The sequence below is a fragment of the Escherichia sp. WS1450 genome (assembly GCF_046487395.1).
Lineage (GTDB): Bacteria > Pseudomonadota > Gammaproteobacteria > Enterobacterales > Enterobacteriaceae > Escherichia > Escherichia coli.
The window spans coordinates 114584-211064 of the sequence record NZ_JBJQJO010000009.1 but is presented as its reverse complement, the minus strand read 5'-3'; the positions used below and the strand labels follow the sequence as shown (position 1 = coordinate 211064).

Sequence of the window (96481 nt, the reverse complement as noted above, 5' to 3'; positions counted from 1 at the left end):
GCACGTGATACATGGTACAGGTCACTGGAATATGATAATTTTCCGGAAATCAGTGAAGCGAACATTCTGAGCACATTTGAACAACTGCACCAGAATAAGGATGAAGTGTTTAAGCGGGGAGTGATTAACGTCTTCAGGGAACTGAGCTGGAATTATAAAACCAACTCTCCCTGTAAATTTGGAAGTAAAATCATTATCAACAATCTGGTGAGATGGGACCGGTGGGGATTTCATCTTATCACCGGACAACAGACTGACCGACTCGCCGACCTGGAAAGAATGCTACATCTGTTCAGCGGCACCCCCATCCCCGGCAACGGGAAAAACATAACCATTCATCAGGATGGCACATCCAGTCTGTTCAGGGTAAAGAGTGCTATGAAGATGAGATGTTCAGTATCAGATACTTTAAGAAGGGCTCCGCGCATATCACGTTTAAACATCCGGAACTAATGGAAAGCTGAACTGGTAATTTCTAAGTATCTGCCCTCTAATTCGATTTCGTAATACAGAACATCGAGTCAAACAGAATAATGGAGGAAGACAGAAAAAAGAGGAAAAATAGCACCAGAAGAATTCGAACTGCGCAAGGGGCCTTATTGGTGGCCCCTAAAAAACACAAACAAAACAACAAATGAAAAAACAATAGATTATACATCTAGTTTTATTCCTAAGGAGAGATGATGCGCCATTGTGTGTGGTTGCTGGGATTGTTATCGCTGTTTTCTTTGGCAACACATGCCAGTGACTGGCAGGAAATTAAAAATGAGGCCAAAGGGCAAACCGTCTGGTTTAACGCCTGGGGCGGCGATACGGCAATTAACCGCTATCTCGACTGGGTTAGCGGCGAGATGAAAACCCATTACGCTATAAACCTGAAGATTGTTCGTCTCGCGGATGCCGCAGACGCGGTGAAGCGCATTCAGACCGAAGCTGCTGCCGGACGCAAAACAGGCGGTTCGGTGGATCTGCTCTGGGTGAACGGCGAAAACTTCCGCACCTTAAAAGAGGCCAATTTATTACAAACAGGCTGGGCGGAGACTCTGCCCAACTGGCGCTATGTCGACACACAGCTGCCGGTGCGGGAAGATTTTTCAGTGCCTACAGAAGGGGCTGAATCGCCCTGGGGCGGCGCACAACTGACGTTTATCGCCCGCCGCGATGTTACGCCACAGCCACCACAAACGCCGCAAGCGTTGCTGGAGTTTGCTAAAGCCAATCCCGGCACGGTTACCTATCCGCGCCCACCGGACTTTACCGGCACGGCGTTTCTTGAACAGTTGCTGATTATGCTGACGCCAGACCCCGCCGCGTTAAAAGAAGCGCCGGACGATGCGACTTTCGCCCGTGTCACTGCGCCCTTGTGGCAATATCTTGATACGCTGCATCCGTATTTATGGCGCGAAGGAAAGGATTTTCCGCCTTCGCCTGCACGGATGGATGCCCTGCTAAAAGCCGGTACATTGCGCCTGTCGCTGACCTTTAACCCTGCTCATGCGCAGCAAAAAATTGCCAGCGGCGATTTACCCGCCAGCAGTTACAGCTTTGGCTTTAGCGAGGGAATGATTGGCAACGTGCATTTCGTCACCATTCCTGCTAACGCGAATGCCAGTGCTGCGGCGAAGGTTGTCGCCAATTTCCTGCTCTCACCCGATGCACAACTGCGTAAAGCAGACCCTGCTGTCTGGGGCGATCCTTCGGTTCTCGATCCGCAAAAACTGCCTGACGGGCAGCGCGAAAAATTGCAATCAAGAATGCCGCAGGATCTGCCGCCGGTACTGGCTGAACCGCACGCAGGTTGGGTAAATGCGCTGGAACAAGAATGGCTACACCGTTACGGTACGCATTAATCTTTTTGCTGTGGGCGATGGTAGCGGTGATTTATGCACCGCTGATCCCGGCAGCTCTCACGCTGATATCGCCTGCTTTGTCGTTGACACACTGGCAGACGTTATTTGCCGACCCGCAGTTACCGCAGGCATTACTGGCAACGCTGGTGTCGACAACCATCGCAGCGGTCGGCGCTTTGTTGATTGCCCTGCTGGTGGTTGTGGCGCTGTGGCCTGGGCCGAAATGGCAGCGTATGTGCGCCCGTCTGCCGTGGCTGCTCGCCATTCCCCATGTGGCTTTTGCCACCAGCGCCCTTCTGCTCTTTGCTGACGGAGGGCTGCTTTATGACTATTTCCCATATTTCACTCCGCCAATGGACAAATTGGGTATTGGGCTGGGCTTTACCCTGGCGGTGAAAGAAAGCGGATTTCTGCTGTGGATCTTAGCGGCAGTATTGAGCGAAAAACGGCTGTTGCAGCAACTCATTGTGCTGGATTCGCTGGGCTACAGCCGCTGGCAATGCCTGAACTGGCTACTGTTGCCCTCCGTCGCGCCTGCGCTGGCAATGGCGATGCTGGCGATTGTTGCCTGGTCGCTGTCGGTCGTGGATGTGGCGATTATTCTTGGGCCAGGTAATCCCCCGACGCTGGCAGTAATTAGCTGGCAGTGGTTAACTCAGGGCGACGCCGATCAACAAGGGAAAGGCGCACTCGCCAGCCTGCTGCTGATGCTGTTACTCGCCGCCTACGTTTTGCTGGGCTATCTGCTATGGCGTGGCTGGCGGCGTACTATTCCCCGCGTAGATGGCGTTCGTAAGCCTGCCACGCCTTTATTGCCAGGGATTACGCTGGCGATTTTTTTACCCTTAACCGGTGTGCTGTGTGTGGTTCTGCTGGCGATCCTCGCGGATCAGTCGACGATCAATAGTGAAGCGCTCATCAACAGCCTGACAATGGGGCTGGTGGCGACATTCATCGCTTTGCTCCTGTTACTGCTGTGGCTGGAATGGGGGCCACAGCGTCGCCAGTTGTGGCTATGGTTGCCCATTTTATTACCCGCTCTGCCACTGGTGGCGGGCCAGTACATGCTGGCGCTATGGCTGAACATAGATGGGAGCTGGACAGCGGTGGTCTGGGGGCATCTGCTGTGGGTAATGCCGTGGATGCTGTTTATCCTGCAACCCGCCTGGCTGCGCATTGATTCACGGTTAATTTTGATTGCGCAAACACTGGGCTGGTCGCGGGCCAAAATCTTCTTTTACGTGAAATGCCCACTCATGTTGCGCCCTGCGCTGATTACCTTCGCGGTGGGATTTTCAGTCAGTATTGCGCAGTATATGCCGACGCTGTGGCTGGGCGCGGGGCGTTTTCCGACGCTCACCACTGAAGCGGTGGCATTAAGCAGCGGCGGCAGCAACGGTATTCTCGCCGCCCAGGCTTTATGGCAACTTCTATTACCGCTTATTATTTTTGCCCTGACCGCGTTAGTCGCAAAATGGGTAGGTTATGTCAGACAAGGACTCCGCTAATGCTCTGCGTGAAAAATGTTTCGCTACGTTTACCAGAAAGCCGCTTGCTGACAAACGTTAACTTTACGGTGGATAAAGGTGACATTGTCACGTTAATGGGGCCGTCTGGCTGTGGAAAATCCACACTGTTTTCATGGATGATTGGTGCGCTGGCCGGACAGTTTTCTTGTACAGGTGAGCTATGGCTCAATGAGCAACGGATTGACATGCTATCCACCGCACAGCGTCAGATTGGCATTCTTTTCCAGGATGCACTGTTATTTGACCAGTTCAGCGTCGGGCAAAATTTACTGCTGGCTCTGCCAGCGGCACTCAAAGGTGTTGCAAGGCGCGATGCGGTAAATGATGCGCTGGAGCGTGCGGGGCTTGGCGGTATGTTCCATCAGGATCCTGCCACTTTGTCTGGCGGTCAGCGAGCGCGCGTTGCTCTGCTTCGCGCCCTTCTCGCTCAGCCAAAAGCGTTGCTACTGGATGAGCCATTCAGCCGTCTTGATGTAGCTCTGCGCGATAATTTTCGCCAGTGGGTGTTCAGCGAAGTTCGCGCCCTGGCGATCCCCGTCGTTCAGGTAACGCACGATCTCCAGGATGTTCCTGCTGATAGTTCTGTTCTGGATATGGCGCAGTGGTCAGAAAATTACAACAAACTGCGATAACGCAAAGTTTTTCCCAATGCGTCAGTTCAGAATGGCGCACTCAAAACTACAATGTCGGGATTTTCGATGAAACGTGTTTCTCAAATGACCGTGCTGGCAATGGCTTTAGGGCTGGCTTGCGCTTCTTCGTGGGCCGCTGAACTGGCGAAGCCTCTTACACTTGACCAGCTTCAACAACAAAATGGCAAAGCGATAGATACTCGCCCCAGCGCGTTTTATAACGGCTGGCCACAAACCTTAAATGGCCCTTCTGGTCATGAACCTGCCGCCTTAAACCTCTCTGCTAGCTGGCTCGACAAAATGAGCACCGAACAGCTTAACGCGTGGATCAAGCAACATAACCTGAAAGCCGATGCTCCGGTCGCATTGTATGGCAATGACAAAGATGTCAACGCGGTAAAAGCGCGCCTGCAAAAAGCAGGTTTTACGCATATCTCCATCCTGAGTGACGCGCTAAGCGAACCTTCCCGTCTGCAAAAACTGCCGCACTTTGAGCAGCTGGTTTATCCGCAATGGCTGCACGACCTGCAACAAGGTAAAGAGGTTACGGCGAAACCTGCCGGTGACTGGAAAGTCATTGAAGCGGCCTGGGGCGCTCCTAAGCTTTACCTTATCAGCCATATTCCCGGCGCTGACTACATCGATACCAACGAAGTTGAAAGCGAGCCGCTGTGGAACAAAGTTTCTGACGAACAACTTAAAGCAATGCTGGCGAAGCACGGCATTCGTCATGACACCACGGTCATTCTGTACGGGCGTGATGTTTACGCCGCAGCGCGTGTGGCGCAAATTATGCTCTACGCTGGCGTGAAAGATGTCCGCCTGCTGGATGGCGGCTGGCAAACCTGGTCCGACGCGGGACTGCCCGTTGAGCGCGGAACGCCACCGAAAGTGAAAGCGGAACCGGATTTCGGCGTGAAGATCCCGGCACAACCGCAACTAATGCTTGATATGGAACAGGCGCGTGGACTGCTGCATCGCCAGGATGCATCGCTGGTGAGCATTCGTTCGTGGCCAGAATTTATCGGTACGACCAGCGGTTACAGCTATATTAAACCAAAAGGTGAAATAGCCGGAGCACGTTGGGGACACGCTGGTAGCGACTCGACGCATATGGAAGATTTCCATAACCCGGATGGCACCATGCGTAGCGCCGATGATATTACCGCTATGTGGGAAGCATGGAATATCAAACCAGATCAGCAAGTTTCATTCTACTGCGGCACCGGCTGGCGCGCGTCCGAAACCTTTATGTACGCACGAGCAATGGGCTGGAATAACGTCTCCGTTTACGACGGCGGCTGGTACGAATGGAGCAGCGATCCAAAAAATCCGGTAGCAACCGGTGAACGCGGCCCGGACAGCAGCAAATAACATTGCAATTACTGACGCTGGAGCGACTTCAGCGTCAGATACCCACTCCATACCCGCGTAAAGGTCGTCATCCAGCACAGCGCACCAAATACCCACGCAAACCACGGAAAACAGGCCGGAAAGAGGCAACTCAGGACAAACAGCAAAATCGTCTCGCTGCCTTCGGTTAACCCGCCCAGATAATAAAACGATTTATGCGCATAACCGGGATTATCAATCTGATGTTTCGCCGCCAGCGCAGCAAAAGCGAGAAAACTGCTGCCCGTGCCGATAAACGCAAACAGCAGCCAGCCGCCTGCCAGGGCGTTTTGCTCCGGTGCGGCGAGGATAAACCCAAAAGGCACCAGTGCGTAAAAAAGAAAATCGAGAGAAATATCGAGAAAGCCGCCCGCGTCGGTAAGTTCTCTTCGCCGCGCCAACGCGCCGTCCAGACCATCAAGCAGCCTGTTCAACAAAATGACGATTAGCGCCGCCAGATACCAGCCCAGCGCCAGAAACGGCAGTGCCAGCACGCCGATGGCAAATCCCACTAATGTTAAACCATCTGGCGTAATGCCGGGTTTATCCAGCACCTTCACACACTTATGCAACAAAGGTTTAATTCGGGGATGAAGATGGCGGTCTAACACAGGCACTCCTTAAATATAAAGCCTTTCTGATTGAGCAACAGTGCGGATATTATGGCATTTTTCGCTTATCTGCCCGTGTGTAATTTATGAATATGATTGAAGTTGTTGCCGCCATCATCGAACGTGATGGCAAAATTTTACTCGCGCAACGCCCCGCCCATAGCGATCAGGCGGGATTATGGGAGTTTGCTGGTGGTAAAGTCGAGCCGGATGAAAGCCAGCGGCAGGCGCTGGTGCGTGAGTTACGCGAAGAATTGGGCATCGAAGCAACTGTGGGTGAGTATGTTGCCAGCCATCAGCGAGAAGTGTCGGGGCGGATTATCCATCTTCATGCCTGGCACGTACCCGACTTCCACGGGACGTTACAGGCACATGAACATCAGGCGCTGGTCTGGTGCTCACCTGAAGAGGCGCTGCAATATCCTCTGGCCCCTGCTGACATTCCATTATTAGAGGCGTTTATGGCTTTACGCGCCGCCAGACCAGCGGATTAGTGCTAAGGGTTTTGTCATCCCGCTGGCATTGCAGCAGTATTCCTTCGGCTTTAATTACCGCCCCTTCAGAATAATTTTGATCCTGATAAACGCAGCACTGAGTACAGGGCTGCGCTGACTGCCCGCCTGAACTGAACACTTCTGGCGGTACGTTCACCTCCACGTCCGGACGATAATGCGGGTTAGCCAGTGCAATTAATGGAAATGCTAATACTACGGCGAACAATGCTCGACTCACAGGGAACTCCTTAACGTTATTGTCTCTGCTACTAATAACGGTAGCCGGGCGGCATAACTTTAGCGTCTGAGTTATCGCATTTGGTTATGAGATTACTCTCGTTATTAATTTGCTTTCCTGGGTCATTTTTTTCTTGCTTACCGTCACATTCTTGATGGTATAGTCGAAAACTGCAAAAGCACATGACATAAACAACATAAGCACAATCGTATTAATATATAAGGGTTTTATATCTATGGATCAGACATATTCTCTGGAGTCATTCCTCAACCATGTCCAAAAGCGCGACCCGAATCAAACCGAGTTCGCGCAAGCCGTTCGTGAAGTAATGACCACACTCTGGCCTTTTCTTGAACAAAATCCAAAATATCGTCAGATGTCATTACTGGAGCGTCTGGTTGAACCGGAGCGCGTGATCCAGTTTCGCGTGGTATGGGTTGACGATCGCAACCAGGTACAGGTCAACCGTGCATGGCGCGTGCAGTTCAGCTCCGCCATCGGCCCGTACAAAGGCGGTATGCGCTTCCATCCGTCAGTTAACCTCTCCATTCTCAAATTCCTCGGCTTCGAACAAACCTTCAAAAATGCCCTGACTACCCTGCCGATGGGCGGTGGTAAAGGCGGTAGCGATTTTGACCCGAAAGGTAAAAGCGAAGGCGAAGTGATGCGTTTCTGCCAGGCGCTGATGACTGAACTGTATCGCCACCTGGGCGCGGATACCGACGTTCCGGCAGGTGATATCGGCGTTGGTGGTCGTGAAGTCGGCTTTATGGCGGGGATGATGAAAAAGCTCTCCAACAATACCGCCTGCGTCTTCACCGGTAAGGGCCTTTCATTTGGCGGCAGTCTTATTCGCCCGGAAGCTACCGGCTACGGTCTGGTTTATTTCACAGAAGCAATGCTAAAACGCCACGGTATGGGTTTTGAAGGGATGCGCGTTTCCGTTTCTGGCTCCGGCAACGTCGCCCAATACGCTATCGAAAAAGCGATGGAATTTGGTGCTCGTGTGATCACTGCGTCAGACTCCAGTGGCACTGTAGTTGATGAAAGCGGATTCACGAAAGAGAAACTGGCGCGTCTTATCGAAATCAAAGCCAGCCGCGATGGTCGAGTGGCTGATTACGCCAAAGAATTTGGTCTTGTCTATCTCGAAGGCCAACAGCCGTGGTCTGTACCAGTTGATATCGCCCTGCCTTGCGCCACCCAGAACGAACTGGATGTTGACGCCGCGCATCAGCTTATCGCCACTGGCGTTAAAGCCGTCGCCGAAGGGGCAAATATGCCGACCACCATCGAAGCGACTGAACTGTTCCAGCAGGCAGGCGTACTGTTTGCACCGGGTAAAGCGGCTAATGCTGGCGGTGTAGCAACATCGGGCCTGGAAATGGCGCAAAACGCTGCGCGCCTGGGCTGGAAAGCCGAGAAAGTTGACGCACGTTTGCATCACATCATGCTGGATATCCACCATGCCTGTGTCGAGCATGGTGGTGAAGGTGAGCAAACCAACTACGTGCAGGGTGCGAACATTGCCGGTTTTGTGAAGGTTGCCGATGCGATGCTGGCGCAGGGTGTAATTTAATCGTTATTATAATCGTCTGGTTTTCCTTATAACCAGACGATTTTCCCTGAGTTAATTAAATCCTTAGCAGACGTTTGCAATTTGCAGCCGTTTGTTCTGCATCCTGGATATCCTGTTCCGACATTAAGCATCGCAACGCATCTTTTTCAATCCAGGGGTTGTTATTTCCGGCAATTGTTAGCCACATCCATGCTTGTTTATTATCAATTTTAGTGCCTGTCCCCTGAGCATACATTGCCGCAGTCTGGTGCTGCGCCTCGGTCGACCCTAAACGCGCCGCTTTTTCGTACCAGTGCAGCGCATGATTTTCATCTTTTATGGTATCTTTTGTACCGTACAGATACATTTCGGCTAACAAAAATATCGCCTCTATTTGCCCACGCTGCGCTGCACCAGTAATCCATTGAATAGCCTCTGCGTTATTTTCAGGATCATCATTGTTGGTTAAATAATATTTCCCCAATTCATACATGGCCTCCCCTGCCCCATCTGTCCCATTTTTTGCTACTTTGGTAAACCAGTACAGCGCTTTTTCCTGGTCCTGTAGAATACTCTCACTTTCGCTATACAACCTGGCAGTATGATATTGCGCATATAAATATCCCTGTTCTGCTGATTGCAAAAGCCAACGATGGGCCTGTACCTTATTACGTGCCACACCAATCCCGTGTATATACATTTGTCCCAAATCATACTGGGCACGCTCATGTCCTTGTGTGGCGGCAGATAAATACCACCGTAATGCTTCTTCATAATTTCGTAATGGCTCAACAGCGAAGCGTGAGATACGGGCAATCTCATATTGCGCAGATGCGTTGCCATTTTTGGCAGCAAGTAAAAACCATTTTCGTGCCTCACTAATATTCTTATCCGTGCCCCTTCCATCGCGATACATGATGCCCAGCGCATACTGAGCATCGATAACATTATGCTGCGCGGCGCGGGTAAACCAGTTAAAGGCTAATTTTAGATCCTGTGAAACCTCATCACCTTCATAATACATTTTGCCAAGAGAATACCAGGCAAGTGAATAGCCTTGCTCTGCAGCATGTAAGCAGGACTGGAATACAGAAGATGGATAATAAAAAAGACCTTTTAATTTTATGGCATTTAGCAACTTTTTATATCCACTATGATGTTGCATTGCTAAATTATTGAAGCGTTCTGTTAATTTCCACTTGCGAATCATTTTTTCTTTTCGCCAGGAATATGATAAACGCTCTATTAACAATGCCATATAGTTGTCTGATAGTTCAAATCCAGCGACTTTATTTAATACTGCGATATCAAACCATTTCAGGCTCTCTTCATTATCCTTTAATGATTGATAAATCGTAGCCATTTCCTTCCCGTTTTCCATTTCTTCCAGTGGAGACGAGTTACTGCCAAAGAAAGGGGTAATTTGTTTTTCGATTCGTGAATAAAGAAGACAACTTTCGTTAATTTCTGTCTGGATAGCTGGTTGACGGCTGCCTGCAACTAAATGCCATCTGAACGTTTGTGCAGCAGCGAGAGTTAATAATGGCCGGAATACCCGATGAAGATGCAGTAATAACGCTTCTTCAAAGCTCATTCGTGAGCTGAGATCTTTTTTCTCAAGGAAAGATAACGCCTTAGCAAGTTGCATGGGGGCGTGTTCGGGGGTTGCTTCATTCTCCTCACAGAGCATATCCAGCACGGCTTGCCAGGTGAATTCCTCCTCTGATTTAATAGTGACATCAGGAAGTGGATGACCAGAAAAGGTGTTGAGTGCGCGAAATGTCATCACAGGACGAGGATGAACAATACCCCTGGATATATTGATCGGTTGCTCTTCTTCCTCTTCTTGCCACTGATCTTCGTCGTCATAACGTAAAGCCTGTTCATAAGCATCGTGCAATTGTTGCCAGGCTTCGGGAGAATCTTCCGGGCGGCAATTTTTTACCAGTTGCGCATAACGACGCTTAATATCTCGTTCTTCCGCGCCAGGTTGTAAACCTAATATTTCCCAGCAGTTCATTGTAGACGCTCCCATTCCAGAGAGTCTAATGTCGGTTCAACTTTAGCCCGAAAATCAGCTAGTTGATCAGGATCCTGCTTCTCGAGTAGATAACTGAATTGACGAGAGCAATTGCTTATCCAGTCTCGTGTTTCCGCCAGGGTGAGTTGACAGAGATTATCAAGACGGGCAATAAAGGCCTGGTTTATCTGTTCATCGCGTGGGTGAATTTTTAACAGGCTTAATTTGGACAACGACTGCTGTATTTGTTCTGCCGTTAATGCCCCTGGGTTCTGTTCAATAACCAGACTATTTTTAGCCCCTGTCAGTGGCACGCTGATATCGACATCAAGAATACCGTTAATGTCGTACGTAAAACGAACATCAATACGCACATTACCGGCCGGTTTTGGCGGAACATTCACTGACAACTCCGCAAGGAAAATATTATCACCCACCATCCTGCTTTCACCCTGGTAGATTTTAAAATTAACCTCTGTTTGTTGATCATGTGCCGTATAAAAGGCACGAACGCGACTACAAGGAATACTTCGGTTACGCTCAATAACGGGTGCAAAATAGCCTGATTCGCGGGTATGCCCCAGCGATTTAGAGGTATCAACGCCAAGTGTATAAGGGCAAACATCGGTCACTACTACATCTTGTAATTCGCTGTGCCGCGCTTTAAGTGCGGCCTGAATAGCCGCGCCCTGAGCAATGACTTCATCCGGGTTTAAATGCATTGCCGGTATACGACCAAAAAGTTGTGTCACAAGTTTGCGAATCAGCGGCATACGTGTAGTGCCACCCACAAGAACAACCTGGTCTAATTGGCTAATATTAATTTTTGCATCGCGAATTGCCCGTTCCAGTGGCATACGGATTCGCTCGAAAAATGCCTGTAATAAAAATTCAAATTTTTCTGTGGTCAGATGCCAGTAATATCGCCTTCCTTCAATCTCCACACTGAAAGTTGCTTCGTCACGCATACTAAGCACGCGTTTGACACGCTCAGCCTCAATGCGTAAATGGCGTTGGAGTGTCGGTTCACGCCATTCAATATTTTCAGGAAGATCCATACGTGAGCAATATGCATCGATCAGGATATCGACAATATCTTCACCACCTAAAAAGTTATCCCCGGCACTGGCTCGTACTTCCATAATATTGTCAAACAACTCCAGTATGGAGATATCAAACGTACCACCACCTAAATCGAATACCAAAAATTGATGTTCATCATCTTTATTATGCAAACCATACGCCAGTGCAGCGGCGGTTGGTTCGTTAATTAAACGTTCGACGTTTAAGCCTGCCATTGAAGCTGCCAATTTTGTTGCTTTGCGTTGCACATCACCAAAATAAGCAGGTACGCTAATTACTGCTTCTGTTATCTCTTCACCTAAATAGCTTTCAGCATCATCTTTTAGCTGACGCAGTATCAGCGATGAGAGTTCCTCTGCCCGAAATTCACGTCCGCCCAATTTAAACGTCTTTGATGTGCCCATCATGCGTTTAAAATTGGCTGCACAGTTTTGTGGTTTGATGAGTTGCAGGTCACGAGCTGCCTCCCCTGTCAAAACCATACCATCTTCGTCAACACAAACTACGCTGGGTGTTAAAAACTTGCCTAACGCATTGGGGATCAGTTCACTTTGTCCATTTCGCCATACCGCTGCCAGACTGTTAGTCGTCCCGAGGTCAATACCGATAATCATAATTATCCTCTTCAAATAAATGAACTGATCATTTTATAGAGCAGTTATATATATTCATTTTGTGAATAATGTTCACAATCCCTGCGTTTAAAAATAATTTATAATGATGCAATCCATAACATAACTTACGTGAATATAAAGATATTTCGTTTATAATTTTAGCTGTGGGTACTTATATCATATACTCTAAATAATTCGATTTGTAGGAAGGCAGCAAGTAAGTGAATCCCGAGGAGCTTACATAAGTAAGTGACTGGGCTGAACGACAAATCCGCATGGAGCGGATTTGAACGCTGCTTTCAGCGGCCCCGTAAGGGGTGAGGCCCATGGATGGGCCGAATAACCCGCAGACGCAGCACATGCAACTTGAAGCATGACGAGTATAACCAATAAAGCCAATGGCGGAATATCTACCATTGGCTTTGTTTTAGAGTGGAAAACGAATTAATTAGCAGAATCCGTATTATCTTTTTTGGGCTTTGCCGCTTTTTTCACACGATTATTGGGTGCTTTTTTAACAGCCCCCCCACCTGGTGCCACAATTCCTCTAAACCGTCTGACCGGAGTGCTACGAGCCTGATCAATCAGTTGGTAAAGCGTCCCCACCAACGGCTGCATAAAGTCCTGATAGCGACACTGCTTTTCGCTGATTTGCGTCAGCACCGATTCCCAGTGCGCGGTCATGTCCGGTCTCGTTGCCATCTCCGGCAGCGAATGGAATAACGCTTTTCCAGCGTCGGTGGAGTGGATATAGCGCCCTTTTTTGGTCAGGAAACCACGCTTGAACAACAGTTCAATAATCCCGGCACGTGTTGCTTCTGTCCCCAGACCATCGGTAGCACGGAGGATCTTTTTCAGATCTTTGTCCTGCACAAAGCGCGCGATCCCGGTCATCGCCGAAAGCAGTGTTGCATCGGTAAAATGGCGCGGCGGCTGCGTTTGCCGCTCTACCACTTCACCTTTTTCACACAGCAACTCATCGCCTTTCGCCACCACAGGCAGCGGCGTGCCATCGTTTTCTTCATCGCGCTCTTTGCTGCCTAACAGCGTGCGCCAGCCTGCTTCGGCAAGAAAACGGGCTTTAGCGACAAATTTACCTTTGGCTATTTCCAGTTCGATAACACACTTGCGGAACACCGCATCCGGGCAGAACTGCATCAAATACTGACGGGCAATCAGGTTATAGACCTTCGCTTCGTTCTCCGTCAGGTTGATCGCAGAACTCCGTGCGGTCGGGATGATGGCGTGGTGCGCATCGACCTTTTTGTCATCCCAGCAGCGGTTGCGTATATCTGGATCGACCACTGGCTGCGGTAACAAGTCCGGTGCATGAACGCTGATGGCATTCATCACTGCGTGGCGTCCGGCAAAATGCTCTTCCGGCAGATAGCGACAATCGGAACGCGGATAAGTGATTAGCTTGTGCGTTTCGTACAACTTCTGGCAGATATCAAGCACGTTCTGCGCACTCAGACCAAAGCGTTTTGCCGCTTCAATCTGCAACGCCGAAAGCGAAAACGGCAGCGGTGCGGATTCTGATTCCCGTTTATCGTTATAGCTGGTGACAATAGCCGGTTGGCCGCTGATGCGGTTGACCACATGCTCCGCCAGCGGACGATGTAACAAGCGCCCTTCTTCATCCTGATAAGGTTCACACGCTTCGCTCGGTTGCCAGATAGCGGTAAACCGCTCATCGGCAGGTGTCACGATATGCGCTTTGACTTCAAAGAAATCTTTCGCCACGAAGTTTTCAATCTCTTCGTCGCGGCGCACTACCAGCCCGAGCACGGGCGTCTGCACGCGTCCCACGGAAAGTACGCCCTGATAACCGGCATTGCGACCGAGAATAGTATACGCACGGGTCATATTGATGCCGTACAGCCAGTCGGCACGCGCTCGCGCCAGCGCAGAAACGCACAGCGGTACAAACTCACTGTTGGAACGAAGACGGTCGATCGCCCGCTCAACCGCCTGCGGGTTCAGGTCGTTTATCAAGCAACGCTGCACCTGCTGGCGCTTTTCCGGTGCCAGTTGCAGATAGTCCAGCACTTCATCCACCAGTAATTGCCCTTCGCGATCCGGGTCACCGGCGTGAACGATTTCGCTGGCTTCATGCAGGAAGCGTTTGATGACATTAAGTTGTTTAGTCACGGAGGGTCGGGGCTGTAATTGCCACTTTTCCGGGACAATCGGCAAATCAGCAAGATTCCAGCGCGCATAGCGGCTGTCGTAGGCGTCTGGCTGCGCCTGCTCAAGCAGGTGACCGATACACCAGGTCACCACCTGACCATTACCGCACTCGATAAAGCCATCGCCTTTCCGATGCGGTTTGGGCAGGACATCAGCAATGGCGCGCGCCAGACTCGGTTTTTCGGCAATAAACAACCGCATTGAATTAACGGATCTCAACCATGGCACGACCGCCGCGCGCTGGCACCAGTTCGCCAATCGCCGTCAGTTCAATGCCAAACTCGGCGGCTGTAGCTTTGACCTCATTTTCTGCTTCCGGCATGACCGCCAGCAGCAGACCGCCAGAAGTTTGCGGATCGCACAGCAGATCGCGCACTTCACGCGGCATTTCACCCATCAGATGACCGTAGCTGGCAAAGTTACGTTCGGTGCCGCCAGGCACTGCGCCCAACTTAATGTACTCTTCAACCCCCGGCAGTTTCGGGATCGCTTCATAGTCGACGCGCGCCTGCACACCAGCCCCCTGACACATTTCGCTTAAATGCCCCAGCAGACCAAAGCCCGTAACGTCGGTCATCGCTTTTACGCCTTCGATGTTGGCAAAGGACGCGCCTGCGATGTTCATCCGGCACATCACTTCCGTCGCCAGTCCCTGATGTTCTGGTTTCAGCAGTGATTTTTTCTCAGCCGTGGTAAGAACGCCGATCCCCAGCGGTTTCGTCAGGAACAGTTTACATCCGGCTTGTGCGGTACTGTTTTTCTTCACTCGCTCGGTCGGTACGATCCCCGTTACCGCCAGACCAAAAATCGGCTCCGGCGCATCGATGGAGTGACCGCCAGCCAGCGCAATACCCGCCTGACGGCATGCATAGCGTCCACCTTCGGTTACTTCGCGGGCAATTTCAGGGGATAGTTTGTTAATAGGCCAGCCGAGGATCGCAATCGCCATAATCGGTTTGCCACCCATCGCGAAGATATCACTGATGGCGTTAGTCGCCGCAATGCGGCCAAAATCGAAAGGATTATCAACGATCGGCATAAAGAAGTCGGTGGTACTGATAACGCTGGTGCCATTGCCCAGATCGTACACCGCCGCATCGTCGCGGGTTTCATTACCCACAAGCAAATTCGGATCAACAAACTTCGCCTGCTCACTGTGCAGGATAGTTTCCAACACTTTTGGGGAAATTTTACAGCCGCAACCAGCTCCGTGGCTGTATTGGGTCAAACGAATCGAGTTCTCGCTCATGGACATCTCCTGTCAATGCAATCCGGGTATGGTAACCCTCATTCCGTGAAGTGATAAGTGAGAGTGTCTGAATTCCTGCGCCTTTGCTCACAATCCAGACAGTTTCGCGACAATTATCAGAAATAAGTGACAAACGGCGTCGGGTCCGGGACGTTAATCGACGTAGATGCTTTCAGCTGCGGCGTACCAAGGTAGAGAAAACCGACAATTTTATCCTGCTCACGGCAACCGAATGCTTCACGCACTACCGGACTTTCAGTTAATGCGCCACTGCGCCAGATGCCGCCAAACCCCTGGGCAACTGCTGCCATTTGCATCGCCATGACCGCGCATCCCGCAGACATTTCCTGTTCCCAGCGCGGGACTTTATGATTCTCTTCGCATTTCGCCACCACCGTGATGATGAGCGGTGCGCGGTACGGCGCATTACGGGCTTTGTCGATGGCTTTGTCATCACTACCGGCAGCAATCGCCCCCTGCTCCAGAACGGCGCTGAAACGCTCGCGCCCTTCCCCTTCAATCACAAAAAAATGCCACGGTTGCATGGACTTATGGTCCGGCGCACGCATCCCCGCACGCAGGATGTTTTGCAGTTGTTCATCCGTTGGCGCGGGTTCAGCCAGGCGGGAGGCGCTACGGCGATTGATCAATAGTTCGAGTGCATCCATTTGATTAACTCCTGTCGTGATATTTATTCACAAAATTAACACGAGAGTGGATTTTGTTACAGCACAGTCCGCAATTCCTGCTGACAAGTGCCGGTTGGGTCATTACGATAACCACATCTATTGCGCCTGTGACAGGTGTGACCTTAAGTTGGGAGAATACATGCGAACCCTTTGGCGATTTATTGCCGGATTTTTTAAATGGACGTGGCGTCTGCTGAATTTCGTCCGTGAAATGGTACTTAACCTGTTCTTTATTTTTCTCGTACTGGTTGGTGTGGGGATTTGGATGCAGGTCAGTGGTGGTGATTCGAAAGAAACGGCCAGTCGTGGCGCACTGCTGCTGGACATTTCTGGTGTGATCGTCGATAAACCCGACAGTTCTCAGCGGTTTAGTAAATTAAGCCGCCAACTGCTTGGTGCCAGTTCCGATCGTCTGCAGGAAAACTCACTGTTTGATATCGTCAATACCATTCGCCAGGCGAAGGATGACCGCAATATCACAGGTATCGTGATGGATCTGAAAAACTTCGCAGGCGGCGACCAACCGTCTATGCAGTACATCGGCAAAGCCCTGAAAGAGTTTCGTGACAGCGGGAAACCGGTTTATGCCGTTGGCGAGAACTACAGCCAGGGGCAATATTATCTCGCCAGTTTCGCCAATAAAATTTGGCTGTCTCCGCAAGGCGTGGTGGATCTGCACGGTTTTGCTACCAACGGTCTGTACTACAAATCGTTACTGGATAAGCTGAAAGTTTCCACCCATGTGTTCCGCGTGGGTACGTATAAATCTGCCGTTGAACCGTTTATTCGTGATGATATGTCACCGGCAGCCCGCGAAGCTGACAGCCGCTGGATTGGTGAGCTGTGGCAAAACTATCTGAATACTGTTGCCGCTAACCGGCAGATCCCTGCTCAGCAGGTATTCCCTGGCGCGCAAGGGGTGCTTGAGGCTTTAACCAAAACCGGTGGCGATACCGCGAAATATGCGCTGGAAAACAAGCTGGTCGATGCACTGGCATCGAGTGCCGAAATCGAAAAAACTCTGACCAAAGAGTTCGGCTGGAGTAAAACTGATAAAAATTATCGCGCCATCAGTTATTACGATTACGCATTGAAAACGCCGGCAGATACCGGTGACAGTATCGGTGTCGTCTTCGCTAATGGCGCAATTATGGATGGCGAGGAAACTCAGGGGAATGTTGGCGGTGATACCACTGCGGCACAAATCCGCGACGCTCGCCTTGACCCGAAAGTGAAAGCGATTGTCCTGCGTGTTAATAGCCCAGGCGGCAGCGTTACCGCGTCTGAAGTGATTCGCGCTGAACTGGCAGCAGCCCGGGCAGCGGGTAAGCCTGTGGTTGTATCGATGGGTGGCATGGCAGCATCTGGTGGTTACTGGATTTCCACGCCAGCTAATTACATTGTGGCTAACCCCAGCACCCTGACCGGTTCTATCGGTATCTTCGGCGTGATCACCACCGTAGAAAATAGTCTGGATTCGATTGGTGTTCATACTGATGGTGTCTCAACTTCACCGCTGGCGGATGTTTCTATCACCAGGGCACTGCCGCCGGAAGCGCAGCAGATGATGCAGTTAAGCATTGAGAATGGCTATAAACGCTTTATCACGCTGGTTGCTGATGCGCGTCATTCGACGCCGGAGCAGATTGATAAAATCGCCCAGGGCCACGTCTGGACCGGTCAGGATGCAAAAGCTAACGGGCTGGTCGATAGTCTCGGGGATTTCGATGATGCGGTCGCCAAAGCAGCAGAGCTGGCAAAAGTGAAACAGTGGCATCTGGAATACTACGTTGATGAACCGACCTTCTTCGACAAAGTGATGGACAACATGTCTGGTTCTGTCCGGGCAATGTTGCCAGATGCGTTCCAGGCCATGTTACCTGCACCGCTGGCCTCGGTAGCCTCTACCGTTAAAAGTGAAAGCGACAAGCTGGCCGCGTTTAACGACCCACAAAACCGTTATGCGTTTTGCCTGACCTGCGCCAACGTGCGTTAAGTCTTGTACTGAGTGGCCGACAGATCGTCGGCCACATTTTTTTACCTCGACGAATCCTCTTCCCGCTGTCTCGCCCCATATTTCCTTATCCGCATAGTATCAGGTGCGCTCCCCCTGCCTCACGTATATACTTTTGCTCTTTCGATATCATTCATATCAATATCATGCAAAAGAAATCAATTTACGTCGCCTACACGGGCGGGACCATCGGGATGCAGCGTTCCGAGCAGGGTTATATTCCGGTGTCAGGTCATCTACAGCGCCAACTGGCGCTGATGCCGGAATTCCATCGCCCGGAGATGCCAGATTTCACCATTCATGAATATACGCCGCTGATGGACTCTTCAGATATGACGCCAGAAGACTGGCAGCATATTGCTGAAGATATTAAAGCGCATTATGACGACTATGATGGTTTTGTCATTCTGCACGGCACCGACACGATGGCGTATACCGCCTCTGCGCTGTCGTTCATGCTCGAGAATCTCGGTAAACCGGTCATTGTGACAGGGTCACAAATCCCGCTAGCTGAGTTACGCTCTGACGGACAAATTAATCTGCTGAATGCGTTGTACGTTGCGGCGAATTATCCTATCAACGAAGTAACTCTCTTTTTTAATAATCGACTTTATCGTGGCAACCGTACCACCAAAGCCCATGCCGATGGTTTTGATGCGTTTGCCTCTCCAAACCTTCCTCCGTTACTGGAAGCAGGTATCCATATTCGTCGTTTGAATACGCCACCCGCCCCGCACGGTGAAGGGGAATTGATCGTTCATCCAATCACCCCACAACCGATTGGCGTAGTGACGATTTATCCAGGGATTTCTGCTGACGTCGTGCGCAATTTTCTGCGCCAACCGGTGAAAGCATTGATTCTGCGCTCATATGGCGTGGGTAATGCGCCACAAAACAAAGCCTTCCTGCAGGAATTACAAGAAGCCAGCGATCGCGGTATTGTGGTGGTCAACCTGACACAATGTATGTCCGGTAAAGTGAACATGGGTGGTTATGCCACCGGTAACGCCCTCGCCCATGCCGGCGTTATTGGCGGTGCAGATATGACTGTAGAAGCCACACTAACCAAACTGCATTACCTGCTTAGCCAGGAACTGGATACTGAAACCATTCGCAAGGCCATGAGCCAAAACCTGCGCGGCGAACTGACGCCGGATGATTAAGGAGACTGCAATGCCCCCTCGCGCCCTGTTACTGGTCGATTTACAAAATGATTTCTGTGCTGGTGGCGCGCTCGCCGTGCCGGAAGGTGACAGTACGGTGGATGTCGCTAACCGCCTGATTGACTGGTGCCAGTCGCGCGGTGAAGCGGTTATCGCCAGTCAGGACTGGCACCCGGCGAATCACGGCAGTTTTGCCAGTCAGCACGGTGTAGAGCCTTATACGCAAGGCCAACTCGACGGTTTGCCACAAACCTTCTGGCCAGATCACTGTGTGCAGAACAGTGAAGGCGCACAATTACATCCGTTACTGAACCAAAAAGCGATCGCAGCGGTGTTCCATAAAGGCGAAAATCCTTTAGTTGACAGTTACAGTGCCTTTTTTGATAACGGCCGTCGGCAGAAAACCACGCTCGATGACTGGTTACGCGATCATGAAATCGATGAATTGATCATTATGGGCCTGGCTACTGACTATTGCGTGAAGTTTACCGTACTGGACGCGTTACAGTTAGGTTATAAGGTTAATGTGATTACCGATGGTTGTCGTGGTGTGAATATCCAGCCACAGGACAGTGCGCACGCGTTTATGGAGATGTCAGCAGCTGGGGCAACGCTATATACGCTGGCAGACTGGGAAGAGACGCAGGAGTAATTTTATGCTGGCCTACAATTCTGTACTGCCATTGTAGGCCAGATAAAACACGTCAGTGGTACATCTGGCAATTGACGCCATCAACGAAAGATTTAATTCACCTCAGAAATCTCTTCCAGCGACACCTTCCGCGTTTCGATGCCAAAAATGGAGAGAACCAGCGCACAGAGCACTAACATCACGCCAAGCACCATAAACACCGTGATTGACCCATAATGCGTTAATAGTGCCGCAACGCCATAAGGCGTGAAGACCGCGACGATCCGTCCGACGGCATTAACGAAACCCGAACCGCGCAAGCGTAAATGCGTTGGCCAGAGCTCCGGGATATAAACCGCCGACGCGAAGCAAACATACATGTATAAAAAGAAGATCATCACCAGGCCATAGATTAAAATCGCCCACTCTGTAGTCTGAATTGAATAGATATAGCCTAACACGGCAATAATAATAAGTAAGGCGGAGCCAAATAATCGACGAGGAAAATGATCAATAATTAATGCCGCAATAAATATTCCTACCGGAGCGCCAATCATAATAACAGCAGTCATTAATATTGATTTATCGACATCAATGCCGGAGTTAACAAATATGGTCGGTATCCATACGGTGATGGTATAAAGTGAAATATTCATTGCAATTAAAACAGTAATCGCGACTAATGTACGTCGTAACATTTCCCCTTTAAACAGCAGCCAGAAAGTACCATTGATTACGTTAGCCTTGCTGTTGCTCTGATTCAAAGTAAGCGGGGGTAAACGAACACTCTTCTCTCTTTCAATTTGCTGCTCTACTTCACGAAGTTGGCTTTCTGCACCTGCGATTTGTCCTTTCCCCGCCAACCATCGAGGCGACTCAATAAAGTATTTACCTGAGAGAAACCAGGCTAACAGTATGACAATACCACCCAGCAGAAACATTATCCGCCAACTAAAAAAAGCGATAACCACCACGCCTATCGCCGCAGACAACATGGGCGACCAGTTACCGACAAATGAGAGCCGCGCGGACCATTTTCCACGCACCGTCGCGGGGATAAACTCCGTAAACGAAGCATAGCCAACCATAATCAGCGCCCCCATTCCTGTGCCCATCAGGAAGCGAAAGAAGATGAGCCAGTACATATCAGGGACAAAAGCGGCCCCTGTTGCCGCAATACCGACGATGAGAAGATTTATGCGAAAAGCCCTGCGCCGCCCAAAATAATCACCGATGAACCCACCGGTAAGAGAGCCGATGAAATAACCAAACATTAATGCCGAGGTAAAGGCGGCATTGAGGAAATTATTTGACCATCCATTGCTTACCAGCTTTGCTAAAACAACATTGCCTGAATAACTCAAAAAACCCGTTAATAACAGACTAAAGCTTATAATACCAAATATACGATAATGAAACCGGGCCAAAGGCAAGCGGTCCAGTCTTGCGCCAATTTGATCATATTGTTCCATTAGGTGCCTCGGATTTGCTAAAAAGGTAGCAATTGCGGCAAATTCACTTGCCGCATCTTTATCATCATTTTATTTCCAGGCGCAGGAACAAATAATATTGACAACGTGTGCTTAAATTACCACACCAGCTGGATATTATTGTCTTTGCAAAATGCTATCCACTCTGCACCCGGTGATTTATCAGTTATTATGTAATTAATATGACTAAAGTCAGCTAACTGGACAAAAGCTTTGCGATCAAACTTAGAGTGATCAACCAATAACGCAACTTCTGTCGCCTGACGGATCATTGTCTTTTTGATTTCAGCTTCCGCTTCGTTAGAGTCCAGCGCGCCGCTGTTAATATCTAGACCTTTACAACTCATTACCATGATATCGACATGGTAGCGGCTGATGATCTCTTTAGTAATTCTTCCTTGCAGGGAAAGTGTATTTTTGTTTAGTTCCCCACCCGTTGAAACGACTTTAATTTCTGACTGAGCCAGAACATGAATCGCTTCCGCCGAGTTGGTTAGCAACGTCAGGTCACTACGGTCCTGTAACAATTTGAGCAATTCCATTACGGTACTACTGGAATCGGCTGCCATGGTGGTTTTATTGTCGATAAAGGGTAGTGCCTTGCGTGCAATAAGCTGCTTCTCTTCATAAAACGATGAAGCGCGCTTATAAAAATGGATATTCTCCGTCAACATCGCTGTATTTAAAACAGCACCACCATAGGTTCTGGTCAAAAAGCCTTCATCTTCCAGCTTCTCAAGATCGCGGCGAATGGTTTCTTCGGTTACCTGAAAAATCCCACTCAAATTTGAGACTGTCACCTTTTTATCGTTGGCAACCATTTGCTTAATTGCCTGAATCCTGTCTTTTGCCGCCACGATTACACCCCTGTATCTTTTTACATCACATTAGCGCGATTATCGCATAACCGATGTTTACTTTCAAAATAACCTGTTTGAATCACAGATTTTCATCACAGTTTTCACAGAAACAGAGGTGAATCGTGTTGAGTATTTAACGCTCCAGGGCCTCTGCCATTTCCCTCATCAATGTTGCGTCTGTATCCGATAAGTTGATATTCAATGCCGCGACATTTTCACGTACCTGTTCCGGTGCAGTAGCCCCACTAAGAATGGAGATTAAATCACTCTGTTTTAATATCCACGCCAGTGCCAGAGTGGGAATTGTGCACTGATAACGAGCACAGAGTGGCTGCCACTGTTCAAGCATATCAATCACTTTCAGCATGTTTTCACGCTGGAACCAGACTTTATTTGCCCGAGCGCCGCCCGGAACGTAATCACGAGTGATGGTACCGGTCAACAATCCCTGCTCTAGCGGGGAATAAACCTGTACCACAATGCCATTATCACGACATAGCGGCAGCAGTTCGCTTTCCAATGCCCGGTCGAGGATACTGTATTTCGCCTGAATAATATCCAGTTCACCATATTGCAGATACTCGCGGATATGGTCAGCATCGACGTTAGCAGCGCCTATAGCGCGAATTTTCCCTTCGGCCTTTAACTCATTGAGCACTGCGACAGTTTCAGCTATCGGCGTAAAAAATGGCGGCACCGACTGCCAGTGCGTCATGTAGATATCGATGTAATCAATACCCAGACGTTGCAAGCTGGCTTCTACCTCTTCGCGGATAGATTCCGGGGAAAGGTTTTTATACAACTGCCGATCGCCAACTTTGTTGAATAAACTCCCTTTTCGTTCCCAGACAATGCCGCATTTGGTTTCTACTACAACCTGTTCACGGGGCAGTTTTTTTAACGCCTGACCGACGATAACTTCACTATTGCCAAAGTTATATCCTGGCGCAGTATCAATCAGATTAATGCCACAACGATGGGCTTCAAGAATCGTATCAATACATATTTGCTGATCGAGATCGCCATTCCATGCAGGACCGCCGCCAATGGCCCATGTCCCCAACCCCATTCGCGAAAGCGTAATATCCGTTGTGCCTAAAGGTATCTTTTTCATTTGCCTTCATTATCCTTCGTATTCTTCCAGCAATTGTTCGACCAGCTTTCTGTTTTTTACGCCGGTGGTGGCACCGACGCTTAGAACCGAGATAGCCGCCGTTGCATTGGCAAAGCGTGCGCATTCACGCAGATTTTTGCCTTCTAACAGAGCCGCTATAAAGCCAGAAGCAAAGTTATCGCCCGCGCCAATAGTGTCGATGGCGGTTATTCCTGCGACCGCCGGCACCTTCATCGTCATGTCACCACGCTTGATAAAGCAGCCGTCTTTACCCGTTTTAATCACCACCGTTTTTACGCCGCACGCAAGAAAGCAGTCAGCAATTTCATCCAGTGTCTCTTTCCCGGTGAGTAATTTTGCCTCGGCAAAATTAGGAAACAGATAATCGACAAAACTCAATGCTTCGCAAATATTATCCAGCGTTTCATTCAACCGTGGTTTGATCATATCGGCACAGATAATCATCTGCCGGGCTTTAGCTTGCGTAAAAATTTCTGTTAGCGCTTAACCATCCAATAGAGGACTGTTGAAAATACTGGCCAGTGATAATAATTTCGCCTGAGAAAACCGCGCAAAATCAACATCGTCAATATTCAATTTCCACAGACTACCGTTACGGTTTGTGACAAACGTCCGCTCGCCATCCTCCGTCACCAGTCCAACGTTAATAGAGGTATCTATGCTGACGTCCTGCTTCAGGCTTTGAATATCAATATTCTCTTTGCGGCAATGGTCGAGAATAAATTGTCCTGCGGCATCTTTACCAACACGACTCATTAATGCTGTGCGATGGCCCAGACGAGAAATAATTGTTGCTTCATTTATTGCATCACCCCCGGTGGTCATTGCGATTCTTTCAAGAGGATAAGAATCCACATCAAAGATATTTTTACTGACCGGTTGCAATGGAATATCAACAATAGCGGCACCTATGCAAATAACGTCGAGATTATCCATATCATTATTCCGCTTTGCCATCAGAACCGAACAGTTTAATTTTTTCCAATGCCCGTTCTTTTACAGCTTTACGTACTTCACGTTCTAAATGCAGGAAAGGCTGATCCTGGTTTTCTTTCACTGCTACCATTGCGGCCTGACAGAGCTCCGTATGAATGTTGATTTTCGCGATACCCAACGAAATTGCAGTTTTAATGTCGGTATCACTGATCCCCGATGCGCCGTGCAAAACCAGCGGAACAGAAACGGCATCGCGTACGCGTTTGACGACCTCAAAGTTCAATTGTGGCTCTGACGTATAAACCCCATGCTGGTTGCCGATGGCGACAGCCAATGAGTCACAGCCCGTACGTTCAACAAATTCAGCCGCCTGGTCAGGATCGGTATAGTGATAGCCCGCCAGCGCTTCTTCATAAACGGTTTCATTACCGACATGCCCTAATTCTGCCTCTACCGGAATACCCAGCGGATGGAAGAAATCAACAGCCTCTTTGGTTAAACGAATATTTTCTTCGAAATCAAATGCGGAAGCATCACGCATTAATGAATTCATACCATGAGTCCAGGCGTTATGAATAATTTCCATACTCCGACCATGATCCCAATGAGTTATTACCGGCACCGTTGCTTTTTTTGCCATTGATTCCATCATGTGAGAGAAATCTTCAAATGAGGTGTTCCCGACAAAACCTGTACCAAAAGAAATAATAACCGGTGATTTCGCTTCTTCGGCTGCGTCGATAACGCCCATCAACATTTCTGCATTCCATACGTTAAAATGGGCAATTGCATAATGTTTATTTGTGGCATCGTTTTCCCAATATCTGATATCTGCGAGCATATTCTGTTCTCCCGTATTAGTTAATCGCTAATTTTAATAACGCCTTTAATAATGTCGTGTTTGTTGTTAACTGACTCTTCAAATGCCTGTTGTACATCCTGATAATCGTAAATATGTGTCACCATCGATTTCACATCGAATCGCCCTGAGGAAATAGCTTCAATCGTGACCGGATAACGATTGGCATAGCGGAATACTGTCTGGATAGTGACTTCGCGATTGATTTTGAGGAAATTGATTGCCGAATCGCCCGGTACAGTACCAACAATCATAATTTTACCGCCGCGCATTACCAGATAAGGTGCCTGTTTAACGGTGACCGCAGAACCCGCTGTTTCGAAAACAATATCTGCGCCCATTTCTTCGGTAAATTGCTGACAGCGTGCAATAGTGTCTTCTTTTGCGCCGTTAATAACCACTGTCGCGCCGAGCTGTTCCGCCATTGTCAGACGTTTTTCCAGTACATCAACGACGGCAATATCCGTAGCTCCCAGGCATTTGCACGCTTGCAACGTCATCAAACCAATACAACCCGCTCCCAGAATAATTATCTTCTTACCCGGTTTAACATCTGCCAGCATCGCGGCATGCATCCCGACTGCGGCAGGCTCCACCAGCGCCCCTTCCATCGTGTCCATATTGTCGGGCAGTTTGTAAGTAAAGCTCTCCGGATGACACAGATAGTGCGTTAATGCGCCGCGGTAGTTAGGTTGTGTCGCCATAAAATCAACGTCCGGGCAGATGTTATATTTGCCTTCCAGACAGTAACGACAGTGACCGCAAGGAACGCCAGGTTCGATATTTACCCGATCCCCCGCTTTAAATTTGCGCACACGGCTTCCCACAGCCACAACCGTCCCGGCGCATTCATGACCCAGGCCAATTTCTTGATTTGGGTCTTTAGGCGGAATAAACGGGCCTGATTCGAAACCATGTACATCTGAACCACAAATACCGACATATTCCACTTTAATCAAAACTTCATCTTCTTTAGGCACAGGTATTTCTGCTGAAATAATTTTCATTGTGCCCGGCACCTGCAATATTGCTTTTGAATTTTTCATTTTGAATCCACCAGTATTATTTATTGACTACTGCATCAATACTTAAACTTTCAACGGAGACACCTTTGGTTTCAATTCCAATGGTTGCGATAGCAATTGCGACAATAATTGAAACCGCCCCCAGAAGAATAAAGACTCCCGTTACGCCATAACTACTGAGCAGCACTGCAACGGCATAAGGTGCGGCAATACCACTGATTCGCCCTACTGCATTCGCCAGACCGGAGCCACGTAATTTGGCCTCTGTCGGCCAGATCTCAGGGACATACACTGCCGAGGCATAGCAAACGTACATATAGACGAAAGTAATCAGGAAGAAACCAATCAGCGTTATGAGCAACATACTGGTTTGCAGTGAATAGATATATCCGAGCACCGCAATCAGAATTAATAGCCCCACACCCATTGTTTTACGCGGAATTTTATCCATCACCAGCATGGCAATAAAAATACCAAATGGCGCGCCAAACATACTCATGGTATTTAAAACAATCGAGTCTTTTAAATTAATCCCCTGGGTCATGAATATCGTTGGCAACCAGTTAATTAGTGTGTACTGCACAACGTTCATGGCAATCAGCACACAAGAACCTAATATCACGCGTTTCAGTAATACTCCTGTCAGTAAGGCTGAATACGGCACCGCTTGTGGCGCTTTACCGTCATCAGCAATAACCACGGGCGGCAAAGGTTTTCCCGTCTGGCGTATGACGCCTTCTTCTATACTCCGCATGACTTTCTCGGCTTCCTGATACCGTCCGCGCGATTCCAGCCAGCGCGGGGATTCAGGAAAGTAGCGCCAGGCCAGCGCCGTAGCGATAAGCGACAATATTGCAGGGATAAGCAGTTGTACTCGCCAGTTCCACTCTGCACTAATCAGCGGCGTGAGTCCCATCGCAATCAATGAACAGAGCGGATATGACCAGTTGCCAATAAAAGAAACCCGACTGGACCACGTTCCGCGATTTCTACCGGGCATATATTCGGTGAAACCAGCAAACAGCGTCACCAGTAAAGCTCCCAGCCCAACGCCCATCACAAAACGGCAGGCAATAAGGAAATCCATATTCGGTGAAAAAGCACCGACCACCATCGAGGCAATATGAATGGCCTCATAGAGGATGAACGCATTTCTGCGACCGGTTTTGTCACCGATGATGCCGCCAACCAGCGCACCGAGAAACATTCCGGCGGTCGTGATTGCTGAGAATGTGGCAGTGGTGGAATTATCTGTCCAGCCCAACTCTTTCAGCTGCGCGAGGATCAAGCCACCAACGGCATTACTCCAGCAGACAAGCAAGCCAAACGAGACGATGGCAAACATTGACGAATGCCAGCGGCAATCCGGTAAGCGATCCAGCCGTGCACCACAATGCGGTTTTGTTATCTGTTCCATGCGATAACGTTCCTTCAGGAGAGTAGTTATTCATCAAAGTCGTAAGTCATGATCACTTTGATTGCGGTTTTATCGACCATCGCATCAAACCCTTCGCGCCATTGCGACAGGCCGATACGATGCGTGATCATCGGTTTGACTTTGATAGCGCCGCTGGCTAATAGCCGAAGAGCGTTACGCCATGAGGTGGAGTCATAGGCCATATGCCCAATGATGCTTTTGTTCCAGGCGGTAATGTCATTAATCGAGAAATCAAGAGGTTTGAAGCCCATTCCAACGCGTACCACTTCCCCGTTCGGGCGGAGCATTTCGATGGCTTGTTTCAGTGCGATATTGGCACCGGAGCATTCAATCACCAGTCCCAGATTGTCTTTGCCACAAATTTGCTGGCAGCGCGCCACCACATCTTCGGTAGAACCATTTACTACTGCCGTCGCACCCAGTTCTTTTGCAACCGGGAAGCGGACCGCCACATCTTCTTGTAGACCAACGACGACGATATTTACCGCCCCCATAATCCGCGCCATTTGTACGGAGAACAGCCCGAGTGGGCCAGTGCCGATGACGACCACATCCTGACCAGGAAGGAATTTCGATTGCTGCGCGATGGATTTGTAGGCATTGCAGATAGGGTCAAGTACGGCTGCGTCCTCATAATCAACACCATCAGGGATTTCCCACAACGCATGACGATGAATTTTGAGAATTTCACCAGGAACCAGACAATATTTGGAAAAACCACCGCCCCAGGTATTGTTATCCAGACCAAGGTTTACTTTTTCTGTACAACACAGAAAATCACCTTGTTCACAGGCCGGACAAACGCCGCAGACGTGACCGCTGTTATCCGACACGACGCGTTGCCCCACTTTCCAGTCTTTGACTTTTTCACCAACCTGCGCAATACAACCTGCGAACTCATGGCCGCGGATAGAGTTAAACTCATCAGAACCGCTATCGACATTGTAGTGCTTCATGTCTGCGCCGCAGATTGCCGCGGCTTTAATTTCAATCACTACATCTTCCGGGCCACAAATGGGTTGTGGGACATCGATCATCTTGTAGCCGCCAAAGGCTTTGCCAAACCGAGCCAGTGCTTTCATTGCGTCATCCTCTGTGTTTTGTTTTGCTTAGATGGTCATCATACTTACCCACATGATTTTTGAGGTCAACATTAAATCTGCAAAACACAGATAATGATCTGCGTTTTACAACTGAGATCACAATTACGCAGAAAATGGCTGGATCTGTTACAGGTTGATGGAAGGCGGAACGCAAAATGAGCAAATTTGAGAGGGATTACCGGCCAAATAGGTCTGAGACTTAAGTTCAGGAGAAGTCATTCAGGCGTGAACGCGACTGCAAGAGACCGGGCTGGGGCTTTGCCTGGTCGTGACGAGATAATTGAGATGAGTCGTGAGGTTATTGTTGGCTATCCCCTTTATAACCGCGGCAAAAAGGGGACAAACCACTTACTTAAACATGGCAATAGGCTTTGCTGAGATACCAAAATCTTCTTTTAACTGTTGTTTGCTCTTCATGACCATCTGACCATTTGTGTCAATTGTCATATGCTGTGCTTCGGTATTATGGCGGGCTTGCCACAGCATCACCAGTTGCAGGCAGTTCTCTTTTTGTTCCTCGGTCAACGCAACGCCATCAGGCCATTTCCCCAGTTCAACGGCGGTCGACAAACGCTGGTATACCTCAGGCGTCATGCTGTTGATAATGTCATCAAGATTCATAATTTTTCCGCTCCTGTGGAATAAGTTGCTGAATCGTTTTTTCAACCGTTGATTTCTTCGCCGTTTTCGCCATCGGTAAAGCGTAAAGAGGCTGAGTTAACACAATAACGTTCACCCGTTGGCTGCGGCCCGTCGGGGAAGACATGCCCCAGATGGGCATCACAGTTACCGCAACGAATTTCTATGCGCTGCATTCCATGTGACAAGTCTTTGATATAACGAATGGATTCTTCACTCACCGGTTCGTAGAAACTGGGCCAGCCACAGCCGGAATCATACTTGGTTTGGGAATGAAACAGCGGGGCATCGCAGATCAAACAGTGATATACGCCGTCACGCTTGTTATGCAGTAAACGACCCGTAAATGGCGGCTCGGTCCCATGATTCTGCGTCACGTAGAACTGCATCTCGGACAAATTTTTTTTCAGTTCTTCTGCCGAAGGTTTATTAGCCATTTGCTCACATCTCACTTTAATCGTGCTCACATTACGTGACTGATTCTAACAAAACATTAACACCAACTGGCAAAAATTTGTCCTAAACTTGATCTCGACGAAATGGCCGCACCTAAATCGTGATGAAAATCACATTTTTATCGTAATTGCCCTTTAAAATTCGGGACGCCGACCCCATGTGGTCTCAAGCCCAAAGGAAGAGTGAGGCGAGTCAGTCGCGTAATGCTTAGGCACAGGATTGATTTGTCGCAATGATTGACACGATTCCGCTTGACGCTGCGTAAGGTTTTTGTAATTTTACAGGCAACCTTTTATTCACTAACAAATAGCTGGTGGAATATATGACTATCAAAGTAGGTATCAACGGTTTTGGCCGTATCGGTCGCATTGTTTTCCGTGCTGCTCAGAAACGTTCTGACATCGAGATCGTTGCAATCAACGACCTGTTAGACGCTGATTACATGGCATACATGCTGAAATATGACTCCACTCACGGCCGTTTCGACGGTACCGTTGAAGTGAAAGACGGTCATCTGATCGTTAACGGTAAAAAAATCCGTGTTACCGCTGAACGTGATCCGGCTAACCTGAAATGGGACGAAGTTGGTGTTGACGTTGTCGCTGAAGCAACTGGTCTGTTCCTGACTGACGAAACTGCTCGTAAACACATCACCGCTGGCGCGAAAAAAGTGGTTATGACTGGTCCGTCTAAAGACAACACTCCGATGTTCGTTAAAGGCGCTAACTTCGACAAATATGCTGGCCAGGACATCGTTTCCAACGCTTCCTGCACCACCAACTGCCTGGCTCCGCTGGCTAAAGTTATCAACGATAACTTCGGCATCATCGAAGGTCTGATGACCACCGTTCACGCTACTACCGCTACTCAGAAAACCGTTGATGGCCCGTCTCACAAAGACTGGCGCGGCGGCCGCGGTGCTTCCCAGAACATCATTCCGTCCTCTACCGGTGCTGCTAAAGCTGTAGGTAAAGTACTGCCAGAACTGAATGGCAAACTGACTGGTATGGCGTTCCGCGTTCCGACCCCGAACGTATCCGTAGTTGACCTGACCGTTCGTCTGGAAAAAGCTGCAACTTACGAGCAGATCAAAGCTGCCGTTAAAGCTGCTGCTGAAGGCGAAATGAAAGGCGTTCTGGGCTACACCGAAGATGACGTAGTATCTACCGATTTCAACGGCGAAGTTTGCACTTCCGTGTTCGATGCTAAAGCTGGTATCGCTCTGAACGACAACTTCGTGAAACTGGTATCTTGGTACGACAACGAAACCGGTTACTCCAACAAAGTTCTGGACCTGATCGCTCACATCTCCAAATAAGTTGAGATGACACTGTGATCTAAAAAGAGCGACTTCGGTCGCTCTTTTTTTTACCTGATAAAATGAAGTTAAAGGACTGCGTCATGATTAAGAAAATTTTTGCCCTTCCGGTCATCGAACAAATCTCCCCTGTCCTCTCCCGTCGTAAACTGGATGAACTGGACCTCATTGTGGTCGATCATCCCCAGGTAAAAGCCTCTTTTGCATTACAGGGCGCACACCTTCTCTCATGGAAACCTGCAGGTGAAGAAGAAGTTCTGTGGTTGAGTAACAACACACCGTTCAAAAATGGCGTCGCCATTCGCGGTGGCGTACCGGTTTGCTGGCCGTGGTTTGGTCCGGCTGCACAACAAGATCTGCCTGCGCACGGTTTTGCCCGCAACCTGCCGTGGACGCTGAAATCACATCGTGAAGATGCTGATGGCGTAGCGCTGACTTTTGAATTGACACAAAGCGAAGAGACAAAAAAATTCTGGCCGCACGACTTTACGCTATTAGCGCATTTCCGCGTGGGTAAAGCCTGTGAAATCGATCTTGAAGCACACGGCGAATTTGAAACCACCTCTGCCCTGCATACCTACTTTAACGTGGGTGATATCACTAAGGTAAGCGTCAGTGGACTAGGCGATCGCTTCATTGATAAAGTGAATGACGCGAAAGAAGATGTACTGACCGACGGTATTCAGACCTTCCCTGACCGTACCGATCGCGTGTATCTGAATCCGCAAGATTGCAGCGTGATTAATGATGAAGCGCTGAATCGTATTATCGCCGTAGGTCACCAGCATCATCTGAACGTTGTAGGCTGGAATCCGGGACCGGCGCTTTCAGTTAGCATGGGCGACATGCCGGACGATGGCTACAAGACCTTTGTTTGTGTAGAAACGGCTTACGCTTCAGAAACGCAAAAAGTCACCAAAGAAAAACCTGCACATCTGGCGCAATCCATTCGCGTTGCCAAACGTTAATTTGCGTTAATGTTGTGTGCCGGGTGCGATGCATCCGGCACGTATCAACATCACACCATATCCAGCGCAGTTTTTCCTTTTGGTGCCGGATACGCTTTATCCAGCATAGCTAATTCCGCTGGAGAAAGTTCGACCTCAAGCACAGCCGCATTCTGTTGGACATGGGCAATCGTGGCCGCTTTTGGAATCGCCATCACACCCTGATGGCTGATTACCCACGCCAACAATACTTGTGCCGAGCTGATATTGTGAGCATGTGCAATTTCGTTGACTACTGCGTTTTTTAGCAGCCCATTGCGCAACCGCCCGGCCTGAGCTAACGGACTGTAAGCCATCACCGGTATCTGCTGTTGCTGGCACCAGGGGAGTAGATCGTACTCAATCCCTCGTGAACCGAGATGGTAAAGTACCTGATTAGTGGCACACTGATTTCCCCCTGGCAGCTGCCAGAGTTCCTGCATATCGGCATAATCAAGGTTAGAAACGCCCCAGCGGCGGATTTTTCCCTGGGCGATCAATTTTTCCATCGCTGCGACAGTCTCTTCAAAAGCGAAACTGCCAGACCAGTGTAATAAGTAGAGATCGAGATAATCAGTATTGAGACGGCGTAAACTGGCTTCGCATGCATTTATCGCTTTTTGCCCGCCAGCATTCCACGGATAGACTTTAGAGACGAGAAAGACCTTCTCTCGCAGACCGGTTAATGCTTCCCCAACCACCATTTCGGCACCGCCCTCGGCATACATTTCGGCGGTATCAATGAGGGTTAAACCGAGCTCAATGCCCGCGCGTAGTGCAGCTACTTCTGTTTTACGCTGACTGGCATCTTCGCCCATATACCATGTTCCCTGCCCTATGGCTGGCAGTGAGACATCGCCACTAAATTGAATCATTTTTTGTCGCATTGTTTCCTCCCAGGTATTGCACCACCGTAATGCAAAACAGGGCATGACGCCCTGTTTTTATGCACAAAATGCCCTGGAAAGATGCATTATCAGAATTTGTAGGTGATCCCGGTAGAAATCAGGCCAGTCCAGGATTTATCCACCATTGGGCTGTCAGTAACTTCATCAGACAGACGGGTGTAGCGCGCGGTACCGTAAACACTCCAGTCGCCGAGGAAGTTGTAGCTGGCGCTCAGCTCCAGGTAAGGGCTCCAGCTGTCGTTCGGGTTATAGCCACGCAGACCGCTGCGAGCGGACTCTTTGCGCGATACGCCATAATAGTATTCGTTCTGGTTTTCGCTGTTCCACTGCACACCAATACCCGGAGTCACGGTCAGGCCACCGTTGGTGTAACGATACAACCAGGCCATATCCCAGACGATGCCGTTGCTGTTATCCAGGGTATCGCCAGCCAGGGTGGTACGCAGGTAACCGTACTGGGTAAAGTGAGCATAAGACAGACCAGCCATCATGGTGCTCTTACGGTCATCCAGGTGACGCATTTGGTGATCGCCACTGTCTTTCGCTTTGAAGTAAAGCGGCGACCAATAAGCGGTAATTGAAAGTTTGTCCGTTGCGTCATTCCACAGGTAGTAACCACCACCTAAGCCACGGAACCAGAAGTTATCGCCTTCATAGTTGATTACCGGTACTGGGTAGACATCGGTATCGTAATCTTTATATGGGTGTTCAACGACACCTACGCCTGCGCCCAGGGAAAATTTACCTTCAGCGTGCGCTACGCCTGCAGACGTTGCGATAAGCACTCCAAGTGCCAGAAGTTTGAGTTTGGTCACAATTAATCATTCCTTAAACAAATGTTTAGCGGGCGACAAAGTTTACCCGTCAATACATCGAAACCCAACCTTTTTACGTTTTCATTTTTTAAAGTAACTGTTTAATTTTCCTGACGCGGATGACACCGCGCTTACAGCCAAATGAATTTAGCGTTACTGGCGAGCCTGGTCTTTACATTAATTATGCAAAATTTATGGATGAGTTGTTGATATGCCATTGAAATTAAGAAAGCCGTGCAGGCAAGTTTTCCATTTGCCATCTACGCTTAATTTTGAAGGTGTATCACCGGGCACGTTGTTCTCATCGTCGATAAAATGGCATGAGAGTTGCTGTGTTTTAGCAAGAGACGTCGTTCAGTTTACCTCTTCCGGGAGCCTCTACTATTCATATGAACGGCTCTTAACCTGTGCTAAAAAACGAAAGGACGGCATACCATGAATATATTCGATCACTATCGCCAGCGATATGAAGCTGCCAAGGACGAAGAGTTCACACTGCAGGAGTTTCTTACCACTTGTCGGCAAGATCGCAGTGCTTATGCCAACGCGGCTGAGCGGCTATTGATGGCTATCGGTGAGCCTGTCATGGTCGATACAGCCCAGGAACCCAGACTTTCTCGACTCTTTTCTAACCGGGTCATTGCACGTTATCCGGCGTTTGAAGAGTTTTACGGCATGGAAGACGCGATTGAACAGATTGTCTCTTATCTGAAACACGCGGCTCAGGGGCTGGAAGAGAAGAAACAAATTCTGTATCTGCTGGGGCCTGTGGGTGGGGGTAAATCATCGCTTGCTGAGCGACTGAAATCATTAATGCAGCTCGTACCGATTTATGTATTGAGCGCCAACGGTGAGCGTAGCCCGGTCAACGATCATCCGTTCTGTCTTTTCAATCCGCAGGAAGATGCGCAGATTCTGGAAAAAGAGTATGGCATTCCTCGCCGTTATCTCGGCACCATCATGTCGCCGTGGGCGGCAAAACGCCTGCATGAATTTGGTGGCGATATCACTAAGTTCCGGGTAGTGAAGGTCTGGCCGTCAATTCTGCAACAAATTGCTATCGCCAAAACGGAACCCGGTGATGAGAACAACCAGGACATCTCCGCGCTGGTTGGGAAAGTCGATATTCGTAAACTCGAACACTACGCGCAGAATGACCCGGACGCCTACGGCTATTCCGGTGCACTGTGCCGCGCCAACCAGGGGATCATGGAATTTGTCGAGATGTTTAAAGCACCGATTAAAGTGCTGCATCCCTTGCTAACCGCCACTCAGGAAGGTAACTACAACGGGACGGAAGGTATCTCCGCCCTGCCGTTCAACGGGATTATTCTCGCCCACTCGAACGAATCCGAATGGGTCACTTTCCGTAATAACAAAAACAACGAAGCCTTCCTCGATCGTGTTTACATCGTGAAGGTGCCGTATTGCTTGCGCATTTCCGAAGAGATCAAAATCTACGAGAAATTGCTTAATCACAGTGAATTGACTCACGCCCCCTGCGCCCCTGGCACGCTGGAAACGCTGTCACGTTTTTCCATTCTTTCGCGCCTTAAAGAGCCAGAAAACTCCAGCATTTATTCAAAGATGCGGGTTTATGATGGCGAAAGTCTGAAAGACACAGATCCCAAAGCCAAGTCGTATCAGGAATATCGTGACTACGCCGGTGTCGATGAAGGGATGAACGGTCTGTCGACGCGTTTTGCGTTTAAGATCCTCTCCCGCGTGTTCAACTTCGATCATGTAGAAGTGGCGGCAAACCCGGTCCATCTGTTCTACGTCCTGGAACAGCAGATCGAGCGCGAGCAGTTCCCGCAAGAGCAGGCAGAACGCTATCTGGAGTTCCTGAAAGGTTACTTGATCCCGAAATATGCCGAGTTTATCGGCAAAGAGATCCAGACGGCCTACCTTGAATCCTATTCCGAATATGGGCAAAACATTTTCGACCGTTATGTTACCTACGCGGATTTCTGGATTCAGGATCAGGAGTATCGCGATCCGGATACCGGGCAGTTGTTTGACCGCGAGTCTCTTAACGCCGAGCTGGAGAAAATCGAGAAACCGGCGGGGATCAGTAATCCAAAAGATTTCCGCAACGAGATTGTTAACTTCGTACTGCGCGCCAGAGCGAATAACAGCGGACGCAATCCGAACTGGACCAGCTATGAAAAACTGCGCACGGTTATTGAGAAGAAAATGTTCTCCAATACCGAGGAGCTGTTGCCGGTTATTTCGTTTAACGCCAAAACGTCAACCGACGAGCAAAAGAAACACGACGATTTTGTCGACCGTATGATGGAAAAAGGCTACACCCGTAAACAGGTGCGTTTACTGTGCGAATGGTATTTGCGCGTACGTAAATCGTCTTAACAACCCTGGCCCGGTACACATGCTACCGGGCCTACAACGACAGCGAACCGTGGGCCAGAGAAGCGGCAACACAGGCGTAGCATACAGTTGGCAAATGTAGTACGGGGGGCATATGACCTGGTTTATTGACCGGCGTCTGAACGGCAAAAACAAAAGCATGGTGAATCGCCAGCGTTTTTTACGCCGTTATAAAGCGCAAATTAAACAGTCGATCTCCGAGGCCATTAATAAGCGTTCGGTGACTGACGTCGACAGCGGCGAGTCTGTATCCATTCCCACGGAAGATATTAGCGAACCGATGTTTCATCAGGGGCGTGGCGGTCTGCACCACCGCGTGCATCCGGGCAATGACCATTTCGTCCAGAATGACCGAATTGAACGTCCCCAGGGTGGCGGCGGAGGTTCCGGCAGTGGTCAGGGCCAGGCCAGCCAGGATGGTGAAGGTCAGGATGAATTTGTCTTTCAGATTTCGAAAGATGAGTATCTTGATCTGCTCTTTGAAGATCTGGCCTTACCGAATCTGAAACAAAACCAACAACGCCAGCTGACCGAATATAAAACGCATCGTGCGGGTTATACCGCTAACGGCGTTCCGGCCAATATCAGTGTTGTGCGTTCATTGCAGAACTCACTGGCACGACGCACAGCCATGACGGCGGGCAAGCGGCGGGAACTTCATGCGCTGGAAGAGAATTTGGCCATCATCAGCAATAGTGAACCTGCGCAACTGCTGGAAGAGGAACGTCTGCGCAAAGAAATTGCAGAATTACGTGCCAAAATTGAACGCGTCCCTTTCATTGACACCTTCGATTTACGTTACAAGAACTACGAGAAGCGGCCCGATCCCTCCAGCCAGGCAGTGATGTTTTGCCTGATGGACGTTTCCGGTTCAATGGATCAGTCCACTAAAGATATGGCTAAGCGTTTTTATATTCTGCTGTATCTGTTCCTTAGCAGAACGTATAAGAACGTGGAAGTCGTATACATCCGCCATCATACCCAGGCGAAAGAAGTCGATGAACATGAGTTTTTCTACTCGCAGGAAACTGGCGGCACCATTGTTTCCAGCGCCCTGAAACTGATGGATGAGGTAGTGAAAGAGCGTTATAACCCGGCACAGTGGAATATTTACGCGGCACAAGCATCGGACGGCGATAACTGGGCCGATGACTCTCCGCTTTGCCATGAAATCCTGGCGAAAAAATTATTACCCGTCGTTCGTTATTACAGCTATATCGAAATTACCCGTCGTGCACATCAGACACTGTGGCGAGAATATGAGCATCTGCAATCTACTTTCGACAACTTTGCGATGCAGCATATCCGCGACCAGGATGATATTTATCCGGTGTTCCGTGAACTGTTTCATAAACAAAATGCAACAGCTAAAGACTAAAACTATCAGCCGGGTCATTATCGCCTGGCTGATTTTTAGCTCACTGTAAATTATCTCATTTATTACATACATTAGCTTACAATCGCTTTAAATATGACAGCATAACCTTTACACAATTTAGTTCCAGAAAACAATCATTCGGAAAAATGATTCGGTCAACACGTGTTTCCCTGGGGTTATTCTTTAAATATTTTTTATCGTTAACGAAAATTGATCCTAGTCAAAACTATATATCTCTGCCATCAATAAAATCCAGCACTCACATTGCTCTCCTTTTTATGGCTTCTATGGGTACACAAAAATTAAAAGCTCAAGGCTTTTTTATTTTCAGCTTATTGCTGACGTTAATTTTATTTTGCATTACTACCTTATATAACGAAAACACGAATGTAAAACTCATCCCACAGATGAATTACCTGATGGTTGTTGTGGCTTTGTTTTTCCTTAACGCCGTCATTTTTCTTTTCATGTTAATGAAGTATTTCACTAACAAACAAATTTTACCAACACTCATTTTAAGCCTTGCATTTTTAAGTGGCCTTATCTATTTAGTTGAAACCATTGTAATTATCCATAAACCAATCAACGGCAGTACACTGATCCAGACAAAGTCGAATGATGTTTCTATTTTCTATATTTTCCGCCAACTCAGTTTCATTTGTTTAACCTCGCTGGCGCTCTTTTGTTATGGGAAAGACAACATCCTTGACAACAATAAGAGAAAAACTGGCATTCTGTTACTGGCACTGATTCCTTTTTTAGTTTTTCCCCTTCTGGCACACAATCTGAGCAGTTATAACGCTGACTATTCTTTGTATGTCGTCGATTACTGTCCGGACAACCATACTGCGACCTGGGGAATCAACTATACAAAAATATTGGTTTGTCTGTGGGCATTTTTACTGTTCTTTATTATCATGCGCACACGATTAGCCAGCGAACTATGGCCGTTAATAGCATTATTATGTCTGGCATCGCTATGCTGCAACTTACTTCTACTAACTCTGGATGAGTATAATTACACCATCTGGTATATCAGTCGCGGGATTGAAGTCTCCAGTAAACTGTTTGTTGTGTCTTTTCTGATTTATAACATTTTTCAGGAACTGCAACTCTCCAGCAAACTGGCAGTTCATGATGTGCTGACCAATATTTATAATCGCCGCTACTTTTTCAACAGCGTAGAGTCATTATTGTCGCGACCTGTTGTTAAGGACTTCTGTGTCATGCTGGTTGATATTAATCAGTTCAAACGCATCAATGCCCAATGGGGACATCGTGTGGGTGATAAAGTGCTGGTTTCAATTGTCGATATTATCCAGCAAAGCATCCGCCCCGATGATATTTTAGCGCGACTGGAGGGTGAGGTGTTTGGCTTGCTATTTACCGAACTGAATAGTGCCCAGGCAAAAATCATTGCGGAACGTATGCGTAAAAATGTCGAATTCCTGACCGGCTTTAGTAACAGATATGATGTTCCTGAGCAAATGACCATCAGTATTGGCACGGTTTTTTCAACGGGTGACACACGTAATATCTCGCTTGTCATGACGGAAGCAGATAAAGCCTTACGCGAAGCGAAAAGCGAGGGGGGCAACAAAGTGATTATTCATCATATTTAAGTGCAAAAATATTCAGAGCCATGCTTTTTGCGTGGCTTTTGCATACAATTTATTACTATTACCCCTAAATTTCCCCTCCCCAGCGGCGCAGAGATGAGTATAATTAGCGCCCCTGTGCCAGGCCGCAATCGAACTTTATCTGGTTTTCTCGTTTCACTAACCGAAGGAGTGCCATTTATCATGAAATTGCACCATAGAATGCTCCGGCATTTTATCGCCGCAAGTGTCATTGTGCTGACATCTTCCTTCCTTATTTTTGAACTTGTCGCCAGTGACAGAGCAATGAGTGCCTATCTGCGCTATATCGTGCAGAGAGCAGACTCCTCCTTTCTTTATGATAAGTATCAGAATCAGAGTATTGCCGCGCATGTGATGCGCGCTCTCGCTGCTGAGCAGTCGGAAGTGTCGCCAGAACAGCGGCGCACCATCTGCGAGGCTTTTGAGTCTGCCAATAATACCCATGGCTTAAACCTGACTGCCCATAAATACCCTGGCTTACGCGGCACACTACAAACCGCATCCACTGACTGCGACACAATTGTGGAAGCTGCAGCACTATTACCCGCTTTTGATCAGGCAGTGGAAGGCAACCGCCACCAGGATGATTACGGTTCAGGTCTTGGGATGGCCGAAGAGAAATTTCACTATTATCTCGATCTCAATGACCGCTATGTCTATTTTTATGAGCCGGTTAATGTTGAATACTTTGCGATGAATAACTGGTCTTTCCTGCAGTCAGGAAGTATTGGCATCGATCGCAAAGATATTGAAAAGGTATTTACCGGGCGTACCGTTTTATCGAGCATTTACCAGGATCAGCGTACTAAACAGAACGTGATGAGTTTGCTGACGCCGGTATATGTCGCAGGGCAGCTAAAAGGGATTGTGCTGCTGGATATTAACAAAAACAATCTGCGGAATATCTTTTACACTCATGACCGCCCTCTCCTCTGGCGTTTTCTCAATGTCACGCTAACCGATACCGATTCGGGGCGCGACATTATCATCAACCAGAGCGAAGACAATCTGTTCCAGTATGTCAGTTACGTCCATGACTTACCGGGCGGCATTCGTGTCTCGTTATCCATTGATATTCTTTACTTTATCACGTCTTCGTGGAAAAGCGTTCTGTTCTGGATTTTGACGGCGTTAATTTTGCTGAATATGGTGCGGATGCACTTCCGTTTATACCAAAATGTGTCGCGAGAAAATATTAGTGATGCGATGACTGGACTCTATAATCGCAAAATTTTAACCCCTGAACTGGAGCAGCGGTTGCAAAAACTGGTGCAATCCGGTTCTTCGGTGATGTTTATTGCAATTGACATGGACAAGTTAAAGCAAATAAATGACACCCTCGGTCATCAGGAGGGGGATTTAGCGATTACGTTATTAGCGCAGGCGATTAAACAGTCAATTCGTAAAAGTGATTATGCCATCCGACTCGGTGGCGATGAATTCTGCATCATTCTTGTCGATTCGACGCCGCAAATTGCAGCACAACTGCCTGAACGTATCGAAAAACGTCTGCAACATATCGCGCCGCAGAAAGAGATCGGCTTCTCTTCCGGTATTTACGCGATGAAAGAAAACGATACGTTACATGATGCGTATAAAGCTTCCGATGAGCGTTTATATGTCAATAAGCAGAACAAAAACAGCCGTTCATGATAACCTTCTATGGTTGTTTGCTTGTAATCTCAGGAGCATGAAATGACTGAAATGGCTAAAGGAAGCGTGACGCATCAGCGGTTAATCGCTTTATTATCACAAGAAGGTGCTGACTTCCGCGTCGTTACCCATGAAGCGGTAGGTAAATGTGAAGCGGTGTCAGAAATTCGTGGCACCGCTTTAGGCCAGGGGGCTAAGGCACTGGTATGTAAAGTCAAAGGCAATGGTGTAAATCAACATGTTCTGGCGATCCTCGCGGCCGATCAACAGGCCGATCTGAGCCAACTCGCCAGCCATATAGGCGGATTACGCGCTTCGTTGGCCAGCCCGGCGGAAGTCGATGAACTCACAGGCTGTGTCTTCGGCGCGATCCCCCCTTTCAGCTTCCATCCAAAACTCAAACTGGTTGCCGACCCCCTACTCTTCGAACGATTTGATGAAATCGCCTTCAATGCAGGCATGCTGGATAAATCCGTTATTTTGAAAACCGCGGATTATTTGCGCATTGCGCAACCAGAACTGGTCAATTTCCGCCGCACTGCGTAACTAGCCTGTCCGTTCGATAAGAAGAACGGACAAAACCAGCACAACAGCAATGGCAAAAAACGATGACGTGATAATCAGAGTCTCGACGAACATTTGATCGTTCATAGTATGCCCCCGGGAGATAGCTGTTTTCACGTTATTGTTAGCGTGCGCAAATGGCAGTTTGATGACAGATCGCCTGATTTTTTATGCAAAAAACGTAAAGATTTTCTACTTCCTTCCTGCAGCAAGCGTAAAGTAAGCAGGCTTATTATTCTTTGGCAAGGAAACCACGATGTTTGATGTCACTTTGCTGATCCTGCTCGGGTTAGCTGCGCTGGGCTTTATCAGTCATAACACCACTGTCGCCGTTTCAATTCTGGTGTTAATCATTGTCCGCGTCACACCGTTAAGCACCTTTTTCCCGTGGATTGAAAAACAGGGGCTAAGTATCGGGATAATCATTCTGACGATTGGCGTTATGGCCCCCATCGCCAGCGGGACGCTACCGCCCTCAACCCTGATTCACTCGTTTCTGAACTGGAAATCGCTGGTGGCAATTGCAGTAGGCGTTATTGTCTCCTGGCTAGGTGGGCGCGGCGTGACGTTAATGGGCAGCCAGCCGCAACTGGTCGCCGGGCTGCTGGTGGGCACTGTTTTGGGCGTGGCGCTGTTTCGCGGAGTACCGGTTGGCCCGCTTATTGCCGCGGGTCTGGTTTCGCTGATTGTGGGGAAACAGTAGTTAATCCCGCAATATATCGGCCTGGCGTTTGCCCCAGGCCTTTCTTAAACATAGTAATAAAGGCCGTTGTTGAATCATACCCCAGCGTATGAGCAACTTTCTGTACAGTATCGCCTTTCACTAATCCCTGAAGCGCCATAATCAGCTGTAACTGCTGACGCCACTGGCGAAAACTCAACCCCGTCTCTTTCACTATCAGTCGGGCAAGATTGCGTTCACTCATCGCAAAAAAGCGAGCCCATTGCCCCAATGACCCCCACTCGACGGGCTCTTTCGCCATCATCTCCACCATCGCGCGAATTTTAGGATGAGAAGAAACGGGTAGGTGCAGCTGTTGTTGTGGCTGCTGAGGGAGTTCATCAAACAGGACCTGAATTAATCTGCGGGTCATCGGCTCAGCACGCTGAGTCGACGTTCTGTTTGCCAGGGTTAAAATTAATTCCCGGCATAAGGGCGATATTTTCAATGTGCAACAGGTTGTCGGCATTGTCACTGCGCTGGGTTCGATAAACAGAAAACAGAGTTCAGCGTTAGCTGTCACTTGATTGCTATGTTCCACCCCGCCCGGTATCCAAACCGCATATTGCGGTGGCACCATCCACAAAGCATTTTCCACCGTACAGGTAATTGCACCATGTAGCGCCAGTATCAGCTGTCCTTTGCGGTGCTGATGTACAGGACTGGTTAACTCATCCGTTCCGGCGTGAATACAAAATGCGACCGCGGCTTCATGGTGTCGGTCGGGTTCATAGCCATTGAGATTCAACCTGTGCATCATTTTGTCCGAATTTAGCGATAATTTGTCATTTTAGCTTGATTCAACATAACAATAAAAACGGTAAGGTACAGCCTCGTTTGTAACAATGAGAAGCATATGACCTGTTCAACTTCATTAAGCGGCAAAAACAGGATTGTCCTTATCGCTGGTATTCTGATGATTGCCACAACATTACGCGTCACCTTTACCGGCGCAGCACCGTTACTGGATACGATTCGTTCCGCTTACTCGCTGACGACGGCGCAAACCGGCTTATTGACAACCCTGCCATTATTAGCCTTTGCGCTAATCTCACCTCTGGCTGCCCCGGTGGCGCGACGTTTTGGTATGGAACGTAGCCTGTTTGCCGCGTTACTTTTGATCTGTGCTGGTATCGCAATTCGCTCTCTCCCTTCGCCTTACTTATTATTTGGCGGTACAGCGGTCATTGGCGGTGGAATTGCATTAGGCAATGTCTTACTGCCAGGATTAATTAAACGCGATTTCCCTCATTCCGTCGCCAGACTTACCGGCGCATATTCCCTGACAATGGGAGCTGCAGCGGCACTGGGATCGGCTATGGTCGTGCCGCTGGCTTTGAACGGTTTTGGCTGGCAAGGCGCGTTGCTCATGCTGATGTGTTTTCCTCTGCTGGCTCTTTGTTTATGGCTGCCACAGTGGCGAAGTCAACAACATGCAAATTTGAGTACCTCACGCGCCTTACATACTCGGGGTATCTGGCGTTCTCCGCTTGCCTGGCAGGTAACATTGTTTCTTGGGATCAACTCACTGGTCTATTACGTGATTATTGGCTGGCTTCCGGCGATCCTCATCAGTCACGGCTATAGCGAAGCACAGGCGGGTTCACTGCATGGTTTGCTGCAACTAGCCACAGCAGCTCCCGGTTTGCTGATCCCACTTTTCTTACATCATGTGAAAGATCAGCGTGGTATTGCAGCGTTCGTTGCCTTGATGTGCGCAGTGGGCGCGGTTGGGCTCTGCTTTATGCCAGCGCACGCGATCACCTGGACTCTGCTTTTCGGTTTTGGTTCCGGCGCAACAATGATACTGGGGTTGACGTTCATTGGTCTTCGGGCAAGTTCTGCGCATCAGGCGGCGGCACTCTCGGGGATGGCACAATCCGTCGGGTATTTGCTGGCAGCCTGTGGGCCGCCGCTGATGGGTAAAATACACGATACTAACGGTGACTGGTCCATACCATTGATGGGTGTTGCCATACTTTCACTACTGATGGCGATTTTCGGACTTTGCGCCGGGAGAGACAAAGAAATTCGCTAATATCCGGTGCTATAGTGACGTGACAAATCATGCGTGAAAGGGAGAACAAACAAGATGAATATTCAGTGCAAACGCGTTTATGATCCGGCTGAACAGAGCGATGGATATCGCGTACTGGTCGACCGCCTCTGGCCGCGCGGTATCAAAAAAACCGATTTAGCCCTTGATGAGTGGGATAAAGAAATCACGCCGTCAACGGAACTGCGCAAAGCCTTTCACGGCGAAGTCGTCGATTTTGCAACCTTTCGCGAGCAATATCTTGCAGAACTGGCGCAACACGAGCAAGAAGGAAAGCGGCTGGCGGACATCGCCAAAAAACAGCCGCTGACCCTGCTCTACTCAGCCAAAAACACCACGCAGAACCATGCGCTGGTGCTGGCCGACTGGCTACGTAGCTTATGATTTTAGTACAGCATCCGGCGGTTATTTTTCACCAGCCGGATGGTCCCGTCGCCACAATGCCCATTCATCAATCGTTTCACCGCCCGGTAATTTGCAATTGTTGCTGACCCCTTGCGCTGTCTGCACTGGAATGAGCGTCCCGCCCTTCTGCTGGCAATAGACCGACGCCGGATTTGCCATACCAATCTGCGGCGGTTTGGGTGCTTCTGGCTGAGAAGGGGTTGAACAACCAGCCAGGACCAGCAAGCAAGGCAGAACAAAACTGATAATTTTCATTTATTGATCTCACATATTTATCCAGACTTAGAGTATCGCGGTATCGTTTTGTTTTGCAGCACTATTTTTATTACATTCACTCAAATCATATTACGCCTTGTTTCATCTTTGTTGATGATGTTTTATCATGCCTGCAAAGATTAAATAATCAGCATTTACCCGCCGTATCCTGGAGTTGTTTCGTGTCAGATCAGATTATCGCCCGCGTCTCGCAATCCCTTGCCAAAGAACAGTCACTGGAAAGTCTGGTCCGACAGCTTCTGGAGATGCTGGAAATGGTCACTGATATGGAATCAACCTACCTGACCAAAGTGGATGTCGAAGCGCGCCTGCAGCATATTATGTTTGCCCGTAACAGCCAGAAAATGCACATCCCGGAGAATTTTACCGTCTCGTGGGATTACTCGTTATGCAAACGCGCCATTGATGAAAACTGCTTTTTCAGCGATGAAGTCCCTGACCGTTGGGGCGACTGTATTGCGGCACGCAATCTTGGCATCACCACATTTCTGAGCACGCCAATTCACTTACCGGATGGATCATTCTATGGCACGCTTTGCGCCGCCAGTAGTGAGAAGCGCCAGTGGAGTGAACGCGCGGAACAGGTTTTACAGTTATTCGCCGGACTGATTGCACAATATATTCAAAAAGAGGCACTGGTTGAACAGCTGCGCGAAGCCAATGCTGCGCTGATTGCGCAATCGTATACCGACTCGTTAACCGGGCTACCGAATCGGCGGGCGATTTTTGAAAACCTGACGACGCTGTTTTCTCTCGCCCGACATCTTAACCATAAGATAATGATCGCGTTTATCGATCTGGATAACTTCAAATTAATCAACGATCGTTTTGGTCATAATAGTGGTGATTTGTTCCTCATTCAGGTTGGCGAGCGCCTTAATACGCTCCAGCAAAATGGCGAAGTTATTGGTCGTCTCGGCGGTGATGAGTTTTTGGTTGTTTCACTGAACAACGAGAATGCGGATATTTCGTCTCTGCGAGAACGTATTCAGCAGCAAATACGCGGAGAATATCACTTAGGTGATGTTGATTTGTATTATCCCGGTGCCAGTCTTGGCATAGTAGAAGTCGATCCTGAAACGACCGATGCAGACAGTGCCCTGCATGCTGCCGATATCGCGATGTATCAGGAGAAAAAACACAAACAGAAAACACCTTTTGTCGCGCATCCAGCGCTACATTCCTGAGGCGTATTCACATCCTTTTGATTGGTGATAACATGCGAATCGGTATTATTTTTCCGGTTGTAATCTTTATTACAGCGGTCGTATTTTTAGCATGGTTTTTTATTGGCGGCTATGCTGCCCCGGGAGCATAAAGATGAAAAAAACAACGATTATTATGATGGGTGTGGCGATTATTGTCGTAGTCGGCACTGAGCTGGGATGGTGGTAACGTCACATCTAGAAAATAGCAAAGGCTGCCTGTGTGCAGCCTTTGTGCAATTTAAGCGTTAACTTTTAATCTTTCTGTAGATAAACAGCACGACAATCGCGCCAATAACGGCAACCACGAAGCTGCCAAAATTGAAGCCATCGACTTTACCAAAGCCAAACAGCGTGCTGATCCATCCGCCGACTACGGCACCGACTATCCCCAGCAGGATAGTCATAAAGAATCCACCACCATCTTTACCTGGCATGATCCACTTCGCCAGAATACCGGCAATAAGCCCAAAAATAATCCATGACAGAATGCCCATTGTTTCCTCACTTATCTGTTTTGCATTAGCGGGTTAGTCGCTGATAAAAAGCATAGCACAACATCGGGAGGGCAAGATTTGCGACGAGCATCACGGAGGATTTTTTTGCGATGGCGCAGAAATTGCGCCATCAACGATCAGTGATAATTACCAACCACAAACATCATGTTCGTTTTCCGTGTCATAAGAACGCACGGTATTCACCAGATCTTTTATCACTTCAGCCGCCACTTCTGGCACCAGCAAAGTCATCGGCGTCTCTGTTTCATAATCGACAGAAACGCCATTGCTGTTATTGGTGACGGTCACGGTATACGTTGCTTTGCCCATGATTCATTTCCCGTTATGAATGACTTTCCGTTGTTGCGCGCCTTCCATCAGGACTTCAGGAGCAACGAAGAAGTCAATGTTGAAATAAGTATCGTCAGTCATGGCTTCAATGTTGTGCCACTTTTCTGGAGGGAACACCGCAAACTGCCCCGCTTCGATAAGGATCACCTGATCAGGCTCTGCATTGTGTTCATCAGGGTAGCCGAGATATTTGACCGCCCCATGCATAACGGAAAGGCGTGGGTAAACTCCCGGGCGCGTTCCTTTATCAAGATGACGTTCGAATATTCCGGCAGGCGCAGTTTGTTTATTCCAGAAAGGCGTTGAGCGCGTATGAATATAATTCTGTGGGATTTGCAGCATCCTTTTCCCTCCTTCGGTGAATGCGCTGAAAATGGTTTATTCCAGCCGTTTCAGGGTACGCCTGATAATTTGCATTTTAAATACCATTTATTGGTTACTTTTTAGCACCATATCAGAGAAGAATCAGGGAGGATTACAGATGGGAAGCCCGCGACAACGCGGGCTGAAAGCATCAGGATTGCAGCGTCGCCAGTCGGGCGGCGAAACCCACGAACATCAAACCAATCAGAGAGTTGCCCACTTTAGCCAGTTTCTTTTTGGTACGTATGTACTGTGTGACAAAAGCACCAGAAATAATCAGGAAGCTCAAATAGCAGAAACTCACCAGTTCCAGCGTCGTCGCCAGAATAAAGAATGAAATTCCCGTATGTGGGGCATTAACATCGATAAACTGTACGAAAAACGACACATAGAACAAAATGGCTTTCGGATTAGTCAGGCTCAAAATTAACGCGCGTTTAAAAATGGCACCGTATTGGGGCTCATCGGATTTGGCCTCGTTATTTTTACCCTTCAGGGTCGCGTAGAGAATTTTACTCCCCAGATAGAGCAAATAAAATGCACCAAGATAACGTACAATGTTGAATAATATCGGGGTGGTCTTAATTAATGTCGCCACTCCAGCCCATGCCAGAAACATCAATACCGCATCGCCAATAAATACACCGCAGGCCGCAAGATAACCGCCTTTCATACCGCTACTGACGCTATTTTTGAGTACAAACAGGGTATTTGGCCCTGGCACCAACACAATAAAAATGGCCCCAACCAGATAGGTCCAGTAATTCAGAACCCCGTATTCAGCGAACACATTAACCTCTTTAATTATCTTTCGATCATGCGCGATTAAAGGTGAATATGCTAACCAATCTGTAGCGGCTTAGAAAGGAGAAAATCAGGTTTTAACCTGATATCAACCCGATAATTGAATCATTAATCAGGCATGCTCCAGTGAAAAATTCGGGTAGTGCTCGGCAAAATACTGGCGTAAAAATTCTACCGTTATCCGCACTTTCGCTGACGTCGCCAACCTTGAAACATAAACGGCCCAGACGTTCGCTGGCTGGTAATATTCCGGTAGCACTTGCACTAAATGACCACTGGCAATGTTTTCGCTAACATCCCACCAGGAGCGCAGAGCAATCCCCTGCCCATCGAGACACCACTGATGGACAATTTCTCCATGATTAGACGACAGTGGGCCGGTAACTTTAATCGCATGGTGGCCTTCTTTATTGCGTAATTGCCAGACACCAAAAGGATGATCGCGCTCTTTAATGACCAGGCACGGCAATGCAGAAAGATCGGTTAAATGTTTCGGCGCGCCATGTTGCGCAATAAATTCCGGTGACGCGCAGAGAATGCGATAATTGGTCGCCAGTTTGCGGGCGATTAAATTAGGGGCGATATCATCGCCAATGCGAATATCGAGATCGACACCTTCATTGACCAAATCGACCAACCGGTCTTCCACATCAAAACGTAATTCCAGTTGCGGATACGCCTTCGCCAGCGCTGATAACGCCGGGGCCACCACCTGTCGTCCAAAACCAAAGCTGCTGATAATACGCAGCATCCCCTGCGGCACCTGACGCACGTCAGAAAGTTCGTCCATCATCTGACCGACATCCTGCAAAATCCGCTGCGCCCATTCATAAATCCGCTCTCCTTCTTCGGTAATGGTGACGCGGCGGGTGGTGCGGTGTAACAACACCACGTTTAGCGTTTGCTCCAGCAAGGCGATGCGCTTGCTGACGAACGCCGGAGAAACGCCCAGTTCTTCCGCCACGGCGGCAAAACCAGCCCGGCGAGCCACCAGCATAAAGACGCGCAAATCGTTCAGCAGCGGTAAATTATTCATGATTCGTGTTTTATGTTTCACCAGTTACAGGGATTAATTCCTTTTCAGTCAATTATAGGATGGTGATGTTGTCAATTTTGATGGTCAGGAAGTGAGAACCCAATGATGAAAACGATGCGTATTGCTGCGATCCCGGGAGACGGGATTGGTAAAGAAGTCCTTCCTGAAGGGATTCGCGTGTTACAGGCTGCCGCTGAGCGCTGGGGCTTCGCCTTGAGTTTTGAGCAAATGGAGTGGGCGAGCTGCGAGTATTACAGCCATCACGGTAAAATGATGCCGGACGACTGGCATGAGCAACTTAGCCGTTTCGACGCCATCTATTTTGGTGCCGTCGGCTGGCCGGACACCGTTCCGGACCATATTTCGTTGTGGGGTTCGCTGCTGAAATTTCGTCGTGAATTCGACCAGTACGTCAACCTGCGCCCGGTTCGTCTCTTTCCTGGCGTTCCCTGCCCGCTGGCGGGAAAACAGCCTGGCGACATCGATTTTTACGTGGTCAGGGAAAACACCGAAGGCGAATATTCCTCGCTCGGCGGCAGAGTGAATGAAGGTACAGAGCATGAAGTCGTCATTCAGGAATCGGTATTTACGCGTCGTGGTGTCGATCGCATTTTGCGTTATGCCTTCGAACTTGCGCAAAGCCGCCCACGTAAGACGCTAACTTCTGCCACTAAATCGAACGGTTTAGCCATCAGCATGCCGTACTGGGATGAGCGAGTGGAAGCAATGGCCGAGAATTACCCGGAGATCTGCTGGGACAAGCAGCATATTGACATTCTCTGCGCACGTTTTGTGATGCAGCCGGAACGCTTCGATGTGGTAGTGGCGTCCAATTTGTTTGGCGATATCCTTTCCGATCTTGGCCCGGCCTGCACCGGCACCATTGGCATTGCCCCATCCGCCAACCTGAATCCGGAACGCACTTTCCCGTCGCTCTTCGAGCCAGTCCACGGTTCCGCGCCGGATATCTACGGGAAAAACATTGCTAACCCTATCGCCACAATTTGGGCCGGTGCAATGATGCTCGATTTTCTCGGCAATGGCGATGAGCGTTTCCAGCAAGCGCATAACGGTATTCTGGCCGCGATTGAAGAAGTGATTGCTCACGGGCCGAAAACACCTGATATGAAAGGCAATGCCACCACGCCACAGGTTGCCGACGCGATTTGCAAAATTATTTTGCGTTAAGGTCAAACCAGTTTATTTGAACCGCGTCACTGACGCGGTTTTTTTATTCGTTCTTTGCAGTTAATAACCTGCGTCATTTCACCTTTTATTGTTTCCGTTTCGTGTTTTATGGCTTTCCGTATTCTTAATTGTTTAATTTATGTAACATGCAAATAATCAATTTGTTAAACACAACATACAACTCATTACCCTGCAAATAATTACAACTGGCAAAAGCCAGAGACGGGCTTTTATGCCCAGGAGATGACTCATGATGAGCAATGTTAAGAAAAAAGATGTGCCGCTGATAAGCATCAGCCTGGTGGCCATTCTTTTCATCGCAGCTGCATTAAGCCTTTTCCCACAACAATCGGCCGACGCGGCCAACGCAATATACACTTTTGTTACGCGTACGTTAGGTTCCGCCGTACAGGTATTGGTTTTGCTGGCAATGGGACTGGTGATTTATTTAGCCACCAGTAAATACGGCAATATTCGTCTTGGCGAAGGAAAACCGGAATACAGCACGCTCTCCTGGCTGTTTATGTTTATTTGTGCCGGTTTAGGTTCTTCTACGCTTTATTGGGGGGTTGCTGAATGGGCCTATTATTATCAAACGCCTGGATTAAATATCGCACCGCGTTCACAACAGGCACTCGAATTTAGCGTTCCCTACTCCTTCTTCCACTGGGGCATCAGCGCCTGGGCAACTTATACGCTGGCCTCATTAATCATGGCTTATCACTTTCATGTGCGGAAAAATAAAGGGCTGAGCCTTTCCGGCATTATTGCCGCGATTACCGGCGTTCGCCCGCAAGGCCCGTGGGGAAAACTGGTCGATTTGATGTTCCTGATCGCCACTGTCGGTGCGCTGACCATTTCCCTTGTTGTTACCGCAGCAACCTTTACTCGTGGGCTTTCCGCGCTGACCGGTTTACCCGATAACTTCACCGTGCAGGCATTTGTGATCCTGCTTTCCGGCGGCATTTTTTGCCTAAGCTCGTGGATTGGTATCAACAACGGTTTGCAACGTCTGAGCAAAATGGTTGGCTGGGGCGCGTTCCTGCTGCCATTACTGGTGCTGATTGTCGGTCCAACCGAATTTATTACCAACAGCATCATCAATGCCATCGGCCTGACCACGCAAAACTTCCTGCAAATGAGCTTATTCACCGATCCGCTTGGCGATGGATCATTTACCCGCAACTGGACCGTTTTCTACTGGCTGTGGTGGATCTCATACACGCCTGGCGTAGCAATGTTTGTCACCCGCGTTTCCCGCGGTCGTAAGATTAAAGAAGTTATCTGGGGACTGATCCTCGGCAGCACCGTCGGTTGCTGGTTCTTCTTCGGCGTAATGGAAAGCTATGCCATTCACCAGTTTATCAATGGCGTAATCAACGTCCCACAGGTGCTGGAAACACTGGGCGGCGAGACAGCTGTGCAGCAAGTTCTGATGTCGTTGCCAGCCGGTAAATTGTTCCTCGCCGCATACCTGGGCGTGATGATTATTTTCCTTGCCTCGCATATGGATGCGGTGGCCTACACCATGGCGGCAACCAGTACGCGTAATCTCCAGGAAGGTGACGATCCTGACCGTGGGCTGCGTCTTTTCTGGTGCGTGGTAATTACCCTGATCCCGCTTTCAATTCTTTTCACTGGCGCGTCGCTGGAAACGATGAAAACCACCGTCGTACTCACAGCCCTTCCGTTCCTCGTCATTTTACTGGTGAAAGTCGGCGGATTTATTCGCTGGCTGAAACAGGATTACGCCGACATTCCGGCTCATCAAGTTGAACATTATCTCCCGCAGACACCGGTTGAAGCCCCGGAAAAAACGCCAGTGCTCCCTGCGGGAACCGTATTCAAAGGCGACAACTGAGCGCCATCATCCTAACGATAAAGGTAACCCTATGAGCAATCTGAGCCCTGACTTTGTACTACCCGAAAATTTTTGCGCTAACCCGCAAGAGGCGTGGACCATTCCTGCCCGTTTTTATACCGATCAGAACGCCTTTGAACACGAAAAAGAGAACGTCTTCGCCAAAAGCTGGATTTGCGTCGCTCATAGCAGCGAACTGGCGAATGCCAATGATTATGTGACGCGTGAGATCATTGGCGAAAGCATCGTGCTGGTACGTGGTCGTGATAAGGTTTTGCGCGCGTTCTATAACGTTTGCCCGCACCGTGGTCATCAAGTATTGAGCGGCGAAGGGAAAGCGAAAAATGTGATTACCTGCCCGTATCACGCCTGGGCATTCAAACTCGATGGTAACCTGGCCCATGCACGTAACTGCGAAAACGTCGCCAATTTCGATAGCGACAAAGCGCAACTGGTTCCGGTGCGTCTGGAAGAATATGCAGGATTCGTCTTCATCAACATGGACCCTAACGCCACCAGCGTAGAAGATCAGTTACCCGGTCTGGGCGCGAAAGTGCTGGAAGCCTGCCCGGAAGTCCACGATCTGAAACTGGCGGCCCGCTTTACCACCCTCACGCCTGCCAACTGGAAGAACATTGTCGATAACTATCTCGAGTGCTATCACTGTGGTCCGGCGCATCCAGGTTTCTCCGACTCCGTTCAGGTTGATCGTTACTGGCACACCATGCACGGTAACTGGACGCTGCAATACGGTTTCGCCAAACCGTCAGAACAGTCTTTCAAATTCGAAGAGGGCACGGATGCGGCATTCCACGGTTTCTGGCTGTGGCCGTGCACGATGCTGAACGTCACCCCGATCAAAGGGATGATGACGATCATTTATGAATTCCCGGTGGATTCTGAAACTACCCTGCAAAACTACGATATTTACTTCACCAATGAAGAGTTAACCGACGAGCAAAAATCGCTGATTGAGTGGTATCGCGATGTGTTCCGTCCGGAAGATTTACGTCTGGTTGAAAGCGTACAGAAAGGGCTGAAATCGCGTGGCTATCGTGGTCAGGGGCGCATCATGGCCGACAGTAGCGGTAGCGGAATTTCCGAACATGGTATCGCCCACTTCCATAATCTGCTGGCGCAGGTGTTTAAGGACTAATGACATCGGCGGCGGTATTTTCCGCCGCTGGGCTGATTTTTGATGGAGTACAGCAATGTCAGACTATCAAATGTTTGAAGTACAGGTGAGCCAGGTTGAACCGCTTACCGAACAGGTGAAACGCTTCATGCTGGTGGCAACCGATGGCAAACCATTACCTGCGTTTACCGGAGGAAGTCACGTCATTGTGCAGATGAGCGATGGTGATAACGAGTACAGCAATGCGTATTCACTACTGAGTTCGCCGCATGACACCAGTTGTTATCAGATTGCCGTTCGACTGGAGGAAAACTCGCGCGGCGGTTCCCGCTTTTTGCATCAGCAGGTAAAAGTGGGCGATCGGTTAACGATTTCAACGCCTAATAACCTGTTTGCGCTAATTCCCTCGGCCAGAAAGCATCTGTTTATCGCGGGCGGCATTGGTATCACCCCTTTCCTGTCGTACATGGCAGAGTTGCAACACAGCGACGTCGACTGGCAGCTACATTACTGCACGCGAAATCCAGAAAGTTGCGCATTTCGTGATGAGCTAGTCCAGCATCCGCAGGCTGAGAAAGTCCATTTGCATCATTCATCAACCGGAACACGACTGGAATTAGCGCGATTATTGGCGGATATCGAACCTGGCACACATGTTTATACCTGTGGCCCCGAGGCGCTAAATGAAGCGGTAAGAAGTGAAGCTGCGCGTCTGGACATCGCCGCCGATACGCTGCACTTTGAGCAATTTGCTATCGAAGACAAAACCGGCGATGCATTTACCCTGGTGCTTGCCCGTTCCGGTAAAGAGTTTGTGGTGCCGGAAGAGATGACTATTTTGCAGGTTATTGAAAATAATAAAGCAGCGAAAGTGGAATGTTTATGTCGTGAAGGGGTATGCGGAACCTGCGAAACGGCAATACTGGAAGGTGAAGCTGACCATCGGGATCAGTATTTTAGCGATGAAGAGCGTGCCAGCCAGCAAAGTATGTTGATCTGTTGTTCGCGCGCGAAGGGTAAACGCCTGGTGTTGGATTTGTAGTTTGCCGAAGCCGGATGTGGCGCTGAGCGCGCCCAGTCCGGCTTCGGAAGATTTTACTGCGGATATTCCTGCAATAAATTGTGTAATGCTTCCGCCATCAGCTCACCACGCCAGCCGGAAATCAGCTCCGGCAAATTGTTCTGCGGTTTCAGTTTCCAGTGCCAGTTCAGCAGTTGGTTGATTTGCCGACGCGATGCCAGCAATTCGGCGCTGATCTTGTGCGTTTCGCTCACGTCAGTAATCAGCGACTTAATCGCTTTAAACGCTTTACGATAACCCGGCATGTCCATCAGGTTAAGCATCGGCTGCGGTAAGGCCTCTTCCGGCAATGTCTGCGCTTTTTCCACCAGCGCCAGCAGCGTTTTACCGTGAAAGCGGATTTCGCTACCGGATAAGCCCAGGCTGTCCAGTTCGCCTAAACTTCCCGGCATATAACGCGCTACCGACCACAAATGCTCTTCACGCACGACAAAGTTCACCGCCAGATCGCGCTCCCGCGCCTTGCGCAGTCGCCAGTCGGCTAACAGTTGCAGACAGGCCAGTTGGCGTGTGCGTAACTGCCAGGCATTGGTGATATCACGCCAGGCATCTTCCGGTGCAACGACTTCCTGACGACGCATTTGCATCAGGCGGCATTCATCCAGCGCCGCAGGTAGCCAGCCGGAGGCCTCCGTTTCTACCATAAGCTTGGCGGTGATCGGTAACAGATACCAGACATCCGCCGCTGCGTATTCACACTGACGTTCGGTCAGCGGTCTGGCCAGCCAGTCGGTGCGCGATTCACTCTTGTCCAGCGTAACGCCGGAATACTCTTCCACCATGGAAGCGAAACCCCATGACATCGGGCGTCCGCAGAAGGCAGCAAGGATTTGCGTGTCAATCAGGGGTTGTGGTAATTCGCCAAAGACATTGAGGAACACTTCCAGATCTTCACTGCCTGCATGGAGAAATTTTGTGATGGACGGATCGCGCAGGATCGCCTTCAGCGGTGACCAGTCGGAGATCCCGAGAGGATCAATTAGCGCCAGATGCTCACCATCAAAAAGTTGAATTAGACCCAGCTGCGGGTAATAGGTGCGCGTACGAACAAATTCAGTATCCAGGGCTATCGCCGGAAAGGCACGGACAGCTTCACACAAAGAAGCCAGCGCATCGTCCGTGGTAATCATTTGGTAATTCAAATTGTATTCTCTTTAGTGGGCGTCAAAAAAAACGCCGGATTAACCGGCGTCTGACGACTGACTTAACGCTCAGGCTTTATTGTCCACTTTGCCGCGCGCTTCGTCACGTAATTCTCGTCGCAAAATTTTTCCGACGTTAGATTTCGGTAACTCATCACGAAACTCCACCAGCTTCGGTACTTTGTAGCCCGTGAGCTGACGGCGACAAAAAGTCACCAGTGACTCTTCGGTAAGCGATGGATCTTTTTTCACTACGAAGATTTTCACCGCTTCACCACTGGAGCCGGAAGGTACGCCAACAGCCGCGACTTCCTGTACGCCAGGATGCTGCATGACGACATCTTCAATCTCGTTGGGATAGACGTTAAAACCGGAAACCAGAATCATGTCTTTTTTGCGATCGACAATGCGCAGGAATCCTTCTTCATCCATCACCGCGATGTCGCCAGTGTGTAACCAGCCATTTTTGATGATCTCATCGGTAGCATCCGGACGCTGCCAGTAACCCAGCATCACCTGCGGTCCTTTGACACAAAGCTCACCCGGTTGACCCGGTGGTACTTCGTTGTCGTCGTCATCCACCAGTTTGGCTTCCGTCGATGGCACCGGCAAACCGATGCTACCGCTATGATAATCAATATCATACGGGTTAACGCTGACCAGCGGCGCACACTCGGTCAGGCCATAACCTTCCAGCAGATACTGTCCAGTCAGTTTCACCCAACGTTCTGCCACCACTTGCTGAACAGGCATCCCTCCGCCTGCGGAAAGATGCAGACTGGAGAAATCCAGCTGCTGGAACTCTTTATTGTTCAGCAACGCATTGAACAAGGTGTTAACGCCAGTGATAGCGGTAAACGGATATTTCGCTAACTCTTTTACCAACCCTGGAATATCGCGCGGGTTAGTGATAAGCAGGTTCTGCCCACCCAGTTCGATAAACAGCAGGCAGTTAATGGTCAGTGCAAAAATGTGATACAGCGGCAGCGCCGTCACCACCAGCTCTTTGCCCGGATGCAACAGCGGACCATAGGTCGCGTTAACCTGTTCCAGGTTCGCCAGCATATTGCGGTGAGTCAGCATCGCGCCTTTCGCCACCCCCGTGGTACCGCCGGTGTATTGCAGGAAAGCTAAATCTTCCGGCACCAGTTCGGGTTTGACGTACTGCATCCGGTAGCCGTTGTGCAGGGCGCTACGAAATGAAATGGCATCTGGCAGATGGTATTTCGGCACCAGACGCTTGATGTATTTAACAACGAAATTGACTACCGTGCCTTTTGCCGTAGATAGCTGATCGCCCATACGGGTCAGAATTACGTGCTGAACGGCGGTTTTATCAACCACTTTTTCCAGAGTGTGGGCAAAGTTAGACACGATAACAATCGCCGATGCGCCGCTATCGTTAAGCTGATGCTCAAGTTCACGCGGGGTATACAACGGGTTAACGTTTACGACAATCATCCCGGCACGCAAAATGCCAAACAGCGCCACCGGATATTGCAATAAATTAGGCATCATCAACGCAACGCGATCGCCTTTCTTCAGTCCCAACCCTTGTTGCAAATAAGCGGCAAACGCGCGACTGCGTTCTTCCAGTTTGCGGAAGGTCATCACCTCCCCCATATTCACAAACGCGGGTTGATCGGCGTAGCGCGCGACCGACTGCTCAAACATATCTACCAGAGATTGATAACGGTCAGGGTTGATCTCCGTCGGAACGTCCGCGGGATAACGGTTAAGCCAAACCTTCTTCAATTCTTCACCTCTAAAATGCGTGTTCGTCGTCATCGCAACCCCAAATGATATACATGCCGTTAACATAATATTAACTCATCATACCAGCTTGATAATTACCCAACGAAAAGGTTGCGAAGCGCGTCACTATTTATTTTTATCTTTACCGTAAGAATGCAGAAACAGCGGACCAGCCGCTGTTTCTTTTTCTTTAAAAACAAGCAATTATTCAGTTACAACAGTTTGTACTCTCGCGGGGCCGGGATTATACCAGCCCCATCCACCGTAGCCATAGGGCCAGCCACGACCGCCATAAAACCATGGATCAATCGGCTGAGGCGGCATAATCACCTGCTGGGTTAAATGCCAACGTTTGTAACCCGTTACCTGCATCACCATAAATTTATAGGGCGTGTTGCCGATTTTGCCGTCAACCGCACCGGTAATTGGCCCGACTACCGTAACCAGTTGTCCACGAAAATCGACCGGATCAAGAAAACCGTTCACATCGGCATAAATGCGCCCGCGTGAAGGTTCCCCCAAAGTTGGTCTGGCTCCGCTGTCCAGTGGTACGGTGGCAATTTCCAGGCGGGTTTTACCTTGCTGGTTTTGTACCGCAACCACTTTGCCGCCAAAGCGAGCCTCCTGACCAACGTACAGTTGCGGCGCACTCATCACCCGAACTAAATCTTGTTGCGGCGTGGGACTGCTGCCTTTAATGGCGTCCGGCACAGTAACACAACCGCTCAGCATTAGCGCAAACGTACCTGCCAGTATGCCTTTGATAACATTCTTTTGAACCGCCATGATGCGACTCCTTTTTTCTCAGGGCATACTCTTAAGATTCATTCTTTGCCCGGAAGTTTCTTCCATGCGACGTTGTTACGTAAATAAACCGGTTCGGCATGTTCCACCGCCACCGTTTTACTCTCGGCAAACATCTGACAAGCAATCGGCAGCATATCTTCTGCAGCGGGCAGTAACACTTCGCCATCGCACAGGGCCAAACCGCTCTCTTTACCGAGATCCGGCCAGGCTTGCCAGCCCGTCCCTACCGTCACCCATTCGCCGGAAAGCTGTTGCATCCGTTCATGAACGAGTTCAGGTTTGAGTACGGCTTCGGTTTCTTCACCGTGCCAGATACCGTTTTCATCACGCTGATATTCGGCCCAGTAAACTTCGCCCATTCGCGCGTCAATGGCTGCCAGCACGCGTGTTGCGCCGTTTTTGCGCCACGCCCCTTGCGCCATCGTCATTAGCGTGGAGACGCCAATCATCGGCAGATCCGCGCCAAGCGCCAGCCCTTGCGCGATGCCAATACCAATGCGCACGCCGGTAAAGCTACCGGGGCCGCGCCCGTAAGCCAGAGCATTTATGTCCGTCAGGGAAGTTCCACTGGTGGTCAGGATATCCTGCACCATCGGTAAGATTCGTTGAGTATGTTCACGAGGGCAAAGCTCAAAATGAGCGTTGACAGTACCGTCGTTCCACAGGGCGACAGAGCAGGCCTCTGTCGCGGTATCGATAGCCAGAATTCGCATGGGTCTTCGTGCTTAGATCAATAAAAAGGCGCGCATCATACCATACTCCGTAACAAATTACCTGGAGGATGGTATCGCAAGGAAACGAACCGCACGGGCAATGTCACGGGTGCGCGGCGCGGGCGGCAGACTGGCGAGAAACGTCGCGCCGTAAGGGCGCATCACCAGCCGATTATCGCAAATCACCAGCACGCCGCGATCGTCGGCGTCGCGAATCAGTCGCCCTACTCCCTGCTTGAGAGTAATCACCGCATCCGGCAGTTGTACTTCATCGAACGGGTCACCACCACGCAAACGGCAATCTTCCATGCGCGCTTTTAACAATGGATCATCCGGCGAGGTAAACGGCAATTTGTCGATAATAACCAATGACAATGTATCGCCACGCACGTCCACCCCTTCCCAGAAACTACTGGTTGCCACAAGAAGCGCGTTACCGGCGCTGACAAATTGCTGCAACAGTTGCCCTTTGCTGGTTTCCCCCTGCAATAACACGGGAAGCGTCATGGTAGCGCGGAACTGCTCGGCAAGATCGCGCATCATGGCGTGCGAGGTACAAAGCATAAAACAACGACCGTTGTTAGCTTCGATGATCGGTCGCAACATTGCCGCCAGTTGCCGTGCACAACCCGGTTGATTGGTTTGCGGCAGGTTGCGCGGCACACAGAGTAACGCCTGGCGGCTGTAATCAAAGGGGCTGGGTAACAGCAACGACTCTGCCTGTTCAATGCCAAGCCGCGAGGTGAAATGATGCAGATCGTCATTCACCGACAGCGTTGCTGAGGTAAAGATCCAGCTACCTGGTTTTTGCGCCATTAACTCTTTGAATTTATCCGCCACGCTGAGCGGCGTGAGTGCCAGAGTAAAATGGCGCGAAGTGCATTCGTACCAGTAGCTGTAGCCCGGCTGATTGATCTCTTTTAGCCGTTTCAGCCGTGTGCGATATAACGTGGCGCGTTCAAATGCCGCATCCAGCAAGGCGGAACGCCCCAGCGACAGTTTCGCCACGTCATAACAAAGTTCCAGGGTGTCATCGAGCAGTAAAAATGCCCGCTGAATTTGCGGATTAGCTAACAGCTCACGCAGGTTACCGCGATAACCAGGCTCACCGAGTTGCAGGCGAAAATCCTGCGCACTCTGGGCAAGACGGTCAGCGCACTTTTGTAACTGCTGGGTGTCTTTTAATTCGGTGCGGTAGGCGATGGTGATGTCTTTTGCCAGGTCGAGCAGTTGTCGACTGGAGAGTGACTGACCAAAATACTGGCTGGCAATGTCCGGTAGCTGGTGGGCTTCGTCGAAGATCATCACGTCCGCTTCCGGGATCAACTCGCCAAATCCACTCTCCTTAACCACCATATCCGCCAGAAAGAGATGATGGTTTACCACCACCACATCGGCGTCCATCGCTTTTTTGCGTGCTTTGACCACAAAGCATTCTTTATACATCGGGCAGTCGCTGCCAAGGCAGTTATCGTTGGTACTGGTGACCAGCGGCCACGCCTGTGAATCTTCCGCCACGCTGACGCAGGTGCTGATATCACCATCGACTGTTTGATTAGACCAGGAGCGCAGCAGGATCACATCGCTTAAGATTTGTACCGGCAGATCGCCCCCCGCCAGCGCCTGCTGTTCGAGACGCTCGAGGCAGAGGTAGTTTGAGCGCCCTTTCAGCAGCGCCACGTTGCCCGTATATTTCAATGCCTTTGAGACTGTTGGCAAATCGCGGCTGTAGAGCTGATCCTGCAACGCTTTTGAACCGGTCGAGATAATGACTTTCTTTTTCGCCCGCAGCGCAGGGGCCAGGTAAGCGTAGGTTTTGCCCGTACCGGTTCCGGCTTCCACCACCAGCGGCTGGCCTTTTTCTATCGCCTGGGTGACGGCTACCGCCATCTGTCGCTGTGGTTCTCGCGGCTTAAAGCCTGGTATCGCTTTCGCCAACTGACCGTCTGGTGCAAAATCGTCCGTCACACTACCCCCTGTTGATTTGAACAGGGATTATGTCAGGATGAGGGCGCTTTCGCCAGTTGAAGTGATGACGGCGACCTCACATTGTGGCAGTCTTTGCAGCACGAAAATGGAAGTATAATGAGGACAAAATGATGACTATCGTTCGTATCGATGCTGAAGCCCGCTGGTCTGATGTGGTGATCCACAACAACACGCTCTACTACACTGGTGTACCGGAAAACCTCGACGCCGATGCTTTCGAGCAAACTGCCAACACGCTGGCGCAGATTGACGCCGTGCTGGAAAAACAGGGCAGCAATAAATCGAGCATTCTGGATGCCACCATTTTCCTGGCCGATAAAAACGACTTCGCGGCGATGAATAAAGCGTGGGATGCCTGGGTTGTCGCGGGTCATGCGCCGGTGCGCTGCACGGTACAAGCGGGTTTGATGAACCCGAAGTATAAAGTTGAAATTAAGATTGTGGCTGCGGTGTAAGCTTTATCGAAGCAAAATAAGTCAGACGATAATTTATCGATAATACTGGTCGGTTTTACATAAATCGACCAGAGATTAAGATATTACTGTTGATGCTCCTGCTAATTCATTATTTATTTTTATATTTTCAATTTTAGCTATAAAGCTAACTATATAAATAAACATAACCATGCCGTTGTGTTCGCCCTTCGATTAGCATCTCTGGTTTTCTTTCTTAGCTGAACAATTTGGTTATAGCGTGAGAACTGACCGTCAATTTTCTCTCTCTTACTGGATAACACACCATGAGCTGCTACCTTTAAAACACCTGAATGTCAACAGGTTAACTCGTGCCATATCGTTATAATCCCTTTGATATTAGATGCAAATTAAGGTCATATATAGCCTTATCGATAACATGGTTAATTTTAAGGATAAGAATATGCCTGCTGTAATAGATAAAGCCCTGGATTTCATTGGTGCCATGGATGTATCAGCACCAACACCAAGTTCGATGAATGAAAGCACGGCGAAGGGAATCTTTAAATATTTAAAAGAACTGGGAGTACCCGCGAGCGCAGCCGATATTACGGCGCGAGCTGACCAGGAAGGCTGGAACCCGGGGTTCACGGAAAAAATGGTTGGATGGGCAAAAAAATGGAGTCTGGTGAACGCATTGTGATTAAAAATCCTGAATACTTTTCAACATATATGCAGGAAGAACTAAAAGCACTGGTCTAAGTTAAATTTATATCAGCATAAATGGGTCAGGACGCTTTTAATCACATATGAAAAGCGTCCTTTTTCTCACAACCAAATAACCATTGACTTCTATAACGAAAGCGATACGGATAAGTGTGTTACTCGTCTTCATCCTCAAAACGCGCCACGATTCGCTCGCCGGAATGGTTGGCACGCAGCTCTTCTGCCACCAACGCGATTGCCTGGCCGCTGCTCATCCCTTGTGCCATCAGTTCCTGGATCCGCTCGACGGCTTTTTGCTGCTGTTCATGGGTGAGTGAAGGTAAACCTGCAAACATTGTTAACTCCTGCTAAATTGTTGGCGCTAATTATTTCATGCTACCCGGCACATAGCCAGTAGAGTCAGGACTGATGAAGACGTTATCTCCCGCTGTGATTACTTTACCCTGGCGTCAGGACGCCGCTGAATTTTATTTCTCACGCTTAAGCCACCTGCCGTGGGCGATGCTTTTACACTCCGGCTATGCCGATCATCCGTATAGCCGCTTTGATATTGTGGTCGCCGAGCCGATTTGCACTTTAACCACTTTCGGTAAAGAAACCGTTGTTAGTGAAAGCGAAAAACGCACAACGACCACTGATGACCCGCTACAGGTGCTCCAGCAGGTGCTGGATCGCGCAGACATTCGCCCAGCGCATAACGAAGATTTGCCATTTCAGGGCGGCGCGCTGGGGTTGTTTGGCTACGATCTGGGCCGCCGTTTTGAGTCACTGCCAGAAATTGCGCAGCAAGATATCGTTCTGCCGGATATGGCAGTGGGTATCTACGACTGGGCGCTGGTTGTTGACCACCAGCGTCAAACAGTTTCTTTGCTGAGTCATAATGATGTCAATACCCGTCGGGCCTGGCTGGAAAGCCAGCAATTCTCCCCGCAGGAAGATTTCGCGCTCACATCCGACTGGCAATCCAATATGACCCGCGAGCAGTACGGCGAAAAATTTCGCCAGGTACAGGAATATCTGCACAGTGGTGATTGCTATCAGGTGAATCTCGCCCAGCGTTTTCATACGACCTATTCTGGCGATGAATGGCAGGCATTCCTTCAGCTTAATCAGGCCAACCGCGCGCCGTTTAGCGCTTTTTTACGTCTTGAACAGGGTGCGATTTTAAGCCTTTCGCCAGAGCGGTTTATCCTTTGTGATAATAGTGAAATCCAGACCCGCCCGATTAAAGGCACGCTACCACGCCTGCCCGATCCTCAGGAAGATAGCAAACAAGCAGAAAAACTGGCGAACTCAGCGAAAGATCGTGCCGAAAATCTGATGATTGTCGATTTAATGCGTAATGATATCGGTCGTGTTGCCGTAGCCGGTTCGGTAAAAGTACCAGAGCTGTTCGTGGTGGAACCCTTCCCTGCCGTGCATCATCTGGTCAGCACCATAACGGCGCAACTACCAGAACAGTTACACGCCAGCGATCTGCTGCGCGCAGCTTTTCCTGGTGGCTCAATAACCGGGGCTCCGAAAGTACGGGCTATGGAAATTATCGACGAACTGGAACCGCAGCGACGTAATGCCTGGTGCGGCAGCATTGGCTATTTGAGCTTTTGCGGCAACATGGATACCAGCATTACTATCCGCACTCTGACTGCCATTAACGGACAAATATACTGCTCTGCGGGCGGTGGAATTGTCGCCGATAGCCAGGAAGAAGCGGAATATCAGGAAACTTTTGATAAAGTTAATAAGATATTACGCCAACTGGAGAAGTAAGACGTGGAATACCGTAGCCTGACGCTTGATGATTTTTTATTGCGCCCGCAAATTAACCGGGAAACCCTAAATCATCGTCAGGCTGCCGTGTTAATCCCCATCGTCCGTCGACCGCAACCGGGGTTGTTGCTGACTCAGCGTTCAATTCATCTGCGTAAACACGCTGGACAAGTGGCATTCCCTGGAGGCGCAGTCGATGACACGGATGCATCAGTTATCGCCGCCGCGCTGCGCGAAGCTGAAGAAGAGGTCGCTATACCGCCTTCCGCCGTTGAAGTTATCGGCGTGCTGCCGCCCGTCGATAGCGTAACTGGCTACCAGGTAACCCCAGTGGTCGGCATTATCCCGCCCGATCTGCCGTATCGCGCCAGTGAAGATGAAGTCTCGGCGGTGTTTGAAATGCCGCTCGCCCAGGCATTACATCTGGGTCGTTATCACCCTTTAGATATCTACCGCCGTGGCGATTCACATCGGGTATGGCTGTCCTGGTACGAACAGTATTTTGTATGGGGAATGACCGCAGGCATAATTCGTGAGCTGGCGCTGCAAATTGGTGTGAAACCCTGACTATACTTATCTTTACATCTACAAAACACTACTTGAGACAATCATCGCAATATTAGTTAAATCGCGGTTTTTGATTAGTTTAATTCATGTGAATAGTTAAGCCAGTCGCCGCGTTCCCTCTTACACTATGCGCTGTTATTAGTTCGTTACTGGAAGTCCAGTCACCTTGTCAGGAGTATTATCGTGATTAGTCTATTCGACATGTTTAAGGTGGGGATTGGTCCCTCATCTTCCCATACCGTAGGGCCTATGAAGGCGGGTAAACAGTTCGTCGATGATCTGGTCGAAAAAGGCTTACTGGATAGCGTTACTCGCGTTGCTGTGGACGTTTATGGTTCACTGTCGCTGACGGGTAAAGGCCACCACACCGATATCGCCATTATTATGGGTCTTGCAGGTAACGAACCTGCCACCGTGGATATCGACAGTATTCCCGGTTTTATTCGCGACGTAGAAGAGCGCGAACGTCTGCTGCTGGCACAGGGGCGGCATGAAGTGGATTTCCCGCGCGACAACGGGATGCGTTTTCATAACGGTAACCTGCCGCTGCATGAAAACGGTATGCAAATCCACGCCTATAACGGCGATGAAGTCGTCTACAGCAAAACTTATTATTCCATCGGCGGCGGTTTTATCGTCGATGAAGAACACTTTGGTCAGGATGCCGCCAACGAAGTGAGCGTGCCGTATCCGTTCAAATCTGCCACCGAACTGCTCGCGTACTGCAATGAAACCGGCTATTCGCTGTCTGGTCTCGCTATGCAGAATGAACTGGCGCTGCACAGCAAGAAAGAGATCGACGAGTATTTCGCGCATGTCTGGCAAACCATGCAGGCATGTATCGATCGCGGGATGAACACCGAAGGCGTACTGCCAGGCCCGCTGCGCGTGCCGCGTCGTGCGTCTGCCCTGCGCCGGATGCTGGTTTCCAGCGATAAACTGTCTAACGATCCGATGAATGTCATTGACTGGGTAAACATGTTTGCGCTGGCAGTTAACGAAGAGAACGCCGCCGGTGGTCGCGTGGTAACTGCGCCAACCAACGGTGCTTGTGGCATTGTTCCGGCAGTGCTGGCTTACTATGACCACTTTATTGAATCGGTCAGCCCGGACATCTATACCCGTTACTTTATGGCAGCGGGCGCGATTGGTGCATTGTATAAAATGAACGCCTCTATTTCCGGTGCGGAAGTTGGTTGCCAGGGCGAAGTGGGTGTTGCCTGTTCAATGGCTGCTGCGGGTCTTGCAGAACTGCTGGGCGGTAGCCCGGAACAGGTTTGCGTGGCGGCGGAAATTGGCATGGAACACAACCTTGGTTTAACCTGCGACCCGGTTGCAGGGCAAGTTCAGGTGCCGTGCATTGAACGTAACGCCATTGCGTCAGTCAAGGCGATTAACGCCGCGCGGATGGCCCTGCGTCGCACCAGCGCGCCGCGCGTCTCGCTGGATAAAGTTATCGAAACGATGTACGAAACCGGTAAAGACATGAACGCCAAGTACCGCGAAACGTCTCGTGGTGGTCTGGCAATTAAAGTCCAGTGTGACTAATACTTTATCCTCGCCCATCTGCAACGGATGGGCGAATTTATCCCCGCTTTCTCGTCTGCTGTAATTTTCCCCACTACACTTCCACTGTTGCGTCAGGCGTTTGTCGCCATACGCTTACAGGGTGGCCCGCATGCAAAAAGCACAACGGATCATTAAAACCTATCGCCGTAATCGAATGATTGTTTGTACGATTTGCGCACTCGTTACGCTCGCTTCGACCCTGAGCATGCGATTTATTTCACAGCGTAACTTAAATCAACAACGGGTAGTACAATTCGCCAATCACGCTGTAGAGGAATTAGATAAAGTACTGCTTCCCCTACAGGCAGGTAGCGAAGTCTTGCTTCCGCTGATTGGTCTGCCCTGCTCTGTCGCCCATTTGCCATTACGTAAACAGGCGGCAAAACTCCAAACTGTGCGATCCATTGGCCTGGTGCAAGACGGCACACTTTATTGCTCCAGCATTTTTGGTTATCGCAATGTGCCCGTCGTGGACATTCTGGCTGAACTTCCTGCACCGCAACCACTTTTACGCCTGACGATCGACCGTGCCCTGATTAAAGGCAGTCCGGTTTTGATTCAATGGACACCTGCAGCGGGCAGTAGCAATGCTGGGGTCATGGAGATGATTAACATCGACTTACTGACGGCAATGCTCCTTGAGCCACAACTGCCGCAAATCAGTAGCGCCAGCCTGACGGTGGACAGTCGGCATTTGCTCTATGGTAATGGGCTGGTAGATTCCCTTCCGCAACCTGAAAACAATGAAAACTATCAGGTTTCTTCGCAACGCTTTCCTTTTACCATTAACGTTAATGGCCCGGGGGCTACGGCGCTGGCATGGCACTATCTTCCAACACAATTACCGCTGGCGGTGCTGCTAAGTTTACTGGTGGGCTATATCGCCTGGCTGGCGACCGCTTACCGAATGAGCTTTTCCCGCGAAATCAATCTGGGCCTGGCGCAACATGAGTTCGAATTGTTCTGTCAGCCTTTGCTTAATGCGCACAGCCAGCAATGTATTGGTGTAGAGATTTTGCTGCGCTGGAACAATCCGCGTCAGGGCTGGATTTCACCGGATGTGTTTATTCCTATCGCGGAAGAACATCATTTAATTGTGCCACTGACCCGCTATGTGATGGCAGAAACCATTCGTCAGCGCCATGTTTTCCCAATGAGTAGTCAGTTTCATGTTGGCATTAACGTCGCACCCAGTCATTTTCGCCGTGGTGTGCTGATAAAAGATCTCAATCAGTACTGGTTTAGCGCTCACCCGATTCAGCAACTGATCCTCGAAATCACCGAACGCGATGCCTTACTGGATGTTGATTATCGGATTGCCCGCGAGCTGCATCGTAAAAACGTCAAACTGGCGATTGATGACTTCGGCACCGGCAACAGTTCGTTTTCCTGGCTTGAAACATTACGTCCTGACGTGCTGAAAATTGATAAGTCATTTACCGCAGCTATAGGTTCTGACGCGGTTAACTCGACGGTGACCGATATCATCATCGCGCTGGGGCAAAGACTGAATATTGAACTGGTGGCGGAGGGCGTGGAAACGCAAGAACAGGCGAAGTATTTGCGCCGTCATGGCGTGCATATTTTGCAAGGGTATTTGTACGCACAGCCGATGCCGCTACGTGATTTTCCCAAATGGCTGGCGGGCAGCCAACCGCCGCCCGCCCGGCATAATGGACATATCACACCCATTATGCCGTTACGTTAACGCTTACTCATCTTCATCGTGCACCGGTTGCTCTTTAACAATGCGAACCAGATCAACACGATAATCATTGGCTTCAATGATGGTGATATGCAGTGGCCCTACATCAATCACATCGCCCACACGGGGAATGTGACCATTTGCCGAGATCACGAGGCCCGCGACCGTCGCGATATCATCGTCATCGGCAAGGTGCTCAACATCAAGCGCCTGCTGCAAGGCATGCAAATCTGTACCGCCTTTTACCAGCCAGCCGTCACCATCGGTAATGATTTCCGGCGTTTCGTCTGCGTCCGGGAATTCACCCGCAATGGCTTCCAGCACATCCAGCGGCGTGACCAGACCTTGTACCACACCAAACTCGTTGGTCACGATAACAAAGCTCCCGCGAGCACGACGCAGCACGCCCAGCAGGTTGATCGGGTCAAGGGTTTCCGGAACGATAATTGCCGGAGACGCCGAAGCTATCGCCGCCACATCAACGCCCTCTTCCAGCGCCACCAGCAGTTCTTTAGCACGTACGATACCGATGATTTCATCCAGTTCACCGCGACATACCGGGAACAGACTGTGCGGTGAGGAGAGCAGCTGCTCGCGGATTTCATCGACCCCGAGATTAGCGTCAACCCAGCTTATTTCACCGCGCGGCGTCATGATCCCGCGCAGAGAACGCGACGCCAGCGTCAATACGCCGTTAATCATGTAACGTTCTTCTTCGGCAAACGCACCTTCCGGGATCGGCATCGGCATCGGGTTATCGGCATCGTGCTGAACATTGGCCTGACGTTTCCCGCCCATCAAACGCAGGATGGCATCGGCAGTACGCGCACGCAGCGGCAAAGTCGACTGGTGACGAATAAAGTTGCGACGCGCAATCTGGTTAAACACTTCGATGATGATCGAGAAGCCAATCGCGGCATACAGGTAACCTTTCGGAATGTGGAAACCGAAACCTTCTGCCACCAGACTCAGACCTATCATTAACAGGAAGCTCAGACAGAGCACCACCACCGTTGGATGCTGGTTAACAAATCGCGTCAGCGGTTTCGATGCCAGCAGCATAACCGCCATCGCAATCACTACCGCCGCCATCATCACCGGCAGATGGTTAACCATCCCTACTGCCGTAATTACCGCATCCAATGAGAAGACGGCGTCAAGGATGACAATCTGTGTGACGACCACCCAGAAACTGGCGTAGCCTTTACCGTGGCCGGAATCATGATCGCGGTTTTCCAGCCGTTCATGCAGTTCGGTTGTTGCTTTGAACAGCAAGAATATCCCCCCGAACAACATAATCAGGTCGCGTCCGGAGAAGGAGAAATCCATGACGGTAAATAGCGGTTTGGTCAGCGTGACCATCCATGAAATCAGCGACAGCAGCCCCAGACGCATAATCAGCGCCAGTGATAATCCCAGCAAACGCGCTTTATCGCGTTGTTTTGGCGGCAGTTTGTCAGCAAGAATGGCGATGAAGACCAGGTTATCGATACCCAGCACAATTTCGAGAACAACAAGCGTGAGTAGCCCCGCCCAAATTGAGGGGTCCATTAAGAATTCCATGACAAGCTCCTGCTTAAGGAATAGCTATTCGACGCCAGAAATAATGCAGGCGTAACGACAAAATGCAAACGAAAGGTGCGGCATAGAGTGCCAGAAAGGCAGGCGTTAAAAGGCCTGATGCTGAAATGACGTCGGTGACGATCCATACTGCGGGCTACTGCCCTATACTCCATGGTTGTTAAACGGGAGTTAAACATATCAGAGACGCCTCTGATTTGGCAAAGATTTACCTTCCTTTGCAAACTAATGTGACAAGGATATTTTACCTTTCGAAATTTCTGCTAATCGAAAGTTAAATTACGGATCTTCATCACATAAAATAATTTTTTCGATATCTAAAATAAATCGCGAAACGCAGGGGTTTTTGGTTGTAGCCCTTATCTGAATCGATTCGATTGTGGACGACGATTCAAAAATACATCTGGCACGTTGAGGTGTTAACGATAATAAAGGAGGTAGCAAGTGACCATTGCTATTGTTATAGGCACACATGGTTGGGCTGCAGAGCAGTTGCTTAAAACCGCAGAAATGCTGTTAGGCGAGCAGGAAAACGTCGGCTGGATCGATTTCGTTCCAGGAGAAAATGCCGAAACGCTGATTGAAAAGTACAACGCTCAGTTGGCAAAACTCGACACCACTAAAGGCGTGCTGTTTCTCGTTGATACATGGGGAGGCAGCCCGTTCAATGCTGCCAGCCGCATTGTCGTCGACAAAGAGCATTATGAAGTCATTGCAGGCGTTAACATTCCAATGCTCGTGGAAACGTTAATGGCCCGTGATGATGACCCAAGCTTTGATGAACTGGTGGCGCTGGCAGTAGAAACAGGCCGTGAAGGCGTGAAAGCACTGAAAGCCAAACCGGTTGAAAAAGCCGCGCCAGCACCCGCTGCCGCAGCACCAAAAGCGGCTCCAACTCCGGCAAAACCAATGGGACCAAACGACTACATGGTTATTGGCCTTGCGCGTATCGACGACCGTCTGATTCACGGTCAGGTCGCCACCCGCTGGACCAAAGAAACCAATGTCTCCCGTATTATTGTTGTTAGTGATGAAGTGGCTGCGGATACCGTTCGTAAGACACTGCTCACCCAGGTTGCACCTCCGGGCGTAACAGCACACGTAGTTGATGTTGCCAAAATGATTCGCGTCTACAACAACCCGAAATATGCTGGCGAACGTGTAATGCTGTTATTTACCAACCCAACAGATGTAGAGCGTCTCGTTGAAGGCGGCGTGAAAATCACCTCTGTTAACGTCGGTGGTATGGCATTCCGTCAGGGTAAAACCCAGGTGAATAACGCGGTTTCGGTTGATGAAAAAGATATCGAGGCGTTCAAGAAACTGAATGCGCGCGGTATTGAGCTGGAAGTCCGTAAGGTTTCCACCGATCCGAAACTGAAAATGATGGATCTGATCAGCAAAATCGATAAGTAACGTATTGTGTTGATTATCACTCAGTTTTCACACTTTAGTCTTACGTAAACAGGAGAAGTACAATGGAGATTACCACTCTTCAAATTGTGCTGGTATTTATCGTAGCCTGTATCGCAGGTATGGGATCAATCCTCGATGAATTTCAGTTTCACCGTCCGCTAATCGCGTGTACCCTGGTGGGTATCGTTCTTGGCGATATGAAAACCGGTATTATTATCGGTGGTACGCTGGAAATGATCGCGCTGGGCTGGATGAACATCGGTGCTGCAGTTGCGCCTGACGCCGCTCTGGCTTCCATCATTTCTACCATTCTGGTTATCGCAGGTCATCAGAGCATTGGTGCAGGTATTGCACTGGCAATCCCTCTGGCCGCTGCGGGCCAGGTACTGACCATCATCGTTCGTACTATTACCGTTGCTTTCCAGCACGCTGCGGATAAGGCTGCTGATAACGGCAACCTGACAGCGATTTCCTGGATCCACGTTTCTTCTCTGTTCCTGCAAGCAATGCGTGTGGCTATTCCGGCCGTCATCGTTGCGCTGTCTGTTGGTACCAGCGAAGTACAGAACATGCTGAACGCGATTCCGGAAGTGGTGACCAATGGTCTGAATATCGCCGGTGGCATGATCGTGGTGGTTGGTTATGCGATGGTTATCAACATGATGCGTGCTGGCTACCTGATGCCGTTCTTCTACCTCGGCTTCGTAACCGCAGCATTCACCAACTTTAACCTGGTTGCTCTGGGTGTGATTGGTACTGTTATGGCAGTGCTCTACATCCAACTTAGCCCGAAATACAACCGCGTAGCCGGTGCGCCTGCTCAGGCACCTGGTAACAACGATCTCGATAACGAACTGGACTAACAGGTGAGCGAAATGGTTGATACAACTCAAACTACCACCGAGAAAAAACTCACTCAAAGTGATATTCGTGGCGTCTTCCTGCGTTCTAACCTCTTCCAGGGTTCATGGAACTTCGAACGTATGCAGGCACTGGGTTTCTGCTTCTCTATGGTACCGGCAATTCGTCGCCTCTACCCTGAGAACAACGAAGCTCGTAAACAAGCTATTCGCCGTCACCTGGAGTTCTTTAACACCCAGCCGTTCGTGGCTGCGCCGATTCTCGGCGTAACCCTGGCGCTGGAAGAACAGCGTGCTAATGGCGCAGAGATCGATGACGGTGCTATCAACGGTATCAAAGTCGGTTTGATGGGGCCGCTGGCTGGTGTAGGCGACCCGATCTTCTGGGGAACCGTACGACCGGTATTTGCAGCGCTGGGTGCCGGTATCGCAATGAGCGGCAGCCTGTTAGGTCCGCTGCTGTTCTTCATCTTGTTTAACCTGGTGCGTCTGGCAACCCGTTACTACGGCGTAGCGTATGGTTACTCCAAAGGTATCGATATCGTTAAAGATATGGGTGGTGGCTTCCTGCAAAAACTGACGGAAGGGGCGTCTATCCTCGGCCTGTTTGTCATGGGGGCATTGGTTAACAAGTGGACACATGTCAACATCCCGCTGGTTGTCTCTCGCATTACTGACCAGACGGGCAAAGAACACGTTACCACTGTCCAGACTATTCTGGACCAGTTAATGCCAGGCCTGGTACCACTGCTGCTGACCTTTGCCTGTATGTGGCTACTGCGCAAAAAAGTTAACCCGTTGTGGATCATCGTTGGCTTCTTCGTCATCGGTATCGCTGGTTACGCTTGCGGCCTGCTGGGACTGTAAGACTGTTGTACACTACCGGGGCCTTTTGGCCCCGTTTTTTTTATCTGGAGGATTAATGACAATCACGGACCTGGTACTGATTCTTTTCATCGCCGCACTCCTGGCCTTCGCGATCTACGATCAGTTCATCATGCCCCGCCGTAACGGCCCCACTCTGCTGGCAATTCCTTTGCTCCGGCGTGGTCGCATCGATAGCGTTATCTTCGTCGGATTGATTGTCATTCTTATCTATAACAACGTCACGAATCATGGCGCGCTAATAACAACATGGTTATTAAGTGCACTGGCTCTGATGGGTTTTTATATATTCTGGATCCGCGTTCCGAAGATCATCTTTAAACAAAAAGGTTTTTTCTTCGCCAATGTCTGGATTGAATATAGCCGAATCAAAGCGATGAACTTGTCGGAAGATGGCGTGTTGGTGATGCAATTAGAACAGCGTCGGCTGTTAATCCGCGTTCGAAATATCGACGATCTGGAAAAAATTTATAAGCTTCTCGTTTCAACTCAATAAGTTATCAATTTAGCCAAAGCTATGTTTAGTGTATTTTTAATAATCAGACATAGCTTAGGCTATATTACCCCTTCCCTTATTTGTTATTTATTTTAACGTTTCATTGATATATAAATCTAAATGAAAATCGTTATCAATAAAGCAATGAAATAATATATTCCAACAGTTGTTTTATATTCTCAAAATATGTTAAGGTTGCGCCCTCATTTGGGGAGTAGCCGATTTCCAGATTCCGGAAATGTACGTGTCAACATACTCGTTGCAAAACGTGGCACGTACGGACTGAACACTTTCAGTCATGCGAGACCATATGCACATCAATCGCTATGCCTGCATGAACGCGAAAACCATCGCGGTTTGTCGTTCATGTATGCATGTTTGCTGGGGGCGATGATGTGTTTTATGGATACCCCGGTCAGGACGTTGTCATGAATATCACTGCTACTATTCTTCTTGCGTTTGGTATGTCGATGGATGCATTTGCTGCATCAATCGGTAAAGGTGCCACCCTCCATAAACCGAAATTTTCTGAAGCGTTGCGAACCGGCCTTATTTTTGGTGCTGTCGAAACCCTGACGCCGCTGATCGGCTGGGGAATGGGCATGTTAGCCAGCCGGTTTGTCCTTGAATGGAACCACTGGATTGCGTTTGTGCTGCTGATATTCCTCGGCGGGCGAATGATTATTGAGGGTTTTCGTGGCGCAGATGATGAAGATGAAGAGCCGCGCCGTCGACACGGTTTCTGGCTACTGGTAACCACCGCGATTGCCACCAGCCTGGATGCCATGGCTGTGGGTGTTGGTCTTGCTTTCCTTCAGGTCAACATTATCGCGACCGCATTGGCCATTGGTTGTGCAACCTTGATTATGTCGACATTAGGGATGATGGTTGGTCGCTTTATCGGCTCAATTATTGGGAAAAAAGCGGAAATTCTCGGCGGGCTGGTGCTGATCGGCATCGGCGTCCAGATCCTCTGGACGCACTTCCACGGTTAATAAGAACGCTGCCAGAGGTGAATATTAAAGTCCGTCTGGCAGTCGAACACTTCTTTTGCTGCCAGTGTTTGCCAGACTTCTGGCTTCGCACGCCAGGCAAACGGCGTCATCTGCAATAATGCGACGGCTTCATCACCGCGAAGACGCATCGGATAACACAACTCAGCACTCTGCTGTAATGTAAAACCTTCCAGTTGTTCTGCATGAGGTGCATGAAGATGTACTTCATTGTAAATCAGCCCCTTCAGCTCCATCAAATGTCGCGGTCCCGGCGTGGCAGTAATGACCCAACCGCCAGGCTTCACTACTCGCGCTAATTCTTCTGCTTTACACGGCGCGTAAATACGTATTATGGCGTCCATACTGGTATCGGAAAACGGCAAACGGTGGCTGGAAGCAACACAAAAAGTGACCTGCGGATAGCGTTTCGCCGCCGCTTTTATCGCTACCTTCGAGACATCCAGGCCAAACGTGGTGATTTCGGGCAACGCATCGGCAAATGCGTGTGTGTAATACCCTTCACCACAGCCAATATCCAGCACCGCCGTGGCCTTTTCATCAAGCCGTTCCTGCAGTTGGGCGACAATTGCATCACGCAGTGGCTGATAATGTCCGGCATCTAAGAATGCGCGGCGTGCTTGCATCATTTCCGCGCTGTCGCCCGGATCACGAGACCGTTTATGCTGAACGGGCAGCAGATTGACATACCCTTCTTTCGCCATATCAAACTGATGTCGCTGGGGACAGATATAGCTGTTTTTTTCACGCGAAAGAGGCTGATGGCAAAGTGGACAGGAAAACGACATGACAACTCCGGCAGGATACTAAAGGCCGCAAGTGTAACGCGAATCACGCGGCGGGCAAATATCCGAACGACTGGAGCGAAGATAAAGCAAAGTAAAAAGCCTCGCATTCGACGAGGCTTTATAGCGAGATTGAAGCGTATTCACACTTCAGATCAGTGGATTCGATCAGATAGCTGTTACGTTAACAGCTGCCGGACCTTTCTGACCGTCCTGAATTTCGAACTCAACGTTCTGACCTTCAGCCAGAGTTTTGAAACCATTACCCTGGATAGCAGAGAAGTGTACGAACACGTCTTTGCTGCCATCAGCCGGAGTAATGAAGCCAAAACCTTTAGACTCGTTGAACCACTTAACCTGACCTTTAATCTTTGCCATTTGAAAAATTCCTTAGATTGTTTTCTTCGCCCGCAGGCATAACATAGATAAAACTGACACATTACTGCATGAGGCACCAATATAAGGCTCGGCAGAGAAGCGGTATTCAACGTCAACGTGTTTACTCAGGACTTCTTTACTGAAAATGCCACACATAAACAGAACTGTACCTCGTTTAACCCGAAATCTGTTATCACATACAACGTTAATTATGGCAAGCCATTTTTAAACATGTCTCGATCAGACGCACAAATCTCGATACGTCTTCCACTTTTTTTGCACACTTATGCAACGGAATACGCGCCGATATATCATTGTGCTTAACCTTGCCAGTTCAGGCAGATACTTAAACTGACGTATTTTCTAACATAGTTCAATAAGTTCAGTTGTTCCAGGCCAGTGGGAGAAGTTATTACATAGTGCGTGCAATATCACATTTTCTGCTATGCAATGAATAAAAAGTTATATCACTTTTTCTCATAAAACAGTCAGTTAACGGCTATCGATCACCCCAAAGAGAAGTCAATCGACAAAGGTATTGTAAATTTAAAATAAGAAAAATTGATGAATGCGCAAAAAAATCAAGAGAGAAACGTTTCGCTAATAAATAATACCACGCTTAATCACAAATCCGATGTAAACATCCTAATAAATTAATGGGCTAAATATCTTTTTCTGATATCCCGTTACGCAAATAAATAATATGATAATTATTTGAAGTCAGACCAGAGTTTTAATTTGAAGCAGTTGCACCATGACAGTGCGTATAATCAGGATGAATTGAGTAACCCTTCAACGACGGGGTTACTCAAGATTGAGGAAGGATTATCGTTCGGCGACCAGACGAATAATATCTTCGTCTTCAACCGATTTTTGACTCTCAACGGTCTTTTTATCTGCTTTCTCAGGTTCGTTTGCTTCGCACAAACGACGTAACAGAGCATTTTGACGTTTTTGCTGATCCAGCAACGCCTCAAGCAGTTCAATCTGTTCGTTAGTCCGTGAACTGGCACGATTGATAAAAAACCACAAGATAAGCCCGATAAAAAGAACCACCACCGATACAACCAAAGACGCAATGTTCATCACGCCTGAATTTACAACTTCGTTCATTTCACCACCTCTGAGTAGAGGCGCTATTCTACCACTGCTGGAGAGGAAGAAAATCTAGTGCTGAAAAAATGATATCACCACGGGATAAACTGGTTAATGGCACAAATTCCGCTGAAAAATTGTACATCCTGATCGCACATCATGTTGAATACCTGCGCCCAAAGCAGCAAGCAAGCCAACACCACGACAACCAGAACGACCCATCGAAACTTTTTCACTCCAATCTCCGTTTCACCTACCTTATGTCATTAAACTAGCATGCGTTAGTTAAACAGCGCCTAACTATGTCGATATTCGTGCTTTTTCAGAATGAGTCGCTTGCTTCAGCGCATATTGCCGCTACGATTAAGCGAACATAAAAAGAGAAGAGGTTGTAATGCGATTCATCATTCGCACAGTTATGCTGATAGCACTGGTATGGATAGGATTATTACTCAGCGGATATGGCGTTTTGATTGGAAGCAAAGAGAATGCCGCGGGATTAGGTTTGCAATGTACCTATCTGACCGCCAGAGGCACCAGCACGGTACAATACCTGCACACTAAAAGTGGTTTTCTGGGGATAACAGATTGCCCGTTGTTACGTAAAAGCAATATTGTGGTCGATAATGGTTAAGGGTAATAAATAACCAGATTCTCACTCATGAGTAAAATATTCTTATCGCAAGTGCGTTTAATATAACGCCACCTTCAACTTTATTTTTCTCATGCTCAATAAAGAACCTGTCTGTTTGATATTCAGACAGGTTCTTACTCTCATCAGAACGGATAGTCGTGATAACCCATTTGGGCAGAAATTTTGCGCGCCGCGGTATGCAACATTGCGACATATTCCTGTAAACGCTCTTCAGAGAAACGCAACGTCGGGAAGGAGATGCTAAGACCGGCAATGACCACGCCAAAGCGATCAAATACCGGAACCGCAATGCATCGCAGCCCTTCTTCCTGCTCTTCGTTATCTTCGCCATACCCCTGCTCACGCACCTGGTCCAGAACGGGTAATAACGCTTCTGTACTGGTGATGGTCCGCTCGGTACTGCGTTTATACTCCACGCCCTCAAGAATTTGCTTCACTTCATCGCGATCGCGCCATGCCAGCAGTACCTTACCAATCGCGGTGCTGTACAGCGGATTACGACGCCCAATCCGTGAATACATGCGCAAATTGTACATAGAGTCAATTTTGTGAATGTAAACAATACTGTCTTCGTCCAGTGCGCCGAGGTGGATAGTTTCTTTGGTCAGGCGGGAGATCTCACGCATCTGGATATCTGCGCTACGAATTAAATCGACGTTTTGTAACGCGCGAGCGCCCAGTTCAAACAATTTCAGGGTCAGGGAATATTTCTCCGACTCCCCTTCCTGCGCCACATAACCTAAGGTTTTCATGGTCTGTAAAAAGCGATAAACGGTGCTTTTTGACATCATGACGCGCTGCGACAGCTCGGTTATCCCTATTTCGCGCTCTTCACCCAGCGCCTGCAAAATGCCAAAAACTTTCAGCACGGAAGATACAGAATCAGGCTGTTTATCCAGATCTGCGTTAGCCATTTATCACCTCATTGCGAGTGTTTTATAAAAATCAGAACTGTTTTTTATTATAATTTCGCACCAGGGTGGTCGCAATCCATCTTTTGCCGGTTAGTTACAATTCTGCGACATCCACCGTGAATATCAGTGCTAGAATCATACCCCTGTTGATTATTCACCAAAGATATAAAATTCCTATGCCAAAAGTTCAGGCCGACGGCCTGCCATTGCCCCAGCGATACGGTGCGATATTAACCATTGTGATTGGTATTTCGATGGCTGTCCTTGACGGCGCAATCGCCAACGTCGCCCTGCCAACAATCGCCACGGACCTTCATGCCACGCCAGCCAGTTCCATCTGGGTAGTGAACGCCTATCAAATCGCCATTGTCATCTCCCTGCTCTCGTTTTCGTTTCTGGGCGATATGTTTGGCTATCGACGTATTTATAAATGCGGTCTGGTCGTTTTTCTGTTGTCTTCACTGTTCTGCGCCCTTTCTGATTCGCTGCAAATGCTCACCCTTGCGCGTGTCATACAAGGTTTCGGCGGTGCAGCGTTGATGAGCGTTAATACCGCACTTATCCGCCTGATCTATCCACAACGTTTTCTGGGTAGAGGGATGGGCATAAACTCGTTTATTGTTGCCGTCTCTTCTGCTGCCGGGCCGACAATTGCTGCAGCAATCCTCTCCATCGCATCCTGGAAATGGTTATTTTTAATCAACGTACCGTTGGGTATTATCGCCCTGCTTCTGGCGATGCGTTTTCTGCCACCCAATGGTTCTCGCGCCAGTAAACCCCGTTTCGACCTGCCCAGCGCCGTGATGAACGCGTTAACCTTCGGCCTGCTTATCACTGCGTTGAGTGGTTTCGCTCAGGGGCAATCGCTGACATTGATTGGTGCGGAACTGGTGGTAATGGTTGTCGTTGGTATTTTCTTTATTCGCCGCCAGCTTTCTCTTCCCGTACCGCTGCTACCGGTGGATTTACTGCGTATCCCGCTGTTTTCACTTTCTATTTGCACATCTGTTTGCTCTTTCTGCGCACAAATGCTGGCAATGGTTTCCCTGCCCTTTTACCTGCAAACCGTGCTCGGGCGTAGTGAAGTCGATACAGGTTTACTTCTGACACCGTGGCCGTTAGCAACAATGGTGATGGCTCCGCTGGCAGGCTATTTGATTGAACGCGTACATGCAGGATTGCTGGGTGCTTTAGGGTTGTTCATCATGGCTGCGGGGCTTTTTTCCCTGGTTCTGCTGCCCGCGTCACCTGCGGATATCAATATTATCTGGCCGATGATCTTATGTGGCGCTGGATTTGGCTTATTCCAGTCACCCAATAACCACACCATTATAACCTCCGCTCCGCGCGAACGTAGCGGTGGGGCCAGTGGCATGTTAGGGACGGCTCGTCTATTGGGTCAGAGTAGTGGCGCGGCGCTGGTGGCGCTGATGCTAAATCAGTTTGGTGATAATGGTACGCACGTCTCGCTGATGGCTGCGGCTATTCTGGCAGTAATTGCTGCCTGTGTCAGTGGTTTACGTATCACTCAGCCAAGAGCCAGGGCATAAAAAAAGCGCGTCGTTCAGGACGCGCTTTTTAGTATTTACTTCATATTACTTCAGGTATTCACCCGTACGCAGAGCTTCAATACGTTTATCCAGCGGCGGGTGAGTCATGAACAACTCACTGAGCGATTTCGACTTACCGTTAATACAGAAAGCCATCATGCTGGTTGCTTCTTGCGGTTCATAGCTGGTTTTCAGGCGCTGCAGCGCGGCAATCATTTTCTCGCGACCAACCAGTTTTGCCGAACCGGCATCAGCGTGGAATTCACGATGACGCGAGAACCACATGGTGATAATGCTCGCCAGAATACCAAACACCAGTTCCAGAACCGTTGCAACCGCAAAGTAGATCAGCGGGTTGCCGTTGCTCTCTTCACCTTCATCACGATTTCCGCCCATAAAACCCGCGGCAAGCTGCGCCAGAATACGGGAAATAAAGATAACGAAGGTGTTCACCACGCCCTGAATCAGCGTCATGGTGACCATATCACCATTGGCGATGTGGCTGATTTCGTGAGCAATTACCGCCTCGGCTTCATCCGGGCTCATGTTCTGCAGCAAACCGGTGCTGACAGCAACCAGAGAGGCATCACGGCGCGCACCGGTTGCAAAAGCGTTGATGTCCGGCGCATGGTAGATAGCCACTTGCGGCATAGCGATCCCCGCCTGACGAGCCTGGGTTGCTACAGTATTGACCAGCCAACGTTCCCTTTCGTTACGCGGTTGCTCGATCACTTCCCCGCCAACAGATCGTAATGCCATCCATTTGGACATCAGAAGCGAAACGAAGGAACCACCAAAACCGAACAGCAAGGCCATGATCATCAGCCCCTGAACGCTGCTCGACTGTATCCCTGTCAGGCTCAGTACCAGCCCGAAAACGACCATTACGGCCAGGTTCGTTAGCAGGAAGAGCGCGATTCGCATCATAATTTTCTTTTTACCTCAGTTTAACAAAACGCAATATGCGATACCCACATCGTATGGGTTACGCGACTATTTTCAAGTCTGGATAGTGCGTAAGTCACCAGAAAGACACAACTTTACATTTTGTAGCATCTGATTTACGGCATCTTGCCGCTGTTAAAAAATCAGGCACAATTTCTTGTGCCTGATTGATATTACTTGACGGGAGCGGGTTGTTCCGCGGGTCTGGCTTTTTCAAGCTTCGCCAGATCGAGTGCGATATTCACCGTCTCATCCAGATAAGGATCCGGCTCCTGGTAATCTTTCGGTAGATCATCCAGTTTCTTCAACTCCGGTTTACCTTCGCGCTTAAAGCGTTCGTTCAAACGCGCCAGACGCGTCGCATCATCTTCATTATTCTCTTTCTCACGCACAGCGTAATTCAGAGAAACGATATTGCGCTTGTCCTTCATAGCGTTGAAGCGCGCGATATCCTTCATGATGTTCTGGAACTCTGGATCTTTCGCGATACGCGCATTATGTTCCTTCAGCAGCTCCGGTCCAAAGGCCGTCAAATCTCCCGATTTCACATAGGTCGCGGCATCGATGCTATCCCACGGCAGCGCGTTATCTTCGAATTTCTCACCCGTTTCCGTTTCTTCATTACCCGTCGGCATGATGATGTCTGGCGTTACGCCTTTACGTTGCGTACTGCCGCCGTTAACGCGATAGAATTTCTGGATCGTGTACTGCACAGAACCCAGCGCTGGCCATTCAGGACGTAACATCTGATCGTAAATACGGTTCAATGAACGGTATTGCTGAACGGTGCCTTTACCAAACGTCGGTTCACCCACAACCAGCGCACGACCGTAATCCTGCATTGCCGCGGCAAAGATTTCTGAAGCCGAAGCACTGAAGCGGTCAACCAGCACCACCAGCGGGCCTTTATAGAAAACCTGCCCATCGGTATCGCTGTCTTCACGAACTTTACCGTTGTTATCACGGACCTGAACAATCGGACCGGATGGAATGAACAGACCGGAGAGCGATACCGCTTCGGTCAACGCCCCACCGCCATTGCTACGCAGGTCGATGATGACACTGCTGACATTCTGTTTTTCCAGTTTCTGCAACTGCACTTTGACATCGTCTGTCAAACCCACATAGAAACCTGGAATATCCAGAACGCCGACTTTCTCTTTACCGACGGTCTTCACCGACATTTTAACCGCACGGTCTTCGAGGCGAATACGTTCACGGGTCAACGTTACAGTACGGGTCTTGGTCCCTTTACCAGCAGGTAAAATTTCCAGACGAACTTTACTGCCCTTCGGCCCTTTAATTAAGGCAACCACATCATCAAGACGCCAGCCAATCACGTCAACCATCGGCTTGCCTGTTTGACCAACACCGACAATTTTGTCACCAACGCTGATAGCTTTACTCTTCGCTGCCGGGCCACCTGCCACCATCGAATTGATAACGGTGTAGTCATCATCCATTTGCAGCACTGCGCCAATACCTTCCAGCGACAAACTCATTTCAGTGTTGAACTGTTCGGTATTACGCGGGGAAAGATAGTTGGTATGCGGGTCGATTTCACGTGCAAACGCCGTCATTGCCAGCGAGAAAACATCTTCGCTGTTGGTTTGCGCCAGACGACGAATGGCAAATTTGTAGCGGCGAGTCAGGGTTTCACGAATTTCTTTATCCGTTTTTCCTGTCAGCTTCAGGCTTAACTCGTCGAATTTGACTTTACTGTCCCACAGCGCGTTCAACTCAGCCTCGTTTTTCGGCCATGGCGCTTTGCTGCGGTCAAGGTTATAAGTGTCGTTGCCGGTAAAATCCATCGGCTTTTCCAGCACCGACAAAGCGTACTGGTAACGTTCAAAACGGCGCTTTTGCGCCAGATTGTAGAGATCGTAGAAAACGTCGAGTTTGCCTGAACGCAGTTCATCACCTAACTCGGTTTTCTTTTTCGCGAACTGTTCAACATCGCTTGCCAGCAGCACGTTGTGGCTGTAATCGAGCAGATTCAGGTAGCGGTCAAAGATTTTGGCCGAAAATGCCTGATCGAGGTCGAACTGGCGATAATGAGAACGGGTGAAGCGCGACGTTACGCGCTCACTTACCGTCGCATGCTGCGTCTCTTCCTTTAATACCGGAATTTGATCAGCACGCGTGATATCTTCTACAGCGAAGGTCTGGCCTGCTATTGCAAGCAGGCCAGCTAACGCGGTAAGCCTAAAAAACATGTTCATGCCTGGCCCGGCCTCCGTTTCAGAACACCAGGTGTTCTGCGCGCACAATCAAAGACATACCCGAATTCAGCTGGACGCGGACGCCGTCTTTGGTGATTTCTAATACGGTGGCATCCATCGCGTTTTGACCCGCTTTCACCTTCAGGGCTTGTCCGACAGTCAGAGCTGAAATGTCAGAAACCGGGGTGTGCTGTTCTTCGCGAGGTGCTTTTACTGTTTTTGGCGCTTTCTCTACCGGCTTTTGCGCACGAGGTTTACGTTCAGCGCCTTCTTTGCGGCGTGGCGTGGTCGGACGTGGCTTGCGTTCGCGGCGCGGTGCGTCTTCTTTCTCACCAGCAGCTGCGGCAGCTTCGCGTTTTTTCGCTTGCTGTTCAGCACGCTGTGCCTGAACACGCGCTTTCGCTTCTTCAAGCTGCTTGCGAGCATGCTCTACATGTTGCTCGTCCAGCTCACCGCATGGGTTGCCGTCAAGATCGACACGCGTTGCGCCGGATTTAACACCGTAAAGATAACGCCAGCTCGAAGTGTAGAGACGTAAAGCGGATCGTAATTGCGTTTTGCTCAGGTTCATTTCCCCGGCAACACGATCGACCAAATCCTGAAAAATACCGATTTTCAGCGGACGCGCTTCACCTTCCGCACTGAAACAGTGGGGAAAACGTTCGGCCAGAAACGCGATTACTTCTTTACTGCTATTCAACTTAGGTTGATTTTCCATGAAATTTCCTGATTACAACGGACGTAGCCAACAAGCGCAGGCATGAACAGGCGTCATTATAATGACGCTATCAGTAAATGCTACGTTATCCGTTGATTATCCTGCGACGCTCGCAAAGAATTTTTTGTAATCCGTCGTTGCAAGCACCTTTTCAAGCTGTGCCACAAGCTGACGTAAGCCTTGCTCGTCCTCGTCTGTAAAGCGACCGAAGACGGTACTGTCGATGTCGAGAACACCAATAATCTGATTTTTCACCACCAGCGGCAGAACAATTTCAGAATTACTCGTCGCATCACAGGCAATATGCCCGTCAAACGCATGAACATCCTCGATACGCTGCACTTGATTGCGGGCAACCGCAGTGCCGCACACGCCGCGCCCGACGGGTATCCGGACACAGGCAATTTTGCCCTGAAATGGTCCGAGCACCAGTGTATCGTCCTCAAGCAAATAAAAACCTGCCCAGTTTACGTCAGTGAGACGCTCATATAACAACGCACTGGTGTTCGCAAGCGTTGCCAGAAAACTGGTTTCTCCTGCCATCAGCGCGTTAAAGTCGCGATTTAAATCCGCGTAAAATTCTGTTTTGTTCATTATATAATCACTTGGTTGTCTTACCAGGAACTGCCAGCCTATTAAAATAAGCATTAAATGCGTTAATGCTCAAGATCATTCCCATCATGGGTTAAGATTAATGTTAATTCTTATTACATTTGGCACGTCATGGCTCTTAACACACCACAAATTACGCCGACAAAAAAGATAACAGTGAGGGCTATCGGTGAGGAACTGCCGCGTGGTGATTACCAACGTTGCCCGCAATGTGACATGCTGTTTAGCCTGCCCGAGATAAATTCTCATCAAAGTGCCTATTGTCCGCGCTGTCAGGCAAAAATTCGTGACGGGCGCGACTGGTCGCTAACGCGCCTGGCGGCAATGGCCTTCACCATGCTGTTGCTTATGCCGTTTGCCTGGGGCGAACCGCTGTTGCATATCTGGCTGTTAGGCATTCGTATTGACGCCAACGTTATGCAAGGCATCTGGCAAATGACCAAACAGGGCGATGCGATAACGGGGTCGATGGTCTTTTTCTGCGTTATCGGTGCCCCCCTCATTCTGGTGACCTCCATAGCTTATTTATGGTTTGGTAACCGACTGGGAATGAATTTACGTCCGGTACTGCTGATGTTTGAGCGACTTAAAGAGTGGGTAATGCTGGATATCTACCTGGTCGGCATTGGCGTTGCTTCTATAAAGGTACAGGATTATGCCCATATCCAGGCGGGTGTCGGCTTGTTCTCTTTTGTGGCGTTGGTGATTTTAACGACGGTGACGTTGTCACATCTCAATGTCGAAGAACTGTGGGAGCGATTTTATCCACAGCGCCCCGCTACGCGTAGAGACGAGAAACTCCGTGTCTGTCTTGGGTGCCATTTTACCGGCTATCCTGATCAGCGTGGTCGCTGCCCGCGTTGCCATATCCCGCTACGCCTGCGTCGCCGTCATAGTCTGCAAAAATGCTGGGCGGCGCTGTTAGCGTCAATCGTTTTGTTGTTACCTGCCAACCTGTTGCCTATTTCTATCATTTATCTGAATGGTGGCCGGCAGGAAGATACAATTCTTTCCGGGATTATGTCGCTGGCAAGTAGCAACATTGCGGTCGCCGGAATCGTGTTTATCGCCAGTATTCTGGTACCGTTTACTAAAGTGATCGTCATGTTCACTTTACTGTTGAGTATTCATTTTAAATGCCAGCAAGGTTTACGCACACGCATTCTGTTACTGCGGATGGTGACCTGGATTGGTCGCTGGTCGATGCTCGACCTGTTTGTCATATCTTTAACCATGTCGCTGATTAATCGCGATCAGATCCTCGCTTTTACTATGGGACCGGCTGCGTTTTATTTCGGCGCAGCGGTAATTTTGACTATTCTTGCTGTGGAATGGCTGGACAGCCGCTTACTTTGGGATGCACATGAGTCAGGAAACGCCCGCTTCGACGACTGAAGCGCAGATTAAAAATAAACGCCGTATCTCACCTTTCTGGCTGCTGCCATTCATCGCGCTAATGATTGCCGGTTGGCTGATTTGGGATAGTTATCAGGACCGGGGTAATACCGTCACCATCGACTTTATGTCGGCGGATGGTATTGTTCCAGGCCGTACGCCTGTTCGTTATCAGGGCGTTGAAGTCGGAACTGTGCAGGATATCAGCCTGAGCGACGATCTTCGTAAGATTGAAGTCAAGGTCAGCATCAAGTCCGATATGAAAGATGCGCTGCGCGAAGAGACACAGTTCTGGCTGGTGACGCCAAAGGCCTCGCTGGCAGGTGTCTCCGGGCTGGACGCCCTCGTCGGTGGTAACTATATCGGCATGATGCCAGGTAAAGGTAAAGAGCAGGATCACTTTGTCGCACTCGATACCCAACCGAAATATCGGCTGGACAATGGCGATCTGATGATCCACCTGCAAGCCCCCGATCTCGGTTCGCTGAACAGCGGTTCATTGGTCTATTTCCGCAAGATCCCGGTCGGAAAAGTCTACGACTATGCCATCAATCCCAACAAGCAAGGCGTGGTGATTGATGTCCTGATCGAGCGGCGTTTTACCGATCTGGTGAAAAAAGGTAGCCGTTTCTGGAACGTTTCCGGCGTTGATGCCAACGTCAGTATCAGTGGCGCGAAGGTGAAACTGGAAAGCCTGGCGGCACTGGTTAACGGTGCGATTGCCTTCGATTCACCTGAAGAGTCGAAACCTGCCGAGGCGGAAGATACCTTTGGTCTGTATGAAGACCTGGCCCATAGCCAGCGTGGCGTAATAATCAAACTGGAACTGCCGAGTGGGGCCGGATTAACCGCCGACTCGACGCCGTTAATGTATCAGGGGCTGGAAGTCGGACAGCTGACTAAACTGGATTTAAATCCTGGTGGTAAAGTCACTGGGGAAATGACCGTTGATCCCAGCGTCGTCACCCTGCTTCGTGAAAATACCCGCATCGAATTACGTAATCCGAAATTATCCCTTAGCGATGCCAATCTCAGCGCCCTGCTGACCGGCAAAACCTTCGAGTTGGTGCCCGGCGATGGCGAGCCACGCAAAGAGTTCGTTGTTGTGCCAGGCGAAAAAGCCCTACTGCAAGAGCCGGATGTTCTGACACTGACCCTGACCGCGCCGGAAAGTTACGGTATTGATGCTGGTCAGCCGCTCATTCTTCACGGCGTGCAGGTAGGCCAGGTTATTGATCGTAAACTCACCAGCAAAGGCGTCACCTTTACCGTCGCCATCGAGCCTCAGCATCGCGAACTGGTAAAAGGCGATAGCAAATTTGTCGTCAACAGCCGTGTCGACGTGAAGGTGGGGCTGGATGGCGTTGAGTTTCTCGGTGCCAGCGCCTCAGAATGGATTAACGGCGGGATACGTATTCTGCCAGGCGATAAAGGCGAGATGAAAGCCAGCTATCCACTGTATGCCAATCTGGAAAAAGCTCTGGAGAACAGCCTTAGCGATTTACCCACCACAACCGTGAGTTTGAGTGCAGAGACGCTGCCGGATGTGCAGGCAGGATCGGTAGTGCTGTACCGTAAATTTGAAGTTGGTGAAGTTATTACCGTGCGTCCGCGAGCTAACGCGTTTGATATCGATCTGCATATTAAGCCGGAGTATCGCAACCTTCTGACCAGCAACAGCGTGTTCTGGGCAGAAGGTGGGGCGAAAGTTCAGCTGAATGGTAGTGGTCTGACTGTACAGGCATCCCCGCTCTCCAGAGCATTAAAGGGGGCTATTAGCTTCGATAACCTCAGCGGTGCCAGCGCCAGTCAGCGTAAAGGCGACAAGCGTATTCTGTATGCTTCCGAAACAGCAGCCCGTGCGGTTGGCGGGCAGATTACGCTTCACGCTTTCGATGCCGGAAAACTGGCGGTCGGGATGCCAATTCGCTATCTCGGTATTGATATCGGGCAAATCCAGACGCTGGATCTGATTACCGCGCGCAATGAAGTACAGGCAAAGGCGGTGCTCTATCCGGAATATGTCCAGACCTTTGCTCGCGGTGGTACGCGCTTCTCAGTTGTCACACCGCAAATTTCGGCAGCTGGCGTTGAGCATCTTGATACTATCCTCCAGCCGTATATCAACGTCGAACCAGGACGGGGCAACCCTCGCCGCGACTTTGAATTACAAGAGGCCACCATAACTGATTCGCGTTACCTGGATGGCTTAAGCATTATTGTTGAAGCGCCGGAAGCCGGTTCGTTAGGCATCGGTACGCCTGTGCTATTCCGTGGTCTGGAAGTCGGTACGGTTACCGGAATGACGCTGGGGACATTGTCAGATCGCGTGATGATTGCGATGCGCATCAGTAAACGCTATCAACACCTGGTGCGTAACAATTCCGTCTTCTGGTTGGCATCGGGTTACAGTCTGGACTTTGGTCTGACGGGCGGCGTCGTGAAAACCGGCACCTTTAACCAGTTTATCCGTGGCGGCATCGCCTTCGCTACGCCTCCGGGTACGCCGCTGGCACCGAAAGCCCAGGAAGGCAAGCACTTCCTGTTGCAGGAAAGTGAACCGAAAGAGTGGCGTGAATGGGGAACTGCGCTTCCCAAATAATGCCCACTGCTCCGGCGTGCCTGCGCCGGAGCGTTTATGCTAAACTGCGCGCCTGTTTTTTTGCCAGTGGTACATGCTCGTGGCCCAACACACCGTTTATTTCCCGGACGCCTTTCTGACACAAATGCGCGAAGCTATGCCTTCGACGCTCTCATTTGATGATTTTCTTGCCGCCTGTCAGCGCCCGTTGCGCCGCAGCATTCGCGTTAATACGCTGAAAATCTCTGTTGCTGATTTCCTGCAATTAACCGCTTCTTATGGCTGGACGCTTACGCCAATTCCGTGGTGTGAAGAAGGTTTCTGGATTGAACGCGACGATGAAGATGCATTGCCGTTGGGTAGTACCGCCGAGCATTTAAGTGGCCTGTTTTATATTCAGGAAGCCAGTTCAATGTTGCCCGTCGCCGCCTTGTTTGCTGACGGTAATGCACCACAGCGGGTGATGGATGTCGCTGCCGCGCCCGGCTCCAAAACGACGCAAATTGCCGCGCGGATGAATAACGAAGGGGCGATCCTTGCCAATGAGTTTTCCGCCAGTCGGGTAAAAGTGTTACATGCCAATATCAGCCGCTGTGGCATCCGTAATGTTGCGCTCACACATTTTGATGGCCGCGTGTTTGGTGCGGCGTTGCCAGAAATGTTCGATGCCATTTTGCTGGACGCTCCCTGCTCCGGCGAAGGCGTGGTGCGTAAAGATCCCGATGCGCTAAAAAACTGGTCACCAGAAAGCAATCAGGAAATCGCAGCTACCCAACGGGAACTGATCGACAGCGCCTTTCATGCATTATGCCCTGGCGGTACGCTGGTTTACTCGACCTGTACCTTAAACCAGGAAGAAAACGAAGCCGTTTGCCGGTGGCTGAAAGAGACTTACCCCGACGCAGTAGAGTTTTTACCGCTTGGCGATCTCTTCCCTGGTGCAAACAAGGCGCTGACCGAGGAAGGCTTTTTGCATGTTTTCCCACAAATTTACGACTGCGAAGGCTTCTTCGTTGCTCGTCTGCGTAAAACTCAGGCGATTCCCGCCTTACCCGCCCCAAAATACAAAGTGGGCAATTTCCCGTTCAGCCCGGTGAAAGATCGCGAAGCTGGACAAATTCGTCAGGCGGCTGCAGGTGTTGGCTTAAACTGGGATGAAAACCTGCGCCTCTGGCAGCGTGACAAAGAACTGTGGTTGTTCCCGGTGGGCATTGAAGCCCTGATCGGTAAAGTCCGATTTTCTCGGTTGGGGATTAAACTTGCCGAGACGCACAACAAAGGTTATCGCTGGCAGCATGAAGCGGTTATTGCTCTTGCCTCACCCGATAATATGAATGCATTCGAGCTGACGCCGCAGGAAGCGGAGGAGTGGTATCGCGGGCGCGATGTTTACCCGCAAGCCGCGCCAGTGGCGGATGATGTATTGGTTACTTTCCAGCATCAACCGATTGGTTTAGCCAAACGGATTGGTTCGCGACTGAAAAACAGCTATCCGCGTGAACTGGTGCGCGATGGGAAACTTTTTACCGGTAACGCCTGACAGCGCACAAAAAAAGCGCACTTTTTGACTGGCACATTCGGCTGCCTCAACTAGGCTGAAAAATGGTGCGATCGGACTGGTCGTACCACAATCGGCAGCTAAATGGAGAGCACGAAGATGAAAACCAGTGTGCGCATAGGCGCTTTTGAAATCGACGACGGCGAATTACACGGTGAATCGCCGGGTGATCGAACGTTAACCATTCCTTGTAAATCTGACCCCGATTTATGTATGCAACTGGATGCCTGGGATGCTGAAACCAGTATCCCTGCCCTGCTAAATGGCGAACACTCTGTCCTTTACCGTACCCGTTACGATCAACAATCTGATGCCTGGATTATGCGTCTTGCCTAATCCAAAAAGAACCCGTCGGCATGGCGGGTTATTTGTCCTGGTTATTCCCCCGTTGTAAAATCTCTCCTAAACTTAACGGTACGGCACCACACTTCGGGGATGAAATGTTCGCGCTGGTACTTTTTGTTTGCTACCTGGATGGCGGTTGTGAAGATATTGTTGTGGATGTCTACAACACGGAACAGCAGTGTCTTTATTCTATGAGCGATCAACGGATCCGCCATGGCGGTTGTTTTCCAATCGAGGATTTTATAGATGGTTTCTGGCGACCTGCACAGGAGTACGGTGATTTTTAATTATTGCAATTGCACAAGAGTCAGTTCGCCCCCAAAGACAGCACCGGTATCAATATAATGCAGGTTGCCAATATCCACGCGATGGCGCAACGGTGTATGACCAAACCAGAAATGATCAGCACCTGTAATTCCCTGCCCTTTTTGGCGTTCACCTAATCGCGAGCGGCTCCACAAGACCTGATGCAAATCAACGTCCTTTTGCCATTCATAAACATCATCTGGATAATCGGCATGAGCAATAACATGTTTGCCGGTGCGGCTGTGTACTTCAAGAATAAAGGGCAAATGCTGACATTTTTCCAGCGCCGTTTTCGCTTGTTTCTGTTGATTATCTGCCAGCGCAATAAACCAGTCGCCGCCATTCATCAACCATAAAGACATCTGCTGGGATGCCAGCGCATCCATCGCCATCTGTTCATGATTGCCTCTTACCGCACGAACCCAATGTTGTTCCAGTAACTGCAGGCAACGTAAACTTTGCGGCCCACGATCGATAACGTCTCCCACTGAGATAAGTAAATCTCGCCACGGATCAAAACCACAATGCCATAATTTGCGGCGCAACTGCTCAAGACAACCGTGTATATCGCCTGAAAGCCAGATATGTCGCCATTGATGACCCGCAATTCTCTGATAAACGGGCGCAGGCTGTTTCATCAATATTTTCCTCCCGCGCTAAAGATCACATAATCTTAACAAGAATGTTAAAAAACGCTGGACTCAGACAGTAGAGTGTGTGTTATGGTTGACTATAAAGTCAGCGAAGGGAATGCTTCTGGCTTTTAACAGATAAAAAGAGACCGAACACGATTCCTGTATTCGGTCCAGGGAAATGGCTCTTGGGAGAGAGCCGTGCGCTAAAAGTTGGCATTAATGCAGGCTTAGTTGCCTTGCCCTTTAAGAATAGATGACGACGCCAGGTTTTCCAGTTTGCGTGCAAAATGGTCAATAAAAAGCGCGGTGGTCATCAGCTTAAATGTTAAAAACCGCCCGTTCTGGTGAAAGAACTGAGGCGGTTTTTTTATTGGAAATCAAAAGGTTATTTTAGGTAATTAACAGAGTTTTTCAGCTCGTTCTATAAACGGTGCCAGACTCATTTTTTCGCCGCGATTGTTAGGATCATCAATCTGAATCACCGAAATGGGCTGGGCTTTAGTCTTCCCACTGGTAACTTCCTTTTGTGCGATATCGTTTAAAGGATACTGCACGAGGGTACTTGGGTTGATGACATACAAAGCATTACCCGGTCGGCAAGTCAGCATCACCTCTTCGCGATTAAACGCCCATTTGTCTTTACCCACTTCAAAACGGCTGACGGTAATCACCTGCGGTGCCGCCAGCGCCGCTGCAGAACTGGTGAGTAACAGAAACGCCAGAATACTTTTTTTCATCATTTTCGTAATCCATCAAAAAGGTTCGAGAGTCGCAAGCAGGCTGATGATCACCAGCACTACCGCACCTATCGCCCATTCGAGTTTAGTCATCCACACAAACCAGGGTGCCGCACGATCTTCATCCTGCCTCATGCGCGGTACAAGAACATAACGATTAGCCAGCGCAATGACCACCATAATCATCACCAGGATGGCTTTGAGCAATAAGAGTTGGCCCCAGTAAGTCGTAAGCGTGGGGGGAAATCCGGTAATCAACAATGCATTAAGCACGCCGCTTGCCAGTACGCCGATCACCGCAAAATGCCCGCACCAGGAAAAACGCATCAGCGCCTGAATAGCCTGGTGTCGCCAACGGCCTTTGATGAGTTGCATACACCAGAGCACCGGCAGTAATCCCCCAAACCACGCCGCCGCACAGATCAGGTGAATCGCGTGATTAGTCTGATGGATTTTCGCCGTTACCCCTTCATTCAGCGTCGCATGCCCGACTCCCGCCAGCAGAATAAATTGCGCGGTAGTGAGCATAAACAGCAAACGTGGCATATTCCGCGGTTGCATAAGGGCGACGATCAACGTTACGAGAGCGAGAACAATTTGCCATAACCAGACGCCACCAAACTGCGTTTGCAAAACAGCCTGCCAAATGTTTGGCGAAAATACATCTGTCCATCCCGTTCCCATCAACCCGCCCTGAACGGCGAGCATTGCCGTGGCACTGATCAAACTCCAGACGGCAGCGTGTTGTTGTAAACGCAGAAAACGCTTCGTCAGCAAGCGACGAATCGTTAAGGGAGCCAGCCAGGCACCGTACATTGCGAAGCCAAAGACCAGCATCAGCGAGGTGAAATGGATAAATCGCAGCGCGATCCAGGTAAACGCCAGCATGATTTATTTCACGCTAAAGGTGTAGTGTCCTTTCGTTTTATGCCCGTCCACCGAAACAACATGCCAGTCAACGGTGTAGGTTCCGGGTTTCAGCGAATCGGCCAGTGGAACAATCAGTTGCTTTTGGTCCTGCTCATTCCGCTTCGCCGGTAATGTTTTAATATTTTCGTTTTTTGGCCCCGTGATTTTTGCACCACTGAATCCTGTTTCAACGCCTTCCGAGAAGTTTAAAGTAATTGCCTGCGGGGCAGCTGTCAGTTGCGCGTTTGCCGCAGGATACTGATGCGTTAAATGCGCATGTGCCCAGACGGAAGGTGTCACCAACGAAGTGGTCAGGATTGCCAGCGCGTAGCGAAGGGAGCGTGCAGTTGAAGCCATATTATCTATTCCTTTTTGTAATAACTTTTTTACAGAGCATAACCTTGTCTAATGTCTGAGTCGAGGATCATCAATTCCGGCTTGCCATCCAGGCTCACTCTTAGTAACTTTTGCCCGCGAATGATGAGGAGATTAAGAATGCTGAAGAATCTGGCTAAACTGGATCAAACAGAAATGGATAAAGTGAATGTCGATTTGGCGGCGGCCGGGGTGGCATTTAAAGAACGCTACAATATGCCGGTGATCGCTGAAGCGGTTGAACGTGAACAGCCTGAACATTTGCGCAGCTGGTTTCGCGAGCGGCTTATCGCCCACCGTTTGGCTTCGGTCAATCTGTCACGTTTACCTTACGAGCCCAAACTTAAATAAAACTTATACAGAGTTACACTTTCTTACATAACGCCTGCTAAATTATGAGTATTTTCTAAACCGCACCCATAATTTGCAGTCATTTTGAAAAGGAAGTCATTATGTCGTTCTGGAAAGTTGCAGCAGCGCAATATGAGCCTCGTAAAACCTCACTGACCGAACAGGTAGCTCATCATCTGGAGTTTGTGAGGGCCGCCGCCAGGCAACAATGTCAGCTGTTAGTTTTTCCATCGCTTTCTTTACTGGGGTGTGATTATTCGCGACGTGCCCTTCCTGCCCCACCCGATCTCTCGCTGTTAGACCCGCTTTGTTATGCTGCAACGACCTGGCGAATGACCATCATTGCCGGCCTTCCCGTTGAATATAACGATCGCTTTATTCGTGGAATTGCGGTGTTCGCACCGTGGCGAAAAACACCAGGGATCTACCATCAGAGTCATGGTGCATGTCTGGGCCGTCGTTCCAGAACCATCACGGTGGTCGATGAACAACCGGAAGGTATGGATATGGACCCGACCTGTTCACTGTTTACGACAGGGCAATGTCTGGGGGAACCCGACCTACTGGCATCTACCCGCCGCTTACAATTTTTTTCACATCAGTACTCAATTGCCGTGCTGATGGCAAATGCCCGTGGTAACAGTGCACTATGGGATGAACATGGTCGTCTCATCGTTCGCGCCGATCGTGGTTCATTATTGTTAGTCGGTCAGCGTTCATCACAGGGTTGGCAAGGCGATATCATTCCATTACGCTAGGCTTTTTCGGCCTGGAGCATGCCATGTTGCGCATTATCGATACAGAAACCTGCGGTTTGCAGGGAGGGATCGTTGAGATTGCCTCTGTTGATGTCATTGACGGAAAAATCGTCAACCCCATGAGCCACCTGGTGCGCCCCGATCGTCCTATTAGTCCACAGGCGATGGCGATTCATCGCATCACCGAAGCCATGGTCGCCGATAAACCGTGGATTGAAGATGTGATCCCGCACTATTACGGTAGTGAATGGTATGTCGCGCACAACGCCAGCTTTGACCGCCGCGTACTGCCTGAGATGCCCGGTGAGTGGATTTGCACTATGAAACTGGCCCGTCGTTTGTGGCCAGGGATCAAGTACAGCAATATGGCGTTATATAAAACACGGAAGCTCAATGTACAGACGCCGCCGGGCCTGCATCATCACCGCGCGTTGTATGACTGTTATATCACCGCTGCGTTGCTTATCGATATTATGAACACCTCCGGCTGGACGGCAGAACAGATGGCCGATATCACCGGACGTCCATCGTTGATGACGACTTTCACCTTTGGCAAATACCGTGGCAAAGCGGTTTCCGACGTTGCCGAACGCGATCCGGGCTATCTGCGCTGGTTATTTAATAACCTGGACAGCATGAGCCCGGAGCTGCGTTTAACACTGAAACATTATCTGGAAAATACTTAATCCTCAGGCGTAGCGGGTAATGTTCCCTGCGCCAGCGCGACCAGAAAAGCATATTCCATCGCTACGCCTTCGTACGATTTAAAGCGACCAGATTTACCGCCATGGCCTGAGTCCATGTCGGTACAGAGCAATAACAGATGGTCATCGGTTTTCAGCTCGCGCAATTTAGCGACCCATTTTGCCGGTTCCCAATATTGCACCTGAGAATCGTGTAAACCGGTCGTTACCAGTAAATGCGGATAAGCCTGTGCGATGACGTTGTCATACGGGCTGTAGCTTTTCATGTACTCGTAATATTGGGGATCCTGCGGATTCCCCCACTCTTCAAACTCACCAGTGGTAAGAGGAATTGATTCATCAAGCATCGTTGTTACAACATCAACAAACGGTACCTGGGCGATAACGCCGTGGAATAATTCCGGGCGTTGATTAATCGCAACGCCCATCAACATGCCCCCCGCACTCCCGCCCATCGCATAACAGAGCGAAGGTGATCCATAGCCCAGTTTTAACAATGCATCGCAGGCATCAAGATAATCATTAAACGTATTTTTCTTCTTCAGGAATTTCCCGTCTTCGTACCATTGTTGCCCCAGCTCACCACCGCCGCGAACATGGACAATGGCGTAGACAAAGCCACGATCTAACAAACTCAAGCGGCTAAAACTGAAATCGGCATCAATACTTGCGCCGTAAGAACCATAGCCATACACCAGCAATGGGTTGTGTCCTTTGCGAAAATGTTTGCGATGATAGACCAACGAAACCGGAACTTCGACGCCATCACGGGCGACTATCCACAGGTGTTCACTGCGGTAATTCGCCGCATCAAAACCAGGAACTTCCGTTTGTTTTAATACACGACGCTCACCAGTATCCATATCCAGTTCAAACAGAGTGTCTGGTGTGGTCATGGAAGAATAACCATAACGCAATCGCGCGGTTTCAGGTTCTGGATTGTAGGCAATCCAGGTCACATAGGCAGGATCATCAAAGGCAATGCCAATGACTTCCCGGGTCTTGCGGTTAATTTGGCGCAAACTGGTTAACCCGCGCTGACGCTCTTCAACCACCAGCCAGTCGGTAAACAGCGTAAACCCTTCCAGCATAATGTTATCGCGTGGCGGAATTAACTCTTCCCACTGTTGCTCATCACGCATACGGGTACGGTATAAGCCAAAGTTTTTGCCGTGGCGGTTGGAACGCAGATAAAACCGATGCTGGTAGTGATCAAGGCTGTATTCGTGATCTTTGCGGCGCGGCAGAAAAACAAACGGCTCGGCATCGGCCATTTCCGCGTCCAGCAGGCGAACTTCACTGGTGGTGGCGCTGGCCAGATGAATGACTACATAGTGCTTCGACGTCGTTTTATGCAGGCTGACATAATAGGTATCGTCTTTTTCTTCGTAGATCAGTGTATCCTGCGATGCTGGCGTACCGATGGCGTGACGCCAGACCTGATAAGGCAGCAGCGTCACCGGATGCTTGCGAACATAGTAGAAAGTCCAGGAGTCATTTGCCCAGACAAAGCTGGGTTCAACGTTATCCAGCAGTTCCGGGTACCAGTTACCTGTTTCCAGATTACGAAAACGAATGCCGTACTGGCGTCGGGAAAGAAAATCTTCTGCCAGCGCCATAATGGTGTTATCGGGCGTAATCGCCATTCCGCCCATCGAATAAAACTCACTATGAGCTGCGCGCTTGTTGGCATCGAGCAATGTTTCCCACTCATCCCACTCTTCGCTGAATGCCGATTGACGCTGGTAGATAGCATATTCACAGCCTGGTTCATAAATATGCCGATAGCGGTAGCCATTTTTTATGTAGGGAGCAGAAACTTCTCTTTGCGGAATGCGATCGATGATTTCCTTTAAGATGCGATCCTGCAAGGCTTGTTGCGAGGCCATCACCCGATGACCGTAACTATTTTCTTGTTGCAGGTAGTCCAGGACTTCCGGCTGAGAACGCGTATCGTCCCGCAGCCAGTAGTAATTATCGATGCGCGTATCACCATGAAGCGTCATGGCGTGGGGAATG

95 protein-coding genes and 3 pseudogenes (1 of these 98 only partly in view) are annotated in these 96481 nt (G+C 49.5%); 48 read left to right on the top strand and 50 right to left on the bottom strand.

Annotated elements, in window-relative coordinates; all coding sequences use genetic code 11:
* The 5 genes and pseudogenes from ACJHYR_RS13710 to ynjE form a co-directional block, all read left to right on the top strand.
* A pseudogene (locus ACJHYR_RS13710) lies at positions 1-464 on the top strand (DUF4942 domain-containing protein); the annotation flags it as partial.
* 219 nt (positions 465-683) lie between these two features.
* On the top strand, positions 684-1850 hold the full coding sequence (locus tag ACJHYR_RS13705) for an ABC transporter substrate-binding protein (RefSeq protein ID WP_001587129.1): 1167 nt from the start codon (positions 684-686) through the stop codon (positions 1848-1850).
* Positions 1823-3358: an ABC transporter permease subunit gene (locus ACJHYR_RS13700; protein WP_000224996.1), complete on the top strand. Its 1536-nt coding sequence runs from the start codon at positions 1823-1825 to the stop codon at positions 3356-3358. Before ACJHYR_RS13705 ends, ACJHYR_RS13700 begins: the two co-directional genes overlap by 28 nt.
* The gene (locus ACJHYR_RS13695; protein ID WP_001587131.1) at positions 3358-4011 is read left to right on the top strand and encodes an ATP-binding cassette domain-containing protein; all 654 of its coding nucleotides are present in this window, start codon (positions 3358-3360) and stop codon (positions 4009-4011) included. Before ACJHYR_RS13700 ends, ACJHYR_RS13695 begins: the two co-directional genes overlap by 1 nt.
* A 66-nt stretch (positions 4012-4077) precedes the next feature.
* Positions 4078-5385 carry a thiosulfate sulfurtransferase YnjE gene (ynjE, locus tag ACJHYR_RS13690; protein WP_001587132.1) on the top strand — a complete coding sequence of 436 codons (1308 nt, stop codon included), beginning with the start codon at positions 4078-4080 and terminating at the stop codon, positions 5383-5385.
* 8 nt (positions 5386-5393) lie between these two features.
* Here ynjE and ACJHYR_RS13685 read toward each other — a convergent pair whose 3' ends face one another.
* Positions 5394-6014 carry a CDP-alcohol phosphatidyltransferase family protein gene (locus ACJHYR_RS13685; protein ID WP_001587133.1) on the bottom strand — a complete coding sequence of 207 codons (621 nt, stop codon included), beginning with the start codon at positions 6012-6014 and terminating at the stop codon, positions 5394-5396.
* Between the two features lie 86 nt (positions 6015-6100).
* On the opposite strand from ACJHYR_RS13685, the gene nudG reads away from it, so the two are divergent.
* Positions 6101-6508 (top strand): CTP pyrophosphohydrolase, encoded by a 408-nt coding sequence (gene nudG / locus ACJHYR_RS13680; protein ID WP_001055956.1) that lies wholly within the window; start codon positions 6101-6103, stop codon positions 6506-6508.
* Here the strand turns inward: nudG and ACJHYR_RS13675 are convergent.
* Positions 6474-6746: a YnjH family protein gene (locus ACJHYR_RS13675; RefSeq protein ID WP_000085240.1), complete on the bottom strand. Its 273-nt coding sequence runs from the start codon at positions 6744-6746 to the stop codon at positions 6474-6476. The two genes, nudG and ACJHYR_RS13675, sit on opposite strands and share 35 nt — an antisense overlap.
* A gap of 235 nt (positions 6747-6981) precedes the next feature.
* Between ACJHYR_RS13675 and gdhA the strand changes: the two genes are divergently transcribed.
* Positions 6982-8325 carry an NADP-specific glutamate dehydrogenase gene (gene gdhA, locus ACJHYR_RS13670; RefSeq protein WP_000373046.1) on the top strand — a complete coding sequence of 448 codons (1344 nt, stop codon included), beginning with the start codon at positions 6982-6984 and terminating at the stop codon, positions 8323-8325.
* 55 nt (positions 8326-8380) lie between these two features.
* Here gdhA and ACJHYR_RS13665 read toward each other — a convergent pair whose 3' ends face one another.
* The 5 genes from ACJHYR_RS13665 to ACJHYR_RS13645 all read right to left on the bottom strand — a co-directional run bounded on the left by ACJHYR_RS13665 (position 8381) and on the right by ACJHYR_RS13645 (position 16128).
* On the bottom strand, positions 8381-10324 hold the full coding sequence (locus ACJHYR_RS13665; protein ID WP_059328160.1) for a J domain-containing protein: 1944 nt from the start codon (positions 10322-10324) through the stop codon (positions 8381-8383).
* Entirely contained in the window at positions 10321-12021 is a 1701-nt protein-coding gene (locus tag ACJHYR_RS13660) for an Hsp70 family protein (protein ID WP_072837368.1), read from the bottom strand. Before ACJHYR_RS13660 ends, ACJHYR_RS13665 begins: the two co-directional genes overlap by 4 nt.
* Positions 12022-12465: 444 nt before the next feature.
* A complete protein-coding gene (topB, locus tag ACJHYR_RS13655; RefSeq protein WP_001587134.1) occupies positions 12466-14412 on the bottom strand; it encodes a DNA topoisomerase III in 1947 nt (648 codons plus the stop codon).
* 4 nt (positions 14413-14416) lie between these two features.
* Positions 14417-15460 carry a selenide, water dikinase SelD gene (selD, locus tag ACJHYR_RS13650; RefSeq protein WP_001295485.1) on the bottom strand — a complete coding sequence of 348 codons (1044 nt, stop codon included), beginning with the start codon at positions 15458-15460 and terminating at the stop codon, positions 14417-14419.
* 116 nt (positions 15461-15576) lie between these two features.
* Entirely contained in the window at positions 15577-16128 is a 552-nt protein-coding gene (locus ACJHYR_RS13645; RefSeq protein WP_072837367.1) for an NAD(P)H nitroreductase, read from the bottom strand.
* Between the two features lie 160 nt (positions 16129-16288).
* On the opposite strand from ACJHYR_RS13645, the gene sppA reads away from it, so the two are divergent.
* The 3 genes from sppA (at position 16289) to pncA (ending at position 19978) form a co-directional block, all read left to right on the top strand.
* Complete coding sequence (sppA, locus tag ACJHYR_RS13640; RefSeq protein ID WP_072837366.1) at positions 16289-18145, top strand: signal peptide peptidase SppA; 1857 nt, start codon at positions 16289-16291, stop codon at positions 18143-18145.
* Between the two features lie 164 nt (positions 18146-18309).
* A complete protein-coding gene (gene ansA / locus ACJHYR_RS13635; protein WP_001170162.1) occupies positions 18310-19326 on the top strand; it encodes an asparaginase in 1017 nt (338 codons plus the stop codon).
* A gap of 10 nt (positions 19327-19336) precedes the next feature.
* Positions 19337-19978 (top strand): bifunctional nicotinamidase/pyrazinamidase, encoded by a 642-nt coding sequence (pncA, locus tag ACJHYR_RS13630; RefSeq protein WP_001587135.1) that lies wholly within the window; start codon positions 19337-19339, stop codon positions 19976-19978.
* Between the two features lie 92 nt (positions 19979-20070).
* Here pncA and ACJHYR_RS13625 read toward each other — a convergent pair whose 3' ends face one another.
* From ACJHYR_RS13625 to msrB, 10 genes and pseudogenes are all read right to left on the bottom strand, one after another.
* Positions 20071-21429 (bottom strand): MFS transporter, encoded by a 1359-nt coding sequence (locus tag ACJHYR_RS13625; RefSeq protein WP_000438821.1) that lies wholly within the window; start codon positions 21427-21429, stop codon positions 20071-20073.
* Positions 21430-21545: 116 nt separating this feature from the next.
* Entirely contained in the window at positions 21546-22304 is a 759-nt protein-coding gene (locus ACJHYR_RS13620) for a DeoR/GlpR family DNA-binding transcription regulator (protein WP_000719088.1), read from the bottom strand.
* Positions 22305-22440: 136 nt separating this feature from the next.
* Positions 22441-23421 (bottom strand): NADH-dependent methylglyoxal reductase, encoded by a 981-nt coding sequence (gene ydjG, locus ACJHYR_RS13615; protein ID WP_001587136.1) that lies wholly within the window; start codon positions 23419-23421, stop codon positions 22441-22443.
* A gap of 9 nt (positions 23422-23430) precedes the next feature.
* A pseudogene (locus ACJHYR_RS13610) lies at positions 23431-24378 on the bottom strand (sugar kinase).
* Positions 24379-24382: 4 nt separating this feature from the next.
* Complete coding sequence (locus ACJHYR_RS13605; RefSeq protein WP_072837365.1) at positions 24383-25219, bottom strand: ketose-bisphosphate aldolase; 837 nt, start codon at positions 25217-25219, stop codon at positions 24383-24385.
* Between the two features lie 20 nt (positions 25220-25239).
* Complete coding sequence (locus tag ACJHYR_RS13600; RefSeq protein ID WP_000798094.1) at positions 25240-26283, bottom strand: NAD(P)-dependent alcohol dehydrogenase; 1044 nt, start codon at positions 26281-26283, stop codon at positions 25240-25242.
* 16 nt (positions 26284-26299) lie between these two features.
* Positions 26300-27679 (bottom strand): MFS transporter, encoded by a 1380-nt coding sequence (locus tag ACJHYR_RS13595; RefSeq protein ID WP_000435315.1) that lies wholly within the window; start codon positions 27677-27679, stop codon positions 26300-26302.
* A gap of 26 nt (positions 27680-27705) precedes the next feature.
* Positions 27706-28782 carry a zinc-binding dehydrogenase gene (locus tag ACJHYR_RS13590; protein ID WP_001520669.1) on the bottom strand — a complete coding sequence of 359 codons (1077 nt, stop codon included), beginning with the start codon at positions 28780-28782 and terminating at the stop codon, positions 27706-27708.
* Between the two features lie 369 nt (positions 28783-29151).
* Positions 29152-29424, bottom strand: a complete 273-nt coding sequence (locus tag ACJHYR_RS13585; RefSeq protein WP_001046790.1) for a YeaC family protein — start codon at positions 29422-29424, stop codon at positions 29152-29154.
* A gap of 41 nt (positions 29425-29465) precedes the next feature.
* Positions 29466-29879 (bottom strand): peptide-methionine (R)-S-oxide reductase MsrB, encoded by a 414-nt coding sequence (msrB, locus tag ACJHYR_RS13580; protein ID WP_001284618.1) that lies wholly within the window; start codon positions 29877-29879, stop codon positions 29466-29468.
* Between the two features lie 341 nt (positions 29880-30220).
* Here msrB and gapA point away from each other — a divergent pair, with 341 nt between their 5' ends.
* Together gapA and ACJHYR_RS13570 are read left to right on the top strand one after the other, a co-directional pair.
* Positions 30221-31216, top strand: coding sequence for a glyceraldehyde-3-phosphate dehydrogenase (gapA, locus tag ACJHYR_RS13575; protein WP_000153502.1), 996 nt, complete (start codon positions 30221-30223; stop codon positions 31214-31216).
* An 83-nt stretch (positions 31217-31299) separates the two neighbouring features.
* Entirely contained in the window at positions 31300-32184 is an 885-nt protein-coding gene (locus ACJHYR_RS13570; protein WP_001469181.1) for a D-hexose-6-phosphate mutarotase, read from the top strand.
* 50 nt (positions 32185-32234) lie between these two features.
* Here the strand turns inward: ACJHYR_RS13570 and yeaE are convergent, their stop codons facing one another.
* Both yeaE and mipA read right to left on the bottom strand, forming a co-directional pair.
* Positions 32235-33089 carry a methylglyoxal reductase YeaE gene (gene yeaE, locus ACJHYR_RS13565; protein ID WP_001314799.1) on the bottom strand — a complete coding sequence of 285 codons (855 nt, stop codon included), beginning with the start codon at positions 33087-33089 and terminating at the stop codon, positions 32235-32237.
* Positions 33090-33178: 89 nt separating this feature from the next.
* A complete protein-coding gene (gene mipA, locus ACJHYR_RS13560; protein WP_000163771.1) occupies positions 33179-33925 on the bottom strand; it encodes a scaffolding protein MipA in 747 nt (248 codons plus the stop codon).
* Positions 33926-34360: 435 nt separating this feature from the next.
* On the opposite strand from mipA, the gene yeaG reads away from it, so the two are divergent.
* From yeaG to yeaK, 5 genes are all read left to right on the top strand, one after another.
* The gene (gene yeaG / locus ACJHYR_RS13555) at positions 34361-36295 is read left to right on the top strand and encodes a protein kinase YeaG (protein WP_001019882.1); all 1935 of its coding nucleotides are present in this window, start codon (positions 34361-34363) and stop codon (positions 36293-36295) included.
* Between the two features lie 112 nt (positions 36296-36407).
* On the top strand, positions 36408-37691 hold the full coding sequence (locus ACJHYR_RS13550) for a YeaH/YhbH family protein (protein WP_072837364.1): 1284 nt from the start codon (positions 36408-36410) through the stop codon (positions 37689-37691).
* A gap of 146 nt (positions 37692-37837) precedes the next feature.
* Positions 37838-39313, top strand: coding sequence for a GGDEF domain-containing protein (locus tag ACJHYR_RS13545; RefSeq protein ID WP_072837363.1), 1476 nt, complete (start codon positions 37838-37840; stop codon positions 39311-39313).
* 180 nt (positions 39314-39493) lie between these two features.
* Positions 39494-40984 (top strand): diguanylate cyclase DgcJ, encoded by a 1491-nt coding sequence (dgcJ, locus tag ACJHYR_RS13540; RefSeq protein ID WP_001322965.1) that lies wholly within the window; start codon positions 39494-39496, stop codon positions 40982-40984.
* A gap of 42 nt (positions 40985-41026) precedes the next feature.
* The gene (yeaK, locus tag ACJHYR_RS13535; RefSeq protein ID WP_000138043.1) at positions 41027-41530 is read left to right on the top strand and encodes a mischarged aminoacyl-tRNA deacylase; all 504 of its coding nucleotides are present in this window, start codon (positions 41027-41029) and stop codon (positions 41528-41530) included.
* On the opposite strand, the gene yoaI is transcribed toward yeaK, so the two are convergent.
* Entirely contained in the window at positions 41531-41635 is a 105-nt protein-coding gene (yoaI, locus tag ACJHYR_RS13530) for a small membrane protein YoaI (protein WP_000999630.1), read from the bottom strand.
* 169 nt (positions 41636-41804) lie between these two features.
* On the opposite strand from yoaI, the gene ACJHYR_RS13525 reads away from it, so the two are divergent.
* Positions 41805-42251: a DUF441 domain-containing protein gene (locus ACJHYR_RS13525; protein WP_000460707.1), complete on the top strand. Its 447-nt coding sequence runs from the start codon at positions 41805-41807 to the stop codon at positions 42249-42251.
* Here the strand turns inward: ACJHYR_RS13525 and nimR are convergent.
* Complete coding sequence (nimR, locus tag ACJHYR_RS13520; RefSeq protein WP_000972237.1) at positions 42208-43029, bottom strand: DNA-binding transcriptional regulator NimR; 822 nt, start codon at positions 43027-43029, stop codon at positions 42208-42210. The two genes, ACJHYR_RS13525 and nimR, sit on opposite strands and share 44 nt — an antisense overlap.
* Positions 43030-43125: 96 nt before the next feature.
* Here nimR and nimT point away from each other — a divergent pair, with 96 nt between their 5' ends.
* Entirely contained in the window at positions 43126-44307 is a 1182-nt protein-coding gene (nimT, locus tag ACJHYR_RS13515; RefSeq protein ID WP_001587137.1) for a 2-nitroimidazole transporter, read from the top strand.
* A 54-nt stretch (positions 44308-44361) separates the two neighbouring features.
* Entirely contained in the window at positions 44362-44709 is a 348-nt protein-coding gene (locus ACJHYR_RS13510) for a DUF488 domain-containing protein (protein WP_001025381.1), read from the top strand.
* A 21-nt stretch (positions 44710-44730) separates the two neighbouring features.
* On the opposite strand, the gene yoaF is transcribed toward ACJHYR_RS13510, so the two are convergent.
* Positions 44731-44985, bottom strand: a complete 255-nt coding sequence (gene yoaF / locus ACJHYR_RS13505) for a DUF333 domain-containing lipoprotein YoaF (protein ID WP_000691930.1) — start codon at positions 44983-44985, stop codon at positions 44731-44733.
* A gap of 182 nt (positions 44986-45167) precedes the next feature.
* Between yoaF and dgcP the strand changes: the two genes are divergently transcribed.
* Genes dgcP through yoaJ form a run of 3 tightly spaced genes read left to right on the top strand, consistent with a single transcriptional unit; the run spans position 45168 to position 46401 of the window.
* The gene (gene dgcP / locus ACJHYR_RS13500) at positions 45168-46193 is read left to right on the top strand and encodes a diguanylate cyclase DgcP (protein ID WP_001306169.1); all 1026 of its coding nucleotides are present in this window, start codon (positions 45168-45170) and stop codon (positions 46191-46193) included.
* Between the two features lie 32 nt (positions 46194-46225).
* On the top strand, positions 46226-46324 hold the full coding sequence (locus ACJHYR_RS13495; RefSeq protein ID WP_001219350.1) for a YoaK family small membrane protein: 99 nt from the start codon (positions 46226-46228) through the stop codon (positions 46322-46324).
* Positions 46325-46326: 2 nt separating this feature from the next.
* Positions 46327-46401: a protein YoaJ gene (gene yoaJ / locus ACJHYR_RS13490; protein WP_072837369.1), complete on the top strand. Its 75-nt coding sequence runs from the start codon at positions 46327-46329 to the stop codon at positions 46399-46401.
* 58 nt (positions 46402-46459) lie between these two features.
* Here the strand turns inward: yoaJ and ACJHYR_RS13485 are convergent, their stop codons facing one another.
* The 5 genes from ACJHYR_RS13485 to dmlR all read right to left on the bottom strand — a co-directional run bounded on the left by ACJHYR_RS13485 (position 46460) and on the right by dmlR (position 49262).
* Complete coding sequence (locus ACJHYR_RS13485; RefSeq protein WP_000512153.1) at positions 46460-46708, bottom strand: GlsB/YeaQ/YmgE family stress response membrane protein; 249 nt, start codon at positions 46706-46708, stop codon at positions 46460-46462.
* 147 nt (positions 46709-46855) lie between these two features.
* A complete protein-coding gene (locus ACJHYR_RS13480) occupies positions 46856-47038 on the bottom strand; it encodes a DUF1869 domain-containing protein (protein ID WP_000513737.1) in 183 nt (60 codons plus the stop codon).
* Between the two features lie 3 nt (positions 47039-47041).
* Positions 47042-47401: a DUF1971 domain-containing protein YeaR gene (yeaR, locus tag ACJHYR_RS13475; protein ID WP_025210560.1), complete on the bottom strand. Its 360-nt coding sequence runs from the start codon at positions 47399-47401 to the stop codon at positions 47042-47044.
* A 172-nt stretch (positions 47402-47573) separates the two neighbouring features.
* On the bottom strand, positions 47574-48212 hold the full coding sequence (leuE, locus tag ACJHYR_RS13470) for a leucine efflux protein LeuE (RefSeq protein WP_000457202.1): 639 nt from the start codon (positions 48210-48212) through the stop codon (positions 47574-47576).
* 126 nt (positions 48213-48338) lie between these two features.
* The gene (gene dmlR, locus ACJHYR_RS13465) at positions 48339-49262 is read right to left on the bottom strand and encodes a DNA-binding transcriptional regulator DmlR (RefSeq protein ID WP_001061578.1); all 924 of its coding nucleotides are present in this window, start codon (positions 49260-49262) and stop codon (positions 48339-48341) included.
* Between the two features lie 102 nt (positions 49263-49364).
* Here dmlR and dmlA point away from each other — a divergent pair, with 102 nt between their 5' ends.
* The 4 genes from dmlA (at position 49365) to yeaX (ending at position 54488) form a co-directional block, all read left to right on the top strand.
* Positions 49365-50450 (top strand): multifunctional D-malate/3-isopropylmalate/tartarate dehydrogenase, encoded by a 1086-nt coding sequence (gene dmlA / locus ACJHYR_RS13460; protein WP_000978487.1) that lies wholly within the window; start codon positions 49365-49367, stop codon positions 50448-50450.
* A 250-nt stretch (positions 50451-50700) separates the two neighbouring features.
* Positions 50701-52311, top strand: a complete 1611-nt coding sequence (yeaV, locus tag ACJHYR_RS13455) for a BCCT family transporter YeaV (RefSeq protein WP_001595838.1) — start codon at positions 50701-50703, stop codon at positions 52309-52311.
* A gap of 31 nt (positions 52312-52342) precedes the next feature.
* On the top strand, positions 52343-53467 hold the full coding sequence (yeaW, locus tag ACJHYR_RS13450; RefSeq protein ID WP_059328155.1) for a carnitine monooxygenase, oxygenase subunit YeaW: 1125 nt from the start codon (positions 52343-52345) through the stop codon (positions 53465-53467).
* A 55-nt stretch (positions 53468-53522) separates the two neighbouring features.
* Positions 53523-54488, top strand: a complete 966-nt coding sequence (yeaX, locus tag ACJHYR_RS13445) for a carnitine monooxygenase reductase subunit YeaX (RefSeq protein WP_001578477.1) — start codon at positions 53523-53525, stop codon at positions 54486-54488.
* 53 nt (positions 54489-54541) lie between these two features.
* On the opposite strand, the gene rnd is transcribed toward yeaX, so the two are convergent.
* The 5 genes from rnd to ACJHYR_RS13420 form a co-directional block, all read right to left on the bottom strand.
* Complete coding sequence (gene rnd / locus ACJHYR_RS13440; protein ID WP_001306170.1) at positions 54542-55657, bottom strand: ribonuclease D; 1116 nt, start codon at positions 55655-55657, stop codon at positions 54542-54544.
* Between the two features lie 81 nt (positions 55658-55738).
* A complete protein-coding gene (fadD, locus tag ACJHYR_RS13435) occupies positions 55739-57424 on the bottom strand; it encodes a long-chain-fatty-acid--CoA ligase FadD (RefSeq protein WP_000758422.1) in 1686 nt (561 codons plus the stop codon).
* Positions 57425-57628: 204 nt separating this feature from the next.
* Entirely contained in the window at positions 57629-58210 is a 582-nt protein-coding gene (yeaY, locus tag ACJHYR_RS13430) for a Slp family lipoprotein YeaY (RefSeq protein ID WP_000290576.1), read from the bottom strand.
* 38 nt (positions 58211-58248) lie between these two features.
* A complete protein-coding gene (tsaB, locus tag ACJHYR_RS13425; protein WP_059328154.1) occupies positions 58249-58944 on the bottom strand; it encodes a tRNA (adenosine(37)-N6)-threonylcarbamoyltransferase complex dimerization subunit type 1 TsaB in 696 nt (231 codons plus the stop codon).
* Between the two features lie 57 nt (positions 58945-59001).
* Complete coding sequence (locus tag ACJHYR_RS13420; RefSeq protein WP_024229702.1) at positions 59002-60912, bottom strand: ATP-dependent DNA helicase; 1911 nt, start codon at positions 60910-60912, stop codon at positions 59002-59004.
* Between the two features lie 131 nt (positions 60913-61043).
* On the opposite strand from ACJHYR_RS13420, the gene ACJHYR_RS13415 reads away from it, so the two are divergent.
* Positions 61044-61388 carry a RidA family protein gene (locus ACJHYR_RS13415; protein ID WP_001295493.1) on the top strand — a complete coding sequence of 115 codons (345 nt, stop codon included), beginning with the start codon at positions 61044-61046 and terminating at the stop codon, positions 61386-61388.
* A 421-nt stretch (positions 61389-61809) separates the two neighbouring features.
* Positions 61810-62108: pseudogene (locus ACJHYR_RS13410) on the top strand (DUF1889 family protein).
* 119 nt (positions 62109-62227) lie between these two features.
* On the opposite strand, the gene ACJHYR_RS13405 reads toward ACJHYR_RS13410, so the two are convergent.
* Positions 62228-62407, bottom strand: coding sequence for a YoaH family protein (locus tag ACJHYR_RS13405; RefSeq protein WP_000457334.1), 180 nt, complete (start codon positions 62405-62407; stop codon positions 62228-62230).
* Between the two features lie 73 nt (positions 62408-62480).
* On the opposite strand from ACJHYR_RS13405, the gene pabB reads away from it, so the two are divergent.
* The 4 genes from pabB (at position 62481) to ACJHYR_RS13385 (ending at position 67686) form a co-directional block, all read left to right on the top strand.
* Complete coding sequence (pabB, locus tag ACJHYR_RS13400) at positions 62481-63842, top strand: aminodeoxychorismate synthase component 1 (RefSeq protein ID WP_001559250.1); 1362 nt, start codon at positions 62481-62483, stop codon at positions 63840-63842.
* 3 nt (positions 63843-63845) lie between these two features.
* Positions 63846-64409 (top strand): CoA pyrophosphatase, encoded by a 564-nt coding sequence (locus tag ACJHYR_RS13395; protein ID WP_059328152.1) that lies wholly within the window; start codon positions 63846-63848, stop codon positions 64407-64409.
* A 183-nt stretch (positions 64410-64592) separates the two neighbouring features.
* Complete coding sequence (sdaA, locus tag ACJHYR_RS13390) at positions 64593-65957, top strand: L-serine ammonia-lyase (protein ID WP_000624298.1); 1365 nt, start codon at positions 64593-64595, stop codon at positions 65955-65957.
* Positions 65958-66087: 130 nt separating this feature from the next.
* Positions 66088-67686, top strand: a complete 1599-nt coding sequence (locus ACJHYR_RS13385) for an EAL domain-containing protein (RefSeq protein ID WP_072837362.1) — start codon at positions 66088-66090, stop codon at positions 67684-67686.
* Between the two features lie 3 nt (positions 67687-67689).
* On the opposite strand, the gene yoaE is transcribed toward ACJHYR_RS13385, so the two are convergent.
* Together yoaE and ACJHYR_RS13375 are read right to left on the bottom strand one after the other, a co-directional pair.
* Entirely contained in the window at positions 67690-69246 is a 1557-nt protein-coding gene (gene yoaE / locus ACJHYR_RS13380) for a CNNM family cation transport protein YoaE (RefSeq protein WP_000394985.1), read from the bottom strand.
* Positions 69234-69392 (bottom strand): protein YoaL, encoded by a 159-nt coding sequence (locus tag ACJHYR_RS13375; RefSeq protein WP_001327808.1) that lies wholly within the window; start codon positions 69390-69392, stop codon positions 69234-69236. The genes yoaE and ACJHYR_RS13375 overlap by 13 nt, the downstream gene beginning before the upstream one ends.
* A gap of 316 nt (positions 69393-69708) precedes the next feature.
* Here ACJHYR_RS13375 and manX point away from each other — a divergent pair, with 316 nt between their 5' ends.
* The 5 genes from manX (at position 69709) to mntP (ending at position 73916) form a co-directional block, all read left to right on the top strand.
* Positions 69709-70680 (top strand): PTS mannose transporter subunit IIAB, encoded by a 972-nt coding sequence (gene manX, locus ACJHYR_RS13370; RefSeq protein WP_000150543.1) that lies wholly within the window; start codon positions 69709-69711, stop codon positions 70678-70680.
* A gap of 62 nt (positions 70681-70742) precedes the next feature.
* Positions 70743-71543, top strand: a complete 801-nt coding sequence (gene manY / locus ACJHYR_RS13365; protein ID WP_000406928.1) for a PTS mannose transporter subunit IIC — start codon at positions 70743-70745, stop codon at positions 71541-71543.
* Positions 71544-71555: 12 nt separating this feature from the next.
* Complete coding sequence (gene manZ, locus ACJHYR_RS13360; protein WP_000228655.1) at positions 71556-72407, top strand: PTS mannose transporter subunit IID; 852 nt, start codon at positions 71556-71558, stop codon at positions 72405-72407.
* 55 nt (positions 72408-72462) lie between these two features.
* A complete protein-coding gene (locus ACJHYR_RS13355) occupies positions 72463-72921 on the top strand; it encodes a DUF986 family protein (protein WP_000156255.1) in 459 nt (152 codons plus the stop codon).
* 428 nt (positions 72922-73349) lie between these two features.
* The gene (mntP, locus tag ACJHYR_RS13350; protein ID WP_001306762.1) at positions 73350-73916 is read left to right on the top strand and encodes a manganese efflux pump MntP; all 567 of its coding nucleotides are present in this window, start codon (positions 73350-73352) and stop codon (positions 73914-73916) included.
* Here mntP and rlmA read toward each other — a convergent pair.
* The 5 genes from rlmA to mgrB all read right to left on the bottom strand — a co-directional run bounded on the left by rlmA (position 73913) and on the right by mgrB (position 76428).
* Positions 73913-74722, bottom strand: a complete 810-nt coding sequence (rlmA, locus tag ACJHYR_RS13345; RefSeq protein ID WP_000010109.1) for a 23S rRNA (guanine(745)-N(1))-methyltransferase — start codon at positions 74720-74722, stop codon at positions 73913-73915. The two genes, mntP and rlmA, sit on opposite strands and share 4 nt — an antisense overlap.
* 165 nt (positions 74723-74887) lie before the next feature.
* Positions 74888-75097, bottom strand: a complete 210-nt coding sequence (gene cspE, locus ACJHYR_RS13340; protein WP_001062678.1) for a transcription antiterminator/RNA stability regulator CspE — start codon at positions 75095-75097, stop codon at positions 74888-74890.
* 12 nt (positions 75098-75109) lie between these two features.
* On the bottom strand, positions 75110-75253 hold the full coding sequence (locus tag ACJHYR_RS13335) for a DUF2627 domain-containing protein (RefSeq protein WP_001295496.1): 144 nt from the start codon (positions 75251-75253) through the stop codon (positions 75110-75112).
* Positions 75254-75922: 669 nt separating this feature from the next.
* A complete protein-coding gene (locus ACJHYR_RS13330) occupies positions 75923-76210 on the bottom strand; it encodes a YebO family protein (protein WP_001006855.1) in 288 nt (95 codons plus the stop codon).
* 74 nt (positions 76211-76284) lie between these two features.
* Entirely contained in the window at positions 76285-76428 is a 144-nt protein-coding gene (mgrB, locus tag ACJHYR_RS13325) for a PhoP/PhoQ regulator MgrB (RefSeq protein WP_000714550.1), read from the bottom strand.
* Between the two features lie 158 nt (positions 76429-76586).
* Here mgrB and ACJHYR_RS13320 point away from each other — a divergent pair, with 158 nt between their 5' ends.
* Positions 76587-76826, top strand: a complete 240-nt coding sequence (locus ACJHYR_RS13320) for a YobH family protein (protein WP_001211011.1) — start codon at positions 76587-76589, stop codon at positions 76824-76826.
* Positions 76827-76969: 143 nt separating this feature from the next.
* Here the strand turns inward: ACJHYR_RS13320 and kdgR are convergent, their stop codons facing one another.
* Entirely contained in the window at positions 76970-77761 is a 792-nt protein-coding gene (gene kdgR / locus ACJHYR_RS13315; protein ID WP_001262182.1) for a DNA-binding transcriptional regulator KdgR, read from the bottom strand.
* A 176-nt stretch (positions 77762-77937) separates the two neighbouring features.
* On the opposite strand from kdgR, the gene ACJHYR_RS13310 reads away from it, so the two are divergent.
* Positions 77938-79311 carry an MFS transporter gene (locus tag ACJHYR_RS13310; protein ID WP_001314810.1) on the top strand — a complete coding sequence of 458 codons (1374 nt, stop codon included), beginning with the start codon at positions 77938-77940 and terminating at the stop codon, positions 79309-79311.
* 45 nt (positions 79312-79356) lie between these two features.
* Here ACJHYR_RS13310 and htpX read toward each other — a convergent pair whose 3' ends face one another.
* The 4 genes from htpX to msrC form a co-directional block, all read right to left on the bottom strand.
* Positions 79357-80238 (bottom strand): protease HtpX, encoded by an 882-nt coding sequence (gene htpX / locus ACJHYR_RS13305; protein WP_000984517.1) that lies wholly within the window; start codon positions 80236-80238, stop codon positions 79357-79359.
* A gap of 191 nt (positions 80239-80429) precedes the next feature.
* Positions 80430-82478 (bottom strand): carboxy terminal-processing peptidase, encoded by a 2049-nt coding sequence (gene prc, locus ACJHYR_RS13300; RefSeq protein WP_001055796.1) that lies wholly within the window; start codon positions 82476-82478, stop codon positions 80430-80432.
* Between the two features lie 19 nt (positions 82479-82497).
* The gene (gene proQ / locus ACJHYR_RS13295; RefSeq protein WP_000431388.1) at positions 82498-83196 is read right to left on the bottom strand and encodes an RNA chaperone ProQ; all 699 of its coding nucleotides are present in this window, start codon (positions 83194-83196) and stop codon (positions 82498-82500) included.
* A gap of 96 nt (positions 83197-83292) precedes the next feature.
* Positions 83293-83790, bottom strand: coding sequence for an L-methionine (R)-S-oxide reductase (gene msrC / locus ACJHYR_RS13290; RefSeq protein ID WP_001043884.1), 498 nt, complete (start codon positions 83788-83790; stop codon positions 83293-83295).
* A gap of 129 nt (positions 83791-83919) precedes the next feature.
* Here msrC and yebS point away from each other — a divergent pair, with 129 nt between their 5' ends.
* The 5 genes from yebS (at position 83920) to ACJHYR_RS13265 (ending at position 89974) form a co-directional block, all read left to right on the top strand.
* Positions 83920-85203: a membrane integrity lipid transport subunit YebS gene (gene yebS, locus ACJHYR_RS13285; protein WP_001314811.1), complete on the top strand. Its 1284-nt coding sequence runs from the start codon at positions 83920-83922 to the stop codon at positions 85201-85203.
* Entirely contained in the window at positions 85172-87805 is a 2634-nt protein-coding gene (gene yebT, locus ACJHYR_RS13280) for a lipid-binding membrane homeostasis protein YebT (RefSeq protein ID WP_001306757.1), read from the top strand. The genes yebS and yebT overlap by 32 nt, the downstream gene beginning before the upstream one ends.
* Before the next feature lie 79 nt (positions 87806-87884).
* Complete coding sequence (gene rsmF / locus ACJHYR_RS13275; RefSeq protein ID WP_001309555.1) at positions 87885-89324, top strand: 16S rRNA (cytosine(1407)-C(5))-methyltransferase RsmF; 1440 nt, start codon at positions 87885-87887, stop codon at positions 89322-89324.
* A gap of 117 nt (positions 89325-89441) precedes the next feature.
* Positions 89442-89678, top strand: a complete 237-nt coding sequence (locus ACJHYR_RS13270; RefSeq protein ID WP_001295499.1) for a YebV family protein — start codon at positions 89442-89444, stop codon at positions 89676-89678.
* A 104-nt stretch (positions 89679-89782) separates the two neighbouring features.
* A complete protein-coding gene (locus tag ACJHYR_RS13265) occupies positions 89783-89974 on the top strand; it encodes a YebW family protein (RefSeq protein WP_001296140.1) in 192 nt (63 codons plus the stop codon).
* Here ACJHYR_RS13265 and pphA read toward each other — a convergent pair whose 3' ends face one another.
* The 4 genes from pphA to yobA all read right to left on the bottom strand — a co-directional run bounded on the left by pphA (position 89975) and on the right by yobA (position 92631).
* Positions 89975-90631, bottom strand: a complete 657-nt coding sequence (gene pphA, locus ACJHYR_RS13260) for a protein-serine/threonine phosphatase (protein WP_000812712.1) — start codon at positions 90629-90631, stop codon at positions 89975-89977.
* Positions 90632-91026: 395 nt separating this feature from the next.
* Entirely contained in the window at positions 91027-91368 is a 342-nt protein-coding gene (locus tag ACJHYR_RS13255; protein WP_000976481.1) for a YebY family protein, read from the bottom strand.
* 12 nt (positions 91369-91380) lie between these two features.
* Positions 91381-92253: a copper homeostasis membrane protein CopD gene (gene copD / locus ACJHYR_RS13250; protein WP_000879330.1), complete on the bottom strand. Its 873-nt coding sequence runs from the start codon at positions 92251-92253 to the stop codon at positions 91381-91383.
* A 3-nt stretch (positions 92254-92256) separates the two neighbouring features.
* Positions 92257-92631 (bottom strand): CopC domain-containing protein YobA, encoded by a 375-nt coding sequence (gene yobA, locus ACJHYR_RS13245; protein ID WP_000168743.1) that lies wholly within the window; start codon positions 92629-92631, stop codon positions 92257-92259.
* A gap of 138 nt (positions 92632-92769) precedes the next feature.
* Here yobA and holE point away from each other — a divergent pair, with 138 nt between their 5' ends.
* The 3 genes from holE (at position 92770) to exoX (ending at position 94444) form a co-directional block, all read left to right on the top strand.
* Positions 92770-93000, top strand: coding sequence for a DNA polymerase III subunit theta (holE, locus tag ACJHYR_RS13240; protein ID WP_000916763.1), 231 nt, complete (start codon positions 92770-92772; stop codon positions 92998-93000).
* A gap of 101 nt (positions 93001-93101) precedes the next feature.
* Positions 93102-93758, top strand: coding sequence for a carbon-nitrogen hydrolase family protein YobB (yobB, locus tag ACJHYR_RS13235; RefSeq protein ID WP_000011653.1), 657 nt, complete (start codon positions 93102-93104; stop codon positions 93756-93758).
* A gap of 23 nt (positions 93759-93781) precedes the next feature.
* On the top strand, positions 93782-94444 hold the full coding sequence (gene exoX, locus ACJHYR_RS13230) for an exodeoxyribonuclease X (RefSeq protein ID WP_000944256.1): 663 nt from the start codon (positions 93782-93784) through the stop codon (positions 94442-94444).
* Here exoX and ptrB read toward each other — a convergent pair.
* Positions 94441-96481, bottom strand: the 3' portion of a protein-coding gene (gene ptrB / locus ACJHYR_RS13225) for an oligopeptidase B (protein WP_059328150.1). The gene runs 20 nt beyond the window's last position; 2041 of the gene's 2061 nt are visible here — the last part of the coding sequence; the start codon falls outside the window, past its right edge — the gene reads right to left on this strand; its stop codon occupies positions 94441-94443. The genes exoX and ptrB overlap by 4 nt on opposite strands.

What these genes read in the sequence shown, in the direction of transcription:
- ACJHYR_RS13665 (WP_059328160.1), bottom strand. Translation starts at nt 10,324, where the DNA reads ATGAACTGCTGGGAAATATTAGGTTTACAACCTGGCGCGGAAGAACGA.
- ACJHYR_RS13310 (WP_001314810.1), top strand. Translation starts at nt 77,938, where the DNA reads ATGCCAAAAGTTCAGGCCGACGGCCTGCCATTGCCCCAGCGATACGGT.
- ACJHYR_RS13405 (WP_000457334.1), bottom strand. Translation starts at nt 62,407, where the DNA reads ATGTTTGCAGGTTTACCTTCACTCACCCATGAACAGCAGCAAAAAGCC.
- pphA (WP_000812712.1), bottom strand. Translation starts at nt 90,631, where the DNA reads ATGAAACAGCCTGCGCCCGTTTATCAGAGAATTGCGGGTCATCAATGG.
- ACJHYR_RS13605 (WP_072837365.1), bottom strand. Translation starts at nt 25,219, where the DNA reads ATGCTCGCAGATATCAGATATTGGGAAAACGATGCCACAAATAAACAT.
- yoaI (WP_000999630.1), bottom strand. Translation starts at nt 41,635, where the DNA reads ATGAACGATCAAATGTTCGTCGAGACTCTGATTATCACGTCATCGTTT.
- manZ (WP_000228655.1), top strand. Translation starts at nt 71,556, where the DNA reads ATGGTTGATACAACTCAAACTACCACCGAGAAAAAACTCACTCAAAGT.
- yeaY (WP_000290576.1), bottom strand. Translation starts at nt 58,210, where the DNA reads ATGGCGGTTCAAAAGAATGTTATCAAAGGCATACTGGCAGGTACGTTT.
- dmlA (WP_000978487.1), top strand. Translation starts at nt 49,365, where the DNA reads ATGATGAAAACGATGCGTATTGCTGCGATCCCGGGAGACGGGATTGGT.
- ACJHYR_RS13550 (WP_072837364.1), top strand. Translation starts at nt 36,408, where the DNA reads ATGACCTGGTTTATTGACCGGCGTCTGAACGGCAAAAACAAAAGCATG.
- rnd (WP_001306170.1), bottom strand. Translation starts at nt 55,657, where the DNA reads ATGATTACCACGGACGATGCGCTGGCTTCTTTGTGTGAAGCTGTCCGT.
- gapA (WP_000153502.1), top strand. Translation starts at nt 30,221, where the DNA reads ATGACTATCAAAGTAGGTATCAACGGTTTTGGCCGTATCGGTCGCATT.
- tsaB (WP_059328154.1), bottom strand. Translation starts at nt 58,944, where the DNA reads ATGCGAATTCTGGCTATCGATACCGCGACAGAGGCCTGCTCTGTCGCC.
- yeaE (WP_001314799.1), bottom strand. Translation starts at nt 33,089, where the DNA reads ATGCGACAAAAAATGATTCAATTTAGTGGCGATGTCTCACTGCCAGCC.
- ACJHYR_RS13255 (WP_000976481.1), bottom strand. Translation starts at nt 91,368, where the DNA reads ATGATGAAAAAAAGTATTCTGGCGTTTCTGTTACTCACCAGTTCTGCA.
- holE (WP_000916763.1), top strand. Translation starts at nt 92,770, where the DNA reads ATGCTGAAGAATCTGGCTAAACTGGATCAAACAGAAATGGATAAAGTG.
- ACJHYR_RS13570 (WP_001469181.1), top strand. Translation starts at nt 31,300, where the DNA reads ATGATTAAGAAAATTTTTGCCCTTCCGGTCATCGAACAAATCTCCCCT.
- ACJHYR_RS13545 (WP_072837363.1), top strand. Translation starts at nt 37,838, where the DNA reads ATGATTCGGTCAACACGTGTTTCCCTGGGGTTATTCTTTAAATATTTT.
- pncA (WP_001587135.1), top strand. Translation starts at nt 19,337, where the DNA reads ATGCCCCCTCGCGCCCTGTTACTGGTCGATTTACAAAATGATTTCTGT.
- ACJHYR_RS13600 (WP_000798094.1), bottom strand. Translation starts at nt 26,283, where the DNA reads ATGAAAAATTCAAAAGCAATATTGCAGGTGCCGGGCACAATGAAAATT.
- ACJHYR_RS13485 (WP_000512153.1), bottom strand. Translation starts at nt 46,708, where the DNA reads ATGGGCATTCTGTCATGGATTATTTTTGGGCTTATTGCCGGTATTCTG.
- ACJHYR_RS13590 (WP_001520669.1), bottom strand. Translation starts at nt 28,782, where the DNA reads ATGAAAGCACTGGCTCGGTTTGGCAAAGCCTTTGGCGGCTACAAGATG.
- ACJHYR_RS13585 (WP_001046790.1), bottom strand. Translation starts at nt 29,424, where the DNA reads ATGAATCTTGATGACATTATCAACAGCATGACGCCTGAGGTATACCAG.
- nudG (WP_001055956.1), top strand. Translation starts at nt 6,101, where the DNA reads ATGAATATGATTGAAGTTGTTGCCGCCATCATCGAACGTGATGGCAAA.
- yeaV (WP_001595838.1), top strand. Translation starts at nt 50,701, where the DNA reads ATGATGAGCAATGTTAAGAAAAAAGATGTGCCGCTGATAAGCATCAGC.
- cspE (WP_001062678.1), bottom strand. Translation starts at nt 75,097, where the DNA reads ATGGCAAAGATTAAAGGTCAGGTTAAGTGGTTCAACGAGTCTAAAGGT.
- ACJHYR_RS13510 (WP_001025381.1), top strand. Translation starts at nt 44,362, where the DNA reads ATGAATATTCAGTGCAAACGCGTTTATGATCCGGCTGAACAGAGCGAT.
- rlmA (WP_000010109.1), bottom strand. Translation starts at nt 74,722, where the DNA reads ATGTCGTTTTCCTGTCCACTTTGCCATCAGCCTCTTTCGCGTGAAAAA.
- yoaF (WP_000691930.1), bottom strand. Translation starts at nt 44,985, where the DNA reads ATGAAAATTATCAGTTTTGTTCTGCCTTGCTTGCTGGTCCTGGCTGGT.
- yobB (WP_000011653.1), top strand. Translation starts at nt 93,102, where the DNA reads ATGTCGTTCTGGAAAGTTGCAGCAGCGCAATATGAGCCTCGTAAAACC.
- ynjE (WP_001587132.1), top strand. Translation starts at nt 4,078, where the DNA reads ATGAAACGTGTTTCTCAAATGACCGTGCTGGCAATGGCTTTAGGGCTG.
- ACJHYR_RS13480 (WP_000513737.1), bottom strand. Translation starts at nt 47,038, where the DNA reads ATGGGCAAAGCAACGTATACCGTGACCGTCACCAATAACAGCAATGGC.
- yebT (WP_001306757.1), top strand. Translation starts at nt 85,172, where the DNA reads ATGAGTCAGGAAACGCCCGCTTCGACGACTGAAGCGCAGATTAAAAAT.
- ACJHYR_RS13525 (WP_000460707.1), top strand. Translation starts at nt 41,805, where the DNA reads ATGTTTGATGTCACTTTGCTGATCCTGCTCGGGTTAGCTGCGCTGGGC.
- exoX (WP_000944256.1), top strand. Translation starts at nt 93,782, where the DNA reads ATGTTGCGCATTATCGATACAGAAACCTGCGGTTTGCAGGGAGGGATC.
- ACJHYR_RS13645 (WP_072837367.1), bottom strand. Translation starts at nt 16,128, where the DNA reads ATGGATGCACTCGAACTATTGATCAATCGCCGTAGCGCCTCCCGCCTG.
- dmlR (WP_001061578.1), bottom strand. Translation starts at nt 49,262, where the DNA reads ATGAATAATTTACCGCTGCTGAACGATTTGCGCGTCTTTATGCTGGTG.
- ACJHYR_RS13330 (WP_001006855.1), bottom strand. Translation starts at nt 76,210, where the DNA reads ATGAACGAAGTTGTAAATTCAGGCGTGATGAACATTGCGTCTTTGGTT.
- ACJHYR_RS13660 (WP_072837368.1), bottom strand. Translation starts at nt 12,021, where the DNA reads ATGATTATCGGTATTGACCTCGGGACGACTAACAGTCTGGCAGCGGTA.
- ansA (WP_001170162.1), top strand. Translation starts at nt 18,310, where the DNA reads ATGCAAAAGAAATCAATTTACGTCGCCTACACGGGCGGGACCATCGGG.
- ACJHYR_RS13495 (WP_001219350.1), top strand. Translation starts at nt 46,226, where the DNA reads ATGCGAATCGGTATTATTTTTCCGGTTGTAATCTTTATTACAGCGGTC.
- mntP (WP_001306762.1), top strand. Translation starts at nt 73,350, where the DNA reads ATGAATATCACTGCTACTATTCTTCTTGCGTTTGGTATGTCGATGGAT.
- ACJHYR_RS13320 (WP_001211011.1), top strand. Translation starts at nt 76,587, where the DNA reads ATGCGATTCATCATTCGCACAGTTATGCTGATAGCACTGGTATGGATA.
- ACJHYR_RS13625 (WP_000438821.1), bottom strand. Translation starts at nt 21,429, where the DNA reads ATGGAACAATATGATCAAATTGGCGCAAGACTGGACCGCTTGCCTTTG.
- ACJHYR_RS13385 (WP_072837362.1), top strand. Translation starts at nt 66,088, where the DNA reads ATGCAAAAAGCACAACGGATCATTAAAACCTATCGCCGTAATCGAATG.
- manY (WP_000406928.1), top strand. Translation starts at nt 70,743, where the DNA reads ATGGAGATTACCACTCTTCAAATTGTGCTGGTATTTATCGTAGCCTGT.
- yebS (WP_001314811.1), top strand. Translation starts at nt 83,920, where the DNA reads ATGGCTCTTAACACACCACAAATTACGCCGACAAAAAAGATAACAGTG.
- gdhA (WP_000373046.1), top strand. Translation starts at nt 6,982, where the DNA reads ATGGATCAGACATATTCTCTGGAGTCATTCCTCAACCATGTCCAAAAG.
- sppA (WP_072837366.1), top strand. Translation starts at nt 16,289, where the DNA reads ATGCGAACCCTTTGGCGATTTATTGCCGGATTTTTTAAATGGACGTGG.
- ACJHYR_RS13695 (WP_001587131.1), top strand. Translation starts at nt 3,358, where the DNA reads ATGCTCTGCGTGAAAAATGTTTCGCTACGTTTACCAGAAAGCCGCTTG.
- ACJHYR_RS13335 (WP_001295496.1), bottom strand. Translation starts at nt 75,253, where the DNA reads ATGTGTGGCATTTTCAGTAAAGAAGTCCTGAGTAAACACGTTGACGTT.
- ACJHYR_RS13270 (WP_001295499.1), top strand. Translation starts at nt 89,442, where the DNA reads ATGAAAACCAGTGTGCGCATAGGCGCTTTTGAAATCGACGACGGCGAA.
- yeaK (WP_000138043.1), top strand. Translation starts at nt 41,027, where the DNA reads ATGACTGAAATGGCTAAAGGAAGCGTGACGCATCAGCGGTTAATCGCT.
- ACJHYR_RS13700 (WP_000224996.1), top strand. Translation starts at nt 1,823, where the DNA reads ATGGCTACACCGTTACGGTACGCATTAATCTTTTTGCTGTGGGCGATG.
- selD (WP_001295485.1), bottom strand. Translation starts at nt 15,460, where the DNA reads ATGAGCGAGAACTCGATTCGTTTGACCCAATACAGCCACGGAGCTGGT.
- ydjG (WP_001587136.1), bottom strand. Translation starts at nt 23,421, where the DNA reads ATGAAAAAGATACCTTTAGGCACAACGGATATTACGCTTTCGCGAATG.
- ACJHYR_RS13265 (WP_001296140.1), top strand. Translation starts at nt 89,783, where the DNA reads ATGTTCGCGCTGGTACTTTTTGTTTGCTACCTGGATGGCGGTTGTGAA.
- msrC (WP_001043884.1), bottom strand. Translation starts at nt 83,790, where the DNA reads ATGAACAAAACAGAATTTTACGCGGATTTAAATCGCGACTTTAACGCG.
- copD (WP_000879330.1), bottom strand. Translation starts at nt 92,253, where the DNA reads ATGCTGGCGTTTACCTGGATCGCGCTGCGATTTATCCATTTCACCTCG.
- topB (WP_001587134.1), bottom strand. Translation starts at nt 14,412, where the DNA reads ATGCGGTTGTTTATTGCCGAAAAACCGAGTCTGGCGCGCGCCATTGCT.
- ACJHYR_RS13375 (WP_001327808.1), bottom strand. Translation starts at nt 69,392, where the DNA reads ATGGATCGTCACCGACGTCATTTCAGCATCAGGCCTTTTAACGCCTGC.
- yoaE (WP_000394985.1), bottom strand. Translation starts at nt 69,246, where the DNA reads ATGGAATTCTTAATGGACCCCTCAATTTGGGCGGGGCTACTCACGCTT.
- yeaG (WP_001019882.1), top strand. Translation starts at nt 34,361, where the DNA reads ATGAATATATTCGATCACTATCGCCAGCGATATGAAGCTGCCAAGGAC.
- ACJHYR_RS13595 (WP_000435315.1), bottom strand. Translation starts at nt 27,679, where the DNA reads ATGGAACAGATAACAAAACCGCATTGTGGTGCACGGCTGGATCGCTTA.
- yeaX (WP_001578477.1), top strand. Translation starts at nt 53,523, where the DNA reads ATGTCAGACTATCAAATGTTTGAAGTACAGGTGAGCCAGGTTGAACCG.
- ACJHYR_RS13415 (WP_001295493.1), top strand. Translation starts at nt 61,044, where the DNA reads ATGACTATCGTTCGTATCGATGCTGAAGCCCGCTGGTCTGATGTGGTG.
- ACJHYR_RS13705 (WP_001587129.1), top strand. Translation starts at nt 684, where the DNA reads ATGCGCCATTGTGTGTGGTTGCTGGGATTGTTATCGCTGTTTTCTTTG.
- yeaW (WP_059328155.1), top strand. Translation starts at nt 52,343, where the DNA reads ATGAGCAATCTGAGCCCTGACTTTGTACTACCCGAAAATTTTTGCGCT.
- proQ (WP_000431388.1), bottom strand. Translation starts at nt 83,196, where the DNA reads ATGGAAAATCAACCTAAGTTGAATAGCAGTAAAGAAGTAATCGCGTTT.
- yobA (WP_000168743.1), bottom strand. Translation starts at nt 92,631, where the DNA reads ATGGCTTCAACTGCACGCTCCCTTCGCTACGCGCTGGCAATCCTGACC.
- kdgR (WP_001262182.1), bottom strand. Translation starts at nt 77,761, where the DNA reads ATGGCTAACGCAGATCTGGATAAACAGCCTGATTCTGTATCTTCCGTG.
- dgcJ (WP_001322965.1), top strand. Translation starts at nt 39,494, where the DNA reads ATGAAATTGCACCATAGAATGCTCCGGCATTTTATCGCCGCAAGTGTC.
- msrB (WP_001284618.1), bottom strand. Translation starts at nt 29,879, where the DNA reads ATGGCTAATAAACCTTCGGCAGAAGAACTGAAAAAAAATTTGTCCGAG.
- nimT (WP_001587137.1), top strand. Translation starts at nt 43,126, where the DNA reads ATGACCTGTTCAACTTCATTAAGCGGCAAAAACAGGATTGTCCTTATC.
- pabB (WP_001559250.1), top strand. Translation starts at nt 62,481, where the DNA reads ATGAAGACGTTATCTCCCGCTGTGATTACTTTACCCTGGCGTCAGGAC.
- yeaR (WP_025210560.1), bottom strand. Translation starts at nt 47,401, where the DNA reads ATGCTGCAAATCCCACAGAATTATATTCATACGCGCTCAACGCCTTTC.
- ACJHYR_RS13355 (WP_000156255.1), top strand. Translation starts at nt 72,463, where the DNA reads ATGACAATCACGGACCTGGTACTGATTCTTTTCATCGCCGCACTCCTG.
- nimR (WP_000972237.1), bottom strand. Translation starts at nt 43,029, where the DNA reads ATGATGCACAGGTTGAATCTCAATGGCTATGAACCCGACCGACACCAT.
- htpX (WP_000984517.1), bottom strand. Translation starts at nt 80,238, where the DNA reads ATGATGCGAATCGCGCTCTTCCTGCTAACGAACCTGGCCGTAATGGTC.
- prc (WP_001055796.1), bottom strand. Translation starts at nt 82,478, where the DNA reads ATGAACATGTTTTTTAGGCTTACCGCGTTAGCTGGCCTGCTTGCAATA.